Here is a 115,343-nt window from a genome sequence, read left to right as displayed (position 1 = left end):
GCAAAATGGTGGATTATATCGAGATGCCGACGGAGCAGCGCAAAGAAAAACGCAAAAAAGCCAAAGCCGCTAAGGAGCCTTGGCTGACGCGCTGGTTCGGTCTCGGCGGCTTCGCGATTGCGCAGTGGCTGCAAGCGCGCGACAAGTCCGACGGCGAGCCTATCATTCAATCGATCGAGGAGCCGGCTGCCGACAGTCTCTACCGGTAGAAGCGGCCTTCCCGGTTCAAATGATCGAAGGAGATGTACCTCGTGCCGGGAAACGATTGATCGAAAGCGACGAACAGGCGGCTGTCGTTCCAGCGATGATAACCGACGGCCGGCAGCACGTACAGCACCGTCGAATTGAACAGCTCCGCCGTGTAGCGAATCTGGCTGAGCTTGTCCAGCATTTCGGTCAATCCTGCCAGCTGGCTCCGGGAGAGCGGAGCGTTGGTCAGCCAAGGCATGCGTTCGTAGGGATCGAAGGCTTGATTCGTGCGAACGGCATCAAGCGTGTACGGTCCCGGCAGCGCGGTCGTCTTATTGGTTGTCGTCGATTTTGCCGTGTCAAGCAGCTTTGTCTGCGCGAGCCAGTCTTCCTCGGTAACGGGCAGCGCTTCGCCGGTCCAGGCGTCCAAAAAATACGTTTCCCCGGCAGCCGTCTTCCATTTCCAGGCGGCCAGCATCGGGGAATGATAAAGCCGTTCCAGATGGAGCGGCTTTTTGGCGATTTCGCTGTAATTCTCGATCAAGCCTTGACGAATCAAGGCATTGTACATCGTATTGGGATCGAAGGCGGGATGGCTGCCGACGCCGTATTCGCCCAGCTGATAGCCGCCTTCCGGCGTCGCGTTCACGATCATGTAGCCGGCCGGCTTGCCGGCGGCGGTGAACGTTACGAGCCAGCCATGCGTGCCGGGGCCGAGCGGCGAAACGGTCTTCGCGGCGGATTTCCATGCCTGGAAGGCGGGCTGCTTCGCCAATTGATCGGCCCATGCTTGAATATGCTGCTGTAGTTCCGCGCCGGCGGCATGTTCATTCCCCATCGGTACGGCAGCTTTCGGCACGGAAGCGGCGTTCGCGGCAGCCGAAGAGGCTTGGACGGGATTGCCCGTCACCAGCATCGCCGTAATCGCGACGGCGGTTATTGCAGTCCATTGTCTCATAAACGGCACCACCTGCTGTTTCTGTAGAATGGTTGGCTTGCGAGCGGACGGACAAGCCTGACAACGTCATTGTAGCGCAACTTGCGCGGGGAGGTTGTTGGTTCCTGTCAGCGCTTACGGACAAGCCATGTTCTAATTTTGCCGGAATAAGGAGGACGCGCGAGGCCGGCGAACGGTTCTTGTCGCAATTCCGATTACCCGATGCCCTGCAGATAGAAAATGCCGCAGTTTATGGCGGAGACCGTGACGCGCGGCTCGTACTGCCAGCGGATTTCTTCTTGCCTGCGGTCGTACTGCTCCGCGATTCCCGCGCGCTGATCCTCATCGGCGCCTTCGATCAACGGCTCGTAATAATGCCGGATCGTCGCCAGTTCCTCCTCCAGCCGTTTGGCGGCGGCATCCGCCCAGCTGTAATCGTACGTCCGCAGCTTGCGCTCCAGCGTCGTCTCGGCGATGGCGGCCGCCTTGTGCAGCGTGAACGCATTCTTGGCCGTATGCACGTTCGGCGGCAGCTTCGGCGTCATCCGGTATTGCAGCAGCCGGTCGCTGAACTGTTCCATAACTTGGCCCGTCGCCAATGAAATACCGAAGGAATGGATTTCCTCGCGTTTCATGTCGCATTGGAATTCTACTTTCATATTAACCCCGAGCCATGCGCTGTAAGCAGTGGAGTGGAGCGGATGGCTCGTGCGCTTCTCCGGCTCCTGGAACAGGCACAGGTAGCTGCCGCCCGCCTTGACGGACTGGAACAGCTGCTCCAGCCTGCGCGAGCCGAAATACAAATCCTCCCGCGGCACGCGGGCGTTCGCGTTAAGCGAGCTGTTCAAGTAACCGAACGAACGGTTGAACGCGGCCTCGGAGGAATTCCCGGACGGCGTCGCGGGAAGAGCCGCCGCCGGTTTCTCGACGGCGGCCGCCGCGTCGTCGTACTTGGCCTTGTCGGTGACCAGCAGCATGGACATCGTCTCCGGCTCGGCGCCGGTGCGGTCGACGAAGCTCCAATAATAGGGCCGGTTCGTCAGATCGCGGTCGGCGCGTGGCGACAGCTTCACTTGGAAATGCGCCGGCGATTTCTCGATAATCCGGCAGTCCATCGCCTCCAGGTACCGCTGGACAAACTTATGAATTTGGCGTTCGTTCACGGTCTCACCTCGATCGATTGTCCGACGGCGTTCATGACGGCATTGACGGCGCCGAGATCAACGGGTTCTTCGAGCTCCACTTCGTCCCGGATGCGGCTGAGCGAATTGCCGAGCTCGTCGATGCTATGCTTGAGCGCGTCCTTGTTCGCGCCCGATTCCAGCATGAGGCGGGCAAGCCGCTGCTCCAGCGACTCGTTCTTCTGCTCGAACCGTTCCAGAATATGATCCAGCTCCCCGATGACGAGCTCGAACAGGTTGATTTTCTCATGGAGCAGGCTGACGATATGCTCTTCGATCGTGCCGACGGTGCACAAGTTGTAGATATGGACGTCGTTCGTCTGGCCGAGCCGGTGCACGCGCCCGATCCGCTGCTCGACCCGCATCGGGTTCCAAGGCAGGTCGAAGTTGATCATATGGTGGCAGAACTGCAGGTTGATCCCTTCGCCTCCGGCTTCCGTCGCGATCAGCACCTGGGCGCGGCCGCGGAACAGGTCCATCATCCAGTCCTTCTTCCCGCGGTTCATGCCGCCCCGGTACGGCACGGCGACCAGGTTGTGCGACCGGAAATACTGAAGCAGGTACTCCTGCGTGGCGCGGTATTCCGTGAAAATGATCACTTTGTCGTTCATCTGGCGAATAAGCTCCATCGCCTTCTCGGCTTTGGTGTTGGCGTTAATGCCGCGGATGACCTCGACCAGCTGCCATATTTTCGCGCGGATCGGCGAATCCTCGGCCGTCTTCTTGAACATGTTCACCAGCGTGAGGAACACGGCGTCGCGGCTGCTGCACACTTCCCGCTGCAGCGTGACGAGCGAGAGCATGCTCGTCCAATCGCCTTGCGACTCGTCATACCGTTCCTGCACGAAGCTCGTGACGGCATCATAGAGCGCCTGCTCGTCACCGGAGAGCTGGAGCGGCACGTTCTTGACGATTCGTCTCGTGAAATGAATGCCGCCGTCGCCGCGGCGGTTGCGGATCATGACGGCTTGCAGCGCTTCCTGCAGCTGGTCTTCGTTCTTCGGCAGCCGCTTGTCGACGACGAAGTTCGCCGCGAATTCGCTCTGTCCGCCGAGCTGGCCCGGCTTCAGCAGCGTGATGAGATTATAGAGCTCGTCCAGGTCGTTCTGTACCGGCGTCGCGGTCAGGAGCAGGCAGTATTTCTTGCGCAGCAGGTTGACGAATTGGTAGTTGGTCGTCTTCTTGTTCTTCAATTTATGGGCTTCGTCGATGATGAGCATGTCGTAATCCTGGCCGAGCAGCTTCTCGCGGTGCGGGTCGCGCTTGGCGGTATCGATCGAGGCGACGACGACGTCATAGCCCCAGGAATGCTCTTTCTTCTGCGCGAAGGCGGAAATGCCGAATTTCGTGTTCAGCTCGCGCACCCATTGCAGCACGAGCGAAGCCGGAACGAGAATGAGCGCGCGTTTCACGAGACCGCGAACCATATATTCTTTGAGCACGAGCCCGGCTTCGATCGTCTTGCCGAGACCGACCTCGTCGGCGAGGATCGCCCGGCCGCTCATGTCGTGCAGCACTTTGCGGGCGGTGCTGATCTGATGCGGCATCGGCTCGAACGACGGGAGGCTGCGCAAGCATTGCAAGTCGTCGAAGCTGCCGATCAGCTTGGCTTGTTCCGCTTCTACCGCAAGCTGATGCATCGTCCAGTCGTCCCAGGGGCCGTTGCGGTCGACGCGCTCCTGCAGCTGCGTCAGCCACGTACGGTCGTATTGCAGTTCGACGCTGGGATGGAGCTTGCGTTTGGCGGTCGCGAAGCCTGCGGGAGAGGTAGAGGAAGGGAGCTGTTCTCCCTTGGCGGAATCCGTATTCGATTGCATAGAGGGCGGAACTCCTTTCTTATGAGATTCCGGCTAGCGGGTCCTCCGGGGATGATCGTAACCCTGGAAGGCGGCGGTCGATTCACTTTGACGGAAACGGTATGCGATTAGTATGACCGTTCAGCGCGGAATTCATAAGGGCGGCAGGCAGGAGAAGCCCCGCGACAGGATGAACAGCCGATACCGGCTGAGAGGATCATAGGCGGCTTGCGGCGGATGCGGCGGAAGGGATATCCGTACTCGTCCGCGAATACATCAATAAACGAGAGGATCTTCGATGAAGAGGGAGGCCAGCGGCATGAGGGCAAGCGGGAAGGAAACGAGAGCGTACAAGCAGCTGGATGGAGGCGGCTCCATCCTGGCCGATATTTACGATCAAGGCGCCGGATCGCCGGTCATCGTCTACATTCACGGCGGCGCATTGATATTCGGGACGCGCGCCTGGCTGCCCAAGGAACAAATCGATCGCTACGCCGCGGCGGGCTTCAGCATCGTCAACATCGATTATCGATTGGCTCCCGAGACGAAGCTGGAGTCGATCGTGCAGGACATTCGGGATGCGCTCCATTGGGTTCGGACGACGGCGCCGCGGCGGCATGGCTTCGATCCGGAACGGATGGCGATCGTCGGCAGCTCCGCCGGAGGCTACCTCGGTCTGCTCGCGGGCACATGGGAGCTTAAGCCGAAGGCGATCGTCTCGTTCTACGGTTACGGGGATATCAAGGGCGACTGGTATACGCAGCCGAGCGCCTTCTATTGCAGCCGGCCGACGGTCAGCCGAACCGAGGCGTTCTCGCATGCGGGAGAGAGCGAAAGGACGGAAGGCGCGTTCGAGCGGTTCCCGTTCTATCTCTATTGCCGGCAGCAGGGAACCTGGGTGCGGGAGGTGTCCGGCCTGGACCCGCTGCTGCACGAGCGCGCCGTAGGCGCATATAATCCGGTAGAGCTCCTGACGCCGGATTATCCGCCGACGCTGCTGCTGCACGGCGACCAAGATACGGACGTGCCTTACGAACAGTCCGTGCTCATGTACAAGCGGTTGAAGGAACAAGGCGTCCCCGCCAAGCTGATTACGATCGAGGACGCCGACCATGCTTTCGACAACCGGTTCGAAGCGCCGGCCGTTCAGCAAGCGTTCGATACGGTCATCGATTTCCTGCGGCAGCATGTGTAAGATCGGATGACGGATCCCAGTTATTAACAGGAACTTCATAAGTCTCGTACAATCCCTTAACAGTGTCGTTCTATGATGCTAATGATAAGAGATTAGGAGGCGAATGATGTTGAAATCCAGATTCGGTTGGAAAAGTTCGGCAATCGGCATTACGGCCGCAGCGCTTGTGATCGCAAGCTTCACGGCGGCGCATGACGACAATGAAGCGGCAGCGGCATCGAAGCAAGCGAAGAACGTCATTCTGTTCGTAGGCGACGGCATGGGTACGGCCCAGCGCGACGCCATCCGTCTTGCGACAGTCGGCGAGAACGGCCAGCTGGCGATGGACGACATGCCTTACCTCGGCTTGATTCATACGAGCTCCACGACGCCTGTTACCGACTCGGCTGCGGCGGCTACCGCTTTCGCAAGCGGCGTGAAGACGTACAATGGCGCAGTCGGCATGGACGCCAACAAGAAGAGCGTCAAAACGATCATGGAATACGCGAAGGAAATGGGCAAGTCCACCGGCTTGGTCACGACGAGCCAAATTACGGATGCGACGCCGGCTGCGTTCGCTTCCCACGTTGAAGACCGCGGCAAGCAAAGCGACATCGCGCTGCAATATTTGACGAAATCGAAAGTCGACGTGCTGCTTGGCGGCGGCGAAGACTTCTGGTATCCGGCAGGACAACCCGGCGGCTTCAAAGACGGACAGCCCGATGATCCGTCCGAGAAAAGCAAAGGCACGCAGGGCAACCTCGTCGACAAAGCGAAGTCGCTCGGCTACGCGTACGTGAAGAACACGACGGACATGAAGAAAGCCAAGAACGGCGGCAAGCTGCTCGGCCTGTTCGCCAACGAAGAAATGTTCCAGCAGCGTCCGGAAGGCGAAGGCGACATCTACAATCCGGTCGTCTCCCTGCCTGACATGACGAAGAAGGCGATCGAGTCGCTGTCCGCGAACAAAAAAGGCTTCTTCCTGATGGTCGAAGAGGAAGCAACGGACGAAATGGCGCACCAAAACAACGCGAAGCTGACGATCAAAGCCGGCCAACAGCTGGATCAATCGGTACGCATCGCGAAGAACTTCGCGGCTTCGCATCCGGATACGCTCGTCCTCGTGCTGGCCGACCATGAAACCGGCGGCTTCTCGATCGAAGAGGTCGATGCCAACGACGAATCCGGGGATGCCATCTCCAAAGAAGACGGACCGTTCGCCATCGCGAAATCGAAGATGAATTTCGTCGTGGACTGGACGACTTCCGGCCATACGGCGGTTGACGTTCCGGTTACGGTAACGGGAACGGGCGCCGAATTGTTCTCCGGCGTATACGAGAACACGGGGATATTCACGCGTTTGGCGCAAGCAATGGGCGTCAAGCTGCCCAAATAACGACGCCGATCACGGATCGGAAAGCTGCCGCCATCAACGGGGGCAGTTTTTTTGTGTTGAATTTTAATTATACCGGATGTATATTTATTCATAATTATGGGGAGGTGCGATGGCATGACGGTCGATATGGAAGAGTTGACGATGAACGCTTGGCCGGCCCGGCAGACGGCGATGCTCGGCGGATGGCTGCTGCGCTTGGCGGAAGGCTTCACGAAGCGGGCCAATTCCGTTCATCCGTTCTATGGCGGAGAAGAATCGGGGGAGTCGCTGCAGCGGAAAATCGCTGCTTGCGAGGCGTTCTACGGCCGGGCGGGACAGGATACGATTTTTAAAATGACGCCGTTCGCGCCGGACAGCCTTGATCGCGCGCTGGAAGAACGCGGCTACGTGCTGCGGGATCCTTCGCGTGTTATGCTGTTAACGGGCCTTGCGGCGCTGCGGACGCCCGCCAGCCGCGAGACCGGCATCGCGATCGAATGCGAACCCCTGCTGCCGTACGGGTGGCTGGCGAATATGTGCGGCTACGCCGGCATTCCGCCGCAATTTGAAGGCTCGGCCGCCCGGATCATGCAATCCATTACGATGGAGACCGGTTATTTTACGCTCTATGCGCAAGGCGTGCCGGCTGCCTTCGGTCTTGCCGTTATGGAGAGGGGCTATGTCGGCCTGTACGATATCGTAACCGCGCCGAACATGCGCGGCCGCGGATACGGCGAACGGCTGCTGCTGCATATGCTGCACTGGGCCAGGAAACAAGGCGCCGTGCGCAGTTACCTGCAGGTCGTGCGAAGCAATGAGCCGGCGAACCGATTGTACGAGAAATTGAACTACAAGGAGCTGTACCCGTATTGGTATCGCGTCAAACCGCGGGCTTCGCAGTAGCGTTGCCGATGAATAAGAGGCTGTGAACGAGAGCCGATGGACGAGCCGACGATCAAGAACGGATGAATGAGATCGATAATGGAAAGGAGCGTGCACCAGCATGACGATAGAGCTTCGCGGCCATCATCTGCTATGCTTGCTGGGGTTTAGGGGGATGGGCTATTCGGAAGCTTATGCGGCGAACATGGCCCTCGTATACAACCGGCTGCGCGACAAGCCCGATACGGCCGTGACGATCGTCGCGGGGCCGGACCAGCTGTGCGCGTGTTTCCCGGCGGACGACGAGCCGCACTGCGAGAACGCCTCGGTCGCCCGCCTCGACGAGCGCGCGCTGGCCAAGCTGGGCTTGCGCGTTGGCCTTACGCTGCCGTGGTCGGCCGTTATCGAACGGGTGCGCGGCAGCGTCGAGCCCGAGGACATCAACGTGCTGTGCCATACATGCGAATGGCGGTCCTATGGCGTATGCGAGGCCGGGGTACGGACGGTGAAGCGCGGAGAAGCGCTTCCGCCGCTGCCATAGCGCCGCAGCGGCCGCTCGTCCTATTCCCCCGCCCCGGCTGCCGGCAGAAGGGCGAGGAAGCGCTTCGCCGCTTCGGAGCGGGGGACGCCGTGAAGCGTAGCGATGCCGATTCCTCGCGGCGGCACCGGTTCGGCGAGCGGAATTTCGACGAGGTCGCCCGCAAGCAATTCCCCGCGATAATAGTCCCGCACGACGAACGCAAGTCCGAGTCCGCTCTTCGCGAAATCCGCTAGCAGGTCCATGCTGCCCAGCTCAAGCTCGGGCTCCAGCTTTACGCCGCATGATTCGGCATGCCTGTCCAGATGCCGCCGCGTGCTCGTCCCTCCCTCCAGCATCAGGAGCGGGTATTGCGCCAGTTCCGCCAGCTTCAGCGGCCTGCCCGCCAGCCCGGCGTATTTGCGCCCGCCGACCAGGCAGTCCTGCTGCGGCGAGCTGACCGCAATCTCCGTTCTGCCATCCGCGGCGGGCAGGTTGACGATGCCGAGGTCGATCGCCCCTTCCCGCAATAACGCGAGCGTCTCCGGCGTCGTCCGGTTCGTCACGCGGATGCGAATTTGCGGATACGCGCGGTGATACCGCTCCAGATAAGGGAGCAGATAATGCTTGCACAGCGAGTCGCCCGCGCCGATCCGAATTTCCCCGAATGCGAGCTGATGCATTTCAAGCAGCTTTTTCTCGCCGGCCGCAACGAAATTGAACGCCTGCTCCACGTAACGGTACAGCAGCTCGCCTTCCGCCGTGAGCTGAACGCCCCGCGCGCCGCGGATAAACAGCGGTCCGCCGAGCATGTCCTCCAGCTGCTTGATCGTGTGGCTGACCGCGGGCTGCGTAATATGCAGCTTCCCGGCCGCGCGCGACAGGCTGCCCGTCTTGGCGCACCAATAGAAGCTGCGGTACCACTCCAGATTGATTTCCGGCATAGTTATTACCTCATTTGATAGCTCATATTATTTATATCAATTATTCTTATGCTATTGTCTCCATTATAATCAACCTTGCAGCATAATCACAGGGGCAAGGGGAGATCGGGCAATGACGGTTACGGCAGTCGCAGGAGCGAATTGGGGAGACGAAGGCAAAGGGAAGGTGACGGATATTTTGGCCGCGGACGCTTCGTTCGTGGTCCGTTACCAGGGAGGCAGCAACGCGGGGCATACGATTATGAACGATTACGGCAAATTCGTGCTGCGGATGCTGCCATCGGGCGTTTTTTATCCATCCGCAACGAATGTGATCGGTCCGGGAACGGCGCTGGACATCGAGGTGCTGCTCCATGAACTGGCGGAGCTGGAGAAGCGGGGAGTTCCTGCGCCGGCGATCGCTATATCCGACAGGGCGCAGGTCGTCATGCCGTACCATCGGCTGTTCGATCGGCTGGAGGAAGAGCGCCTCGGCGGGGCAAGCTTCGGTTCGACGAGGCGCGGCATCGCGCCGTTCTATGCGGATAAGTACGCCAAGCTGGGCGTACAAGCGTCCGATCTGTACGACGAAGACCGCTTGCGGCGCCGTCTGGAGCAGTCGCTTGCCAGCAAGAACGTGCTGCTTCGGCACTTGTACGGACATGAACCGCTCTCGGCCGAGGCGCTGCTTCCGGAGCTGATGGCATCCGGCGCCCGAATCGCGCGGTACGTAACGGATACGACGGCGCTTCTGCACCGGGCGCGCGCGGCAGGCCAACGCATTATCGTCGAAGGCCAGCTCGGCGCGCTTCGCGACCCCGATCACGGCATTTATCCATTCACCACCTCGTCGTCCACGCTGGCGGGGTTCGCGTCGGTCGGCGCGGGGCTGCCGCCCGGGTCGATCGCCGACATCGTCGCCGTTACGAAAGCGTACTCCAGCTGCGTCGGCGCCGGGCCGTTCGTCGTGGAGCTGCATGGTCCGGAAGCGGAAGAGCTCCGGCGCCGTGGCGGCGATGCCGGCGAATACGGGGCCGTTACGGGCCGGCCAAGGCGAGTCGGCTGGTTCGACGCCGTGGCGACCCGTTACGGCTGCAGCCTGCAGGGCGCGACATCGGTCACGCTGACGAATTTGGACGTGCTCGGGTATTTGGCGGAAATTCCGGTTTGCGAGGCGTATCGGCTGCCGGACGGTACCGTTACCGGCGATTTTCCGGCGACGGCGCCGCTGGAAGCGGCCGAACCGGTCATGACCGCGCTGCCGGGCTGGCAATGCGACATTTCCGCGGCGCGCTCGTTCGACGAGCTGCCGCCGCAAGCGCAGGCCTATGTCCGCCGCATCGAGACGCTGCTCGGCGTCCCGATCACGCGTATTTCGGTCGGGCCGCGGCGCGAGCAAATCATTTCGCGCATAGACTGCATTTGATTTGTAACGGGAAAGAATGGTAAGATGCCCTACGAGAACAGAGAGGAATTGAGGAGAGACAGCTTGGAAAATCGTTCTTCAATCATCGCCATGTGGATTTCTCTGCTCAGCAATGTCTTTCTTACGGGCATGAAACTGATCGTGGGCATTCTGTTCAAAAGCCAGGTGCTGATCGCGGACGGGATCCATAATGCCGGCGACATCATCGCCACCGCGACCGCGTACAGCTCGATGCGGCTCTCCGGCAAGCCGCCGGACGAAGATCATCCGTACGGACACGGCAAAGCCGAAGTGATTGGGGCGGGGGTCGTGGCGTTCATCCTCGTCATCGCGGCGCTCTACATGGGCTATCACGCCGTTCTGGCCTTCTTCCGGCCGCCGGGCGAAGCGCATCTGATCGCGCTGACGGCGGCGATCGTCTCGCTCCTCGTCAAGCAGGTGCTGTACGTCTATACGAAGCGGATCGCGGACCGCGTCAACAGCAAAGCGCTTAAGGCGACGGCTTACGACCATCTGGCGGACGTGTACGCTTCCCTGGCGGCGACGGTCGGCATCGGACTCGCCTGGATCGGCGAGCGGAACGGCGTCGATTGGCTGAGCTACGGCGATCCGGCCGCGGGCGTCATCGTCTCGTTCCTCGTCCTGAAGCTCGGCTTCGACATGGCGCGGGAAACGGTCGACGTGCTGATGGATAAGAGTCTGAGCCCCGATAAGATCGAAGATATTCTGGAGCATATCCGCGAGGTGCGCGAAGTGAAGCGGATCGACCGGCTTCGCGCGCGCGAGCATGGACATTACGTGCTCGTGGACGCGAGAGTGGCGGTGCACGGCACGCTCACCATCCAGGAAGGGCATGACATCATCCGGGAGATCAAGAAGAGAGTGCGGGACGCCCATCCCGAGGTGGACGAGGTGCTCGTTCATTTGAATCCGTGGTACGAGAATGAATGAATCGAACCGTCCGGCCGGCATGGATGCCTTCCATGCCGGTTTTGTCGTCCATCGGGCCGCTATCGTCGTCATTCGGGATGGCGCCGAAGAATCCAAAAGGTCAAGCTGCAACCTTTTCCATCCCCCGCGCGTCTAGGGACATGTAAGATCTTACAACATCATTGCGAACAGCGGGAGGAGCAGGAATTTATGAATAAGAAGAAAGTCATTATCGTCGCTACGCTTGCAGGGCTGCTAGGCTCGGCGGTCGCCGCGGAAGCTTCGGGCTTCTTGCAGAAGGTGAATGGATTCGTCAGGAGCGATGTCAAAGTCACGGTAGACGGCGAGCAAACCTCGCTGAAGCCTGTATTTATTAACGGTCAAGCCTACTTGCCTGCGAAGAGCGAGGCGGACGCGCTCGGCTACGACGTTCGCTATGATGCGAAGGATAAGACCTTGTCGCTTACGTCAAGAGACGGAGGCAATGACGGCGGCGGAAACGGTAATGGAAACGGCGGTCAGGAAGAGGCGAACTACATGACGCTCGCGGGCATCATTCAAGGCGTGAATAAACTGCCGAACGGTTCGTACCAGCTGGATGTCATCGGCAAAGGCACGAACAGATGGGTGATCCTGACAGTGGACAAGGATACGCAGCTGACGGGCGCGAACGGTCAAGCCGCGGAGATGAGCGCGCTGAAGGCCGGCACGGAAATTACCGCGGCGTACGGACCGGTCATGGCACTCAGCTATCCGGGACAATCTCATGCCGCGAAGGTGACGCTCGGCAGCGAGCACTTGATCAAAGAAGACGCCGTGCAAACGGTGAAACATACGAATGACGGGTGGCAGGTGACGCTTGGGAAGGCCGCGGACGGCGATTCGCTGTCGTCGGTCGTGCTGAACGCGGGCAAAGAAACGAGCGTTGTCGATAAGGAAGGGCAGCCGGTCGCTTGGGAGAACGTGAAGGCCGGCATGAGGGTGCGCGCCTACTACGGCCCGATGATGACGAAGAGCCTGCCGCCGATCAGCCCGCTGTTCTACCTGGTCGTGCTCGGGGATCAAGCGGACGCGCTTACGCCGGCAGCCGTTGGCGAATTCCGGACGCTCGCCTGGAACAAGCTTACGAACGAGCAGAAGAAGCATGTGACGACGAAGCAAGCCGATGCCGAAGTGAGCCTCGTGAACGCGGCCGATTCCGGCGTCCTGGCTTCGACCGACGAAGCGAAGCAGCTGCTGCAGGCAGCGAAGGATCGCGGCGGCAAGCTCGCGGCCGTCACGTACGCGACGGATCAGGACCAGCTGCTCGGACCGCTGACGGTCGTATACGATCTGGATTCGAAGACCTTCATCGGATTCAATATCCGCAAATAATCCATCGGCCGCGATGCGTGCCGAACGAACGATTGAACGCCTCTTGGGACGACCAAGAGGCGTTTTTATGCGGAAGCGCGCCATTTGCAGCAGGGATCGCGACAAAGGCTATCTCCGGAAGCTTGGCTTAAAGCCGCTTATTGGAGATAGCCTTTGTCTTGTACCGTGGCGCAGCGCGCAATGACGGGCAGCGCAAGAGGATGACCGGCCTCGGTCATGCGCATTGAGCGCGTTTAACCGCCGTTCAGCAGCCGGTATTCCGTCGGGCTTTGGCCCGTCTCCTTGCGGAAGAACTTCGCGAAATGGTTCGTTTCCTTGAAGCCCGTCTGATCCGCGACGTCCTTGATGCTGAGCGAGGTCGTGGTGAGCAGGATTTTCGCCTTGTCCGCGCGCCGGCGGTTCATGTACTTGAGCGGCGAGACGCCGAAGTGCTTCTTGAAATACGCGATAAAATAATTCGGATGCAGATGCGCCGCCCGCGCCATGTCTTCGACTTTCAAGCTGCTGTCCATATGGCCGTCGATGTAGGACTGGATGAACTGAATGCGCTTCAAGTCCTCCGAGCGATGCTGAAGAATGGTGATCGGCACATGCTCCAGATAGCGCGCGATTATTTCCAGCATGACGGATTTCTCGCGCAGCCGCGAGATGACGGAATCGTTGGCGCGCAGGCTGACGAGCAGCTTGAAGAGCGCCGTCATTTCCTCGCGGTCCGCGATCGGGATCGACAAGGGCGCGCCGATCCATTGGAACAAGTCGAACGGGCCGATCGACGCCGTGAAGTGGCACCAATATTTCAGGAACGGCGGCCGGCCCTTCTGCGCGGCATACGACTGGATGACGTGCGCGGGCAGCATGCACAGATCGCCGGGGGTTGGCGTCAGCTCCGTCGCGCCGGATTTCAGCCAGCCTTCGCCCTCGACGATGTAATAGAACTTATTGTATTCCGGCACGAAGTCATAATCATGCCAGTCATGCGTCACCTGCGTCTTGAAGGCGGAGATGACATCGATTTGCAGCGTATGCAGCAGGTCGGTCAAGGCGCTGTGCTCGCGTTTCATGTTCATGGGGGTCTCCTTACACTGGCGGTCAGCCGCGGTGCGTAAGGCGTGCGTCGCATCGCGCGCCATCCGGCTTGACCGTCGTTATGGCTCTATCATAGTCGATTTTGGCCGGCGGGGGAACGTACACCTTAACTTTGGCACCTTCATTCTTAGCCCTATCCATTTGAAAGCGTCTTCCCCGAATCTATAATGAAGGGGAAGAAAGAACCCCAAGGAGGACGATCGAACGATGGCACAGCAGCCGCTATTACTGAATGACGAACAGATGAAATCTTTCATTGCCAACGGATTTCTTATTCTCAAAACTGATTTTCCCCGCGAGTTTCACGACCGGCTCGTGACGCAGCTGAACGAAATATACGATAAAGAAGGCAATCCGGGCAACAACATTTTGCCGCGTATCCGCGATTTGCAGCGGGTGTTCGAGCATCCGGTCATTACGGGCGCGCTGACGAGCGTTCTTGGCCCGGAATACTTGCTCCATACGCATCGCCACGGCCATTACAATTCCATTCCGACGCCGGGCGGCTGGCACAAAGACAGCTATTGGGGCTACAACCGGCTGCGCAACCACCATCCGTGGTGGGCGATGATCATGTACTTCCCGCAAGATACGCCGTCCGAGCTCGGACCGACCGGCGTGCTGCCGGGAACGCATTACGAGGACAGACGCAATTTCGCTTCCGACGAGATGGAGGAAGAAGCGACGGCGAAAGGCGAAGCGGGCACGTTCGCGCTCATCCACTACGATATTTGGCATCGCTCGACGCCGAACTTGCTCGGCAACCCGCGCTTCATGCTCAAGTTCGAATTCATGCGCACGCAAGCGCCGACGGTTCCGACTTGGGACAACCAAGCGCCGGAAATCGGAGATATCGCGTCCGTAGGCGGGCGTCCGGCATATCAGCCGATCGCCGAGGACGTATGGAACTGGCTTTCCGGCCGCGCGGCTTCGCGCGTGAACAGCCTTCCGGCCGATGCCGAAGCCGTTGCGGCGCTCGCTTCCCGCATGGCGGAAGGAACCGAGCCGGAAGCGCTTGGCGCGTCGTACGACCTGGCGGCAAGCGGCCTGGCGGGCATCGGCGCGCTGCTCGAAGCGCTGCATGGCGAATCGAAGCGGGTCTCGCGCATCGCATCGTACGGCTTGTCGACCGCCGGTTCGGATGCCGTCGCCGGATTGACGGCGGCGCTGGCGAGCGATAACGAGACGACGGTCAACCACGCCGCCTTCGCGCTCTCCGAGCTGCGCGGCTACGCCGAGAGCGCCGTGCCGAAAGTGGCATCGCTCATGAATCACCCGTCGGCCGTCATTCGCCGCACGGCCGTGGACGCGCTCGGCATCATGAGCATTAATCCGCAATCCGTCGTGCCGGCGCTCATTCAAGCGCTGTCGGACGAAGATACGCAGGTGCGGTTCATGGCCGGCTTGGCGCTGGTCCGCATCGGCGCAGCCGCTGCCGACGCAGTGCCGGCGCTCGCTGCCTCGCTGGAGGACGAGAACCGCTACGTGCGCGGCCATGCGCTGGAAGCGCTGCGCCGGATCGGCACGAAGGATGCGCATGACGTGCTGCTTCACGAGCTGTTCAACACGCGCTGGTGCTCCGACACGACGCCTGCGAGCACCTTCTAATCCGTCTCGAATACAGTCTTGCATAAGCTTCGCGTTCGCGGCGCGGGCAAACGGGATTCATCGTACCGTTTGCCCGCGCCGTCTTGTGCTGCCAACGAATGCGAAGGCAAGCCCGCGTTTGGAGGCGCTTAGCTGCTGGACAAGCGCAAGCTCGTGAACCTACGTCAACACGCGCGCAGCCTGGCTGACGCAATCAAGCGCCGTTGCTTGCGATTTCTTTGCCGCTGTCGACGATGGCGCAGCAGCTATGCGGGATAGGCGAACAGGCGACGCAGCAGCTGCATCGCCTGTACTTGCCCGTGCTAGCCTTAACTAGCCTATACTAACCTTTGTAGTACTACGGTTTGTAGTCCCACTGAATGTGATAAACTCCGCCACAGGTGACGGCTGCGCAATCGTACCAGCCTCATAATGAGAGAAACACCTATAAGTAATGGATGATTCGAGCAAGCTCGTAACATCGTGAGCCTTCGAGCTCGAACCGATCCAATGGCCGCATCGCCGGCGGGGACTGCTCCAACCGTTGCGACCCTGCAATCTTCATGACGGCTGGGTCACTGTACGTCCGGCGAAGCAAGGAAGCGGACAGGAGATCCGCTATATCGGCCGATGAGCTTGTTTTCGATGCTATTCGGGGATATTAGCGGATCCTGTGTCCGATCGTTAACCCCAAAAGTCTGATTTCGTCAAAATAAAGGAACCTATGTCCGCTAGACCCGGAAGAAGGCGATCCTTTCAACACCTAAGGCGTCGAACTTTCCCGGGCAGCCTGAGGCGATGCAGCAGCTGCATCGCCTGTTCGACGAGGAAGAGAAGTACGCCGTACGGTCGAGAGGAGACGGCGCTGCTCGCGTGGCGATCAAATTGTTAGGGAAAGGATTCGCAAGACCGCGAGTCCACAGGACCGCAGGGCTGCTGGCCCGCAAGCCTGCAAGACAGCAAGTCCGCAAGCCCGCGATACAGCGAGACAGCAAGATCGCGAGTCCGTAAGTCCGCGAACCGCAAGCCCGCGAGTCCACAGGACCGCAGGGCTGCTAGCTCGCAAGCCTGCAAGCCCGCAAGCTCGCAAGTCCGCGAACCGCGAACCCGCGAACAGCGAAACAATCGGATGTTCTGAAACCTACTCCAAATCCGACAGCGCCGGCATGCCGTCCTGCGCGCCGAAGACGGTGACCGAATGCGACGCGGCCTTAACGGCCAGCGGCAGCGTCCGTTCAAGCTCCCAGCCCGACGCGAGCCCGAAGCATAGCGCGGCGTTGAAGGAATCGCCGGCGCCCGTCGTATCGACGACGCTCACAAGCGGAGCGGGAACCGTGACGATCTCGTCCCCGGCCAGGCAGGAGATGCCGTGCTTGCCGCGCGTGACGATCAGCGTCTGCTGCGGGAACCGCTTCTTCCATGCATGCATCTGACCGAACAATTCCTCTTCGGTCGATGCGGAGGCGCCGCAGTAGAATTCAAACTCGGTCTCGTTCGGCGTGAAATAGTCGCCGAGCCCGAGCTGCTCGTCCGTCAGCGCAGCCGCCGGGGCGGGGTTGATGATCGTGGGGATGCCGGCTTCGCGGGCGATCCGCAGCGCCGCTTCCACGGCCGGCAGCGGGATTTCGAGCTGTACGATCAAGGCGTCCGCGCCCGCGATCATGGAGGCGTGGGCCTGGATTTGTTCCGGCGTACACTTCCCGTTCGCGCCGGGCACGACGACAATGCAGTTGTCGCCTTCCGTATGCAGGATGGTGGCCGTACCGGTCGGAACGTTCTCCAGGACGGCGATCGCTGCCGTTCCGACGCCGAAGCCGTTCATCCGCTCCAGAATTTGCGCGCCGAAGCCGTCATTCCCGACAGCGCCGATCATGTCGACGTTCGCGCCAAGCTTGGCGCAGCCGACCGCTTGGTTCGCGCCTTTCCCTCCGGATATGTAATGGATGTCGTCCCCTTGCATCGATTCGCCCATGCGCGGCATGCGCGGCATGGAAATGACGAGATCCATGTTCAAACTGCCGACGACGGCGATGCGCGGTTTTCGCGTCATATGAATCATCCTTTGCGGTATAATAGGATAGTGGTTACATAGCGAATGCATTCCGACTATACCACGTCCCAAAAAAAACCGTCAATGGCGGAATCCGCCGATCGACAGCGTGCCGGACTGCTAGCGCGCTGATTAAATAGACAAAGAGAAGCACGAGCGAATCGCTCGTGCTTCTCTTTTTATGGCAATCGTATGGCAATCGTATGGCAATCGTAATGCCGTTAATGCCGATCGGGAATCGGCGAATGTTCGCGCATGGTCGGGACGACACGATTCGAACATGCGACCCCCTGGTCCCAAACCAGGTGCTCTACCAAGCTGAGCTACGTCCCGAGATGAAGATGGTGCCGGCGATAGGAGTCGAACCCACGACCTACTGATTACAAGTCAGTTGCTCTACCAACTGAGCTACACCGGCTAGCGTGTTCTGAACACAAATGAAATATTAACATAATCATCAAAAAAGATGCAACACTTTTTTGATGATTTTATGAAGGCGCGCAGACAGCGGCCGATTGTCTAGCGACGACGATGCGGAAGAGCGCGCGGCGGAAGGCTCGGAAGCTGCGCGGGAGGCGGCGAAACGCGTATTCTCCCAACGCATGAGACCGTCCGCATCGATGACGAAGCCGAACTTGGCATAGAAGTAACGCAGCCGGTCGAGATGTTCCCGATGCTCCGCCTGCTGCATGCGGCCTTCAATATAGGCGACGCCTTCCCGCTCGGCAAGCAGGAGCAGCTGGCGCAGCATGATGGAGCCGAAACCGCGGTTGATCTTATCGCCGAGGATGCGGATATATTGCAGATACCAGGCGTTGACGGGCGCGCCTTCGACCGGCGAGACATGAAGGGAGAGATCGTTCACATGCCGTTTCGTCGCGGTTCCGCCGGCGAACAGAATCCGGGCGTAGAGATCGAGGCGTCCGGCAGGCGAATAGAGGATGACGGTATCGCCGCCTTTCGCTTCGGCAACGCCGTGCACGCGGCATCCGTCCTGAAGAAGGACTACGATATGAGTTTCGATCAGCGTCTCCGTAGCCATAGCAGCCAGCCTCCCCTATGCGAAGCGATCCGCTTGCCGCGCCATGCGCCATCCTTGACCCGCCGGCAGCCGCGCAAGCTCTCCATGCGCTTGGTACAGCTTATTACTGAACGTTAGCAGACATGCCGGCGAAAGCGCCCGCGCTTTGTGCCGTTTTGGGCAAATGCCGTCTCGTTTTATGCAAAGACATGCCCGCATCTTCGTCGTATACTGCACGTAAGCACGTATCGGTAATAATCCTGAACGGAGGCGGAACCATGACGGTGCATGTAATAATGGGGGAACGCGAGCTGGAGCTGGAAGGACCCTACTTGACGCAGTTGAAAGAATCGAACGATATTTTGAACGACGAGCAGGCGCTTCGCGAACGGCTAAGAGAGGACGGATACTTGTTCATTCGCGGGTTTCATGACCGGGATCGGGTGCTGCGGGCGAAGCTGAGCTTCCTGCAGCGGATGGCCGGGCAGGGCAAGCTGGCCGAAGGCACCGCGATCGAGGACGGCATTATTAATGAAGCGAATCGGGGCGCGTCGTTCCAAGGGAGCGAACGGCAGCCGCAGGAGCTGCTGGACGTCGTGAACGGTCCGTCGACGATGAAGTTCTTCGATCGCTTCCTGGGCGGAGAGAGCATGACGTACGACTACAAATGGGTCCGCGCCGTGCAAACGGGCGGCTTCACGGGGGCGCATTACGATATCGTATATATGGGGCGCGGAACGACAAACCTATACACGTTATGGACGCCGTTGGACGATATTCCCTACGAGCTCGGCGGGCTGGCGGTACTGCTCGGCTCCCAGCATTTCGATCGCATCCGCGAAACGTACGGGCAGATGGACGTGGACCGCGACCGGGTCGACGGGTGGTTCACCGACGATCCCATCGAGCTGATCGAGAAATACGGCGGCCGCTGGGCGACGGCGCAATTCCGGGCCGGCGACGCGATCATCTTCGGGATGTACACGATGCACGGGTCGCTGACGAACCGGACGAACCGATACCGCCTCAGCGCGGACACGCGTTATCAGCTGAAATCGGAGCCGGCGGACGAACGTTGGGTCGGCGCGAAGCCGAAGGGGCATTATGCCTGGCATTCCGGGGCGACGGTCAAGATGGAAGACGCCCGTGCCAAATGGGGCGTATAGCAGGCGGCGGGCATTCGGCCGGCGGGCTGCAGATCGATGGGCAAAAGAGTCTTTCGCGGCCTTGGCCGTTATCGAAAGGCTCTTTCTTGCTTTCGTCCGCTATGGTAGATTAAGGGTAAACAGCCGGAAGGAGAGGTCGCCCATGCAAATGCCGCATGCGAAAGGCTCCTTCGTAACGTATCGTGCCGGCTGGCATATGGGGCCGCATGCGCATGCCACGTTCGAACTGTCGGCCGTCCTGGAGGGGAGCGGAACGTTCCTGTGCGGCGCGGGCAGCTATCCGCTGCAGGCAGGGCATATTGTACTGATTCCTTCCGGCGTGAGCCATGATTACCGCAGCGATGCGCCGATCCGCTTCGGCGTCCTCGAGGCGGGCGGCATGCCGGACCGCATCAACCGGCTGATGGCGCGTCTGGCGCCGGATCGCACCCCGCGCCTGCTCGCGCTATCGCCGATCGCCTTGTCGCAATACGAGGATTTATACAGGCAATGGCTTCGCATGATTTCGCAGCCTTTAATGGAAGAAGCGGCCTGCCTCGCGGCGTGGGTGGAACTGCTGTTGCTGTTCCTGCTCCAGCACCAAGGCAGCCGGGGCATGAGCCTGTCCGTGGCGTCGGCAGCCGACTACATACGCGCCAGCTTGGACAAGGAGCTGTCCATCGGCGAGCTGGCGAAGGCGTGCAGGCTGTCGGAGTCCGCGTTCCGTTCCGCCTTCAAGCAGGCGTTCGGCCTGTCGCCGAAGCAGTACCAGCAGCAATGCCGGATCGAAGAGGCGAGATGGCTGCTCCGGTCGACCGGCAAATCGGTGCAAACGATCGGCAGCCTGATCGGCTTCGCGTCGATCCATGCGTTCAGCGGCTGGTTTCAGAAGAAGGAAGGCGCCTCGCCGACGGATTGGCGCAAATCGCAGCAAGGGATGAACGGAACGGCAGCCAAAATTATTGAAACGCAATCCGCCTTATCGCCGTATTAGGTAACATGAACGCTGACGAACAGCATAATATCAAGGAGGAACCAAACCATGTCCGTATTTAAACGCTTGCGCGACCTGACTTTATCGAACGTATATGCCCTGATTGAGAAAGCCGAAGATCCGATCAAGCTGACGGATCAATACATCCGCGACATGCAGGAAGACCTGGAAGACGCCGAGAAAGCGGTAGCCGCGCAAATCGCGATCGAGAAACGATTCAAGCAGCTGTACGAAGAACAGGATGCGCTCGTACAGAAGCGCAACGAGCAGGCGCATACGGCGGCATCCATGCAGAACATGGAGCTGGCGCGGCGCGCGCTCGAAGAGAAGAAAGCGGCCGAACAGAAGCGCGACGAGTACAAAGTAAGCTACGACTCGAACAAAGCATCAGCCGATAACCTCCGCGCGAAGCTGAGCGAGATGCGCGACCAGCTGACCGAGATGAAGAACAAGCGCGAGACGCTCGTCGCCCGCTACAAAGCGGCCAAGGCGCAAGCGGATATTAACAAGGCGATGACGGGCTTCAGCTCCGACACGGCGATGTCCGGCCTGAAGCGGATGGAAGAGAAGATGCTGCAAGCCGAAGCGCAAGCCGAAGCAAGCAACGAAATGAACAGCAAGGGCAAATCGCTGGACGACGAGTTCGAGGCGCTGGGCAAGAACAAGGCCGTTGACGACGAGCTGGCGGCGCTCATGAAACAATACGAGAAAAAAGAATAAATTCGTCGTATACTAGTCGTATACGATCGGTAACTATCCGCAGTTGTTGGCTTGTGGAAAGAACGTCTGCCGGCATGGATCGCAAGGCTTTCTCCGCCTCCATCCGCCCTAGGACGTTTTTTCTTTGCTCTGGCCAAGCTGCGGATCAAAGACGATGACGATGGAGGCTAAGTGCGCATGAATTTGGATCAAATGCTCGGCATTCTCGTGTGGACCGGAGCGGGCGCGGTGTTGCTGATCGTGCTGATGGCAATCGATTCGCTCTTCACCCGGTACAAGGATCTCGAAGAAATCAAGAAAGGCAACGTGGCGGTGACGACGCGCTTCATGATGAAGCTGCTCGCGCAGGCGTATATCTTGTCCCGCTCGATTGCGACGTCGGACGATCTGTGGGAAGCGCTGGCCGTGTCGGCGATATCGTTCGTTATCCTGCTGCTCATCGAAAGCCTCGTCGAATTCGCCCTGCGGGCCGCCGCTGGATTGGATCTGACCGAAGGCACCAGGCAGAACCGGATCGCGACGGCGCTGTTCGCCGGTTCGCTGCACGTCGCCGGCGCGCTGATCATCGGAGCCTGCCTGTAAGCGGCGGGCGATGCCGGCCCTCCGCAAAATTGACGCATAAGGAGCTATCGCCATGGGAATTTTCTCTCGTATTAAAAATATTATCGCGAAGCCCGAGCCTCCTCTCGTCGAGAAGAGCATGCTGACGATCGGCCCCGGCGACGTCTGCGAAATCTCGCTGGTCACCTATCAGGTCATCGGCAGCGTGCAGAACCGCCAGCGCAATATCGTCGTGCTCACGCTGCAGGACGGCTCCGCTATCCGCTACTTAACGATCGAAGAACGCGAGCGCACGCTGTTCGCCATTTACGAACCGATCGACGGCCGGCTGGATTCCGTCGAGGAAGTGCCGACGGAGCTGGAGCTGGACAACCGGGTCTATCATATGGAAGAGCAATATTCCGGCTTCGTGTCCGCCAACGGCAAAACGCCCTTCGTGCATGCCGGGGAGCAGTACGTCTGGCAGTACCAGTCGGACGATCAGAAGCTGCTCCGCATCGAATGGCAGGACGGGCGGTTCATGCTGTACGAAGGGGAAGACGTGCTTCCGGCTGATGTCCGCGTTCTCCGCGGAACGTAGGGAGGGGAAGCCGAATGCGAAGCAAAGGGACTTATTGGCTTAAATTGCTGCTCGTCTTCTCGCTCGTCTTACCGCTGCTGGCGGCATGCGGCATCGACCAGAAGATCGAGGAGCAGTATCCGCTCGAATCGGTGAACGGCAGCGGTTCGAGCACGTCTTACGTATACCGCGCGGCAGGCGTCAGCGTACCGGAAGTCGCGAAGGCGCTCGCCGATCAGCAGAAGCCGGAGCAGCAGTCGACAGAGGCGAAGGATCGCATGTTCCTCGTCTACTCCAACCGGATCATCCATCTGCAGCAGGATGCCGAGAAGCCGGAAGACACGCTGATCGAAGTCGACTCGAAGGAATACGTGCGCGAGAATTACAGCTCGAGCTTCCTGGAAGGCTACTTGCTGGCCAGCTTCCTCGGCAGCTTGTTCGATAACGGCCGATACGGCCACGGGACGTATCGCGGTTATGAGGAACGCGGAACGTACAAGCCGACGGGCGGCAGCTACCATGCGCCGTCGGCGCAGGAGAAGAAAGCCGTTCCGCCGATGACGGTAACGCGAACCGGCTCGATATTCAAGCGGTCGAAGAACGCCGATTCGACGACCAAATCCGGATCGGGCGGCGCGCTCAGCAATCCGTCCAAAGGGAAGATCACGCGGAATGACGGCAGCGGCGGCAAGAAGTCGAGCAGCTGGTTGACGCCGCGCAAGTCGACGAAGCCGAAGACGCGGGTCGGGTTCGGCAGGGTGTCCAGGCGACGATGAAGCCGGTGCACTACCAAGGCCGAGACTCGGCGTAACGGCAAGCGGAGACGGATAACAACGGTATGCGGAAGCGCATAACGGCAAGCGAACTTCATACAGGTAGGGCAAACGGGAGAACGGCAGCGAACCGACGGTTCGGGCGCCGTTCTTTTTTTGCATGCAAATCGGGTTTGGCCTTTAAGCGCGGACGGGCTTTGAGGTATGATGGGGAAGTCATGATTTTTGGGAGGGCCGTATCGAATGGCCGTACATAAGGAAGGGGATTGGAATGAAACGTTGGTTGTCGCCGCTGAATACGGTCGTGCTGACGCAGTTTTTGAGCGCGTTCGCGGATAATTTGAATTTTTTTCTGATCGTGGGGATGGTGAAGCGCCAAGGCGTGGACAATCCGGATATCGCGGTCAATTACATCCAGATTGCGTTTCTGGCCGCTTATGTCGTCTTGGCGCCGATCGTGGGCGCGTTCGCCGATAAGAAAGCAAAGTCGAACGTGCTGCTGCTCGGCAATGCATTGAAGGCGGTCGGGATCGCCATGCTGCTGTTCGGACTGCCGCCTGCGCTGTGCTATGTCTTCGTCGGCATCGGCGCGGTCGTCTACTCGCCGGGGAAATACGGCATTCTGACCGAGCTGACGAGCACGGAGAGCGAGCTGCTGCGGGCTAACGCGAAGGTGGAAGGCTCGACGATATTGGCGATTCTGCTGGGTACGGTGGCGGGCGGCTTCCTCGCGCAAAACTCCGACCTGCCGGCGATTCTTACCTGCCTCGGCGTCTACCTCCTGTCGCTGCTCATGACCTTCATCATTCCGGCGCGCGAGGGCAACGCCGAATTGCGGTACGGGAAGGAAGCGATGCAGTTTCTTCGCGACTTCGGCACGATGTTCCGCAATCCGCGGGCAAGGTTCTCGCTCATCGGCACCGGCTCGTTCTGGCTGACGGCGGCGGTGCTTCGCATTGCGCTGATCGCCTGGCTGCCGCTTAACCTCGGCATCACCGATACGGATCAGCAGTCGATGATGATCGGCATTACCGCAGTCGGCGTCGTCGTCAGCGCCTTTCTGACGCCGAAGCTGGTACCGGCGGGCAAGCTGCACCGGGCGTTCTTCTACGGGCTGTTCATGGTTGCCTCGGTCATGCTCGCCACGATGACCTACGTGCTGTGGCTGACGATCGTGCTGCTGTTCCTGATCGGCATCTTCGGCGGCATCTTCGTCATTCCGCTGAACACGATGCTGCAAGAGGAAGGCAAGTCGACCATCGGCTCCGGCAAGACGATCGCCGTGCAGAATTTCAGCGAAAACATTCTGACGGTGACCGGGTTGCTGATCTATCTGACGTTGGCTCAAATGAACGTATCCGTCAACGGCTCCGTCATCGGCATCGGGCTTGTGCTGCTCCTGTTCATTCTGTTCCTGGGGACGCAGCTGCCGAATATTACGGGCTCCCGCCGCAAGCATCGCAACGGCATGCGATCGGGGGATGATCAATGAAGGCGGCCGACATTCCGGCGGAGATAGTGAGCGCAATCGGGCCGGTCATCCGGATGCGGATGCCGATTCAAGGGCATACGTCCGCGGTGGCGCATATCAGCACCGAGGCCGGCGAGTTTATCGTAAAGCGATGCGATCGCCAGCCGTTCCGCGATTGGCTGCGGAAGGAGCATCGTCATTTATTGCTGTTGCAGCCGAGCGGCTTGCCGATACCGCGCGTTTGCGGCTTCTACGACGAGGATGAGGCGGGCGCAAGCTGGCTCGCCACATCTTATATGGAAGGGATGCGGCTGAGGGAGTATCTGGCCCAGGAGCGGAACGAGTCGAAACGGGCGAAGGCGATTCGCAGCTACGGCGCGCTGCTGCGGGCCATTCACGGAACGGCAGCTCCGGCCGCGCTGACAGGCCAAGGCGATTGGCTGACGAACATATTGCGGGAATCGGCCTGTAATTTGGCCCGTTACGAGGTCGACGGCAGCGCCGAGCTGCTGGCCGAGCTGGAACGTTCGCGGCCGGAGCCGATCCCGGGCACGCTAATTCACGGTGATTATACGATCGATAACGTTATTGTGCGCGAGGATGAAGCCGTTGGCGTCATCGACTGGGGCGGCGCCGCTTTCGGCGATCCGCGCTACGATATCGCGCTCGCCATCAGGCCGAAGACGAACGCGTTCGAGCAGGCGGAAGACATCCGGCTGTTCTATGAAGGCTATGGGTTGAGGCGAATCAGCGAGCATGAATTCCATTATTTCGAGGGCGGCATTTATGCATTCTTTTAATGAAGGAACGGATTGGACGAACCTGTCGTACTTGCAGCGGGGCAGCGCCGTGCAGGCCGAAGTGTTCGCGCTGCTGACGAAGCATCGGGTGATGGACAAGCTCGCGGCGTACGATCCCGTGCTGGTCGGCACGGTACCGATCGGCATTGAAACGCCGGCAAGCGATCTGGATGTCATTTGCCGCTATGCGGACGCGGAGCGGTTCGAGTCGGAGGTGACCGAGAGATTCGGAAGGGAAATCGGCTTCGGCTGCCATCGGTCCGGGACGGGCGGCAGCGAGTATATCACGGCCAATTTCATGCTGGAACGTTGGCCGGTCGAAATTTACGGGGCGAGGCTTCCGGTACGGGAGCAGAACGGATACCGCCATATGGTCGTCGAAGCGAGACTGCTGGCCCTGCTCGGCGAAGCATTCCGGGAGCGGATCGTGCGGCTGAAGTACGAGGGCGTGAAGACGGAGCCGGCTTTCGTCCGGGTTTTGGGCATCGATGGCGATCCTTACGAAGCGCTGCTCGCCATCGAGTCGTGGAGCGACGAGCTTCTGCAAGCGCTTCAGTCTAAGGAAGCATAAAGATTGCATTAATAAATACTAAAGAAGCCTTTCGTCATGCTGCATCCGCAGCAGGATGAAAGGCTTTTTGGCATGCGCGAAAGGGGACCGAAGCCTGCATTTCGCCCGGTTTGTAGGACAGGGGAACCGAAGCGCGCCTGAAAACGGGCATATCCTCCATCGATTGCAGGCGGTCCTCGCGCTGCTTCGCTGTACCTAGCCGATCGCTAATTCATACCGGAGACCTTGTTTCGTTTGCCCGCGGGAAACTTTTGCGCCTGTTTGTACCGGGACGGCTTCCACAGGGAAACGGCAGCCAGGCCGCTCGGGAGTAAGGGAGTCGGCTTTATGAACTGTAAGTAAATTGTAATACTTTTGTCAGATCACTTACTTTTATTAAGAAAATAATTATTGTGCGAATATTTGCTGAAAACAGATAATAAATGGTTGAATATGGAAATTAATTTGTCGAATTTGTGAATAAGCGTAGGAGTTACAGCATATTCGTAGATCTGAAAACACGAACGGACGCCTAATTGAAATTATTACCTTCTTCCCTGATCGGCTTTTTGGCATTGTGACATAATCTAATCGTGCTCAAAACGACAACGTCCCCCATAGGAGAGATCCATGATCGACATGCATTGTCATTTGCTGCCTGGGCTCGATGACGGCCCGGATCACCTGGAGGAAGCTGTGGAACTGGCAAGGCGCGCCGCCTACGACGGCGTGACCGCAATTATCGCAACGCCCCATTACCGTCCCGGCGCGTACGAGACCGATGCCGGCCGCATCCGCCGGGAAGCGGAGAACATGAACGCCGAGCTGCGCAAACGCAGAATTCCGCTGATCGTTCAGCCGGGCCAGGAGATCCGCGTCTACGACAATCTGGTCGCGGATCTGGAAGCGGGCCGGCTGCTGCCGCTCGGCAAATCCGCGTACGTGCTGCTGGAGCTTCCGTCCTCGCGCATCCCGCTGCGGATCGAAGACATGCTGCACGAGCTGCGCATCGCGGGCTGGACGCCGATAATCGCGCATCCGGAACGCAACGCGCAAATCGCCGCCGACCCGAGCCAGTTCGAACGGCTCGCCGATTACGGAGCGATGGCGCAGCTGACGTCGCACTCGCTGACCGGCCGATTCGGCAAAGCCGTCAAAAGCGCCGCGCTGGAGCTGTGCAGGCGCAATCTGGTGCAGACGATCGCTTCCGACGCGCATAACGCAACGACAAGACCATACGAATTGCTCGCCGCGCACGACATCGTCGCGGCCAAGCTCGGAAGGGCGCTGTCCGCCGCTTACGAGCGCAATGCCCGCGCCGTATGGCATGACGCGCCGATGGAGCGGAGCAATCTGCCCGAGCGGCGCAGCGCAATGTCGCGGCTGCTCGCGAAGCTGCCAACATTCAAACTATAAACGACGGAGGGATTCAACTCTTGAGCATCGATCTGGATTTGCGGCATTACTTGTCCATCATACGCAAGCGGGTGTGGCTGCTTGTCGCCATCGTCATCGTCAGCACATCCGCGGCAGGCATCGTCAGCTACATGTATTTGCAGCCGGTCTATCAAGCGTACACGAAGCTCATCGTCAATTCCGCGAACGACAAGCCGGGCATGCTTCAGCTTGATTTGAACGCGATCAATACGAATATCAGCCTCATCAACACCTACAAGGAAATTATCCGCACGCCGGCCATCATGGACAAAGTCGTCGCCCAGCATCCCGAATTCGGCGTGACGGCGGACGATCTGATGCGGGGCATCAATTTCACGTCGGTCAACGGCACGCAGGTCGTCACGCTATCGTACGCCAGCACCGATTACAAATTGGCCGCGCGCATCGTCAACGCGATATCGGTCGTGTTCCAGGCGCAAATCCCGAGCATCATGAAGGTCGATAACGTATACCTGCTCCATATGGCGAACGAGAACAAGCAGCCGTCGCCGATCAAGCCGAACCCGAAATTGAATATGGCCATCATGTTCGTCCTCTCGTTCATGTTCGGCATCGGCCTCGTGCTGCTGCTCGATTACTTCGACGACCGGATCAAGTCCGAAGCCGACGTGGAACGGTACTTGGGCTTGCCGACGCTCGTGCAGATTCCGTCGATCCGGCAGGTGGATCTGCGCGGTACGCGCAAGACGAAAGCGACTTCGAAAGGGGAGGAACAATCGCGTGCAGCAAACTAAACCATTCAACGTGACAAGCGGCCGGCCGATCATTACGGACCTGAATCCGTTGTCGCCGATTTCGGAAGCGTACCGGACGCTGCGGACGAATTTGCAATATGCCGGCGTCGACCGCTCGCTCCAGCTGCTCATGGTCACCTCGGCGAGCCCGCGGGAAGGGAAGACGACGACGATCAACAATTTGGCCGTCGCCTACGCCCAAGCCGACAAATCGGTGCTGCTGCTCGATGCGGACTTGCGCAAGCCGACGGCGCACCAGACGTTCCAGCTGTCCAACCGGTGCGGCTTGACCCATGTGCTCGCGGGGAACGCGGCGGCCCGCGAGGCGGTGAAGGAGACGCATATCCGCAACTTGAGCGTCATGCCTTCGGGCTCGATTCCGCCGAATCCGTCCGAGCTGCTCGCCTCGCGCAAGATGGATCTGCTGCTGGACGAGCTGCGGCAAAGCTTCGATCTGGTGCTGATCGACACCCCGCCGGTGCTCGCCGTCAGCGATGCGCAGATCATGGCGTCGCGCTGCGACGGCGTATTGCTCGTCATCAACGCGAGAAGCGGGAAGCGGCAGCATGCCGCGAAGGCGCGCGACGCGCTCCAATTCGTGCAGGCCAAGATCGTGGGCGTCGCGCTGAACCAGACGGCTGCGAGCGAATTAAGCGGCTATTATTCCTACACGCAGGCTTCGGCCGAATGAAATCGAGGAGGTAGTAAGAGTCATGATTTCCGCTTATCGGACGCATTTATTAATCGCGCTTGACGTATCCGCCATCGTCCTCGGATCGGCGTGCGCGTTCCTGCTGCAGACCGGCGATCCGCTGCAAACGTACGGCGTCGCGATGCCGCTGCTCTACATGCTGCTCGCCGGCGCGCTCGGCGTGCTGTGCATGTTCCGCTTCCAGCTGCACCGCCGGATCTGGCAGTATGCAGGGGTCGGCGAACTGGTGGCCATTCTGGTCTCCGCCGCCGTTACGGCCATCGTGCCGTTCTTGGTCGCGAACGCCGTGTTCGGCTGGGAGCTTCCGGCGCTGCTGCTGCTGCATCACCTGACCGCCATGATCTTCCTGATGGCCGGTCCGCGGCTCATGTGGCGCGCCTTCTGCGATTACTTCGGCACCTGCCGGCGCCGCCAGAGCCAGGGCCGCACCCGCGCCCTGATCATCGGCGCCGGCAGCTGCGGCTCGCTGATCGCGAAGGAACTGCTGCAGAACGAGATCGCGCGGACGGTGCCCGTCGGATTCATCGACGACGATCCGTACAAGCGCAGCTTGTCGCTGTACGGCTTGCCCGTGTTCGGCAGCCGCTGCGACATTCCGAAGATCGCGGAGCGGGAATCGGTCGACGAAATTATCATCGCCATGCCATCGGCTTCCAAGGCGCAAATCTCCGCCGTGATCAATGTGTGCAAAGGAACGAAGGCCCGGCTGAAAATCGTGCCCGACTTGAACGAGATCATGCAGGGGCGCAGCAGCGCGGCCCGCGTCCGGGACGTGTCGGTCGAGGATTTGCTCGGCCGCGATCCGATTCGGACGGACCTGGAGCATATCGCCAATTACGTGGAAGGCAAGACGGTGCTCGTCACCGGCGCCGGCGGCTCCATCGGCTCGGAGCTGTGCCGCCAGATCGCGCCGTTCGCGCCGCGGCAGCTGCTGCTGCTCGGCCATGGCGAGAACAGCATCTACTCGATCGAGATGGAGCTGCTCGCGTCTTGTCCGGGCCTCGTCATCGAGACGGTCATCGCCGACGTGCAGGACCGCAAGCGGATGGAGGACGTCTTCGCCAAGTTCAGGCCGCAGGTCGTGTTCCACGCCGCCGCGCACAAGCATGTGCCGCTCATGGAGCGCAATCCGTCGGAAGCGATCAAGAACAACGTGTTCGGCACGAAGAACGTCGCCGAGTGCGCGGATCAATTCGGCGCCGAGCGGTTCGTGTTCATCTCGACCGACAAGGCCGTCAATCCGACGAGCATCATGGGCACGACGAAGCGCATCGCGGAAATGTATATCCAAAGCTTGGACAAGCACAGCAAGACCAAATACGTGGCCGTCCGTTTCGGCAACGTGCTCGGCAGCCGCGGCAGCGTCATACCGCGCTTCAAGGATCAGATTCTGAAAGGCGGCCCCGTAACGGTGACGCATCCCGAGATGGTGCGGTACTTCATGACGATCCCGGAAGCCGTCCAGCTGGTCATTCAAGCCGGCGCCTTCGCGCAGGGCGGCGAAATCTTCATTCTCGACATGGGCAAGCCGGTCAAGATCTACGACCTGGCCGCGGATTTGATCCGCCTGTCCGGCTTCGAGCCGCATGTCGACATCGACATTCATTTCAGCGGCATCCGCGAAGGCGAGAAGCTGTACGAGGAGCTGCTGACGAGCGAGGAAGGGCTGACCTCCACGATGCATGACCGGATCTTCGTCGGGAAGCCGATGCAGATCAACCGTTCGGAGCTGGAATTCGAGATTCGCAAGCTGGAGCAGGTGCTCGGCCGCCAGCCGGCCGAAATTCGCGCGGTGCTGAAGCATCTCGTCCCTTCGTACAGCAACGCGTCGTAGGGAGAACGGAATAGAACGTTGAACGAGATTGGCCGCAGCCAACAATCGCAAGGGTGGTCGTACACAACATGGCAAATGCACAACGGCTGGACGCGCCCGCCGTACCGTCATCGGCGCCGGCGAAATCGTCGGCGAGGAGGGCGCTCGCCAAAGGCGGCAGCCTGACGTTCCTGATCAATGTCAGCGGCATGGGACTCGCGCTGCTGATGCAAATCGTCCTGGCCCGCCTGCTCGGCGCGGCGGGATACGGCACCTTCGCCTATGTGACGACGGTGACGACGTTCATGATTTTTCCGGCGAAGCTGGGCTTCGATACGACGCTCGTCAAGCTGGTGTCCTCGTACAAGGCCAAGGACAATTGGCCGCTCATCAAAGGCTTGCTGCAGCGCGCCAACCAAATCGGCTTCGTGCTGTCGCTGATCGTCATGGCCGTCGGCCTGGCGGTCGTCGCCATCCGCAGCGGGGGCATGACGGAGCAGCAGATCGTCTGCTACGCGGCGGGCATGGTCACCATCCCGCTGCTGACGCTCGCCACGCTGCGGCAGAGCGCGCTGCAGGCATTGAAGGATGTGCTCTTCGCGCAGATGCCGGAGAAAATCATCCGCCCGATCCTGACGATCGGCCTGCTGGCGCTCGCAGTGCCGCTGCTCGGCACCGGAGCCGGCGCGGGCACGGCGATGATCTGCTTCGCCGCTTCGCTCTTCGTCTCGTACGTCATCGGCGCGGTCGTGCTGAAGCGGCGGATCGGAAGCCGGCTCGCGGCCGTCGAGGCGCAGTACGAGACGCGTTCCTGGACGCGGCTGTCGCTGTCGCTCATGGTGAACGCGGGCATGTACCTGATTCTCGGGCAGCTGAACGTGCTGCTCATGGGCGCGATGGACAGCGAGACGGCGTCCGGGTATTTCTCCGCCGCGGTGCGGCTGGCGACGCTCGTCGCCTTCGCCCGGACGGCGATCAACATGACGGCGGCGCCGCTGCTGTCGGAGACGTACGCGAAAGGCGACCGCGAACAGCTGCAGCAGGTGTGCACGGCTTCGGGACGGGCGGGCTTCGCGTTCGCCGTCGTCGTCTGCGCGGCGTTCGCGATCGGCGGCAAGCCGATCCTGACGCTGTTCGGACCGGGCTTCGCGGACGCGTACCCCGCGCTGCTGCTCATGTCGGTCGGCCAGCTGTTCGGCGCCTATTGCGGCCAGAACGGCACGCTGGCGACGATGGCCGGGTCGCATAATTTGTTGACCCGGGTGCTCGCGGGCTCGACGGCGTTGAACGTCGTCATGAGCGTGGCGCTCATTCCGGTCATCGGCATGACCGGGGCAGGGCTCGCCGCCTGCTGCTCGACGATATGCTGGAACGGCATCATGGCGGTCGTCGTCGTGCGGAAGTACGGCATCATCACCCCGGTATGGCTGCCGTCCTTCGGCGGCAAACGGAAGAATTGAAGAGGAGTTGACGTTACCATGGCTACCGTGCTGCTCGCCGGCGTACCGAAATCGCCGAATTTGGGTGACGGCCTCATCGCCAGGACGCTGACCCATATCATTCACATGCAAGGCAAGCACGACGTAATCCACTTCGATATTACGCAGGGCGAAGTCGAGGAGGAGAACGCGGCTCGCATGGATCGCCCAAGCCTGCCGCGGATCAACGACGCCGGCTTGAAGAAGCGGGCGACGCCGGACGGTCTGCGGATGATGAAGGCTTATTGGATCCACCGAAGGAAGGACGCGGCCGTCGGCAGGCCGCTCAAGGCGCTCGTCGCCAAGTGCGACGCGGTGTTCCTCGGCGGCGGGCATCTGCTGATCGACACGTACCTGACGTTCCCGCTCGCGGTGAAGCGCGTCGCGGACGAGGCGCGGAGGCAGGGCAAGCCCTTGCACATCGTGCTCGTCGGGGCGCGCGGCCCCTGGAGCGCGCCCGCCCGCGCCTGGTTCCGCCGTGCCTGCAGGTACGCGACGACGATCACGCTGAGGGACGAGGAATCGCGGAGGTTTCTGCTCGAGAAGGACCCGTCGCTTGCGTCCAAGACGTTCGCGCTCAGCGATCCCGCGCTGTTCACGCGGGAGACGTTCGAGGCCGCGCGGCTTGGCGTTCGCGAAGCCGCTGCGGCCGCGGACCGCGAATTCGGCGGCGTGCCGGCGGCGGGCATGCACGGCGCGGAGGCGGCCGCGTCCGCCGGGAGCGTCGCAACGGCTAACCGGCGCGTCGCTGCCGGCCCGCGTGCCGCGACGGCGGCCGCAATCGCCGAACGCCGCATCGTCGGCCTCGGCATTATGGACCCGAACGAGCTGAAGCGCGCCTCCGCGCATCGCTGGGAACGGGAGACCTGCGCCGATTGGTGGCGCGACGCGGCGAAGGCGCTGCTCGCGCAAGGCTTCGAGGTGCGGGTGTTCACGAACGGCGCGGCGACGGACAACGGCTTCGTCGAGACGTTCGTCAAGCCGCGCTGCGAAGGGCTGCCGCATGTGAGCTTCTATCCGTATCCGTCCTCGGTGGACGCGCTCTACCGCCAGCTTGACGAGTGCGACGCCGTCATCGCGCAGCGGCTGCATGCCTGCTTGCCGTCGGCGGCCATGCTGAAGCCGACGTACGCGATCGTATGGGACAAGAAGCTGAGCGATATATTCACCGACCTGGGGCTTGCCGACAAGCTGGTCGACTTCCGCGATCCCGCCGCGCAGGCGGTCGCGGCGATGCGGCTGGATGCCGAGCCGAGCGCGACGTTCGTCCGGAAGATGCTCGGCAAGAAACAGGAAATCTACGAACAGATCGGGAGAATGCTGCCATGACCCACAAAATCAAAGTGCTGCACGTCGTCGGCAAAATGCATCCCGGCGGCATCGAGACGCTGCTTATGAACGTGTACCGGCAATGCGACCGGGAACGGTTCGAATTTCATTTTGCCGTACAGACGGACGAGAAGGCGTTCTACGACGACGAAATTATCGCGCTCGGGGGCCGGCTGCTCCGGCAGCCCCATCCGAAGGACGGCCTGTCCGCCTTCAAGCGGACGCTTGCGGCCAATATTCAAGCGAACGGGCCGTACGCGGCGGTGCACAGCCACATTTTCGCCTTCAGCGGCTACGTGCTGGCGATCGCGCGCGAGCTTGGCATTCCGGTGCGCATCAGCCACAGCCACAATGTCCAGTCCGGCGGCCGCGCCGCCGCGAAGTCGTTGAAGCGCATCGCCTACAACGCGTACATGCGCAGCTTGATCCGGCGGAACGCGACGTATATGCTGGGCTGCTCCAAAGCCGCCTGCGAATCGCTCTACGGCGCGAATTGCTGGCGGGACGGCCGCGTGATGGTGTTTCCGAACGCGATAGCGGTCGAGCCGTACGCTTCGCTGCCGCCGGACCGGCGGCAGCTGCGGGCGAAGCTCGGCCTGCCGCAGGGCGACGCGCCGTTGTTCGCGCATATCGGGCGGTTCGCGGAGCAGAAGAACCATGCGTTCCTGATCGACCGCTTCGCCGAATTCGCCAAGCGCGAGCCGGGCGCGGGGCTGCTGCTCGTCGGAGACGGGCCGAAGCGGGAGGAGATCGAACGCAAGGTGAAGGAGCTCGGGCTCTCGGAGCAGGTGGCGTTCCTCGGGCTGCGCAGCGACGTGCCCGAGCTGCTCGGCGCCGTAGACGGCTTCGTCCTTCCTTCCTTATACGAAGGGCTCGGCATCGTGCTGATCGAGGCGCAGGCCGCCGGAATTCCCTGCCTCGTGTCGGACGCCGTCCCGGAAGAAGCGGATCTGAGGCTCGGTCTGTTCGCGAAGCTGAAGCTGACGGACGATCCGGCGCAGTGGGTGGACGGCTTCCGCCGGCTGGCCGCCTCGACGACGCCGGAATGGCGGTCGCGGCTGGCCGCGCTCGACAGGCTCGGCTACAACATGACCGCCAGCGTACGGCGATTGGAGCAGCTCTATGGCGGGTAACGATTTCGCGGCGGCCGGGAAGCGGAGCTGGCGGCAAGCGGACGGACGCGGGCAAATGCATGCGGGCAGCGATCGGCGCGGAGCGAAGCAAGCGGGCGAAGCGGCGGGCATGCCTTACCTGCCTGGCCGGCGCAGCCCGCTCCCGCTCGAACCGGCCGCGGCCAGGATCGCGCTGCATCATCCCGCGCTGGCCGCGATGTATCTCGTCATGCTGCTGCTGCTCGGGAAGCTGTTCTTCGGCCTGGACGAGAAGCTTGGCATGGTGGCGTTCTTCGCGCTGCTGATCCCGTTCTTCTTCTTCCTGCTCCGCTGGCCGAATACGCCGTTCGCGCTCTTCGGCGGCCTCGGCGTCATGCTGCTCGGCAAGCTGGTGTATGCGGCGACGATGAATCCCGTCGGCGGCCCGGATTCGATCCATTATTTCGAGCAGGTCAGCACGTTCCAGCGCTTGTCGGATTTCATGCCGTACGCCTGGAACCACATCGTGACGCAGTGGATGAACATATCGGCTTACCCGATGTTCGGTCTGGTGTACATGCCGTTCTTCAAATGGCTGGACATCGAGGATTCGCTGCCGATTATCATGCTGAACGGCCTGCTCCTGCTGCTGCTCGTCAACGGCGTCTACCGCATGAACGAGAGCCGGTTCGCGTACGAGCTGCCGGAGGGCAAGCGCAGCCGGTTCCATGCCTATGTGATTTTCGGCCTGCTGGCGAGTCCGTCCTTCATGCTGATGTCGTCGATGTTCGCCAAAGACGTGCTGTGCGCGCTGCTCGGCGCCTACGGCGCAAGCCTGCTCATGCGGCGGAGGTACGTGCTGTTCGTCCTCCTGCTGCTGTATGCGACGGGGCTTCGCGATTACGCGGTCATCTACACCTTCGGCTTCTACTTCTTGTACCGGCAAAAGTTTCGCACCGCCCTTGCGGTCATGGTTGCGGCGATGGGGCTGCTCGTCATGCAGATCGGCCCGCTCGGATTGATCAACGCGAGCCTGCTCGTCGTCTATCTGTTCCTGAGTCCCAATCCGCTCAATCCGGGCAACTGGGACAGCGAGCTGCTGCTGCGGACGCTCGAAGCGCTGATCATGACAGCGGGGCTGGTCGTCAGCGCGCTGAACTTTCTCCGTTTCAAGGAAACGAGGCCGTTCTACGCCGTCGCCTTCGTCGTGCTGTTCACCTACGCCTGCACGCTCGTGCTGGTCGGGTACGTCACCGTTACCGAGCGGGATCTGGATTACGGCGTGGGCACCGTCGGCGACAACATGGTCCGCAAGAAGCTGCCCGTTCTTCCGCTGCTGTACGTCTACCAGGCGTATACGTTCGTATGGGCGGCGAGATGGTTCCGCCGATGCGGCAGGCAGCCCGGGAATCGCGGCGCGAACCCGAATGGGAGCCTGCCGCCCGGCAAAATGCAGCCCGGTCAGGCTATTAACCCGATTTATCGGAGCGGAAAAGTATAGATGATAAGAAGCGGACGACGACCGGCAAGCCGTTCGCTCAACTGCCGGATTGCCGTACGGCCGGACCGAGGCCGGGCATCGCTTCATGAGAACGAAAAGGGGGAATTGCCATGCGGGGCCGTGACTTATTCGTTTCCGCCAAACCGCTGTTGAACGCTGTTTCCGGCATGCTGCGCCTCGTGCCGAAGCCGCTGCTCGTCTGGGCGTGGCACCTGACGGACCTGCTGCCGGAGCTGCCCGGCATTGCCGCGCGCTATACCATTCTCAAACGGCTGGCCCGCAGCTGCGGCGACAACGTGCTTGTCGGCCGGGGCGTGGAAATCCGCTATTGGGAGCGCTTGTCGATCGGCTCCAATGTCAGCATTCATAAGCAGTGCTACGTGGACGCTTACGGCGAAGTGCTGATCGAGGACGACGTATCGATCGCGCATCAGACGTCGATCGTGTCGTTCCAGCATACCTGGCAGGATCCCGGACTGCCGATCCGGGACAATGCCGTCGTCACCGGCATGATCTGGCTGCGCCGCGACGTCTGGATCGGCTGCGGCTGCCGGATTTTGGCGGGCGTCACCATCGGCAGCCGCTCGGTCGTCGCGGCCGGCGCGGTCGTGACGAAGAACGTCGGCTCGAACACCGTCGCGGCCGGCGTGCCCGCGAAGCCGGTGAAGCAGCTCGGCCCGGAGCTTAAGCCGCAGCATCCGAGGCAGCACGGTTAACGGCCGCGCGCAATCGTTGAATTCAGGAAGCGGGAGGGAACACGCATGCATGTTGTTTGGGCGCATGACCATACGTTTTATTTCAATGAAACCGGGAAGTTCTATTCCGGCGGCAAATTGCCTTACGCCGTCTGGGAGCGGTATTTGGGCGTCTTCGATTCCATGACGGTCGCCTGCCGCGGACAGCGCACGTCCGCGGATGCGGATATGAAGGGCAAGACACTGTCGAGCGGCCCGAACGTCGATTTCCTCGTGCTGCCGTCGCTCAGCAACCCCGTCAACAAGCTGACGAAACGCGGAATCGTCGAGCATAGCCTGCGGGAGGCGATCGCCAAGGCGGACGCCGTCATCGCGCGGATGCCGAGCGAGCTCGGGGCGGAAGCGATTCGGGTCGCGCGTTCGCTCGGCAAGCCTTTTGCCGTGGAGATGGTCGCCTGCGCGTGGGACGGATTGTGGAATTACGGCAATGCGCAGGGCAAGCTGTACGCGCCGTTCTCCTTATGGAAGACGCGTTCGCTCGTCAAACGGGCGCCGTACGGCATTTACGTGACGGAGAAGTTTCTGCAGAAACGGTATCCGTTGTCCGCGCAAGGCGTGGAGGGCTCCTGCTCCAACGTGGAAATTCCCGCGGTTTCGCCGGACGTGCTCGACCGCCGCTTGAAGCGGATCGCCGCCGGCAAGGGGACCTGGAATCCGGATCGTCCGTTCCGCATCGGCATGATCGGTTCGCTGAACGGCAAGACCAAGGGCATCGATACGGCGCTGCGCGCGTTTGCCCGCGTGCAGTGGGAGGAGCTGCCCTCGTTCGAGTTCCATATTCTCGGCGACGGATCGGCAGACCGCTGGCGGTCACTCGCGGAGAAGCTCGGCATCGGGAGCCTCGTGAAGTTCTGCGGCGTGCTGACGAGCGGAAGCGCGGTGTTCGAATGGCTGGACGAGCTGGATCTGTACGTGCAGCCAAGCTTCCAGGAGGGGCTGCCGCGCGCGACGATCGAGGCGATGAGCCGCGCTTGCCCGGTTCTCGGCTCGACGGCAGGGGGCATTCCCGAGCTGATCGGCGCGGAGTGGCTTCATAAGCCGGGCGGCTATAAGCAGTTCGCCGAGCATTTGGGGCTGGCGATCGGCAATACGGCCTGGATGAAGGAGCAGGCGGAGCTGAATTTCCATACGGCGCAGAAGTATACGAAAGCGAAGCTCGACCAGCAGCGGCGCGCCTTCTGGGAATCGTTCCGCGACTATGCGGCGACGTTCGCGAACGGCGCGGAAGCCGGCGCGACGGCGAATAACGGCGGGCAAGTGTACGTCAAGAACGACAATGCGAAGGGAGCGGAAGCGCTATGACCATTCTAGTAACGGGCGCGGCCGGATTCGTCGGCTATCACGTGAGCGAGCGCTTGATGAGAGACGGCTTTGATGTCGTCGGACTCGACAATTTCAACGACTATTACGACGTGCAGCTGAAGCGCGACCGCTTCGGCATGCTGTGCGGCCATCCCCGCTTCGCCGGGGAGGAAGGCGATATCGCCGATTTCATGACGCTGAGCCGCCTGTTCGAGAAGCATGGCATCACGTCGGTCATTCATCTTGCGGCGCAGGCGGGGGTCCGGTACAGCATTACGAATCCGTTCGCGTACCTGGATTCGAATCTGACGGGCTTCGGCAACGTGCTCGAAGCATGCCGCCGCTTCGAAGTCGGGCATCTGCTGTACGCCTCGTCGAGCTCGGTCTACGGCGCCAACGCCTTGATGCCGTTCAGCGTGCACGACAGCGTCGACCACCCCGTCAGCCTGTACGCAGCGACGAAGAAGGCGAACGAGCTGATGGCGCATACGTACAGCCACTTGTACGGCCTGCCGACGACCGGCCTGCGGTTCTTCACGGTTTACGGGCCTTGGGGCCGGCCGGACATGGCGTATTTCAGCTTCACCCGGGATATCGAGAACGGCGTACCGATCAACGTGTACAACGAGGGGCGGATGCAGCGCGATTTTACGTACATCGACGATATCGTGGAAGGCGTCGTCCGGCTCCACGGTCGTCCGCCGCAGCCGGATCCCGCCTGGGATCGCGAGCGTCCCGATCCCGGTTCGAGCTATGCGCCTTACAGAGTGTACAACATCGGCAACAACAAACCGGTGGCGCTGATGCATTTTATCCGCACGATCGAGCTCAAGCTGGGCATCGAGGCGAAGCTGCGGTTCATGCCGATGCAGCCCGGCGACGTGGAAGCGACGTTCGCGGACATCGACACCTTGCAGCGCGAAATCGGCTTCAAGCCGGTAACGGCGATCGAGGACGGCATCGGGCGGTTCGTCGACTGGTACAGGGCGTATTATTCCTCGCGGAGGATGGCGGCCGGGCTGAATGCCAGATGATTGGCCGGGAGCGAGGCATTGCCCGGAATAGAGATCGCTTGAAGGGTTGGGGAGAGCGCGATGAGGAAAGTCGCCCATATTTGTACGTCGGGGATCAGCTACAAAATCCTCGGCGATAAGCTGGCGCTGCTGCAGCAATCGGGCTGCGAGGTGACGTTCATCTCGGCCGGGGACCATCTGGACGCGTCCGTCAGGGGTTCGTTCCCGTTTCAATGGCGGGACGTGCCGATGAGCCGGACGATCCGGCCGCTGCAGGATCTCGCGTCCATCTGGAAGCTGCGGAAGCTGCTGCGCAGCGAGCGCTACGACATCGTTCATACGCATACCGCCAAAGCGGGGCTGATCGGACGCGTGGCGGCGAGGCTCGCAGGCGTGCCGATCGTGCTGCATACGAGCCATGGGCTTCCTTTCTACGAGGGGCAGTCCAAGGCGGCCTATACCGCGTATCGGCTGCTGGAACGTTTCGCCGCCCGGTTCTGCGACGCGCTTGCGTCGCAGAACGAGGAGGACGCCTGGGCGCTGCGCAAGCTGGCGCCTTGGCAGCCGGTCTACTGCGAAGGCAACGGCGTCGACCTGGACAAGCTCGACCGGTTATCGGCCGGCGCGCTTGAACGGCTGAAGCCGGAAGACTTGAAGCAGGCGTACGGCATCCGGACGGATGCGCCGATGCTGCTGATGGCGGCGAGGTTCGAGAAGGTCAAGGATCATGATCTGCTGCTCGACGCGCTCGCATCGCTGAAGCGGCGCGGCGCGCTCGGCTGGGTGACGGTGCTTGCCGGCCAGGGCCCGCTGGAAGCGGATATCCGGAAGCGGATCGAGACGGAAGGCCTGGACGGAGACGTGGCCTTCATCGGCCATCAATCCGATCTGCTGCCGTGGCAGCTGATGGCGGATGCCGTGACGCTGACGAGCGAGAAGGAGGGCATCCCCCGTTCGCTCATGGAAGCGATGGCGCTCGGCAAGCCGATCGTGGCGACCGACGTGCTCGGCACGCGGGAGCTGGTAGCGTCCGACCGCGGCGGAAGCCCGGAAGCGACGGGCGAGCTGGTGCCGTACCGCGACGGGGAAAAGCTCGCCGATGCGCTGGCGCGCATGATGGACGAGCCCGCGCGCCGCGCGCGGCTCGGCGAAGCAGGGCGAAGGCGCGTCGAACGGCAATTCACGGAAGCGAAGGTCGTCTCCCGGCTGCTTGTCATGTACGAGGAGATCGCGCTTCGCAAGCGGCTGACCTCGTCCTGGCGCAGCCGCCTGCAGCGCTTCGTCAAACGGGGCGTCGACATCGCCGCCAGCCTGACGCTGCTCGCGCTGCTCTCGCCGGTTATCGCCCTGACGGCGCTGGCCGTGCGGGCGAAGCTGGGCTCGCCGGTGCTGTTCCGGCAGGAACGGCCGGGCCGGTTCGGCAATCCGTTCTACGTCCGCAAATTCCGGACGATGACCGATGCGAAGGACCGGCACGGCAACCCGCTGCCGGACGAGGTTCGCCTGACGGCGTTCGGCAAGCTGATACGCAAGCTCAGCCTGGACGAGCTGCCGCAGCTGCTGAACGTGCTGTCCGGCGAGATGAGCCTGATCGGGCCGCGTCCGCTGCTGATGGAATATTTGCCGCTCTACACGCAGGACCAGGCGCGCAGGCATTACGTTCGTCCCGGCATAACCGGGCTCGCGCAGGTGAACGGCCGCAATGCGCTTTCGTGGGAGGACAAGTTCCGCATGGATGTCTGGTACGTCGAGCATTATTCGCTGCTGCTCGATCTCCGGATCGCGCTGAAGACGGTGTCCAAGGTGCTGCGCAGCGAAGGGATCCAGCAGGAAGGCCATGTCACGACGACCAAATTCGCCGGAACGCGCAGCTCCCGGGAGGCGCTGTGAACCGGCCGGCGGCAAGGGTCCGCATGTCTGGCAGGGAGGCGCTCGGGAAGCCGGCGCGGACAGAGCATACATCGGTGCCGACAGAGCAGGCGTCGGCGCTAACAGAGCAGGCCCCGGCACAGACAGATCAAGTACCGGTGCAGACAGAACAGGCGTCGGCGCAGGCAGAACAGGCGTCGGCGCAGGCAGAGCAGGCGTCGGCGCAGGCAGAGCAGGCGTCGGCGCAGGCAGAGCAGGCGTCGGCGCAGGCAGAACAGGCGTCGGCGCAGGCAGAGCAGGCACCGGCGCCGCGTGAAGCGGCCGCCGCGGAGATGCCGCCGTCGCCGAAGGACTCGCCGCCGCTCGTCCCGCTCGTCATCGTCGGCTGCGGCGGCCACGGCCGGGTCGTCCGGGATATCGCCGAAGCGATGGGGCGGTTCGAACTTATCGCCGTCGCGGACGACAAATTCGACGAGATGAAACGGATGGAGGACGGCGTATGGCAGTGCCCGGTCGGCATCGTTCCCCGGGTGCTTCGGATGTATCCGGGCAGCCGGCTCGTCGTCGCGATCGGCGGCAATCCCGTTCGGCGGGCCATTGTGGAACGGCTCGCACTGCCGGAGGCATGCTACGCGCGGATCGTGCATCCCGGCGCGCATGTGTCGCCCCGGGCGGCGGTTGCCCCGGGCGCCGTCGTCATGCCGGGGGCGGTCGTGAACGCGGGCGCGCGCATCGGCGCGCATGCCATCGTCAATTCCGGCGCGGTGGCCGAGCATGACGCGACGATCGGCGCGTACGCCCATCTGTCGCCGAACGCCGCCGTCGCGGGAGGCGTCGAGGTAGGCGAAGGCGCGCACCTCGGCATCGGCTGCGCCGTCATTCCGGCGGTCGCGATCGGCGAATGGTCGGTGCTCGGCGCCGGCGCGGCGGCGGTATGCGATATTCCCCCGCGCGTCGTCGCGGTCGGCGTACCCGCCAAGGCGAGACGGGTGCTCGAATAGCTTGCGTTGGACCGAATACACAGACAAGGAGCGATTGCACTATGGCACATCAAGGCCGGATTTATCTATCTTCGCCGCATATGAGCGGCAGCGAGCATGAGTATGTACAAGAAGCGTTCGCCACGAACTGGATCGCGCCGGTCGGACCGCATGTCGACGGGTTCGAACGCGAATTGGCCGCGTTCGTCGGCACGCAGGGAGCGCTGGCGCTCAGCTCCGGCACGTCGGCGATCCATCAGGCGCTGCGATTGGTCGGGCTGGAACGCGGCGACCGCGTCTTCGTCTCGACGCTCACGTTCATCGCCAGCGTCAATCCGGTGCTGTACGAAGGCGGGGAGCCGGTATTCATCGACTCCGAGCCCGAGACGTGGAACATGTCGCCCCAGGCGCTCGAACGCGCGCTCGTCTCGGCGAAGCAGGACGGCCGGCTGCCGAAAGCCGTCATCGTCGTCAATTTGTACGGGCAAAGCGCCGACCTTGATCCGATTCTCGAGCTTTGCGGCGCCTATGGCGTGCCGGTCATCGAGGATGCCGCCGAGTCGCTCGGGGCCACGTACAAGGGCAGAGCAAGCGGTACGCTCGGCGCGTTCGGCGTCTATTCGTTCAACGGCAACAAAATCATTACGACTTCCGGCGGCGGCATGCTCGTCTCGAACGACCTGGACGCGCTGGAGAAAGCGCGCTTCTGGTCGACGCAGGCCCGCGATGCGGCGCTGCATTACGAGCATAGCGAGCTTGGCTTCAACTATCGGCTGAGCAATGTGCTCGCGGGCATCGGCCGCGGCCAGCTGAAGGTGCTTGAAGAGCGCGTCGCCGCTCGCCGCGCCGTCTTCGAACGCTACGAGCAGGCGTTGTCGCGCATCGACGGCGTCGCGTTCATGCCGGAAGCGGCGTACGGCATGTCCACGCGCTGGCTGACGGCGATAACGATCAATCCGCGCGTCATCGGCATAACGCCGGCGGAGCTGGTCGCCCTTCTCGCCAGCGAGAACATCGAAGCGCGTCCGGTCTGGAAGCCGATGCATCTGCAGCCTCTGCTGCGCGCGTACGATTACTACACCGATACGCCGCAATTCAGCGTATCCGACCAGCTGTTTGCCCACGGCGTCTGCCTGCCGTCCGGCTCCAATATGTCCGTGCCGGAGCAGGAGCGCGTCATCGATCTGATTGCCCAACATTTGCTTGCGAGGAGGCTTATTCATGAAAGTGCGTAAAGCGATTATCCCTGCCGCGGGTCTCGGAACCCGGTTCCTGCCAGCCACGAAAGCGCAGCCGAAGGAAATGCTGCCGATCGTCGACAAACCGACGATCCAATACATCATCGAAGAAGCGATCGCATCCGGCATCGAAGACATTCTGGTCATCAGCGGCCGGGGCAAACGGGCGATCGAGGATCATTTCGACAAGTCGTTCGAGCTTGAAGAGACGCTGCAGTCCAAAGGCAAGAGCAAGGAGCTGGAGCAGATCCGCGCCATCTCCGATCTCGCGAACATTCACTACATCCGCCAGAAGGAGCCGAAAGGTCTCGGTCATGCCATCTGGTGCGCCCGCAGCTTCGTCGGCAACGAGCCGTTCGCGGTGCTGCTCGGCGACGATATCGTGCAGTCGGAGCAGCCTTGCCTCAGCCAGCTGATCCGCGTATTCGAACGCTATTCCTCCTCGGTCGTCGGCGTGCAGCGCGTCAGCGACGAGGATGTATCAAAGTACGGCATCATCGCGCCGCGCGGTTCTTCCATCGAGCCGTCGGTATTCTTCCTGGACACGCTCGTCGAGAAGCCGTCGCGCAAAGCCGCCCCGTCCAACTATGCCATCATGGGCCGTTACGTGCTGACGCCGGATATTTTCGACATCCTGGAGCACCAGGCGCCCGGCGCCGGCGGCGAAATTCAGCTGACGGACGCGATCAAGAAGCTGAACGATCTGAAGAACGTGCTCGCGTACCAGTTCGAAGGGGTGCGCTACGACGTCGGCGACAAATTCGGCTTCATTAGAGCAACGCTTGACTTTGCTTTGCAGCGCGAAGACTTGCAGGCGGATATGCTCGCGTATATTCAGCAGGTGTACGAACAACAATTCTCACTCCTGACAAAGGCGGCGAAATAGATGAAGAAAATCACGGTGATCGGAACGGGCTACGTCGGCTTGGTATCGGGGGCGTGTTTCTCCGAAATCGGCAATCGCGTCATCTGCTGCGACGTCGACGCGCGCAAAATCGACATGCTCAAGAAAGGCGGCATTCCTATCTACGAGCCCGGACTTGATGCGCTCGTGGCCAAGAACGCCGAGCGCGGCAATCTGCTCTTCACGACGGAGGTCGGCGAAGCGATCGAAGCGTCGGACATCATCTACATCGCCGTCGGCACGCCGATGTCCGAGACCGGCGAAGCCGATATGCGTTACGTCATGTCGGCGGCCAAGAAGATCGGCGAGCATCTGAACGGCTACAAAATCATCGTCAACAAGAGCACCGTTCCCGTAGGCACCGGCGAGCTTGTCCGCGAGGTCGTGCAGGCGAACAAACGCAATCCGTGGACGCAGTTCGACGTCGTGTCCAATCCCGAGTTTCTCCGCGAAGGCTCCGCGATCAACGACTGCATGAACATGGACCGCGCCGTCATCGGCTCCGACAGCGAAGCGGCGCGCGAGACGATCGCCGAGCTGCACGCGCCGTTCCGCACGCGGATTTTCAAGACCGACCTGGAAAGCGCGGAAATGATCAAGTACGCGGCCAATACGTTCCTGGCGACGAAAATTTCCTTCATTAACGCGATCGCCAACATCTGCGAGCGGGTCGGCGCCAACGTGACCGACGTCGCGGAAGGGATGGGGCTGGACAGCCGCATCGGCAGCAAGTTTTTGCAGGCGGGCATCGGCTACGGCGGTTCTTGCTTCCCGAAGGATACGTACGCGCTCGCGCATATTTCGGACAAGGCCGGTTACGATTTCGAGCTGCTTAAGTCCGTCATCCGCACGAACCAGCGGCAGCGCCTGATCATCCTGGACAAGCTGCGGAGCACGCTGGGCAGCCTTGCGGGCAAACAGATCGCGGTGCTCGGCCTCGCCTTCAAGCCGGACACGGACGATATGCGCTATGCGCCGGCGCTGACGATCATTCCGGAACTGCTGAAGCAGGGGGCGATCGTTACGGCGTTCGATCCGATCGCGACGGAGACGGCGAAGCGGGAGCTGCCGGAAGGCGTGCATTACTGCGAAAGTCTGGAGCAGGCCGTGACAGGCGCGGACGTATGCGTCGTGTTGACGGAATGGCAGGATGTGCGGCAGATGGACCTTGCGCTCCTGAAGAAGCGGATGCGGCATCCGCTGATCATCGACGGCCGCAACTGCTTCCCGCTCTCCGCCATGCAGGAGCAGGGCATTCAATACCATTCCATCGGCCGCCGTTCCGTCCATGCCGCCGAGGCGGACCGTCAATCGGCGAACTTCTAACGCGATGGGAACGGGCCGCGCGCGCAAGCGATCCTGGAAACGATGGGCAGCGATAACGGCTTCCGTCGTCCTCTTGCTCGCCGGCGCTGCCTGGTACGCCTATACGGTAATGACGGACAAGCTGGTGGAGGTGCTGACGGATGAGGCGGCGCAAGACAGCGTCGGGGCTGACTCCGATGAGGGGGCCGCCGCGGCGGCTCCGCCAGCGGCAAGACCGGCGGATGAATCGCAGGAACGCGAAGCGTCCCCGCCGGGGAAGCATGCCTCGTCATCGGGCGCGCTTCGTCACCGGGCGCCAGCGCCGAAACCGGCGGCGAAGGCGGCGAAGGCGGCGAACGCGGGCAAGGACGGCGACGGGCAGTCATCGCCGAAGCAGCCGCCGCAAGCGGCGGTACCGCCGGAAGATGTCGCGACCGCCGCCCGTAAGGCGACCGTGAAGGACCGGCTCGCCATCGGCAAAGTGCTGCTGAACCACTGGGATGCCGCCGATTTGAAGGCGATGAGCGGGAAGCTCAAAGGCGGACTGACCGTCGCGGAGAAGCGGGAGCTGAAGCAGGAAGCCATGGCCAAGCTGACGCCGGAAGAATACGACAAGCTCGCCGCCATCGCGAAGAAGCTTGGACTGAGCCGCGGCAAGAGCTACGCCGATTCGATCCGCGAGCAGCGACTACGCCCGTAAGGGATCTGGAGGGAACTTATGTTGAAGCGTAAATTGGCAGTCATGACGGCAATCGCCGTCTTGTGCGCGACCGCGGCGCCTGCCGCAACGTACGCGCACGGGCTGCAAAAGAAAGAGTCGACGTTCTCGCATATCGGTCAACTCATTAAGCAGAAGCAAGAGGACAAGAAGAACGGCAAGGGCAGCGACGGTAAGAACGACGGCAAAAACAACGGTAACGGCAAGGACAACGGCAAAGGCAATAACGGTATTGGTAACGGTAATGGTAACGGTAACGGTAATGGTAACGGTAATGGCAATGGCAATGGTAATGGCAATGGCAATGGTAATGGCAATGGTAATGGCAATGGTAATGGTAATGGCAATGGTAATGGCAATGGCAACGTCAAGCCGGATCCTAATGCGGTCAATGCCATCGTGAAGGACACCTTGAACCAGCTTGCGGCGTTGCAAGGCCGATGCTCGAGCGATCTGATCAGCATTGCGCTGCAGTTCGCGAAAGCGACGACGACGCACCAGAAGACGGTGCTTTACGCGCAAGGCAAAGATACGTTCGCCGGCTGTGTCACGTCGTTTACCTTGATCATCGCGAATGCGACGCTCCAACTGAAGGCGATCGGTTCCGACGCCTCGCCGCTCGATCCGCTGAATGATGCATTCATCATGTTCCAGTCGGAAGGCAGAGCGATTTTGAATCGCATTATCGGCTAAGCAAGCACTTGAATTCAAAACTAGGGACAAAAGAGAACTCGCCGTTTGGATGAAAACGAAGGTTTCTCTGCACTCTGAATGGACGGCATGGACGATGCCGTCCATTCGTGCTGTAAAGAATCTTTTGTTGACAGAAAAAGATCTACGCTTTAAAAACATCAGTGAACCAATCCTGCTCACACGGCAGGATTATCAAGCCCAGAAGGGCAATCGAGCCCCAAATCCTGCTCACACGGCAGCTTTTTCCGGCCAAGAGGGGCAATCAAGACAAAAATCCTGCTCACACGGCAGGATTATCAAGCCCAGAGGGGCAATCGAGCCCCAAATCCTGCTCACATGGCAGGATTTTTCGGCCTTAACAGGCATCCGGGCCTGGAATCCTGCTCACACGGCAGCTTTTTCCGGCCCAGAGGGGCATTCGAGGCATGCGAGCCCAAAATCCTGCCCACCTATCCATCCCACTATAGCTCCGAAACATCCGGCGAGTGCTCATTCCCTGTTTTTCTCCAGCCCTACAATGGACGGGATGCGCATGTCATTCCATTCTTCTTGCGCTTGGGATCAAGTGGCTTCCGCGAGGATGAGGAGGAACTGCGGCTCTTGGCCGCGAATAGATCATGCATGCACGGCATTCCGAATCCCGAATAAGCGCGGCAGGGGTCAATAAGGGGCGTATCAGAATATGGCGGAACAATTTTACCGGCATATGGGGGTTTACGGGATATGCGTAATGGACAAGAAGCTCTTGGTTATACGTAAACGTCTCGGCCCGTACACGGGGCGGTTTGATTTGCCCGGCGGCCGTCCGGAACCGTCGGAGTCGCTGGAGCAAGCGATGATGCGGGAGATGAGAGAGGAAACCGGCTATGTCGTCCAAACGCTTGCCAGTATCGGCGTTTGCGATTTCGACGTGAAATGGATGCGGCAGGATGGCGCGACTGAGACTGTGCACCATATCGCGATATTATACGAGGCTTCTATAGACCCCGCCGAGGCGGCAGGAACAGTGGAGCCGTTCGAAGGACAGGATTCATCGGGCGCTGAGTGGCTTCCGATCCATGAAGCTGCATCCGCGGCTTGCTCTCCGTTGGTACGGCAAGCGATTGCATGGCTGAGCACGAAGACGATACCCGTTAGAAGAGCATCGTTTGACTATAGGGGCTGAACGCATGAGCGAGAACATGAACTTAAGCGATTCCTTGGACGCGATCCGGAACGAGCAAGCCGCTTGCGGCGGTCAGGCGTTCGCTCGGCCGCTCCCGGGGCTGGGGCTTGTTTATTTGCGAAATGGGTATATCCCATCCTGCGATAGTCTGATAAAATAAACGGGCGTAAACCTACTTAGGGAGGATTTTCTCTTGTCGTCCGAACCGCTGCTTACCTTTCTATCTCCGCCGCTTCCTTACTTCATCGAGTCTAATCGCGGAACGTATCCGAAAGGCGGCGAGCATCCGAATCGCCGGAATATCGGCGTGTTTGATCTGCTGTTCGTTCATAGCGGCACTTTATATGTCGGCGAAGAGTCCCAAACATGGGAAATCGGCCCGGGCCAGATGCTTATTCTCAGGCCTGATCTATGGCATTATCCAACCAAGCCCTGCACGGAAGAAACGGTGTTCGACTGGGTGCATTTCCAGACGGCCGGACCGTGGGAGGAGCACGATGGCAATAGCTGCGGCACGCTGCGGGGCGATTACTATTCATACGCCATCCGGCTGCCGAAAACGATGACCGTCGCCTATCCGGAAGAAGCGATCTCCTTGTTCAGCAAGCTGCACGATGCGGCGCTCGGCACGTCGCATGCCGCGTTCTGGCAGCGCCAGCAATGGTTCCTGCATCTGATGCAGCTGTTCGACGAAGGCTGGCGGAGCGACGCGGCCAAAGCGCCGATCTCCGTCGCCGAAGAAGCGGCGGCCTACTTGAAAATGAATTTCCGCACGACGGTGACCAACAGCAAGCTCGGCGAAGCGATGGGGCTGCATCCGAATTACATCGCGCGCTGCATGGGCGAGGTGTTCGACTGCACGCCGCAGCAATACTTGCTCTCGTACCGGATGGACCAGGCGAAGCTGATGCTGATGAAGACGAATTGGCCGATCTCCAAGATCGCCGACGAAACGGGCTTCAAGCAGACGCCTCATTTCTCGCGGTCTTTCGCGGAGCATGTCGGCATAACGCCGCTGTCGTACCGGAAACGGTTCACCGGTTCGTCGCTGGCAAGAAACAGCCAGCGGGATGAATTGGAAGAATAAGCCCCGCGCAGAATCGGCCTATCGATTCCGTCTCGACCGTCGAACAGCCTGCAGCGCGATTGCGCTGCAGGCTGTTCGTCTTCTATGCCCAACATTTCGGCTTCGCCGCAACTGACAACCGCATGGCGAACGATCACGGCTGCCAAGCTTGCTCCAATTGCGCGTACAGCTGCTTCGTGCGTTCCGGGTCGAGGTCGTTGAAGAAGATATACGTATTGCGCAGCTTGATGCGAATGTACGGCGGATTGTTTTTGTAGACATAGAGCCGCGCCGCGCCCAGCCCTTTCAGCGTGAATTTGCCTCTTGCCACGCGCGGCGTTCCTTCGCCGTTCGTCCGGTTTCCCTTCGGCACTTCATCGACTAGATCAAGCTGTTCGATATCGGCAAGCGGGAAGCCGTAATCATACATCGGATAGTCGATTTCGATTCGATGTTCAGCCGTGAGCGTCAGCATCGGGGACGTGAGCTCGGAACGAATTAAGAGGAAGGATACGACAATGATCGTGCCGGCGAACAACGCGACGATCCCGCCTGCGATGATTTTGCCCGCGACGGTGCCCGTATTGATCGTCGTCCCGATCCCGATCCGTTTCGGAACGATCACCGCGTTGTCGTACGGATTATGGTACGTAAAGCCGTTCGCCCAATACTCGTCGTCATCGGTATAAATCGCCTGCCCGTCCTGAGACAGCGCTTCTTGCTCCCGGGCATGAATACGGCGGTATGTCGTCAGTACGAGGAGAAGCGAGACAAGGGCGAGCAGGGCGGGAACCGTTATCCAGATGCCGATCTCCGCCGTGCTGTCGAGCGACAGCAGCGCGATCAGAAGCGGAGCGTGAACGCTCTGCGCAATCGCGAGCAGCAGCCACATGTAGGATAACGCTCTCCGGCGCGCTTGGTTTAAGCTCAAATTCAAGTCGCTGTTCGCGCTGAACGCCTGCGCCTTCATTCGGCCCATATAGTAAGCGGCGATTGCCAGCAGCAGCGTTAATCCGATTCCCGCGTATGCGATGCCGGTCAGCGGCTCCTCTTCGCGGATCGCCCATAAGAGCGTTCCGATCGAGATCGCCAGCGGGAAAGCGAACAAGCCGATCGGGGCGGATGTGGCGTTCTTCATGCGGGCGGCCCGCAGATCGCCGTGCACGACGTTCTTCTTGCCGACGAACCATTCCTGTTCCCGCTTCAAGGCGAGCGTGGCGCGGAAGGCACGCCGGCCCGGAGCAGCCATGCCGACGATGAATACGGTAAGCCAAGCGAAGAAGTAGATGAACGAATAGGCATTCAAGGCCTCCCATGCGTTCAACGCAAGGAGCGGGAGGGCGGCGGCTCCCAGCCAAATGCTCAACCGCGCGAATTGCTTCTTGAACCGTACTTGAATGGCGCCGACCGCCGGATGCTCGATGGCGTGCGCGGGGAGCGTGACGGCGAACAGCATGCCGTTCTTGTAGGAGGCGAGCGGCCGGTAAGTTGCCCACATCGCGAGATAGAGGATCAGAATCGGGAAGAGCTGGATCAGCGTGATGGTCATGAACATCGTGACGGGCTCCTTTCGTTGAGAACTGAGTCAGTGGATGAAGGCAGGCTCGGCGGATGCCTTAAGGCAGGGGCATGAACAGGGATGGCGGAAGCGCGAGATGCCGAGGCCAAGGCGGTTCTCAAGGCTGAGGCTCGTACCTCATCCGGGCGAAAATGCGATCGCACAGCGAATCGAACTGCGAGCGCTCGACGCCTTTGATAGCCGCTTGCGCAATGATCAGCTGAAGCTGCTCTTCCAGTCGCGGAGGCGGCTGGCTTCCTGCGCCGACCGGCGTTCGGGGGCTTATTTTCGCGCCATGGCGCCTGTCGATGACGATATAGCCTTCCTGCTTCAACAGCGCGTAGGCCTTGTTGACGGTCATCGCGTTGATGCCGAGCTCGTCGGCGAGCTGGCGGACGGTCGGCAGCTTCTCGGCCGGTTCGAGCTGACCGGTCGCGATGCCGATCACGATCTGGTTGCGCAGCTGCTCGTAGATCGGCGTGTCGCTGTCCAGCTGCAAAGTAATCATCATTCGGTCGCTCACCTCAAAACGGTTGTTTGTATTATTTATAGTAATACAAATGATACTTACAGTAAATACATGGAAGCATGGGGACCGAAATTAAATTTTACTTATCGTCTCCTGGGCGGCGCTCCATTCCCCGAAGTAACAACGAAAGCCGTTCCGGCGTCAAGCGCTTAGAACGGCGATCGTCTTATGATGCTGGTTGTCTACATCAGCCACCTGAACCAACGTCCGTGGCCTTCGGTTTCCGCGATCTTCGTCGGATGCAGCTCCCCGTCCAAATACGCGTCCAGATGGAGATCGAGATCGTCCATATTATTATAGAGATGATAGTAATCGCGCTTGCGGCCAAGTTCCCGAAGGCGCGCCCTTAATGCCTGCTTGGCCTCGGCGGTGAACTGGTTGGCGACATGCGTATGGAAGATGCACAGCGTCGCTTCCGCTGGCGCTTCGGCGGCCACATCCGCGATCAGCTCGATGGCATCGCCTTCGATCAGCCGGACGGGCGTACGCTTCAAGCACGCTGCCGCAGTCGTCAGCCGCATGCGGCGCTCCCTATGCTCCGGCCAGATGAGCGCGTTCAACCAGCGCAGATCCGCTTCGTCGTTAAGGTCGTTGACGTGCAGGTCGATGCCGGTGCGGGAAGCGACAGGCGGACTTTCGAGCAGGAGATCGGGCTTGTTGTCTCCAAGCGGCTCCGATTCCAGGCGAAGCGCGGCAGACGCGCAGCCGTATGCAGCGCCGTCCGCTCCGTACGAATAGCCGTACCGGTCCCACAGCAGCTGCAGCCCGGCGCTCGTGCCGATTTCGATCAGTGCGAGCGGCTTGCCCGAATGGCGGTAAACATGGCAGAAAGCAGGATAGAGGTACGCGCAGCGATTGACCTCGTTGGTCTGCACGCGCTTGCTCTTCAGCAGCGCGACGATTTCGCGCCGATACGCGGCGCAGAACGATCGGAACGGCTCGAATGCGAGCGCCGGCTCGCCGGGATCGTCGACAAGGCTCGGATAGAAGCGGCGGAGCGGGTGCCGGGCTCCCTGGAGCAATACATCATGTACGGCGCCGAAGAGCATGTTCGGCTGAGGCTGGCCTGCTCGCGCCTGCGCGGCAAGCGCGAGCAGCTCGGCATCCTTCGCGATTCGAAGCGAAAGCGCTTCGTAGAGCGGACTGGAATCGCGGAAATAACGGACGGCGTACCGGTGGAACAATTCCGATAAGGCTTGCATGCGCATCCTCCTCCAATATCAAGTTACTCGTAGTATATACACGGGGGTTGATAAAAGGAATTTTCTATATTTTATCCACTATATAGAAGATGTTTATTGGATTGACGGAGCTATGGTGAGGTGCGTCGTCTCGCCTTGTCCGGTACGAAGCGATGGCCGGAGAAGCGCGCGAATACGGCTTGCAAATGCGGCGTTTACAAACGACGGTTTATATTTTAAGATATCGAGTGGCTATGAAGATATTAGAAGAAAGAAGGATGGGACACCTCAGATGGAGAGAGCAGCAAGAGCAGAGAGAGTAGAGAGAAGCAGGACCCGCAATTTGAACTACGAGCACACGTTTCAGCAGGTCGCCATGCAGGAAGAGCAAAGCACGTTCAAGTTCCTGGTCTCGCTGTACCGGGGAAACTTCATGAATTTGTCGCTGTCGGTCCTCTTCTACATGATCAAGAGTCTTCCGATCTTCGTCCTGCCGGTCGTCACGGCGAATATCATCAACATCGTCAGTCATCCCGGCAGTCATCCGATGCGATCGCTATGGATCAATTTCATCGTCATCGCCGTCATTATTTTGCAAAATATCCCGACGCATACGTGGTATGTCTCCTTCATGAGCCGGGCGATCCGCCACGTGGAGGCAAGCATTCGGAGCGCGCTCGTCCGCAAGCTCCAGCAGCTGTCGATTACGTATCACCGCGATCTGCAGGCGGGCAAGCTGCAGTCGAAGGTGCTGCGCGACGTCGAGGCCGTCGAGCAGCTGTCGAAGCAGGTCATGCTCGCGCTGCTGCCGGCGATCTTCAATATTATCGTCGCGGTCATTATCACCGTCTATCACAGCTGGTCCGTGTCGCTCTTCTTCGTGCTCACGATTCCCGCCGCGGTGTTGATCGTGCAGGTGTTCAAAGGCAAGATCCGCTCCACGAACAAAGAATTCCGCAAAGAAATCGAGAAGATGTCTTCCAAGATGTCCGAGATGGTCGAGATGATTCCCGTCACGAGGGCGCACGGACTGGAAGAAGTGGAGATCGAGCGGATCGACCGGTCGCTGTCCAAGCTGCAGGGCAAGGGCCAGCGGCTGGACATTATCGAAGCTTATTTCGGCGCGTCCAATTGGGTCACGTTCCAGCTCTTCCAGGTGCTCTGCCTGATTTTCACCGCTTACCTGGCGTATCAAGGCAAGATCCCTGTCGGCAACATCGTCATGTACCAAGGCTTCTTCAGCATGATTCTCGGTTCCATCACCGCCCTGATCACGACGTACCCGAACATGGCGAAGGGCTTCGAATCGATTCACTCGATTACGGAGATTTTGCGCTCCCAAGAAATCGAGAATAACCAAGGCAAGCTGAAGCTGACGGCGATCAACGGCGATATCGCGTTCGACCGGGTGCAGCTTGTCTATCCCGGCAGCGAGCATCATGTATTAGAAGAAGTTACGCTGAACGTGAAGGCCGGCGAATGCGTCGCCTTCGTCGGGGAATCGGGCGCGGGCAAATCGACGATTCTGAATTTGGTGACGGGCTTCCTGCAGCCGACCGGCGGCATCATGACGATCGACGGCGTCGATTTCAATGCGATAGATCTGCGGGAATACCGGAAGTTTCTCTCCGTCGTGCCGCAGACGAACATCTTGTTCTCCGGCACGATCCGCGACAACATCACGTACGGCCTGCCGGATATTACGGACGAGCAGGTCTACAAGGCGATCGAGATGGCGAACCTCGCCGAATTCGTCGGCCGCCAGCCGCTCGGCATTCATACGAAGGTCGGGGAACACGGCGGCAAGCTGTCCGGCGGGCAGCGCCAGCGGATTGCGATCGCGCGCGCGCTCATCCGCGATCCGAAGATCATCATTCTCGACGAAGCGACGTCCGCGCTCGACAACGCGTCGGAATACCATGTGCAGAAGGCGATGCAGAAGCTGATCAAGGGACGGACGACGTTCATCGTCGCCCACAGGCTGTCCACGATCCGCGACGCCGACCGCATCGTCGTCATGAAGCAGGGCCGTATCGCCGAGGTCGGCACGTTCGACGAGCTGATCGCGCGCAAGGGCGAGTTTTATCATTTGAAGCAGCTTCAGCTGTAGCCGCGGCGATCCGCAGCCGCTCGAATCCGGCGGCAAGAAGCCGATGCTCGTTCGCGGCCGAAGCCGTACGCATACCGCGAGGCGCGAGAGATCGCGATGAAGGAGGGGACAGGGCTTGGCGGAACCGGAGAACAACCCGCATATCGAGAAACATTTCATGGCTTCCGACGCCATTCGCGACATCGTCATCGGGATGTCGGACGGATTAACGGTCCCGTTCGCGCTGGCCGCAGGACTGTCGGGCTCCGTCTCGGGAACGAATGTCGTCGTTATCGCCGGGCTGGCCGAGATCGCCGCAGGGTCGATCGCCATGGGGTTAGGCGGCTATTTGGCCGCGAGAACGGAACGGGAGCATTACGAGCACGAGCTGGAGAGGGAACGCCGGGAGATCGTCGAGCTGCCGGAGCGCGAGAGGGAAGAAGTAGCCGAATTGCTGCGGGAATGGGGGCTGAGCGAGCCGGTTGTCGGGGAGGCCGTGAAGGAAATCAGCAGCGATCCGCAGCGGTGGACGGCCTTCATGATGAAACACGAGCTCGGTCTTGAAGAGCCTGAGCCCAAGCGAGCCCGGAACAGTTCCGTTACGATCGGACTGTCCTATATCGTCGGGGGAATTATTCCGCTGCTTCCGTATATGCTCGTGCATCGCGCAGCTTCGGCGCTGCTCGTGTCGGTTATCGCGACGCTGCTCGCGTTATTCGGATTCGGTTACGGCAAAGGCAAATTGACGGGCTCCAAACCGTGGAAGAGCGCCGTTCAAACCGCGCTTGTCGGGGGATTGGCGGCGGGAATCGCCTTTCTGGTTGCCAGGCTCATTACGTGATTCGCCGTTAACGGCACTTCATTCAGCCGATCTACATGGTTGACCTCCGGAAGGAAGAAGGAAGAAAGAAGAAGGAAGAAGCAGCGTCGGTCCCGGCGTTGCTTTTCGGCGTTCCCAGCGTTGCTTTTCGGCCTTCCCAGCGTTTCTGGCGTTGATGATGTTACAAAATCATGAAACAACCAGAAACAAGACGAATGGCTGATTGACAATCCTGAATCATACGGAATAGGATAGGAGAAGAAAAAGGAAACGGCCATGGGGGAATAAGATGTTAGCCGAAGAACGAAGGCAGCGCATATTGGAGCTGCTTGCCGCGGACCGGAGAGTCATCGCCAAGGACTTGGCCGGCCGATTTCAGATTTCCATCGACTCGATCAGGCGCGACCTGACGATCATGGAGGAGCAAGGCTTGCTGCAGAAGACGTACGGAGGCGCGATTCCGCTGTCTCCGCTGCCCAAGGTGCGCACGCTGTCCCAGCCCCGGTCCATCCGGTATGGAGAAGCGGCCCCGCATCAGGACGCGATATCGCGTTACGCGGCATCGCTGATTCAAATGAACGATACCGTATTTATCGGCGGGGCGGGCATTCATTACGGAATGCTGCGCCACTTGCCTGAGGATATTCCGTTCACGGTCATTACGAACGCGCTGACGATCGCCGAAAACATTCGAAACCGGAGCCATATCGAATCGTATCTCATTGGAGGCAAGCTTCGATCCGCCGGCGACAGCCTGATCGACACGATTGCCTTCGAAATGATCGGAAAGTTCAATTACGATATCGGATTTATTACCGGAGGCGGAATCGCGCTGAACGGCGTCAGCACGTCGACGCCCGAAGGCGCCGCTTTGACGCGCGCCGTCTCCGAAGCGTCCAGACGCACGATATGCCTGGCGCCGCACGAGAAGATCGGCGTGCAGATGTTCGCCGGGTCCGTTCAGCTGCATCAAATCGATCTGCTGATTACCGACCAGGGCGCTTCCGAGAAGTTCGTGCGCGAAATCGAGAGCCGAAACATTCAAGTGAAAATTGCGGATGAATACGATTCGAACGAAGGAGCAAACCATGAGAGCGATTAAAGTTGAACGATCCGCGCCGCTTCAAGGCAGCGTTAAAATTCCCGGCTCCAAGAACAGCGCGCTCGCGCTGTTCGCGGCGGCCTGCATGGCGGATGGGCCCGTCACCCTGCTCGGCATCCCCGATATCGCCGACTTGCGGGTAATCGACGGGCTGGGCAAGGAGATCGGGCTTCATATCGAGCGGCATCCCGACGGCAGCGTAACGGTCGACGGAAGCGGCGTCAGCAGCACGGAGTTCGACCCGGTCCGATCCTCTTCGTTCCGGACGGCCTATTATTTCATCGGCGCGCTATTGGCCAAATTCGGCAGCGTATCCGTCGGCTATCCGGGCGGAGACGACTTCGTCAGCCGTCCGATGGATCAGCATATCAAAGCATTGAAGCAGCTTGGCGCGACGTTCACCTTCCATGACCGGCATTACGAAGTCAAGGCGGCGGCGCTGGAAGGCGCCGTCATCTATTTCGATACGATTACGAGCGGCGCGACGATCAATGCGATGCTGGCCGCCGTTCTCGCCAAAGGCACGACGGTGCTCCTCGGCGCGGCGCGCGATCCCGAAGTGACGGATACGGCTAATTTGCTCAACCGGATGGGCGCGCGCATCGTCGGAGCGGGCACGGATCATATTCGGATCGAAGGCGTGACGTCCTTGAAAGGATGCACGTACACCGTGATCCCGGATCGTCTCATCGCCGGCGCTTTCCTGATGGCGGCCGGCGCGACGGGCGGCTGCATTACCGTGCAGGACGTCATTCCGGAGCATATGTCCTCTTGCATCGCCAAGCTGCGCGAAATCGGCATGGACATCGAAACGACCGAGCATGCGGTGACGGCGCGGTCGACGGGCGCGCTGCGGGCGACGCGCGTCCGCACGGCGATGTATCCCGGCTTCGCGACCGATCTGCAGCAGCCGTTAACGGCGCTGCTGACGCAAGCGGCCGGCAAAAGCATCGTCGGCGACCGCATATATCCGTCCCGATTCAATCATGCGGCGCAGCTCGGCCGGATGGGGGCGAGCATTAAAGTCCGCTCCGGCGTTGCGTTCGTGAACGGCGGACAGCCGCTGCACGGCGCGCTCGTGCACGCGTCGGACGTCCGGGCGGGCACATGCCTCATCATTGCAGGACTTTGCGCCGAAGGCACGACGACGATTGCCGGCGTCCAGCATATCGAACGGGGCTACGAGGACGTTGTCGGCCAGTTCCGTTCGCTCGGCGCGAACATCGGCATGTTCGACTCCGACGAGCAGATCGCGCATGTCGCTTCGCTGCGGATGAGCAAGTAAGGGATAGGCATCGTCATACGGGGCTGTCCCAGAAGCCGGATTCTGATTGTTCGGAGTCCCGCATAGAACCGAATTTCTTCGAGAAAAGGACCTCAACTTCCACTTCGCAGTGGAAGTTGAGGTCCTTTCGCGTAATAAACGGGATGTTCCCATGGCATGCGATGGGGTTAGCAGTACGTCCCGCGATCACCGATGCCGCAACAGCTCCTCGACTGCCCCGACCTTGAATTCGACGCTGTCCCAGCGGTCCATGCAATGATGGAGGATCATCTCCAGATCATTCGCGTTCTGGGCATCCTCCGTGTTGCGGTAGAGAAGGTTCATTAGCCAGTTGGTCAGATTCCGAAGATGATGGCGATAGGCATAGAATCGCAAAAGGTCCGGATTGACCGTCACGGCGCGCCCAAGCTGCCGCTCGTACGCGGTCAAGAACACGCCGAACTCTTCGCCCATGTAACCGATGAAATCGAATTCCGGCGGCGCGAGCAGCATCGACTCCCAGTCGACAACATACAAGTCATTGTCGTTTCGGATCAGATTTCCGCCCCACATGTCGCCATGGCATAATACATGCGCTTTGGGATCGGCTACCGCCGCATCGCGAAGCCGATGCAGGAGCGTCATCAAGCCGCGGATCTGCGCCAGCTTCGGCAACAGCGACGCCTGCAAATCCGACAGGATCGGATTGGCGAAGACGGCGGTCGTTTCAAGCGCCGTCAGGCATGTCTTCAACTCGGTTTCAAAGGAAAGATCGTAGGTTTCGGACACGAGACTCGTCTTGTCGATCAACGGGGCAAGCCGATGGATGGCCGCCGCCGCCGCCGCGATCCGTGCGACGATCGCTTCGGAGAAGGGATAGGCGTCAGCCAGCGTCTCTCCGTCGATGAAGTTAAACAGCACCGCCGTTATGCCATGGAAACGGGTCGCGAATTGCCCGTTCCGATTCGGAAACGGGTAGGTCAAATACCGGAAAAGGCCGCGATGATGCATGTGCCAAGTGGCCGGCAAATACTGCCGAAGGCGCTCGATGCTTCGGAGCTGCCGGCCGTTCGCCGAGTCGAACAATTTGAGATAGCGGCGTTCGCCGTTCGCGCAATCCACCCGATACGAATAAGCCGAATCTCCCATCGGAATGAAGCGGATGCGTTCAATCGGTATCCCGTATTCGTGCTCCAGATGCGTCGTAAGAATGGAATCCTCGATCCGGTGTTTCACTTCCAACGGCTTCACCCTCCAATAGGCTGTAAAGAATCGATCCCGATAAGCTGTAAAGCAGCGCTGCTATCCACTTCTCGATCGGGACGCCTTTTCCCTGCAGCCGCTTGCCGCGTGAACGGAAATTGCCGCGTTTGCCGCATCGCAACGCATAAAGCAATGGCCTCGATACCGCCGCCCGGAAGCGGTCGGCGGTATCGAGGCCATTGCATGGCATGCGAGATGCGTCGAATGAATTGCTTGATCCGGCCTGCTGCCTGCCGTTGTTGCTGCTTGCAGTCTGCCGCTTGCCGCTACAGCGCCATGGTCAAAATTTCTTTCACGTCCTCTTGGTTCAGCTTCTTGAAATTGCCGAGCGGCCCGAACAGCACCGCTTCCCGCGCCATGACGTCGAGATGCTCCTCGCCGATATCGTAGAACGACAGCGTCGCCGGCGCCCCGATCCGGGTGAAGAAGGCGCGCGTCGCGGAAATGCCGGCGAGCGCCATGTCCTCGTCGGATTTGCTGCCGCGCTCGATGCCCCAGACGCGTTCCGCGTACTGCGCGAATCGCTCGACCCGTTCGTTGTACACGTATTTCATCCAATTCGGGAATACGATGGACAAGCCGGCGCCGTGCGGAATATCATAGATCGCGCTGATTTCGTGCTCGATGCCGTGGGACGCCCAGTCATTGGCCATGCCGACGCTGATCAGGCCGCCGTTCAGGGCAAGCGTGCCGCACAGCATCAGGTTCGCCCGGGCTGCGTAATCGTCCGGCTTGTCGAGGGCGGTTTCCGCATTCTCGATGACGGTCTGCAGGATAGATTCGCACAGCCGCTCCTGCAGCGGGACGTCCGCCGTCAGCGAGAAATACTGCTCGAAAACATGCGACATGATGTCGACGATGCCGTTGACGGTCTGGTCGCGCGGAACGGAGAACGTCAGCGTCGGGTCAAGAATGGAGAAACGCGGGTAAGTATGCTGGCTGCCGAACGAACGCTTCTGTTTCGTTTCCCAGTTGGAGACGACGGAATTGCCGTTCATTTCCGAGCCGGTAGCCGACAGCGTCAGAATAGCGCCCATTGGAAGCGCATCCCGGATGACCGCCTTATGCATGAAGAAGTCCCAGACGTCGCCGTCATAGCGGACGCCGGCCGCGATCGCCTTGGACGCGTCCAGCACGCTGCCGCCGCCGACGGCCAGAACGAAGTCGACGTTATGCTCGCGGCACAGCTCGATGCCGCGCTTGACGGAGCTCAGCCGCGGATTCGGCTCGATGCCGGCCAGCTCGACGACGGCTGCGCCGATCGACTGGAGCTGGTTCATGACTTCGTCATGCAATCCGGTTCTTTTTATGCTGCCTGACCCATATACAAGTAGAACCGTCTTGCCGAACGGCTCCGTCAAGCTGCCCAATTGCGAGACCGTGCCTTTGCCGAAAACGATTTTCGTAGGATTCTGGAACGTGAATGAATGCATGCCGCACCTCCGGTTAATTATACTCCGATCATTGTAGCGATTCCCCGAAAGCGAAGTCAAGCCGAGCGGAAGCGGTCCGCGCGGAGGGAGATCGAGATTGACCGAAAAGGAGGCATGCTCTAATATAGTTCGTAGTTGAACTGTTCATGTGTATGACAGTCTATTATCGAGCTGTTAGGGGAGGAACTATCGAATGAAATACGCTGATCCGCAAGTCGAACAAGCGATCGAGGTGCTGCAGTCGTTCATGGCCGTCACGCGCGCGACCTCCGAATTGACGCGCCGCAACGCGGAAAGCGTCGGATTGACGATGCTCGGGATGTCCATCGTGAATACGCTGTTTCGCTCGCCCGGTCTCACGTTGAAAGAGTTGACAGAGCGGCTGCAGGCGTCCAAGAGCACGATCAGCGTCAGCGTGGAAGGACTCGTGCAGGCAGGCGCCGTGACGAGAGTCCAAGCCGAAGGAAACCGGCGGGAAGTGAACGTCGCGCTGACCGCCGAGGGGGAGGCGCTTGCGCGGAAATCGATCCGGCAGGCCTACTCCTACCGGGCGATGACGGCCGCGCTTCAATCGCTGGACGAAGGGCAGATCGGGCAGCTGCTCGGCATGCACGCGCGAATCGCGGAAGCGCTCCGGCGGTTCGACATCGAAGCGATAACGGACGAGCGAACGGAAGCCGATTCGGACTCAGACGGCTTGAACCAGCAATGAGAATTTTCTGAAAATTGGATGCCAACTTTAACCGTGACGTGTATAATGAAAGCATGATCGCGCTGCGTTAGTATTCATAACAAAACCTTAACAAAGAAGCTACGCTAAGGAGGTGGATGGCGCTTTATGGCGAATGCAGCAACCGTCGGGATCTCATTGCGCGATATGTATTTGTTTAACAAAGGCAGCCTGTTTCACAGCTACCGCACATTCGGCGCGCATCCGATCCGGCTGGCCGACGAATACGGCGTTCGTTTCACGGTGTGGGCGCCCAATGCCCGGAACGTATGCGTGGTCGGCGACTTCAACGAGTGGCAGGGCGCGCGGCACGGCATGGAACGCATCGGCGAGACCGGCGTATGGAGCTTGTTCGTGCCCAACCTCGAGCCGGGTACGGTATACAAGTACGAGATTCACGCCTCGACCGGCGCCCGTCAACTGAAAGCGGACCCGTACGCCTTCCAATCCGAGCTCAGGCCCGATACCGGCTCCGTCGTATCCGACGCGTTCCATTACGAATGGGAGGATGGCGACTGGCAGCGGCGCAAGCAGGAGATGAGCCCGTATCACGAGAAAATGCTTATCTACGAGGTGCATCTCTCGTCCTGGCGCAACCGGGGCAAGGAACTGTTCTGGACCTATGAGGAGATGGCGGACGGACTTGTCGGATATGCAGCCGAAATGGGCTATACGCACATCGAGCTGCTTCCGGTCACGGAGCATCCGCTCGATATGTCCTGGGGCTACCAGGTGACGGGCTACTACGCCGCAACGAGCCGGTTCGGGACCCCGGCCCAGCTCATGTACTTGATCGACCGCTGCCATCAGGCGGGCATCGGCGTCATCCTCGACTGGGTGCCGGGCCACTTCTGCAAGGACGATCACGGGCTGCGTCTGTTCGACGGCACGCCGATCTACGAGGGAGCGGACTGGAAACGGGCGGAGAAGCCGCTGTGGGGCACGCTCGCCTTCGACTTCGGCCGCACGGAAGTGCAGAGTTTTCTAATTTCGAACGCCATCTATTGGATGGATGTGTTTCATATCGACGGCCTTCGCGTGGATGCCGTCGCCAGCATGATCGACCTTCATTTCGACAAACCCCCTGAAATGCTCACCTATAACAACTTCGGCGGAACGGAGAATATCGACGCGATCCGCTTTCTCAAACGATTGAACGAAACGGTGTTCCACTACTACCCAGACGCGCTTATGATCGCTGAGGATTCTTCCGCTTGGCCGGCCGTCACGTCTCCGACGTACATGGGCGGACTCGGCTTCAATTTCAAATGGAACATGGGCTGGATGAACGACATGCTCCGGTACATGGCGCTCGATCCGTCCGAACGGATGCGTCATCACAATCTCATAACCTTCTCGCTCGTGTACGCCTTCTCCGAAAATTTCGTGCTGCCGCTGTCCCACGACGAAGTCGTGCACGGCAAACGGTCGCTCTTGAACAAAATGTCCGGCAGCTACGAACAGAAATTCGCCCAATTGCGGCTGTTCTACGGCTACTGGATGACCCATCCCGGCAAGAAGCTGCTCTTCATGGGCGGCGAGTGGGGCCAGTTCGACGAATGGAAATACGACGAAGCGCTCGATTGGATGCTGCTCGATTATCCGAAGCACGGCGCGATGCACGACTACGTCAAGGCGCTGAACGGCGCGTACGGCGAACTGCCATCGCTATGGGAGCGGGACTGCGACCCCGGCGGCTTCGAATGGATCGACGTCCATAACGCGGCCCAGAGCGTCATCGTCTTCATGCGGCGCGGCCACGGCGAGCAGGACTTCTCCGTCATCGTCTGCAACTTCTCGAACCGGCATTACCCCGAGTATCGTATCGGCGTACCCGTGCCCGGCCAATACAGAACGGTGCTGCACAGCGATGCGGCGCAGTATGGCGGCTCCTTGTCGAACGCGTCCGAGACGATCTCCAGCGCCGCGGCCGCTTGGCACGGAAGGCCCTGCAGCCTGGTGCTCGACCTTCCTCCGCTTTCGTTCCAGCTGCTTGCCTTCTCCGCAGGGGACCATGGCCCGAGCGGGCGCTTTTCCGCTTTGCATGGATTGACGTAATGCAACTATCAGGCGCTGCGGCTGAATGCTTGCAGACGCGAAGGAGAGGGTATCCATGGGCAGAAAAAGAATGATCGCGATGCTGCTTGCCGGAGGCGAAGGGAAGCGGCTGGGCGTGCTGACGAAGGATTTGGCCAAACCGGCCGTTCATTTCGGCGGCAAGTACCGGATTATCGATTTCACGCTAAGCAACTGCGCGCATTCGGGCATCGACACGATCGGCGTGCTGACGCAGTACCAGCCGCTCGTGCTGAACACGTATTTGGGCATCGGCAGCCCGTGGGGGCTGGACCGGCGGGACGGCGGCATGGCGATCCTGCCTCCGTACGTCAAGCAGAAGGGCGGCATGTGGTACAAAGGAACGGCGAATGCCATCTATCAGAACATGGGGTTCATCGACCGCTACGATCCGGACTACGTGCTCGTCATTTCGGGGGACCACATCTACAAAATGGATTACGAGCTGATGCTGCGCGAGCACGAGGAGCGCGGCGCGGACGCGACGATCGCCTGCATCGGGGTCGACTGGAAGGAAGCGAGCCGGTTCGGCATCATGCATGTGGACGAGGAAGGCGCGATCACCTCGTTCGAGGAGAAGCCGAAGGTGCCGACGAGCAATTTGGCGTCGATGGGCATCTATATTTTCTCGTGGCCGGTCCTCCAGCAATATTTGATCCGCGACGAATCGAACCGCCATTCCGGCAACGATTTCGGCAAAGACATCATTCCGGCGATGCTGAAGGACGGCATCAAGCTGCAGTCTTACACGTTCGACGGTTACTGGAAGGACGTCGGCACGCTGGAAAGCTTGTGGGAAGCGAACATGGACCTGCTGTCCCGGGAGCCGGCGCTCGACTTGCACGACCGCAATTGGCGGATCTATTCCGTCAATCCGAACCGTCCGGCCCATTATGCGTCGGCGGGCGCGGAGATCATCGATTCGCTCGTTACGGAAGGATCCGTGCTCGAAGGACTCGTGCAGCGTTCCGTCCTGTTCTATGGCGTTCATGCCGGAGCGGGCAGCGAAATCAGGGAATCCGTCGTGATGCCGAATGTCCGGATCGGCAAGGACGCGCGCGTCTATAAATGCATCATCGGGGAAGGCGCCATCATCGGCGACGGCGTCGTCGTCGGCAGCCCGAACAGCGATGCCGTCACCGTTATCGGAAGCGACGAGCTCGTCACCGTCAATCATTCGCTGCAGGAGGTCGAGCAATCATGAATTCATCGATACTGGGCGTCATCAATCTCATTCACGAATCGGACGAAATGGAGTCGTTGACCGCAAGCCGCTGCCTGGCCACGGTGCCGTTCGGCGCGCGTTTCCGGCTGATCGACTTCACGCTCTCCAGCATGGTCAACTCCGGCATCAACGAGGTCGGCGTGTTCGCGCAGACGAAGTACCGCTCCCTGATGGATCATCTCGGTTCCGGCAAGCACTGGGATCTGCATCACCGCCAAAGCGGGCTGTTCATCATGCCGCCGTCCACCGACGACGTCAACGAGGTGCGCCGCGGCGACCTCTATCACTTCTATCAGCATCGCGATTTCTTCGCGAGAAGCACGCACGAGTATGTGCTGGTTACGCGCAGCCATATGATCTGCAACATCGATTTCGAAGGCGTGCTCGCTTCGCATAAGGCAAGCGGCGCGGACATCACCGTCATTTGCAAGGAGCAGGCCGAGCTGTTCGGCGGGCGCGCGCGGAAGGTGCAGATCGACGAGAGAGGGCGCGTCACGGCGATGCAGGATCATTTCGGACGGCTGGAAAGCGAGCTCGTCTCGATGGAAATGTACTTGATGCGCAAGGAGCTGCTGCTGGAGCTGATCGATACGTCGCTCGCGCAAGGGCAGGATCATCTCGTGCGTCATGCCATCATGTCCCGCGTCGACAAGCTGCACATCCAATGCTGCAAGTTCGAAGGCTATCTCGGCATCGTGAATACCCTGAACAGCTATTACCAGAACAACATGCAGCTGCTGCGGCCCGACGTATGGAAGCAGCTCTTCTTCGAGCCCGGACCGATCTTCACGAAAGTGAAGGATGAGCCGCCCGCCCGCTATGCGGAAGGGGCGAAGACGAGCAATTCGCTCATCGCGAACGGCTGCATCATCGAGGGAACGGTCATCAACAGCGTATTATTCCGCGGCGTGCATATCCGCAAAGGAGCGGTCGTCCGCAACAGCATCATCATGCAGAACGGCATCGTCGGCGAGAACAGCTCGGTCAATCATGTCATACTCGATAAAGACGTGACGGTCGAGCATGGAAGGGAATTACACGGCGCGGAAGCGTCGCCGTTTGTTGCTATGAAACGGAAGGTTATCTGACACGATACGACAAGATTGGCGGCCGGACGTCGAATATCGATTCGAACGAATCAAGCATCAAGCGGCCGGGCTCTTCGGAGCGGCGGCTGCGGGCGAGGTGGAAGCGGCAATGACGAAACTATTATTTGCGGCATCGGAGGCGGTGCCGCTCGTGAAGACGGGCGGACTTGCCGATGTGGCGGGGGCTTTGCCCAGAGCGCTTCGGGAGAAGGGAGCGGACGCGCGGGTCATCCTTCCGAAATACGGATCGATTCCCGCGGAGTTCGCCGAACAATTCACGACGATCGCGACATTCACGGTCAGGCTCGGCTGGCGAGAGCAGTACTGCGGGCTGATGAAGGCGGAAATCGACGGCATCGTCTATTACCTGATCGACAACGAGCATTATTTCAAGCGAAGCGGGCTGTACGGCTACGACGACGATGCGGAGCGGTTCGTCTTCTTCTGCTATGCGGTCATCGAGTCGCTGTTCCATTCCGACTTCCTTCCGGACATCGTTCATTGCCATGACTGGCAGACGGGCCTTATTCCGTTCCTGCTCAAGACGCGCTACCGCTACGAGCCGGGCGCGCGGGATCTGGCATCGGTGTACACCATTCACAATTTGCGCTACCAGGGCGTATTCGGCCGCGAGCTGCTCAAGGATTTGCTCGGCTCGGGCGACGAGCTGTTCGGCTCGGAAGGGATCGAATTCTACGGGGCGGGCAATTGCATGCTCGGCGGGATTCGTTACGCGGACAAATTGACGACCGTCAGTCCGACTTACGCGAACGAGATTCAGACGGACTACTACGGCGAGAAGCTGGACGGACTGCTGCGCTGGCGGGCCGGCGATCTGTCCGGCATCGTGAACGGCATCGACACGGAGCTGTTCGATCCGATGAACGACCCGGCGCTGTCGACGCCGTACCGCGGCTCGCTGCCGCGCAAACGGAAGAACAAGCTCGCCCTGCAGCGGGAGCTGGGACTCGAGGAGTCGGAGGATACGCCGCTGATCGGCATCGTGTCGCGGCTTGTCGATCAGAAGGGCTTCGATCTCATCGAGGCCGTGCTGGAGCAGCTGTTGTCGGAGAAGGTTCAGCTGGTTGTGCTCGGTTCGGGCGACTGGCACTACGAGAACATGTTCCGCAAAGCGGAGGCATGGCGGCCCGGCCAAGTGGCGACCTGGTTCGGCTTCAACGACGGGCTCGCCCGGCGCATCTATGCGGGCAGCGATATGTATCTCATGCCGTCGAAGTTCGAGCCGTGCGGGCTGAGCCAGCTGCTGGCGCTCCGCTACCGTTCCGTGCCGATCGTGCGGGAGACGGGCGGATTGCGGGATACCGTGCAGCCGTATAACGAATTTACCGGCGAGGGGAACGGCTTCAGCTTCGCGAATTACAACGCCCACGACCTGTTGTATACGGTGCAGCGCGCGATCCGGTTCTATCAGGATCAGGATACGTGGCAGCGGATCGTCGCGAACGGCGCGAAGGAGGATATCGGCTGGTCGCGCTCGGCCAAGGCGTATCTGACGCTCTACGGCTCGATTGCACGGCATAAGGAGGAGCAACCTACATGGCCCGTCATCTCGTAATCGGCAACGGCAAAATTCTAATCAACCTGGACCGCAACTGCTATATACGCGACATCTACTATCCGTTCGTCGGCCAGCTCAATCACGTCGGCGGCCAGTACTGCCGGCTTGGCGTATGGGTCGGCGGCCAGTTCTCCTGGCTGGATCATCCCGACTGGCACTTCCAGCTCGCCTATATCGCGGATTCGCTCGTTACGAACGTGGTCGCCCGGAACGACAGGCTTGCCATCGAGCTGCATATGAACGACGGCATCCATCAGCGGGAAAGCATTTATATCAAAAGAATCCTGATTCGCAACCTTGGCGCCGATTCGCGGGAATGCCGGCTGTTCTTCCATCACGATCTCATGATCGACGGGTCCGAGGTCGGCGATACGGCGGCGTATTATCCCGAGAACCATACGCTGTATCACTACAAGCGCTCGTCGTATTTCATGTTCAACGGCTTCTCCGACGAGGGCGGCATCATGCAATACACGACGGGCATCAAGCGGTTCCAATCGGCGGAAGGGACGTGGCGCGACGCGGAAGACGGCACCCTCATGGGCAATTCCATCGCGCAGGGCTCGGTCGACAGCACGATCAGCTTCCGCACCGTCGTGCCGCCGGGCGGCGAGAAGACGATGTACTATTGGATGTCGATCGGCAAGAACCTCGAGGAAGTCAAGGAATTGAACCAGTACGTGCAGGATCAGCATCCCGAGAAGCTGCTTAGCCGGATCGTCGTATACTGGAGCCACTGGCTGCACCGGGCCGAGCAGAATCTCGGCGATTTGCCGCCGGAGGCGATCCACCTGTACCGGCTCAGCCTGCTCATCGTCCGCACGCAGACCGACGAGCGGGGGGCGATCATCGCCGCGAACGACACGGACATTCTCCAGTACAACCGCGACCATTACAGCTACATGTGGCCGCGCGACGGCGCGCTGATCGCCGACGCGATGTCGGCGGCCGGCTTCCAGAGCGTCATCGCGCAATTTTTTCATTTCTGCGCGCAGGCGCTGTCGCCGGACGGCTATTTGTTTCACAAATACAATCCCGACGGCACGGTCGGCTCGAGCTGGCATCCGTATATCGTCCAGGGCAGCAGGCGCCTGCCGATCCAGGAGGACGAGACGGCGCTCGTCCTGTTCGCGCTGTGGAAGGATTACGTGCGCAATCAGGTGATCGAGCTGCCGCAATCGCTGTACAACCATCTCATCCGCAAGGGCGCGGCATTCCTCAGCCAATATATCGAGCACGCGCTCTCCCTGCCGAAACCGAGCTACGACCTGTGGGAAGAACGGTATGGCATATGGACGTATACGGCCGCTTCCGTCTACGGGGGTCTCATGGCGGCGGCTTTCTTCACGGAGCTGTTCGGGGACTACGAGCGCAGCGACCATCTCCGGAACACGGCGGAGGGGATCAAGAACGGCATCCTGACGCATCTGTGGGACGAAGAATCCGGCCGTTTCGCGCGCGGCTTGATCCAGAAGGACAACCGCTGGGTGAAGGACATGACGCTGGAGAGCAGCCTGTTCGCCATCTGGGAGTTCGGGGTGCTGCCCGTTGACGACGAACGCGTCGTCAAGACGATGCAGGCGATCAAGAACGGGCTGTCGGTCAAGACGCATGTCGGCGGCGTTGCCCGGTACACGAACGACTATTACTTCCAGCAGTCCGGCGATATCGAGAACGTGCCGGGCAACCCGTGGGTGATCTGCACGCTGTGGGTGGCGAATTACGAGATCGAATCCGCCAGGACGCTCGCCGACTTGATCAAGCCGCGGGAAACGCTGCAGTGGGTCGTGAACACGGGGCTGTCCAGCGGCCTCCTGCCGGAGCAGCTTAACCCGAACGACGGCAGCCCGATGTCGGTCGCCCCGCTGACGTGGTCGCACGCGACGTACGTGCAGTCCGTCACGCGATACGCGGAGAAGTTCGCCGCCCTGTCGGCGGCCGAAGCCGCTTCTTCCGGCTCGGCGTAACGCCGCCATTATGCACGCCTCTTGGAATGCCTCGACAACGTTGTCGAAAATTGCTCATACGGCCGCTTAAGATTCGATCGTTTTTGCATGACTGCGCAGTTTGTCGTATTTTCAGAATAATGACTTTTCGCTTGACATTTTCGTCGGCCTCCTGAATAATATGGAACACAGATTCATACATGGCGAGAACCAAAGACACGGTTCCCATCGTCGGGCTGCTCAGAGAGAGGGATGATTGCTGCGAATCCCTTCTGTCCCGTGACGCGGAATTACCACTTTGCAGCCGTCACGTTGAACCCGCCGGCTCGGTGCCGCGGTTGTAAACGGAACCGATTCATCCCCGTTACCGGATTCCAATAAGGACCTGGCTTCGATGCGCATCATGCGCGCCCGGCCGGTCGAATTAGGGTGGAACCACGAGCCGAACGCACTCGTCCCTTCCGGGGCGGGCTGCGTTTTTTTGCGTTCCCGCGCCGAGGGATGAGCCATGTGCTGTACTGGCGCCGCAGACGATGCGCGCCGCGCGGCTCGTCTTGCGTTCAATCACTCACAACGGACGGAGGAAGGCGCATGGATAACAACATCATCTTGAAAATGACGGACGGATCGGTACGAAGCGGCATGAAAGGGGTGTCGGTGGCGACGCTGGCGGAACGAATCAGTCCCGTGCTGCGCAAGAACGCCGTCGCCGGGAGAGTGGACGGGAAGCTGGTGGATCTGAGCTACGTCATCGGAGACGAAGACGGCACTGTCGAGATCGTGCCGCTGGAAAGCGATGACGGGCTGGACATTTACCGGCACAGCGCGGCCCATTTGCTGGCGCATGCGGTCAAACGGCTCTATGCCGGCAGGGAAGAGATTCAGCTTGGCATCGGACCCGTCGTCCAGGACGGCTTCTACTACGACCTCGCGGCTGACCGGCCGCTGACGCCGGCCGATCTGCGCGCGATCGAGAAGGAAATGGAGGCGATCGCGCGCGAGAACCTGCCTATCGTCCGCCGGGTGCTCGGCAGGGAAGAGGCTAACGCGCTGTTCGAGGCGCGGGGGGAGCGGCTGAAGCTGGAGCTGATTCGGGACCTGCCCGCCGATGCGGAAATTTCCGCCTACGAGCAGGGGGAGTTCGTCGACCTGTGCCGGGGGCCGCATCTGCCGTCGACGGGCCGGATCAAGGCGTTCAAGCTGCTTAGCGTCGCGGGCGCGTATTGGCGCGGCGACGCGAACAACGCCGTGCTGCAGCGCATTTACGGCACGGCGTTTCTGAAGAAGGCGCAGCTGGAGCATCATCTCGCGCTGCTGGAGGAAATCAAGAAGCGCGATCACCGGAGGCTCGGCAAGGAGCTTGAGCTGTTCATGTTCTCCGATGAGGCGCCGGGCATGCCGTTCTTCCTGCCCAAGGGCATGGTCGTGCGCACGCAGCTGGAAGCTTTCGCCCGCGAGTTCGGACGGAAGCGGGGCTACGAGGAGGTCCGCACGCCGTTCATGATGAACCGGCGGCTGTGGGAGCAGTCCGGTCACTGGGAGCATTACAAGGACAATATGTATTTCACGAAGGTGGACGAAACGGATTACGCGCTCAAGCCAATGAACTGCCCCGGCCACTATCTCGTCTATAAGAACCGGCTGCGCTCCTACAGGGAGCTGCCGATCCGGCTCGCGGAATTCGGTCAGGTGCACCGCCACGAATTCTCCGGAGCGCTGAACGGAATGCTGCGCGTGCGGACGTTCTGCCAGGACGATGCGCATCTGTTCGTGCGGCCGGACCAGATCGAAGACGAAATCGGGCGCATCATCGCGCTGATCGATGACATGTACGTCGTGTTCGGTTTCTCCTACCGGATCGAGCTGTCGACAAGACCGGAAGACGCCATGGGCGGAGAGGAGCTGTGGGCGCGCGCGGAGCGTTCCCTGGAGGGCGTGCTGCGGGAGCGCGGCATCGCGTACACGCTCAATCCGGGCGACGGCGCGTTCTACGGCCCGAAGATCGATTTCCATATCCGCGACGCGATCGGCCGCAGCTGGCAGTGCGCGACGGTGCAGCTCGATGCCCAGATGCCGGAGAAATTCGATCTTGCCTACGTGGGCGAGGACGGGCAGAAGCACCGCCCGATCGTCATCCACCGCGCGGTCTACGGCTCGATCGACCGGTTCGTCGGCATCCTGACGGAGCATTACGCCGGCGCGTTCCCGCTCTGGCTCGCCCCGGTGCAGGCGAAGATCATTCCCGTGTCGGAGCGGGATCTGGCGATTGCCCGCGACGTCAGGGCGCGGCTTGAAGATGCCGGACTGCGCGCCGAAATCGATGAGCGGCCGGAGAAGCTGGGCTACCGGATACGCGGGGCGCAGTTGGAGAAAGTGCCGTATATGCTCGTGATCGGCGAGGCGGAGCGCGATGCCGGAACGGTGTCCGTGCGGAAGCGGGGAGAAGGGGATATCGGCGCGTTCGCGGTGGGCGAGCTGGCTGCCCTCCTGCAGGCGGAAGCGGCGGCGCGAAGCTGATGCCGGTGCTGGTGGTCGCGAAGGCAGCGCCGCGCATAAGAAGGATCGCGAGGGCGAAAGGCGAGGATCCATACGACGTCCTGCGCGCCTATTTGCGGGCAAAGGGGCTGCAGAACAATAAGCGCGGCATGTCGCTCGAAGTCTATCGGGTGCACAAGCCGGTCTGGCCGGATGAAGTGGATGTCTATATTCCGCTGCTGTAACGACGGCGGAAGCGGCAAACGCGGCAACAATGAAGAAGAGCTTTCGGCTTAGCGTGCCGGAAGCTCTTCTTCGTACACGGCGTTCAGCGCCGAAGGGGACCGGCAATTACGCGTTCGTTCCGACTGCCGATCCGCCGGCCAAGCGCCAAAAACGGCTCTGCCCGTCGGCAGAACCGCTTTTGCGTCACAGAGGGGTCCGGGTTTACCAGAAACCGCCGCGAAGAACGATTACGAGCAAAATATAGAGAACGAGGATTACTCCCGCACCAGTCCAAAGAACGCCTGGTCCGCAACCGATTCCTGCGCCGCCTACACCGTTCATGTATCCCACTGTACATACCTCCTGAGTGGTTAATTTGTGATGTTTCTTATCACATAAGCAATATATGTCGGCGAGGCGGAATCGTTTGGACGTTTGTACGGGGTACAGATATATTTGCGCATTCGCCTAGACGGACGGTCGGTCGTTCCGCGGGCGGTCCTGCATTGGCGGACAGCAGCCCGTGCCGTAATAGCGCATCGGCGGTTTCGCGAACTGCCGGATGTTGCTGATGCGCGACTGGCCCTTCGTGTTCAAGCCGTTGCCGACAAGCACGAGGGCGGAGCCGCTGATCGCGATGACATCGATGCAGCCGACGCTGATCCGCGGCTCGCGGTTGATGGTCCGCATGTCGACCGGATCCTGCGCGGCGGCGAGCAGCCAAGGAGTCGGCAGCGGAACGGGCTGGGAGAACAGATCGTACGACTCGAAGTAGACATTGTCCTTATCCAAGTGATCGGACTCCCGCTGTACGGCGATGGCGCGAAGATTGGCATCGACGTCAGCCCGGTCGCCGAACTGCGCGATCGACGACGTGCCGATGCTTGTCAGGCAGACGCCGCCGACCTCCGAGACGCGCACGGGATAGTCCGATAGGTCGCCGGCCGCCGGCTGCCGGCCGGCCGGTCTAACCATTCGTCCGCTCCCGGCGGGCCGGAACGATGCCGCTCGGCTGTCCGTTTACGGCTTCGGCGATTTCCTGCGCCTCCTGTTTGAACGCATCGCTTTCGCCTTCGGCCGATTCGGCGCCTTCCGGCGCTTCCAGCGGCGCGATCGGTCCGACGATGACGGATTCCGGCGGCGTGTCGAACATGGATACGAGCGAGACCGTCTGCGTATCCCCGATCTGCAGGATCGAGGCGCTCGCGACGGCCGTCAGCTGGATGCTGCCGACGGCCAGCACATGATTCACGACGTTGAGCTGCATGGTCATTCTCCTTCCTGTCTTACGGGCTCGACGTCAGACGGCGGACGTAGTTCTTCAACGCCATGTCGATATCGCGCTCCGTCTTGCGGATCACTTCGTCCGGGAGGCCCGGCTCGGAGCCTGCGGCTGCCGGGCCTTGATCGTGCTCGCCTTCGGATTCGCGGGACAGCGTCTGGATATAGAACTGAATGCGCTGACTCATTTGTTTCCGGATATCTTCAATGACCAGTCTCCGATGGTAAGGATCCAGGGAGATGCCGGCTTCCGCCTCGAACCGCTGCAAATTCAGCGGCGCGCTCTGATCCAGGTAGCAGTCGATGACGCGGCGGATTTCCGGATACGGCGGCGCGGGCGTGACCGCGGGCGGGATGCCGAGCGAGGCGGGCGCAGGGAACTGATGCGGCGTGTTGGTCGCTTGCGGATCGGTCTTCGGTTCCGAAGGCGATTTGGGCTCGTTCACGACAATGCCGCCGTTGCCGATGGCCGCGCCGTTGCTGACGAGGCCGTTCCAGCCGTTGCCGCCGTTCGCCGCGCTGCCTGCGCTCGCGGCATGCGCCGGGTACGCCGTTTTGATGCCGTTCATGTGATTCCCGGCATTCCCGGCACTTCCGGCATTCACGTGATTCACGGCACTCGAGGCGTTCCCTGCGTTCCCTGCGTTCGCAGCATTTCCGGCATTCCCGGCGTTCCCGCCAATCCCGCCGTCTCCGCCGCCCGCCGGCATGACCAGTTGTCCGATCTCTTTGATCTGATCCTCGCTCGGCGCCGACATGCCGATGTTGAGCGTCCCGGACAGCTTCTCCACTTTCAGTTGGTCAAAATGATATTGAATCGTGTCGACGTGGTAATAAGGCTTATTTTCGACCGCCATGATACGTTCGTTCAACATGTCAAGCTGCTGGGTTAACCGGTTGATTAGCGCCTGCTGGTCGTTGATCTGGCACTGCAGCTGCTGCACGTATTGGTTGAGTCCCATGACCGCTTGCCATGGCGACGGGGTCCTCTGGGCATCGCTTTGCATTTGCAGGCACCTCCGGCTTTAATGAGGGTTCGGCAGCGGCACGAAGTTGACGGGATTCTCCTCGAGCTGAGGGGCCGGTTCCGTGAAGCCGCCCGTATTGAACATCTGGGAATTGGAAGCGATGGACCCCGCCGTCCCGACTTGCAGGACGGAGGAGTTCGTGACGCTGTCTACTCGAAGCTGATGAATGGTGATGCACTGATGAACCGTCAGATTCATTACACGTTGACCCCTGTCGCGACTTCATTGTTCGTATTGTCCTGAACGTCGGGGTCGCTCGTGTTCGTAGCGCTGACGGCGTTGTTGGAATTCGCCAGGCTGCCGGTCAGGAACGAACCGGAACCCGCGTACGTTTTGGAAGAACTCGTCGGCGACAGCTGCACGGAATCGCCGAATTGAACGATGGCGCTCGAGCCGACGCTGATGACTTTGACGAAACCGACGATGGCGGGCATAAGGAGACACTCCTTCTATGGAAATTCAGCGAGCAGATGTTACATCTTATGCGGCATTCGCCCAGTGGTGACTTCCGGCAGGAAGCGGCGGTTGTGGCGGACGCATGGGCGCATGCATATAGATGAAGCATGCGAATGGAGCGGAGGGATCGGTTATGGCGCTGAATTGGGAAGAATTGGAGCAATGGATGGAGAAGCAGCAGCTGCCCAAAGGGTTCGATATGTTCAAGCAGTCGGAGTGGATCGAGAGTTACGTTCGCGGCATGATGAACAAGGCGCTGCCGGCGGCATCGGCGGCGCTGCAGACGTCGAACGCCAACGTCGTCGAAACGAAGCGGTACGTGATCGTAACCTACCCGATCGGGGAAGCGGTCGAAGTGGCGGATGTCCGGCTGATCGCGAAGGAAGACCGCCTGAAGCTGAGCGGCCTGCCCGGCGGCGGGAATGAGCTGATCCGCCTGCCGAAGCTGGTGCTGCCGCGAACATGCCAGGCGCAATACGACGGCGTCGTGCTCAAGATCAAGCTGCGGAAGCGGCCTGCGAGCAAGAGGTCGCATGTCGCGACGATCCAAGGCCTGTAACGGATACGGGAAGCCTGCCGACGCGGATGCCGCGGATCCGCCGTCACGGAACTGTCACGATTTGTCCGAACTTCCCGCGGCAGGCTGCTGGCTAATAAGCCGAGCGTTGGCTTATAATGCAAGTATAGATCTTGCATAGGGAGTGTTTTCCTTGGAATTGGTGGATGTCAGTCAAGTTTCCGCGGCTTTGTTCATTACGGGCGCGATCTTCATTATGCTGATCTTCGGTCTGCTCAGTTTCGGCATACTGAGGATGTTTCAATTGAAGTACCGCGCGGGTACGTACAGCTTTATCGGCGCGGTCGTAAGCGCAGTCGCATTCGGCATTATTCTGAATACTTGGTTTGTCTGACGACAAGCCGCTTCCGCGAACAAGGACGAAAGCCGTCTTCGCCGCCCGAAATTCAGGCGCGAAGACGGCTGTTTTGCGTTTGCGGGCATTACGCCGGGGTAAAGGGAATATGACTGATCGCGCAAACAATTTTGTTTGTCCGAATCGGGCCGCCGCGTTTAAAAATAGTCAATAATCCAAGTTGCCAGAACATAAGATGGAGTATAAGATAATGATATGAGAGAATATTCAGAACATTTCGTTAATGAATCCAAGCGAAGGGAGGGATTGCCGATGAACAAGAGCTACGAAGTAGAGTATTGCAATTTGGAGCTGCGATTCGACCGCCGGCAAATCCAAAATCTCATTCGGGATTTGATCCAGGAGGGGTATTCGCTTTATTGGAGCGAAACAGAGGTCTATTTTCTCATCTCCGTGCGAAGCGGACGCAAGCTGGTGAAGCTTCGCTTCCAACGGATGCGAAACCGCTATAAAATCGTCGGCGATTATTTGATCAAGGACGAGAAGCTGTCGGATTTGCTGGAGAAGCTCATCAACGATTCACGAGGCCATGCGGTTGTCAAACGTTTCAAGGACAGACAGATTGTCATCGAGAGCATCATGTTTGGCGAAATCATAAGACTTGTGGAGGTGTCCGGCATGGAACATCGGATCATTTATCAGAAGAAACCGTTCGTTACTGTGGAAGAAGTGATTCAGGCGTTTCAGTCGAAGCGGGCCGAAGAGCGGGCGTCCGTGCTTCGTTACGAACTTGACTACGAGCTATCCGTTCTCCACGAAGCGATTACCGAAGGGCGCGAGACCGACATGGCGCAGTCCAAGGAGAGACTGCAATCCCTAAGAACTGAGATGATACAGCTTGAACTTTGAAATACCTGCCATAGCAAGCATGAAATAAACTCCCGGGCTGTTCCAGCGGGAGTTTATTTCAATTTCCGGCCTTTAACGACATTTTTACTGCCCAATGGTTTTCATTAGCGGTTAAAAAGAGTAAAATAGGAGTATTGTATGCGTAAAAAGCCTCGCGGCACGTCGCAATGCTTCATCACTATATCAGAGTAAAGGTGTGGAGATTTCTATGTCTAAGCAGCAAATCGGCGTAATCGGCCTTGCCGTCATGGGTAAGAACCTTGCGCTCAATATCGAAAGCAGAGGGTTTACGGTTTCCGTATTCAACCGTTCGCGCGAGAAGACGGACGACTTGATGAAGGAAGCCGCCGGTAAGAACCTGGTCGGTACATATTCCATCGAAGAATTCGTGCAATCCCTTGAAGTGCCCCGCAAAATCCTGATCATGGTACAAGCCGGCGCCGGCACGGACGCGACGATCGACTCGCTCGTTCCGCTGCTCGACCAAGGCGACATCATCATCGACGGCGGCAACGCGTACTTCCCCGACACGGTTCGCCGCAGCAAAGACCTCGAAGCCCGCGGCCTGCGCTTCATCGGCACCGGCGTTTCCGGCGGCGAAGAAGGCGCGCTGAAAGGACCGTCCATCATGCCTGGCGGCCAAGAATCCGCTTATAAGCTGGTCGAGCCGATCCTGACGGCGATTTCGGCGAAAGTCGGCGGCGACCCATGCTGCACATACATCGGCCCGGACGGCGCGGGCCACTACGTCAAAATGGTTCACAACGGCATCGAGTACGGCGACATGCAGCTGATCTGCGAAGCGTACGACCTGCTGAACCGCGTGCTCGGCGTAAGCACGGAAGAGCTTCACGCCATCTTCACCGAGTGGAACAAAGGCGAGCTCGACAGCTACCTGATCGAGATCACGGCCGACATCTTCTCCAAATACGATCCGGAAACGAACAAGCCGATGGTCGACGTCATCCTCGACTCCGCCGGCCAGAAGGGCACGGGCAAATGGACGAGCCAAAGCGCGCTGGATCTCGGCGTGCCGCTGTCCATCATTACGGAATCCGTATTCTCCCGCTTCCTGTCCGCGCTGAAGCAAGAGCGCGTCGAAGCGAGCAAGCTGCTGAAAGGACCGCAAGCGGCGGCGTTCCAAGGCGACAAAGCGGCATTCATCGAAGCGGTTCGCAAAGCGCTGTTCGCCAGCAAGATCTGTTCCTACGCGCAAGGCTTCGCGCAAATGCGCGCGGCGTCCGACGAATTCGGCTGGAACCTGCGCTACGGCGACATCGCGATGATCTTCCGCGGGGGCTGCATCATCCGCGCCGGCTTCCTGCAGAACATCAAGGACGCTTACGACCGCAACCCGGCGCTGAGCAACCTGCTGCTCGACGAATACTTCAAGGAAATCGTGGAATCGTACCAAGGCGCATGGCGCGAAGTAATCGCGACGGCCGTCGCGCAAGGCATTCCGGTGCCGGCCTTCTCGAGCGCGCTGTCCTACTATGACAGCTACCGCACGGAACGTCTGCCTGCGAACCTGCTGCAAGCGCAGCGCGACTACTTCGGCGCCCATACGTTCAAGCGCGTGGACAAAGAAGGCACGTTCCACTTCAACTGGATTCAATCGTAAGGCCGGCGATCACTTCCAGCAGGCATTGGCGCAGCCGGTCGGCTTCCGGGCCGCATCCGCTGCGCTGCTTCAGCAGCAGCAAGGAAGCTTCGGCGAAGCATTGAAATTTCTTCAATAAGAGTGGCTGGGGGAGACCGTGCAAATCGGGTGCTTCGTCAGCCATTTTCTTTTTCACGAATTCAAGCGTCCAGATGACGTCGTCGCGGGACAGCGGGTAGTCCGGATCGCTGATGCGTTTGACGCGATAGAGGGCGGAGAAGGGCTCCGGCAATGCAGCCATGACATTCACTCCTTATCAAGATTTGACCAGTACTATCAACTCTACGGTAGAAACAAGTTTTTTATACCCGAGGTACATGAAAAATGCTATAATCATGAAACATGTTTATCGTATACAGACGTAAGGGAAGGTGTCGGACATGAGCGAAATCAGCTCGCAGCATATCGTGCTCATCGGTTTCGCGGGCACGGGCAAATCGACGGTCGGCAAGCAGCTTGCGAGCCGGCTCGGCTGCGCGAGCACCGACGTGGATGCCGAGATCGTGAAGCGCGAAGGCGAAGAGATCGCCTCCATCTTCGCGAACCGGGGCGAGAGCGCCTTCAGGGCCGCGGAGACGGAAGCGCTGGAAGCGGTGCTGAGCTCGCGGGAGACGCTTGTCGTCGCGACCGGCGGCGGGGCCGTGCTCGCGCCCGTCAATCGCGAGCTCATTCTTCGGAGCGGTTTCGTCGTGGCGCTCAAGGCGGATCCCGAGCGATTGATCGAGCGCGTCAGCCAGGATCCCGACCGTCCGCTGCTCCAGGGGAACGTTCGGGAACGAACCTACAAGCTGCTCGAAGAGCGGAAGCACGCATACGATTTCGCCCATCTGACGATCGATACGACGAGCCTCGCCGTCGACGAGGTCGTGGAACGAATCGCGCAAGCCATTCAACGCTAACATTACCATGAAACATTCCATTAAGAAGGGGACCTGCGCAACCATGGACGTTATTGTTACACCTACGCCGCAATTGAAGGGCGAGCTTCAAGCGCTTTCTTCCAAGAACTACACGACGCGTTACCTGCTTGTCGCCGCGCTTGCGGAAGGCACCAGCACGATCTATTACCCGGCTCACAGCGAGGATAGCGACGCGATGCGCCGCTGCATCCGCGACCTGGGCGCGGTAATCGAGGAAGACGACGAGAAAATGACGATCGTCGGTTTCGGATCGAGCCCGCGCGACGTGAAGGAACTTGACGTCGGCAACGCGGGGGCTGTGCTGCGGTTCCTGATGGCGATCGCTTCGCTGGCGCCGGACGTGACGTTCATCAACCGTTACCCGGATTCGCTCGGCAAGCGCCCGCACGACGACCTGATCGACGCGCTCGGCCAGATCGGCGCGGACGTGCGGCATAACGACGGCAAACTGCCGATTACGATCCGCGGCGGCGCGCCGAAGGGCGGCAAAATCCAGGTGTCCGGCAATGTCAGCTCGCAGTTCCTGAGCGCGCTCCTCTTCTTGACGCCGCTGCTGAAGGAAGACAGCGAGATCGAAGTGCTGCACGACCTGAAATCCAAGGTCGTCGTCGGCCAGACGCTCGAAGTATTGGAACAGGCGGGCATCGTCATCGAAGCGAGCGAGGATCTGATGCGCTACCGGGTGAAAGGCGGTCAGAAGTACGCGGCGAAGGAATACGTCGTGCAAGGCGATTATCCCGGTTCCGCGGCGGTGCTTGCGGCCGCGGCCGTCTCGCAATCCGACGTGAAGCTGCATCGCCTGATGGAGCACAGCAAGCAGGGCGAGCGCGCGATCGTCGACGTGCTGCGCATGATGGACGTGCCGCTCACGCATGACAACGGGATCGTTCACGTCCAAGGCAACGGCAAGCTGAAGGCGGTAGAGTTCGACGGCGACAAAGCGACGGACGCCGTTCTGGCTATGGTCGCCGCCGCGGTCTTCGCGGATGGCACCTCCCGTTTCTACGACGTCGAGAATCTGCGTTATAAAGAATGCGATCGCATCACGGACTACTTGAACGAGCTTCGCAAAGCGGGCGCCAACGTGGAAGAGCGCCGCAGCGAAATCATCGTTCACGGCCGCCCGGAAGGCGTCGAAGGCGGCGTCGATATCAACGCGCATTACGACCACCGCGTCATCATGGCCTTGACCGTCGTCGGTCTGCGCGCGAAAGCGCCGATTCGGATTCACGATGCGCATCATGTCGCCAAATCGTATCCGATCTTCTTCGATCATATGAAGGCGCTCGGCGCGAACGTGGAATGGGTAGAATCCAAGTAAGGAATGGATCCGCAAGCCGTCTCTGAGGCTCGCTGAATACGGATAGGGCTATGGAAGCGCGGTCCAAGATGAAAGGATGGATGACGAATGGCATTCGCGAATCCTTCGCGGGATGAGATCAAACGGATTCTGGAAGCATCGCGCACGATCGCGGTGGTCGGCTTGTCGGACAATCCGGAACGTACCTCCTACATGGTGTCGGAGGCCATGCAGGCCAAGGGCTACCGGATTGTTCCGGTGAATCCGAACGCCGAGACGATTCTCGGCGAGCGCGTATACGCATCGCTGGGCGAAATTCCGTTTCCCATCGATCTTGTCAATGTATTCCGCCGCAGCGAGCATACGCCGCCGATTGCCCGGGAAGCCGTCGCTATCGGCGCCAAGACGCTCTGGCTGCAGCTCGGCGTCGAGAACGAGGAAGCGGCCGCAATTGCGCAGCAAGGCGGGTTGAACGCGGTCATGGACCGCTGCATTAAAGTCGAGGATTCCATCCTGCTGCCGCACGGCAAAGCCAAATCCTAACAAACATAAAAACATGCCGTCTCTCCAACAATAAGGGAGGCTTTTCGGGGCTAACGCTTTGAAGCGGGTGCTCCGAAGCCAAATCCCTGAATTCTAGGAGGACATCACAACGATGAATCAATTTGGGCAGCAGGGCTCTAACGGAATGTCGGGCGGAATGGGTCAACAGAACCGGTATCAACCATCGGGGTTCGTGCAATCCCACTACCAAGGCATTCCGAAACAAGCCGGCAATATGTCGGCGCAGTCCAATACGGGTCCTGTCATTTCGCATCTTGGTTATTCCGCTAACAACGGTTATGGCCAAAGCTCCTCTATGAATTCGAGCCAAATGCACGGTTCCCAACCGGTATTGTCGCATTATGGCGGAAGCTCGAACAACATGTCGTCGCAGCCGGTCATCTCGCATTACGGCGGCTATCAAGCCCAAAACGCGCAGCAACAGCAGCAGCAATCCCAGTCTTATCGGACGCAGGCTTCGACGAGCTACATGAATCAACAATCGCAGCCGGTCATTTCGCACTTCGGCGGCTATCAAGCCCAAAATATGCAGCAATCCCAGCAGTCCCAGCCGTATCAATCGCATGCTTTGACGAGCTACGCGAATCAACAATCGCAGCCGGTCATTTCGCATTACGGCGGGTACCAGGCGCAGAACGCCCAACAACAGAACGCCCAGCACCAAAGCTCCTTCGGCAGCGGCGGCTACGGCGCAACGCAATTTACGAGCCAAGCCGGCAGCACGCCGGTCCTTCAGCATTCCGGATTTTCCAATCAAGGTCCGGTCATTTCCCGTCACGGATTTACGGCGAACAGCCAGAACTCCGGCGGCTATCAGCAATAACCGGAGCGGAACGGCAGGCGGCTAGCAGCCGTTCCGGGTTCGGGAAGGCGGCGGACTAACGGTCCGCCGTTTTCTTTTGACAAGCATCGGGGAAACCCTTACGATCAAAGCAAGCCATACGTATATCGTGATCATAACGACGCTGCGCCGCCGATCGGACGGCGGCAGCCGATTTACGCCCGAGAGGAGGGAAGCTTATGAACATCATGGGTCATCTGCAGCAGCTTGGACGTTCGCTGATGCTCCCGACCATCGTTTTGCCCGCGGCCGCGATCTTTCTCTGCCTCAGCGCCCTGCCATGGGACTCCTTCGGCATGCCGAGCATACATACGCATTTGTTGACTGCCGGTCAGACGCTCTTCGCGTTCCTGCCTTATCTATTCGCCCTCGGCGTCGCCATGGGCATGACCAGCAATTCCGTTACGGCCGGGCTTGCGGCGATGGCGGGCATGTTCATCTATACAGGCATTATCAACGCCAGTCATTATGAACTCGAACCGACCGTATTCACGGGCGTCATTATCGGGATCGTGACGAGCATCTTGAACGAGAAGTTCAAGACCATCAAGCTTCCCGAATATATCCAGTTCTTCGGCGGACCGCGATTCGTGCCGCTGATTGTCAGCGTTTTTTCCACCTTATGGGCGATCATTATGGTTCAAATCGCTCCAAGCATACATAACGCCTTGATGGAGCTTGGCGATATCGTCAATTCCGGCGGCGGCTTCGGCGTGTTTCTGTTCGGCTTCGTGCTGCGGATACTGGTCGTGTTCGGCCTGCATCATCTCGTCAGCCATGTATTCTGGTTCCAGGTCGGTGCCTATCAGGCGCCGGACGGGCATATGGTGTTCGGCGATTTGCCGCGTTTCTTCGCCGGCGATCCGATGGCAGGCGGGTTCATGGCCGGCCTGTATCCGACGATGATGTTCGCGCTGCCCGCGATCGCGTTCGCGATCATTCACGAGGCGCGCGAGGATTTGAAGCCGAAGATCCGCAAGACGTTCATGACCGCCGCGCTCGCTTCGTTCCTGACGGGCGTGACGGAGCCGATCGAATTCGCGTTCCTGTTCGTGGCGCCGTATCTCTTCGTCATCCATGCGCTGCTCTCCGGCCTGATGATGTGGCTGACCTACGAGCTTGGCGTGCGGACGGGCTTCTCGTTCTCGGCCGGCGCGATCGACTATCTGATCAACGAGCATTTGGCGACCCGCGGCTGGCTGATCATTCCGCTCGGCATCTTGTTCGGTCTGATTTATTATGTCATGTTCCGCTGGGCGATCCGCCGATTCCGCATTCCGACGCCGGGGCGCGAGGAAGGGTCGCAGCTCGACGAATGGGCAGGCGACATTCCGTACAGGGCGCCGCTTATTCTGCAAGCGATCGGAGGCAAGGAGAACATCCTCCAGATGGAGGCCTGCATTACCCGCCTGCGCTTGAAGGTCGGCAGCGACAAGCTGATCGACAACAACGCGCTCAAGCATCTCGGGGCGGCCGGCGTTATCCGCCTCGGCGGAGGCAATGTTCAGATCGTGTTCGGCACCTATTCCGAGCTTATCCGGGAGGAGATGAACAAGGCGATCCGCCGGGACATTTCCAGGGTGCTCTTCTGTTCGCCGGTGCAGGGCCGGATGATGCCGCTCAGCGAGGTGCCCGACCCGATCTTCGCGGGCAAGCTCGTCGGCGACGGCGTCGCGTTCATGCCGGAGAAGGGCGAGCTCGTGTCGCCGGTGCTCGGCAAGGTCATTCACGTCTATTCGTCGATGCACGCGATCGGCATTCGAACGCCCGACGGGCTGGAGGTGCTGCTCCATATCGGCATCGATACGTCGCAGCTGAAAGGCCAGGGCTTCTCCGCGGTCGTCAAGGAAGGCGACCAGGTGAAGCCCGGCCAGCTGCTGATCACCTTCGATATGCAGAAAATCCGTAAAGGAAGCAAGTCGCTTGCGACGCCGATGGTCATTACCAATTCGGAGCTCGTCAGCTCATGGAGCTTCGCGCCGTTCAAGAGCGTGAAGCGCGGGCAGGCTTCCGTCATGTCCGTCGTGCTAAAAGAGAGAAGCGGTGGAGGGGAAACAGCGTGATTCAAGGTATTGGAGCATCATCTGGCATCGCGATCGGCAAGGCGTTCGTACTCCCGAATTGGGAATGGGATCTTCCGGAACAGAAAATCGACGTGGGCGATCTCGCACGGGAATTCGATCGCTTATATGAAGGCATCCGCACGTCCAAAGTCGAGATCGAGCAAATGAAGGACGAGCTTCGGGAAGCGGTCGGTCCGGAAGAAAGCTATATTTTCGACGCGCATCTGGCGATTCTGGACGATCCCGTCTTCATGAACGAAATCCAAGGCATCATTCAGCGCCAATACAAAGCGGCGGAAGTGGCGGTCAAAGAAGCGATCGACCACTTCGTCACGATGTTCGACCTGCTGGATGACGAATACATGAAGGAACGCGCCCTCGACATCAAGGATGTCGGCAACCGGCTGCTCAAGCATCTGCTCGGCGCGCCGGAAATTACGCTGCCTTCCGATACGCAGCCGTTCATCTTGATCGCCAAGGAGCTGTCGCCGTCGCAGCTCGCGCATTTGAACCCGAACCATGTGCTCGGGATCGCGACGCTCGCCGGCAGTACGATTTCGCATTCGTCGATCATGGCGCGGGCGCTCGGCGTGCCGCTTGTCGTCGGCATCGAGTCGAAGCTGGAAGAGACGATTCAAACCGGGGATATGCTCATTATCGACGGCGGCCTCGGCATCGTGCATCTCCATCCGGAGCAGTCGCTCATCGACCTCTATACGGGCAAGCAGATCATGCAATCGGAGAAGAAGCAGCAGCTGAAGGGCATTATCAATTTCAAGCCGGTCACGCAGGACGGCAAGGAAATGGAGCTAAGCGCCAATATCAGCTCGCTGAAGGAGCTTGACGTCGCGCTCTCCAGCGGAGCGAACGGCGTCGGCTTGTTCCGGACGGAGTTTCTGTACATGGACCGCAGCCGTCTGCCGCGGGAGGAAGAGCAGGTCGAGGTGTACCGCCGCGTCGCGGAAGAGCTCGGGTCGAAGCCGCTCATCATTCGGACGCTCGACATCGGCGGCGACAAGCATCTCGATTATTTCGAGCTGCCGGAAGAAGACAATCCGTTCCTGGGGTACAGGGCGATCCGCATCTGTCTGGACAAGACGGAGCTGTTCAAGACGCAGCTGCGGGCGATCTTGCGCGCCAGCCATTACGGCAGCGTGAAAATCATGTATCCGCTCATTTCGTCCGTGGACGAAGTGCGGGCGGCGAATGCGCTGCTCGGAAGCTGCAAGAAAGAGCTTCGCGCCGAAGGCATTCCGTTCGCGGAGGAAATCGAAGTGGGCATCATGATCGAGCTGCCGGCCGCGGTCGTCATCGCGGACATGCTGGCCGACGAAGTCGATTTCTTCAGTATCGGCACGAACGATCTCATTCAATTCACGCTCGCGGTCGACCGGATGAACGAGCAGATCTCGCATCTGTACGAACCGTTCCATCCGTCCGTCCTGCGGATGATCCAGCTGACGGTCGAAGCGGCGAAGCGCAAAGGCATTCATGTCGGCGTATGCGGCGAGATGGCCGGCGATCTGAAGGCGCTGCCGATCTGGCTTGCGCTGGACGTCGACGAGCTGAGCATGTCGGCGCATTCGATTCTGCCGGTGAAGGAGCGGCTGCTGGCGCTCCGGCAGCAGGAATGCCGCAGCCTGTTCAACCGGCTCCTGCAGTGCAGGACGAGCGCGGAGATTCTTGCGCTGCTCGAATTGAAACCGTCGGAAGAGCAGAAGGCGGAAGCGTTCCCGGACATATTCAAGAGCTGACCGTTCACGGAGCTGTTCGCGGCATTGCTGAGCGGTCTGTACCGGCCCATGATAACGGAAAGGGCGGCAAACCCGAGGTTTGCCGCCCTGAACGATCGCGATGGGATCGTGCTGCAATCGCGATGCGGTTATGGCGTCCGACACGCCGTTCCATTACGCGCAAGCACAATTGTCATCTAAGCATATATGCGTACGTATATGAGAACAAGCGTAAACATCAGCCGTTCCGCAGCGCGTCGACGAACGCCTTGGCGTACGGCGGCAGATCCGGCGGCCGGCGCGCCGAAATCAGATGGCCGTCGACGACGACCGGCTCGTCGAGCCAGACGGCGCCGGCGTTCTCCATATCGTCCCGGATGCCGGGCGTTGACGTCACTTTGCGCCCGTTCAGAATTTTTGCGGAGACGAGCACCCAGCCGGCATGGCAGATTTGCCCGATCGGCTTGGCCGCCGCGTCCAGCTCGCGCACGAGCTGGAGCACCTTCGGATCGCGGCGGATTTTGTCCGGCGCCCACCCGCCCGGCACGAGCAGGCCGTCGATCGCGGCGCCGTCGAGCTCGTCGTAGCCGATATCGGCCTTGGCGGGAACGCCGTATTTGCCGATATGCGTCCGGCCTTTCTCGGGTCCGGCGAACAGCACGGTCGCGCCTTCCTCGCGAACGCGGTAGACCGGATACCATAATTCGAGATCCTCGAATTCGTCGTCAAGCAGACAAATGATCGTTTTTCCTTGCAGCGACATCGTTGTTCCTCCTCTTGCCCTGATTCGGCAGACATTGTACTCATTCTATACGAAGGTGATTCCATGAAGCAAACCGCAAGAAGGAGTCTCGCCCTGCTGCCCTCCGTGCTAACGATGGCGGCGATCTTCTGGCTCTCCTCGCGAACCGGCGACGAGCTGAATACGGTGCTGCCCTGGCTGCAGAAGCTGTTCCCCTCCATGGCGGATTTCAACTGGGGGCATTTCGTCGCTTATTTCGCGCTCGCCTTGGCGTACGCGTACGGCTTCGGCCGGCGCGCCGAGCGGCTGTCCGCGAAAGCGGCGGTCGTGCTGCTGTGCCTTGCTTACGGGCTGACGGATGAATACCATCAATCGTTCGTCGCGGGACGGTCGCCCGACTTCGAGGACCTGCTGCACGACGGCATCGGAGCCGCGCTGGCCATGCTGCTGCTGACCTTCCCGCCGGTGATCAAACAGTGGCGCAGACTGGCTGTTTAACCCGTTAGAAGCAAAAATTACAACCTCTCCGGAAGAAGGACTTCGCCGCAAAAAGTCGAATACCTTTATCGTCTAGCTATGCCTGCGATAAACGCATTTTTCTAGAAGCGTTTCCATGGCTGTGCTTCTTTGAGGAGAAGGGGTGGATTATTTTGCAAAAGCGCTGTGCTTGCGGCGGTACGATGCCAATGAAGCTGCGTACCGTCATATATTCCAACAAGGTTGAAATTGATAACGTTCCGATTTACTCTTGTCCTTCCTGCAACCGCAGCGAAGTGTTTCCGGAAGTCAAGCCGGACCTCACGGGTTTGATCGGCAAACTGGGCGCCCAGCCGGCAAAACAAACCTTTTTGTTTAACGAATGGAATGAATGGGCAAAGCTGTTAGTAGAGGCTCATCACGATAAGAAGAAATCCGATCCGGCGCTCGTCAGGCGGATGACGGAAGAACGAATCGACATGCTTCTGGATCTCTTGTCGGTCGCGAAAGCGGCGGGAGACGAAGAGTGGATGGCTGACATACATAAGCGGCTGAGCCAATTAAGCAGGGGCATGCTACAATAAGGATAATCAAAGGAGGGCCCGGAATGGACATGCCGGTTCCGCTTGCGAATGCCGTCGAATGGGAGGCCGCTTACGACGAATCGTTTCGTCAGCCGTTGCTTGTGTTCAAGCACAGCACGCAATGCTCGATCAGCAGCGGGGCGTACGACGAATTGTCCAGCTGGCTCGAAGACGCGGTAACCTTATCGCTGAAGCCCGTAATGGTGCTCGTCCCGGAAAATCGGATCGTCGCCGATGCGATCGCGGAGCGGCTGCTGGTGAAGCACGAATCGCCTCAGCTGCTATTGGTGGACGGCGGCAAGGTGTCGTGGAGCGCTTCCCATTGGCGGATTACCTACTCAACATTAGACGAGCATCTCGGCACGCATTGCGAAAAGTAATATTTTGTCGTATGATTAAAGATAAAGTGTTACGGGGCGAGAGAAAAATTTGAACTAATGGAGAGAAGGACTGTGACGGTAACCATTTATGATGTAGCAAGAGAAGCAGGCGTGTCCATGGCAACTGTGTCACGGGTCGTCAACAACAATCCGAACGTTAAACCTCAGACACGCAAGAAAGTATTCGAAGCGATCGAGCGCTTAGGCTATCGTCCGAATGCGGTTGCGCGCGGTTTGGCGAGCAAGAAAACGACTACTGTCGGGGTCGTTATTCCCGACATTTCCAATGCGATCTTCGCCGAAGTCGCTCGCGGCATCGAGGATATCGCCAATATGTATCACTATAATATTATTTTGTGCAACGCGGACAAGAAGAAAGAGAAAGAGATCCGCGTCATCAATACGCTGCTGGAGAAGCAGGTCGACGGGCTGCTGTTCATGGGCGGCGCCGTGACGGACGAGCATCTGCAGGCGTTCAAGTCGGCGAACGTGCCGATCGTGCTCTGCGCGACGACCGACGAGAACGGCGCGATTCCATCCGTCGACATCGATCACGAAGCCGCTGCGTTCGACGCGGTACAGACGCTGATCAAGAACGGCCACCGCTCGATCGCGATGATCGGCGGCACGCTGCAGGATCCGGCGAACGGCTATGCGCGTTTCCAAGGCTACAAGCGCGCGCTGGAAGCGAACGGGCTGCCTTACGACGAGAACATGGTGCGGATCGGCAACTACCGCTACGAATCCGGCGTCGACGCGATGAAGTACTTCCTGGAGCTGCCCTCCCGTCCCACGGCGGTCTTCTCCGCGACGGACGAAATGGCGATCGGCGCGATCCACAGCATCCAGGATGCGGGCCTGAAAGTGCCGAACGATATTTCGGTCATCAGCGTGGACAACAGCCGCATGGCGTCCATGGTCAGACCGCAATTGACCGCGGTCGCGCAGCCGATGTACGATATCGGCGCGGTGTCGATGCGTCTGCTGACGAAGCTGATGAAGAAAGAAACGGTTGATAATCCGAAAGTCGTGCTGCCGTACGAAATCGTAACGCGTCAATCGGTAGGGAGCATCTAATGACGACAGCTTACCGCAAGATTGGCATCATTGGAGCTATGGTCGAAGAAGTGGAGCTGCTTCACAAGCATGTCGAGAAGACGGGCGCTTTCGTGAAGGCAGGGATTGAATATACGGAAGGCCTCTTCCAAGGCCGCCAGGTCGTGTTCTGCAAGTCCGGCGTAGGCAAAGTCAACGCGGCGGTTTGCACGCAGCTGCTGATCGAGGCCGGCGTCGATTGCGTCCTGTTTACGGGCGTAGCGGGCGCCGTGGCGCCGAGCTTGAACATCGGCGACATCGTCGTATCGACATCCTGCCTGCAGCATGACATGGACGTGACGCCGCTTGGCTTCGCCCGCGGACAAATCCCGTACCAGGATACGTGGGATTTCCAGGCGGATCCGGCGCTGGTCGAGCTTGCCGGCAGCGTCAGCGAGCAATTGTTCCCGGGCCGTACGCTGAAGGGCAAGGTACTTTCCGGCGACCAATTCGTCGCTTCCCGCGACACGGTACGTGCTCTCTACGAGGAGCTGAACGGCGCGTGCACCGAGATGGAAGGCGCATCGCTCGCGCAAGTATGCCATATGAACGGCATTCCGTACGTCGTCATCCGTGCGATGTCGGACAAGGCGGACGGTTCGGCGCATGTGAATTTCGCCGAGTTTACGGTGCAGGCTTCCATTAATTCGCACGCGATTATCGAAGGCATGATCAAGCAGCTCTAGGCTGCGACGATGAATAGAGGCAGCTTCTCGCTCTTCCGGCATGGAAGAGGCGAGGGCTGCCTCTTTTGCGCGTGCGTTGGACGCTGCGTTAGATTTGCTGCAGTACGACCGATACGACTTCTCCGTTGCGGGCTTCGATTTCTTGCCTGCGCGGTATCGGCTGCCAGTGCGCGAGATCGTCCAGCCAGCTCGCGGGAAGCTCTTCATCGGCCTCGGACTGCCAATGCTCCTGCCAAGACCGGGGAAGCGGCTCATTCGCCTCCGTATCGTTTAACCGTTCGGCGAGCGGATGATCCGTCATGGCGAGCCAGACGAGCGACCAGGCGCGCGGCACGACGCGCCAGATATCGTAGCCGCCGCCCCCGAGCGCAATCCATTTGCCTCCCGTATGCGCGTGGGCGAGCTCATGGATGATGGCCGGCATCGCCTGATAGATGCGCATGCTGCAATGGATGTGCGAGAGCGGATCGAATGCATGCGCGTCGCAGCCATGCTGGCTGACGATCACGTCGGGCTTGAAGTAAGCGGCCGCGCGTTCCACGGTCAAGCGGAAGCTCTCGAGCCAGGAATCGTCTTCCGTGTACGGCTCCATGGGGACGTTGATCGACGTTCCGAATCCGGCGTCCATGCCGCGTTCGGTGACGAAGCCCGTGCCGGGAAACAAATATTTGCCCGTCTCGTGAATCGAGTAGGTGCACACGTCGGGATCGGCATAGAACGTCCATTGGACGCCGTCGCCGTGATGAACGTCCGTATCGATATACAGCACGCGGGCACCATATTGCTTGCGGATGTGCGCGATAGCGACGGCGGCGTCGTTGTAGACGCAGAAGCCCGACCCGCGGTCCGGGAAGGCGTGATGCAGCCCGCCGGCCATATGATACGCATGCAGCACTTCGCCGCGCATGACGACGTCCGCCGCAAGGGCGGAGCCGCCGGCGATGGCGGCCGCCGCCTCGTGCATGCCCGGGAAGTACGGCGTATCCTCGGTGCTCAGGCCGAATTTGCCGGCTTGGGCGACGGCGCTGCCTTCGGGATGCGGCATGCTGAGCTTGCGAACGGTTTCAAGATAGTCCGGCCTGTGAACGAGCTGCAGCAGCTCCTCGCCGGCGGGCGAGGCTTGCAGGATGTCAGCCGGGTCCAACGCGCCCGCTGCCTCAAGCAGATGCCTGGCAAGCGTCAGCCTGATCGGATTGAAGGGATGCTCCTGATTGAATTTATAACGTTCCGCATCGGGAGAATAGATATATACGGCATTGGCCGTCATGCTGCTCAACTGCCTTTCTGCGCAAGCTTTGCCTGTACGCGGATGCTAGTACATGAACCGCTGCCGGAAGCGGACGCGGTCGAATTGCTGTATGGAGCTTAGCGGCACCTCCCGGCCGATGCGAACCATGAGGCAGTTCGCCGGGTGGGCGCATATTTCGGGGTCGTCCGTCGCGAACCAGATCATTCCGGCTTCCTTCATGAGATTCTCCATCATAGCGCGGTAATCCCACACGCTCAGTCCCGTGCCTTCGAGATCCCAATGCCAATAATATTCCGTCGTATAGACGATGACGTTCTCCAGCTGCTCTTGCTCGAAAGCGAGCAGAATGAGCCGCTTGGCCAAACCAAGTCCGCGGTAGTCGTCCGCGACCTCGACGGCCCCGAGCTCGACGAGATCGTCCATATGGCCTTCCGACCACGTCTCCAGCTCGTCCGGATAGTGGAAGGTGACGTAGCCGACGATAAGGTCGCCGTCCCGGGCCGCGATGATGCGCCCTTCGGGGAGCTCGGCGATTTCCAGAAGCGCCTTGAACTGCTCCGGCGGACGGCGGAAAGCGTCCAATTGGTGGTGCATTCTCAAGCCGGCCAGCCGTTCGGCGGGAAGCGGACCTTCGATCATGATTTCCCGGCCTTGAAAAGGAACGATTTCGGCATGCAGCCATTTGCGATGTTCCATTGAAGTCGGCTCCTTTCTCCAATATAAGTCGCTGCAAGCGTTATGGGCGCACAGGCAAGCTTATATTTCACCGGCATGAAACGGCCTTCCGCTGCCGAAAGGACGCCGAAAGCCGTTTCACCTTGTACTACCCTACTTATATCAAAAAAAAGGTTGGATGAAAAGCATGGCCTGAATTACGGCAAGCATGATATAATATGAAAGCGTATTCGGACGTTGATCCGAACTAGACAAATCGGTTTTACTATGGGCAGGAGGATGATGATTTATGAGTAATTTGCATCAAGAACGGATTCCGGCGACGGCATCCGGCTCCAACATGGCTAGCTATGAGGAAACCTATGCGCAATTCAGTTTCGATGAACTCGAGCAGCATTTCTCCTGGCATGAAACGGGCAACGTGAACATGGCCTATGAAGCAATCGACCGTCATGTCGAAGCAGGGCGCGGCGACAAAATTGCTCTCTACTATAGCGACAACGCAAGAGACGAATCTTATACGTTCGCAGAGATGGCGAAGCAGTCGAACCGGTTCGCCAACGTGCTTCGCGGACTGGGCATTGCCAAGGGTGAACGGGTTTTCATCTTCATGCCGCGCACGCCGGAGCTGTATTTCAGCCTCCTTGGCTCGCTGAAGGCGGGCGCAGTGGTCGGACCGCTGTTCGAAGCGTTCATGGAAACGGCGGTCAGAGACCGTCTGCAGGATAGCGGCGCGGTCGCGATCGTGACGACGCCGGCGCTGCTGTCGCGCATTCCGCGCGAGGAATTGCCGGAACTGAAGCATATCATCGTGATGGGCGACGATGTGCAGGCGGGCGGCGGCATTATCGATTATAAAGCCGAAATGGCCAACGCTTCCGATGAAGCCGAGATCGAATGGCTGGGCCGCGAAGACGGCTTGCTCATTCACTACACGTCGGGCTCGACAGGCAAGCCGAAAGGCATCTTCCACGTACAGAACGCGATGATCCAGCACTACTTTACGGGCCGCGTCGTGCTTGATCTGCAGCCTGACGATATTTATTGGTGCACGGCCGACCCGGGCTGGGTAACGGGAACGTCGTACGGCATCTTCGCGCCTTGGCTGAACGGCGCGACGAACGTGATTCGCGGCGGACGCTTCAGTCCGCAGGACTGGTACAAGACGATCGAGCGCTACGGCGTAACGGTATGGTACAGCGCGCCTACCGCGTTCCGTATGCTCATGGGCGCAGGCGACGACGTCGTCGGCCAATTCAACCTGTCCAGCCTTCGCCACGTGCTGAGCGTCGGCGAGCCGCTGAACCCGGAAGTCGTTCGCTGGGGATTGAAAGTATATCAACAGCGCATTCACGATACGTGGTGGATGACGGAAACGGGCGGTCAGCTGATCTGCAACTATCCGAGCATGGACATTAAACCGGGCTCCATGGGCAAGCCGATCCCGGGCGTGCAGGCCGCGATCATCGACGACGGCGGCAACGAGCTTCCGCCGTACCGAATGGGCAACCTCGCCATTCGCACGCCTTGGCCGTCCATGATGCGCAAGGTATGGAACAATCCGGCCAAGTACGAGGAATATTTCCGCATTGCGGGCTGGTACATTTCCGGCGACTCCGCTTATCGCGACGAGGACGGCTATTTCTGGTTCCAAGGCCGCATCGACGACGTCATCAATACGGCCGGCGAGCGGGTAGGCCCGTTCGAAGTGGAGAGCAAGCTGGTCGAGCATCCGGCGGTAGCCGAAGCGGGGGTTATCGGGAAGCCGGATCCGATGCGCGGCGAAATCATTAAAGCGTTCGTGGCGCTTCGCGAGGGCTTCACGGCTACGGACGAGTTGAAGGCCGATATTACGAAATTCGTCAAAGAAGGCCTCTCCGCGCACGCCGCGCCGCGTGAAATCGAATTTAAGGATAAGCTGCCGAAGACGCGCAGCGGCAAGATCATGCGCCGCGTTCTGAAGGCGTGGGAGCTGAATTTGCCGACAGGCGATTTGTCCACGATCGAAGATTAATCGCGCGAAGATGAATCACACGAAGATGAATCACGATTTCGCGAAAATCGGCGCCGTCCAGCGGTGGCAGCTCTTAGAGCTCAGCGGAGGCGCCTCACGGGCTCTATATTAGCCGGCCGGCTTGACAGCCAGCCGGCAGGAACAACCCAAAAAAACCTTCCGACGCATCCCAGCGGATGCATCGGAAGGTTTTTTTGCTGTTATTTAAGCCCGACGGGACTTGAAGTCGGGGATTCGCCGGTTTCGTTCACGGCGCTCACTTGGAAGTAGCCGCTTGTTAACGGCGATACATATTCGAATCTCGCTTCGTTCGTAGAGCCGATCTTGCTGTACTTGCCGGTTCGGCTCGGGCTGTAGTACACGTTGTAGCTGGTTACCTGTTCCGCCGTGGCATTGTCGGCCCAAGTCAGCTTAATGCCGATATCGGTGCTGTCGATCGACACGTTCATTGGCGCGGCCGGAACGGAGAGAGCGGCCGATGAACCGTTCCCTCCGATTGTCGTCGTGCCTGCATTAGCAGGCGATCCGGTATCTTGCGGAAGCCCCGTAATGTCCTGGGCGCCGCCGTCGGATGTCATTCCGGGACCTTGCGGCTCGTACGCGCCGCCGCCGGATGAGACGATCGGGCTCGGAGCGGACTCTCTGCCCGCGACGTCGACGGCGGTCACGTAGTACGAGTAAATGCCGCCGCTGCCGATATAGCTGACGAACTTCGTATCTTGTCCCGTCAGGACCGGACTGCCGGTATTCGCGAACGATCCGTTATTGACGGCACGGTACAGCCGATAGCCGATAACGTCTTTCTCCGGCGACGGATTGAATGCAATGCGGTAAGCGCTCGTCGTCGATACCGTCTCGAGCGTCACGTTCGAAGGCGGGCTCGGCGCTCTGCCGTCGTCGACGCGCGGATCGACGATGGAAGGCGCGTCCTTGCCGGCGTCGGCAGGGACGTAGACGCTCATCGGCCTGCGGCTGTCGGCCGGCAGCTTCGCCTGCGCCGCTTCGATTTCCTGCATCAGCTGGTCAAGCGGCTTCTCGCGTTTGACGACGAGCAATTCCTTGACCATGTCCGCAGGGGTAGTCGGCTGCGGGATGTAGTTGACCCCGTTGTAGGAGATAACGGACATCTTGACCAGCGCATCGTCCGGCTCCTTCGGCAGGAACTTCGTGTTGAACCAATCCGTCACCGTCTTGCCCGCGCTGCGGGTCAAATCGGTCGGAAGTTTGCCGCTCAGGCTGGATACGGTCGCCTTGGCGATGCCCGAAGGCATCGTGAACTCCTTGGTCGGGAAGAGCTCCGGACGTTCGGTCGTCACTTCGTTCATGATATCCGACCAGATAATGCGGGCTCGTTCCCGCTCCGGCTTGGACAGCGTGTTCTTCTGCTTCTCGTAGCCGACCCATACGCCGAGCGTAATGTCCGGCGTGAAGCCCATGAACCATACGTCGCCGTAGCTTTGAGTCGAGCCGGTTTTGCCGACGACCGGAATTTTGCCGTAGTTTTTGAAATACGACGTGATTTTATGACCGGAGCCTTGCGGTTCGGAAATGACCGTCCGCAGCATATCGGTCATGAGGAAGGCCGTCTGCTCCGAGAAGACGCGAAGCGGCTTGTCTTCGTGCTGGTAGACGATATTGCCGTTCGCATCGGTGATTTTGCTGATCATGTACGCATCGTTGAAGACGCCCTTGTCGGCGATCGCGCCGTACGCGTTGGTCAGCTCCTCGACGGAGACCCCGATGCTCAGACCGCCGATGACGCCGGTTTGCGCATAGTCGTCTTCCGGCTGAATCGTCGTGATGCCGAGCTTGCGCGCGAACTTCCACGCTTCGGGGATCGTCACGATGTTGTTGAACACTTTAAGCGCCGGAATATTCAGCGAGCGGTTCAGCGCGTCTCTCGCCGTTACGAGCCCGTAGAACTTGTTCGTCACGTTCATCGGGATATGGAAGCCCTTCTGGCCGTCCTTCATGACGATCGGCGAATCGTCGATGATGCTCGCCGGTTGAATCAAGCCTTTCTCGATGGCCGGCAGGTAAGCGGCGATCGGCTTCATGGTGGAGCCCGGCTGACGGGTCATTTGGGTCGCGTGGTTCAACTGCTCGGTATAGAAGTCGCGCCCTTCGAGCATGCCGAGAATGGCGCCGGTCTTGTGATCCAGCATGATGGCGCCCGTCTGCTCAAGGCCTTTCTCCTTGCTGTCGCCGCCGAAATTGTTCGGATCCGAGCCGACCTTGTGCATCGAATTGTACACTTTCTTATCGATCGTCGTGAAGATGTGATAGCCGCCGCGGAGCAAATTCTGATGCGCCGCTTCGAGCAGCTGCGCGTTCTCCTTCTTCTTGACGTCTTCGGGCTTCAAGTCCGGATTGTCGTGCAGAACGAGCAGCTCCGCCGCTTGACGCTCGGATTCCAGCATCAGGAACGGGAACGTCGAATAAGCTTTCTCCGTCGGCTTGGCCAGCGATTTCTCGATGTCGAAGGTCAATGCCTCGTCGTATTGCTCCTGGCTGATGCGGCCCGTTTCCAGCATCCGTTTCAATACGAGGCGCTGCCGGTCCATGGAGAGCTTGAAGCCGGAGGGGTTGAATTTGCCTTTGCTCGTAAAGGCCGTATAAGCTGACGGGCGCTGCGGCAAACCGGCCAAATACGCGGATTGCGCGATGTTCAGCTGGTTCAGATCGGTAATGTTGAAGATGCCTTTGGCTGCCGCTTTGATACCGTACAGGTTGTAGCCGGTGTTGCCCGTGCCGAACTGCACTTTGTTCAAATACGCGGTCAGGATTTCGTCCTTGGTCAAGAAGCGCTCGATCCGCAGCGAGAGGAAAATTTCCTTCACCTTCCGGCTGTCGGTCTTGTCCAGGGTCAGGAACACCTGGCGCACCAATTGCTGCGTCAGCGTACTGCCGCCGGTCTGCGTATCCTCGTTCAGCACCTTCTGCTTGACCGCGCGGGCGAGTCCGTTGAAGTCGATCCCGACGTGCTTATAGAAGTTGTTGTCTTCCGTCGCGAGCACGGCGTTGACGACCTGCGGCGGAATATCTTCCCGCTTGATCAGGCGCCGGTCTTCCTCCGTGCGCAATTGACCGACGGGGGTTTGTCCATCGTTGAAGTAGACGAACCCCGTGACGGCGTTCTCATTGATTTTCGCTTCCATTTCTTCCCGCGAGCGAACGGGTTCATCCTTAACGAATGAGGCCACGTAGCCGGCAACGGCGGCCGTAGCGAATAATCCGATTAATAGTCCGAAGATAAAGAGCCATTTAAACGTTATCAACGTCACGATCCCGAAGGTCCGCCATTTGCTGTAACCTTTGGCGTGCTGTTGTCGGTCTTGATCCATAGAATGATTAGCCTCCTCCGATTAACTCCATTATTATAGCATAAATCGCCATTTGAAGGAGGGCTTGGGCCGTGAAAATGTCGGTTCCTCGACCATTTCCCCGCTTTCGGCGGGCAGCCGTTGACTTCTCTCGCCGCCCTGTGGTATAACCTGATACAAGGTTAACGGCCATGGCCGTACCGGCTTCGCAACAACTGCATATCGACAATGCGATGATGGGCATCAGTAGAGATGCGGACCGCGATACCAGAGAGCCGGTGGCAGGTGCGAACCGGCACGCGCCGTATGTTGAATTACCGCCTTGAGCTGATCGGACGAACGCGCGAGCGGACGGTTGCCTGTTCTTGGGGCAGCGGTTCTTCCAGTAGTCTGCATCCGGATAAGATCCGTTATGAAATGAAGTGAGAGCCGAAGCGCAGGCATGCCTGTCAGCATGAACCCGATGCTGCGGGGAACCCGGCGGCTCTAACGAGGGTGGTACCGCGAGCTAATCCTTCTCGTCCCTTGAGACGAGAAGGATTTTTTGTCATTTTCTGATAGGGAGAGTGGGTTCGCATGGTGAAATGGGAACAGCTGACGGCCGCGCAGCAGCAGGAAGTCGAGCGGCAAATGGCGGTCATTCGGCGGGGTGTCGCCGAGATCGTGCCGGAAGAGGATTTGAAAGCAAAAGTGGCGAACGCCGTGGCGACGGGCACGCCGCTTAAAGTGAAGCTCGGGCTCGATCCGTCCGCGCCGGACATTCATATCGGGCATACGGTCGTGCTCCACAAGCTGAAGCAATTTCAGCAGCTCGGCCATGACGTACAGCTCATCATCGGCGATTTTACGGGCCGTATCGGCGATCCGACGGGGAAATCCGAGACGCGCAAGCAGCTGAGCGAAGAGGACGTGAAGCGGAATGCCGAGACGTACCAGAAGCAAATCTACAAGCTGCTCGACCCGGCCAAGACGACGGTCTACTACAATTCCGACTGGCTCGGCGCGATGAACTTCGCGGAGGTCGTAACGCTTGCGGCGAAAGTGACGGTCGCGCGCATGCTCGAACGGGACGATTTTACGAAGCGCTATCAGTCCGGGCAGCCGATCAGCATTCATGAATTCTTCTACCCGCTTATGCAGGGCTACGATTCCGTCGCCCTGGAGACCGACGTGGAGCTCGGCGGCACCGACCAGACATTCAACGTGCTGATGGGCCGCACGCTGCAGAAGGAATACGGCAAAGCGGCGCAGGCCGCGATCATGATGCCGCTCATCGCAGGCTTGGACGGCGTGAACAAGATGAGCAAAAGCTTGGGCAACTACATCGGCATCGACGAAGAGCCGAACGAAATCTACGGCAAAACGATGTCGGTTCCCGACGAGCTGATGCTGACGTACTACGAGCTTGCGACGGCTGTCGGCGGCGAGGAGCTGGAGCAGCTTCGCGCCGGCATCGCGGACGGCAGCAAGCATCCGCGCGATGTCAAGATGGCCTTGGCCCGCATGTTCGTGGGGATGTACCACGGCGAAGCCGCGGCGGAGGCGGCCGAGCGGCATTTTATTGCCGTGTTCCAGAAGCGGTCGCTGCCGGACGACATTGAGGAAGCGGCATTGCCGGCGGCGGAGCTGGAGGATGGCCGGATCCGCATTCTGAAGCTGCTTACGGCGCTCGGCCTGCAGCCTTCCGTCAGCGAAGCGAAACGGAGCGTGCAGCAGGGCGCCGTGCGCATCAACGAGCGGCGGATCGAGGATTGGACGGCGGACGTCGTGCCGGCCGACGGCGACATTATCCAGGTCGGCAAGCGGAAGTTCGTGAAAGTGGTCCTCCGCTAGCATATATTGCCTAGTACTATAAGCTTCTTGGCCTTGCTTACTTCCGTTGCAATTGCAGCGATGACGGCATGTTTCGACATTTTCGGAGCAATCGCTTCCTTCGGCGGCGAAACTTCTTCTTCGCGGCGACGTAATAAATATCGGATGCGATTCAATATTATGGAATTCAAGGAATGGGAGGGAGGGCATGGAAGGACTCTATCTCGGCTGTTTGATTGCCGGCATTCTGTTCGCGCTCGTCAGCGTCGTATTGGGCGACTGGCTCAGCCTCGCGCTCGACGGCGTGCTCGATTTCCTGTCGCTGGACGGGGTGCCCGTTCTGAAGCCGACGGCCGTCGTCGGCGGCGTGACCGTCTTTGGCGGCGCGGGCTTGCTGCTTGAGCATCACAGCGGGTTCGGTCATGCGGCGAACGCGGCGTTAGCCGCGCTTGGGGCCGTGGCAGCGGCGATCGGCGTGTACTATGCGTACATTCGCCCCATGGAGCGGAGCGAGCATTCGACCGGCTACTCCATGAAAGAACTGACCGGCATGAGAGGCGAGGTGACCGTGCCGATTCCGGCGAGCGGGTTCGGCGAAGTGACGGTGAAAGCCGGCGTGGGCTTGTCGAACCATATTGCCGCGAGCTTCGACGGCACGGAGATCGCAGCCGGTTCGCGCATCGTCGTGATCGGCATCGAAGCGCATACGCTTCTCGTATCGAAATTAGAGCTCTAGACGCACGAAAGAGAGGGGAAGTTATTACATGCCTGATTATTTGATCATTCCGGCGGTCGTCGTCGGCGTATTAATTCTGCTTGGCTTGGCCTTCTGGGCCAGATACCGGACCGTCGGACCGGATAAAGCGATGATCGTCACGGGGTCCTTCCTGGGCAGTCACAACGTCGCGGTCGACGAGTCGGGACGCAAGAACAAAATCGTCCGGGGCGGCGGCGCGTTCATCCTGCCGGTCGTTCAGAAAGCGGACTTCTTGTCGCTGCTGTCCCACAAGCTCGACGTGTCGACGCCGGAAGTGTTCACCGAGCAGGGCGTTCCGGTATTCTGCGACGGCGTTGCCATTATCAAGATCGGCGGTTCCGTCGAAGACGTCGCGACGGCCGCCGAGCAGTTCCTGGGCAAACCGACGGAGGCGCTCAAGGGCGAGGCGCAGGAAGTGCTTGAAGGCCATCTGCGCTCGATCCTCGGCGGCATGACCGTGGAGGAAGTATACCGGAACCGCGATAAATTCGCGCAGGAAGCGCAGAGCGTCGCGGCGCGGGATTTGAAGAAGATGGGGCTGCAGATCGTTTCGTTCACGATCAAGGATGTGCGCGACAAGCACGGATACTTGGAAGCGCTCGGCAAGCCGCGCATCGCCGCCGTCAAGCGCGATGCCGACATCGCCGAAGCCGAAGCGGTGCGGGATTCCCGGATTCAGAAGGCACGCGCTGAAGAAGAAGGCTTGAAGGCCGAGCTGCTGCGCGATACGCATATCGCGGAAGCGGCCAAGGATAAGGAATTGAAGGTCGCTTCCTTCAAGAAGGAACAGGATTCCGCCAAGGCGGAAGCCGACCAGGCTTACGCCATTCAGGAAGCGCGCGCCAAGCAGTCCGTCGTCGAAGAACAGATGCAGGTCGAGCTCGTGCGGAAAGAGCGCGAGATCGATCTCGAGGGCAAAGAAATTTTGCGCCGCGAGAAGCAGTACGACGCGGAAGTGAAGAAGAAGGCGGACGCCGACAGGTACGCGGTCGAGCAGGCGGCGGAAGCCGATAAGGCGAAGCGGATGCGCGAGGCGGACGCCGCGCAGTATCAAATCGAGGCGGAAGCGAAGGCGCACGCGGAGCAGAAGCGGCTGGAAGGTCTCGCGATCGCGGACGCCGAACGGGCGAAAGGCACGGCGGAAGCCGATGTCATCCGTCTGCGCGGCTTGGCGGAAGCGGAAGCGAAGGAGAAGCTGGCCCACGCGTTCGAATCGTTCGGCGAAGCGGCCGTGCTCGATATTATCGTGAAGATGCTGCCGGAGCTGGCCGGCAAAGTCGCCGAGCCGATCGGCGCGATCGACAAGCTGACCGTCGTCGATACCGGTCACGGCGAAGGCGCTGCCCGCGTCAGCAATTACGTCACGTCGCTGATGGCGACGGCGCCGGAAATGCTGAAGAGCGTATCGGGCATCGATCTGAACGCCCTGGTGCGCGGGCTGACGTCGCGGAACGGATCGTCGCCGGTGACCGCGGCATCGTCGCCCGTTGCCGAAACATCGGCGCTTCTGGCGGAAGCTGCGGCGAAAGGCGATATCGCTTGATGTTGGCGGCTATCGTTTAAGCATCGCGCGGGACACGCAGCGTACGCAGCACGCACGGCGCACCAGCGCACACAGCGCGCGCCTTTTCAATGCGTACGCAGCATGCATAACGTTCTTACAAACCCCGCTCCTCGCACGGAGCGGGGTTTCTGTATGCGTGCCGTCCGTTGCAATCGCATCGGCATGCCGCAGCATGCCAGCTTCTTCACGAAGGAGATCCGACACCGTATCGCGAAAAGTAGTAAGAACGACGCGGCGGAGCGGGAGGAATAGCCTAATGATCAAACTGCATACCTGTTACGTGAAAGAGTTTCAAGGGCAATGGGATATGGGGCGAAGCGTCACGCAGTACCATATCCTGCTCGTCATCACGCGAGGGAAGGTCGATTACTGGGTGAATGACGATACGGTCAGCCTGCAGAAGGGAGACGTGCTGTTCATACCGGCCGGGACGGTTCGCGGCGGCAGAGGAACCGGGGATCATCAGCGTTATGCGACGCATTTCACGCTGGAAGCGCATGACCGGGCGCTGCTGCCCATACTCGAAGACAATCGCCCCTGCCATGCGTCGATCGGCGCGTTCGAATATTTCAAGCAGCGTTTCCTGCTGCTCCAGCACCACCGGCTCATGCGGGGACCGTACTCGGAAACGACGTGCTACGCGATTCTGCTGGAGCTGCTCGGCATCATCAATTACGAACGCGACCGCTGGAAGCTCCCGGCCAAGAAGATCAATATGGCGGAGGACATCAAGCATTATTTGCTCGGCCATTACCGGGAGCCCGTGACGCTGCGCGACTTGGCCGGGTTCACCGGACGGACGCCGAATCATATCTCGCATGCGTTCAAGTCGGTGACCGGCTTAACGCCGATCGAATACTTGCACCATGTCCGCATCGCCAAGGCGAAGGAGCTGATGTTCGACCGCATGATGCCGATCAGCGAGATCGCGGAAGAAACCGGATTTTGCGATCAAGCGTATTTCAATCGGGTATTCAAGAAGCTGACCGGCTGCTCGCCGACGGCATTCCTGAACGGAAGGGCGGACTGAACGGCGAAATGAGAGCGTTGTCATAACAATCGTTGAATCGTACAAAAGATAACCGGATCGTTACTCGAAACGCGGCGGATGAACTCTTATGATAGAGACAGGAAGCGCAACACTACCATGGAGGGGATCGACGATGAATCCATCATGCTTGCAGTATGCGTTAACAGAAGAAGAGCGCAGGACGTTTAACGAAACCGGCTATTTAATCCTGGAGAACGCCTTGTCGGAGGAACAGACCGCCCGCATTACCGAAGCGTTCGACCGGATATACGCGAACAAGCTCAGCGAGGGACATGACCCGAAGACGGCGCTGTTTTATCCAAATTTCATTCCGGATCACGAGCTGTTTCTTGACCTTGTCGACTACGAGAAGGTGCTTCCGAAGGTATGGGGCTTGCTTGGCTGGAACATCTACTTGTATCACGCCCATATGATTGCGACGCCGCCGTCCGGCCAGGCCAAGAACGACGCGACGTTCGGCTGGCATCAAGACAGCGGGCGCGTCAACGTGGAGATGGAATCCCATCCGCGGCCAAGGCTGTCGCTGAAGGTGGCGTATTTCTTATCGGACGTATCCGAGGCCGACCGCGGCAATTTCTGGGTCGTGCCGGGCAGTCATTTGAACGACAGCCTGGACATGCCGGCCGACCGCCACGGACAGCCGGAGGGCGCCATTCCGGTTCGCGTCAAGCCGGGCACGGCCGTCTTCTTCGACCGGCGCCTCTGGCATGCGGGCACGCCGAACTGGTCGGAGCTGACGCGCAAAGTGCTGTTCTACGGCTACGGCTACCGCTGGATTCGCACGAAGGACGATATGACCGTTTCGCACCTGTGGGAGAACAGCAGTCCGATTCGCCGCCAGATGCTCGGCTACGGCGTGAACTGCAACGGCCATTATACGCCTACGGATGCCGACGTGCCGCTGCGCGGCTGGCTGAAGGAGCATCAGCCCGACATGGTCGCGCGGTAGCGGGAAGGACTGCAGCCCTCGTACGACTTGAATGCCCGGCTGAACGCGTGGATCGTCGAATAGCCGAGCTGATCCGATATTTCCTGCAAGGACAAGTACGTGTACCGGATCATCGTCTTGGCCTTCTCCAGCCGGATATGCTGATGATACTGAATCGGCGTCCGTTGGAAGACGTTCTTGAACAGATGGATCAAATAAAACTTGCTGATATGGAACCGGACCTCGAGCTCTTCGAGGCTCACGCTGCGATGGGCGTTGTGGTCGATGAAGGCTTTGATCTCGGCGAGCAGCTCCAGCTGTCCGCCGCCGGGCGCCTTGCTGCCCCAGTATTGCTCGCGCATGATCAGGGACAGGATGTCGAGCATGAGGCTCTTCATCCGCAGCTCGTGGAAGGGAGGCTTCGTCTCGAATTCGCGGATCAGTTCGAATAACGCCTGCTCGAGCGGAAGCGGGTCGCCCGGCCGGAAGCGGGAAGGAATGTAATACGGCCGGGCGTCCAGTTCGTTGCTTCGCAGCCAGCCCCGTTCTTTGGCGGTCATCTGCTCCAGCGGCTTGAAGGAGACGCCGACCTCCGGGCTGTCGGGCTGGACCGTCAAGTCGAAGTGGACATGCGGCTGCCGGATCCGCGTCCCGCCGATAATTTGAATGGAATGCGTCTGACCCGGTTTAAAGAAGAAGTAATCCCCCGCGCTTCCCTCGTACGTCTCCCCTTCCACCGTGACGAGCAGTTGGCCTTCCATCAGATAAAGCAGCTCGTAATCCCAAATGACGCGCTTGCCGATGCTCCAAGAAGCGTCCAGCACACTATCCATCGCGACCCGGATATACGGGGACAACCGTTCGATTTGCACGTTCAACACCTCAGCAATAATGGATAAATAACTGAACAATATACGGTAACGGATCTTCTTATCTTTCATTATATAATAGGCTCGTACAAGCACAATATCTGATACATGAGGTGAGGCATATGCTGCAACAGAACGGATTGGGACTCGGACTTGCATCGGCGCCGCTCGTCACGAAAGCGCGGACAAGATCGATTACGGCGGAAAATCCAAACGGCGAGAAAGGGCAGGGCGGCAAAGCGTCGAGCAATCTTGGCCCCGGCCGAAAAGGGCGTCCGGCGATCACGCTGACGGCGGGTGAAGAGGTTACGCTTGCTTCCATTCAGGGAACCGGGATCATCCAGCATTTCTGGATTACGGTCACCGATCGAACGGGCAATGGACATCCGGGGCACTTCGTGCTTCGCGACCTGGTCATCCGCATGTTCTGGGACGACGAGACGGAGCCGTCGGTCGAAGTGCCGCTCGGCGATTTCTTCTGCAATGGCTTCGGGATCCGGACCAACGTGAATTCGCTTCCAATCTGCGTCGCGCCGACGGGCGGCATGAACTGTTACATTCCGATGCCGTTCCGCCAATCGGCCCGGATTACGATCGTGAACCAGCATGCCACCGACATCGGCGGTTTCTTCTATGCGTTCAATTACGCGCTGGTGGACGAGCTGCCGGAGAACACGGCGTATTTTCATGCGCAATGGCGCCGGGAAGCCGTCACCGAGCTGGGCAAGGACTATACGATCCTCGACAACGTCAAGGGCGAGGGCCATTATATCGGTACCTATTTGGCGTGGGCGGCTCTGGAGCGCTATTGGTGGGGCGAAGGCGAGATCAAATTCTATATGGACGGCGACGACGAATGGCCGACCATCTGCGGCACGGGCACGGAGGATTACGTCGGCGGCGCATGGTGCTTCAACAATATGGAGCAGGGCGTGCCGGAATCCTATTCGACGCCGTATCTGGGCTACCAGTTCTATAAGGAATCGACCAAGATCGATCCGTGGTACGGCCATAACGTGCCGATGCACGGCATGTACCGCTGGCATCTGCTCGACCCGATCCGGTTCGAGAAGGACCTGCGCGTCACGGTTCAACAGATCGGCCATAACTCCGTGCAGCTGTTCGAGCGTTCCGACGACGTCTCTTCCGTTGCGTACTGGTACCAGATGGAGCCGCATGCGCCGTTCCCTGCACTGCCCGCGGTCGAGAAGAGATGGCCGCGTTAATGATTGCGATGAGACCGGATAAGCGAATCCAGCCGATGCCGATCGGGAAATAAAAAAGGTCCGAAGCGATTGCTTCGGACCTCTTGCTTATTAACGGCTGTAGAACTCGACGATTTGCTTCTCGTCGATCTCTTGCGGAAGCTCGGCGCGTTCCGGAAGACGAACGTATTTGCCTTCAACGGCAGCGTCGTTGTACTCCAGGTAGTTTGGCAGGAAGTTGCGGCCTTCCAGCGCTTCTTTGATCGATTTCATAGCGCGGCTGCGTTCGCGCAGGCCGATTACGTCGCCAGTGGAAACCGTGTACGAAGCGATGTCGACTTTCTTGCCGTTTACCGTAACGTGACCGTGGGAAACGAGCTGACGCGCGCCTGCACGGGAGTTGGAGAAGCCAAGACGGTAAACCAGGTTATCCAGACGGCTCTCGAGCAGAACCATGAAGTTTTCGCCGGCGATACCTTTAAGCTTCGAGGCTTTGTCGAACAGGTTGCGGAATTGTTTTTCGTTTACGCCGTACATGTGGCGCAGCTTTTGTTTCTCTTGCAATTGAATGCCGTAGCCGCTCATTTTTTTGCGTTGGCCCGGGCCGTGTTGACCTGGTGGGAATGCGCGCTTCAATTCTTTGCCAGTACCGCTCAGGGAGATGCCGAGGCGGCGGGAGAGTTTGAATTTAGGACCTGTATATCTTGACATGTGTCGTAAAACTCCTTCTTCAAATGGAATGTTTGAAAATGGGTGTTTCGCCGAGTACTGTCTTGTCTGCATTGACAATCAATGCGGATTTATCAGGCATGTTCAGCCGCAGGCCTGATCGCGACAGCCTCTATGAGGGTGACACAAAACCGTTCCCATGTATTCAACTATAAATATTATATAAACTCATAGCGCAATGTCAAGTATTTTAAAGGCGGCAGGCACGATATCGAAGCGCCGCGCGCATCTGGACGGCAGTGCGGGGTGCCGGCCATGGAGCATGGCGCGGAGAAGTTGTCGAAAACATATCTTAAGACCTATTTTTTTCCAACCATTAATAGTGCAATCAAGCTAGTTTTCAAGTATAGTGGAAGATGTAAGACGACCTGGAATGTAGAGGAAAGCCGAGGATGATGCTGCGTATGATGAGTTCACATGACATGTCTATATCGAATTCCGTCGAGCTCTTGGCGGCCGATATTCGGGAGACGCAGCAGCCTGACATTTGGTTACCGCAAGGCGAATTTCATGCCGGAGACGATAAGCTTATAACCATTTTAATGAAAGAAACCTGGAACCGATGGCTCGCGCAAGCCATAACCATATCTTCTCCCTTGCTGCAGCATCCCGTCCGGCTGCTGAACGCCGAAGGCGGCGTCCTGGACGAATGGAGCGGCGGCAGCGGAACGCATGAAGAGGGCGAAGCTCTGCAGGCGCCTGTATGCAGCAGGACGAGGGAAGGGGACTGCATCGCGCGCTTAACGGTGGCGGCGCCGGACCGCACGGCAGCCTTGCTTCCGCTATTGCAAGCCGGAGCTCTTGCGCTGCAGGAGATGTACGACCATGCATTCGATCTGCTGACGGTCAGGCAGGTATTGAAACGACAGCAAATCAGCGACAAGGAAGCGCGCGGGCGCGACAAGCTGTTTCAGGCCGCGAAGCGGCTTCATGACCAGAACGACGTCTACTCGGTGCTTCATGTGCTGCTTGACGACGTCGAAGGGATGTACCCCGGCGCCGATATCAACCTGTATCTGTCGCAGGATTTCTTGTATGCCGACAATCGCGTGAAGCCGCTCCTGCTGCGCCATACGAACGACGACCTGAACGCGGAAGCGTTCCTGACGGGCAGGCCGGTTTCCGCCGAGGAGGAAGGGGGCGGGATCAGGCTGGCCATTCCGATGCGGGGCAAACAAGCCGTGTACGGCGTGCTCAGCTTGAGCAAGCAGCAGCAGTGGGACGAGTTCGAGCAGCGTTCGATGCTCATGCTCGTCGACACGGCCGGTTCCGCTTTCGAGAATGCCAAGCTGTACGAGCAGTCCAATCTGCTGATCAGCGAGCTTCAGCTCATTAACGAATTGACGAAGCGGCTGAACCAATCCCTGCGGCTGAACGAAGTGTTCGACTTCGTCTTGACCGAGCTGCTCCAAATTTTCAAAGCGGATTACTGCCACATGATGCAGCTCAGCATCGAAGATAACCGCTTCCGGATCGTGGCGAGCAACATTCCGATGGAAGCGAATGCGATCTACTCCACCGACAACGGGTTTAGCGGGGTCGTGGTCAGGACCCGGGAACCGCTGATCGTCTCCGATTACTGGTCTACGCGGATCGTCGACTCCAAGCTGATGGACGCTACCGGCTCCAGGTCGCTGATTGCCGCGCCGGTCATGGCAGGGGCGGAAGTCGTCGGGGTCATCATGGTCTCGCATCTGACGCCGAACTTCTTCTCGTACGAGAACTACAAGCTCCTTCAAGTGCTGTCGACGCACATCGGACTTGCGGTAGCCAATGCCTCCCTCCATGCGGAAGTGAGGCGCATGGTCATTACGGATAATTTAACGGGCCTCCACGCGCGGCACTTCTTGAACGAACAGATTCAGCTTCGTCAGCGCAAGGACCGCTGCGGCTCGCTCGTGCTTGTCGACATCGATCATTTCAAACGCGTCAACGATACGTACGGCCATCTGGTCGGCGACAGCATCCTGGTTCTCGTCAGCGACGCCATCCGCAGCTGCATTCGCGATACCGATATCGCGGCGCGCTGGGGCGGAGAAGAACTGGCCGTCTACTTGCCGCGGATCCGAACGGCACAAGCGCTTCGCATCGCCGAACGAATCCGCAGTTCGGTGGAGACGCAGACGAATCCTCCGGTAACGGTGTCGTGCGGCATCTCGGAATGGACCTTCGAAGAGGACAAAATCAGCGTGGAATCGTTGTTCAACAAAGCGGACATGGCTTTGTACGAAGCGAAGAAGAATGGCCGGAACCGTATTTGCATCGGCGATAACGGGTAGGCGGCAGGCAGCCGGCGTGCGCATATGGCGTTCGCCGTTTTTTTGTGCCCGAATAACTCGAATCGAATAACCCGAATTGCTCGAATCATATAGAAGCAAATGTTCCGCAGGTACATAAAGATCGATGATCGAACAGACGCTATCCGTGGAGGACGAATCAAGCTGAAACAGGATGGTGAGCGAAGATGAATCGAAGCAAGCTAATCGCGATCGGCGCCGTTTGCCTGGCGCTGACGGGCTGTGCGCATGCCAATAACCGTTCGCCGCAGGAGCTGCTGTCATTGTCCGTCGCAGGCCTGTCCGGCGTCGACCGATATGCATTCAGCGGAGAGACCGGCATCGGAACCGGAACGCAGGCGGATCGCAATCCAAGCGCGTACCAAGGGACGGTCAGCAACCATAACCAAGTCAACGTGCAGGGAACCGGGGGGAGCATGCTGCCATCGCAGCGGAATCCGCTCGAACTGCTGAACGAAATCGAAGCGGCGGCGGTCAAGACGGAAATCATTCCCGAGGAGTCGACCGGTCAGCGGACCGTATTGCGCATCACGACGGACCCGAAGAAGACGGCTGCCCTATGGTCCGATCGCCTGCGCGGCGAATTCAGCCTGTTGGAGAAGAAAGTTCCCGCGAACGTATCCGCCGCGCCGCAAGGACAGGGGCATGTGCAAACCCAAGCCAAACCGCTGAGCCCGGCTGATCAATCCGCGCTTGAAGCGGAATGGAACGGCGAGCTGGCACATTCCAGACGGACGCTCGAATCGATGCTCGCGACGATGCAGGCGCAATCGACCTGCAAGCTGGCGATCGACCGAAAGAAGCTGCTGCCGCTCTCGCTGGAAGAGCGGACCGCGTTCCGATACCAGGTCGACGGGAAGCCAGTGGAAGAGAACCGGACGACGCGGCTGAACTTCAACTTATGAATGCCGGCGGTCGGAGGCGCATGACGGAAGCCGCCGTGCATACGCCAGCCAAACATGTTAATATACTTGCGTAAGAAATGTGTAAGAACGAAGCGGAGGTAATGACATGCGTGATCCAAGAATGCAGAAGCTTGCGGAGAACCTGGCAGGCTATTCCATTAACGTGCAGCCCGGTGAAAATGTACTCATCGATATGATCGGCTCGGAACGGGAATTGGCGAAATGCTTGGTCGAAGAGGTGGCCAAGCGCGGAGGCCGCCCGTTCGTCGAAACGAGCGACCGCACCGTGCTGCGGACGATGCTCATGAATGCGACGGAGGAACAGATCAAGCTGTGGGCCTCCTTCGATTTGAAGCGGATGCAGGCGATGCAGGGCTACATAGCGGTTCGATCGGGCGAGAACATCAACTCGCTGGCCGACGTGCCAAGCGACAAAATGAACCTGTACGACAAATATTACCGTCATCCGATTCACTCGGAGCAGCGCGTGAAGCACACGAAGTGGGTCGTGCTGCGCTACCCGAACGATTCCATGGCGCAGCTGGCCAACATGAGCACGGAAGCGTTCGAGGATTTCTATTTCGACGTGTGCAATTTGGACTATGCGAAGATGGATAAGGCCATGGATCCGTTGCAGGCGTTGATGGCGAAGACGGATAAGGTGCGGATCGTCGCGCCGGGCACGGACTTGACGTTCTCGATCAAAGGCATCGGCGCGAGCAAATGCGCGGGCGAACGCAACATTCCGGACGGCGAAGTGTTCAGCTGCCCGGTGCGCGATTCCGTTCAAGGCACGATCACGTATAATTCGCCATCGGTCTATTCCGGCGTCACGTTCGAGAATATCGCATTTACGTTCAAAGACGGGAAGATCGTCGAAGCGTCGAGCAACAATACCGCCAAGCTGAACGAAATTCTCGACATGGACGAGGGCGCGCGCTATATCGGCGAATTCAGTCTTGGCTTCAACCCGTATATTCTGCATCCGATGAAGGACATCCTGTTTGACGAGAAGATCGCGGGCAGCCTTCATTTTACGCCGGGCCAGGCGTACGAGGAGACGGACAACGGCAACCGTTCCGCCGTTCACTGGGATTTGGTGCTCATCCAGCGGCCGGAATACGGCGGCGGCGAAGTGTATTTCGACGATGTCCTGATCCGCAAAGACGGCTTGTTCGTCCTGCCCGAACTGGAAGGCTTGAATCCTGAAAATTTAAAGTAAAAGCCCCCTTGTAGGAATGTCGAAATCGGGTTATGATGAGTGAAGTTAGCGAATGTAACTAAATAATGGAGGGATTCCCATGTCCAATAATGCGGCAATCGTTGATATTTCGCAAACGGCCAATAAATTCCGGTCGTCCATCGTTCTGCAAGCCGAGAACAAATACATTGACGTCAAAAGCATCCTCGGCCTATTCACCACATTGGTCGGCGGTCACTCCTACGAGCTTCACGTCCATGGACCGGATGCGGAGGAAGCACAAGCGGCTATGGCCGAAGTGTTCGCCAAGCACAACTTGAATGTAACGATAGTCGAATAGTTTTTTCGTCCTAAGCAACAAGGAAAGCGCTTCACCGAATAATCGGTGGGGCGCTTATTTGTTTTGACCTTGTACATTCGTTTGATTTCGTCTAATATAAAGGGTATAAGACATATCGACGATTAGCGAAGCAATATGCACAAGGAGGAGTACGATGTCTTCATCCGATGTTCTTATTCACTTGCATCAAAAAGCGCTCAATCTCCTTCACGAGGATGCCAATAAAATTGAGAAGTTAATCGAAGTCCAAATGGAAAATTTGACGACGCGTCAATGTCCGCTCTATGAAGAAGTGCTGGATACTCAAATATATGGTTTTTCCAGAGAGGTCGATTTTGCGATTCGTGCGGGACTCGTGACCGAGATTGTGGGCAAAGAAATCATCAGCAAGCTGGAGCGGAATTTGGCTCAGCTCTATGAAGCGTTGGAGAAGTAGCCGCAGTAACGTGCAGCTGCTTTTTTTTTTTGCGCCGAACCGCCTATTCGCACCGGATTCGAATGAGATCCGAACGGGAAGAGGATAACGGCCGAATAGCAGGAAAGAAAACAAGACGTTCCCGGGGGAACGCCTTGCTGCTTACACCAGGTAGAACGAAATGCCCAGAATAATGTAGACGAAGATGAGCAGCGCGCCTTCGAACCAGTTCGTCGTGCCGTCCTTCGAGATCGACTTGGCGATGAAGACGGAAACGGCAATGGCGGCAAGCTCGATCGGAGTGAATACGATGTCCATCGTCTCGCCGAAGAGCGCGCTGACCAGAATGAGCACCGGCGCTACGAACAGCGCGATTTGCAAGCTGCTGCCGACGGCGATTTCCACGGCCGCGCCGATCTTGTTCTTCATAGCCAGCATGACGGCCGCGCTATGCTCGGCGGCATTGCCGACGATGGCGATCAGGAAGGCGCCGATGAACACCTCGGAGAAGCCGAATTTCGCCGTGAACGTATGCAGCGTGCTGACGAGCCATTCGCTGACGAACGCGGTCATCACCGTGGCCAGGACAAGGAACAGGACGGACGTCGATTTGGACCAGGAAGCCTCTTCGCCATGGTCCGGCGTCGTCTCCTCGACGTCGCCGAGAATATCCTTGTGGGTGATCATCGAGAACACCAGCCACAGGATGTAAGCAACGATCAGGATGCCCGCGATGGTCAAGCTGAGCAGCTGCGTTTTGTGCGCGGAGAAATGCTGCGTCGAGATGAAGATGGCCGGAATGCCGAGCGCGATGACCGCCAGAATCATGAGCGAGGAGTTGTGGCTGGCCAACTGTACGTTAAAGCGCTGCTCCTTGAACTTCAATCCCCCGAGCAGCACGCTGGCCCCCAGAACGAGCAGCAGGTTGCCGATAATGGAACCGGTGATGCTCGCTTTCACCATGTCGAACAGCCCTTCGCGCACCAGGAAGATCGCGATGATGAGCTCCGCCGCGTTGCCGAACGTTGCGTTCAGGAAGCCGCCGAGCCGCTGCCCGGCGTAATGGGCCACGCTTTCGGTCGCTTTCCCGAGGAAACCCGCTACGAACAGAATCGCGAGCGCGGAGATGATGAACTCCGCGACGGTTCCGAAATGGGCGTAATGACTAATCCCGCTTAGTACGAAAAGACCGATGAGTAAGGCAAAAAACAGTTTCTGATTCAATGTTCCAGGCACCCCGTATTTGGAAATTGGAAATTCTGTTAACACTATAGCTGAAAAAGTCGTTTGTGTAAACTTGGACGGCTCGCGAAGGGAATGCCTTGCTTCGAATGTAAGGTTCCGATACAATGGAAACATAAGGTGAACGAGGAGTGAGTGGCATGACAGAAGAACTTCAATCCGGCATCATTCGTATTTCAGACGACGTAGTCGCCACCATCGCGGGCTTGGCTGCGCTTGAAACTCCTGGCATTGCTGCTATGTCCGGGGGGATATCCGAAGGCCTTGCCAAACGACTGAGCGGCAAGAATGCGCAGAAGGGCGTATCGGTCGAGGTCGGTCAGCTCGAAGCGGCGATCGATCTGCGGATTATCGTGAAATACGGTATTCCGATTCAGGAAGTGTGCCGCCAGTTGCAGGAGAACGTCAGGGAAGCGGTAGCGACGATGACGGGACTGCATGTCGTGGAAGTGAACATCAAGGTAGAGGGCGTCGCTTTCAAAGAAGAAGAGACGGCAGCCGAAGAAGTCGCGCGTTTGAAATAAGCCAGGCAGAACAACAAAAAGGCATGTCCCTCGCGGGACATGCCTTTTGAACGTATTAGAACGTATACGATGCGATCAGCGGATCGATTTGGCGGCGGGTACGGTGCTGCGCGTCGAGATGACCTTCTCCACCTTCTCCGGCCGGTTGTACTCGCGGGAGATACTAAGCAGGATGCCCATGCCGAGCAAGCAGACGAGAAGCGAGGAGCCGCCGTGGCTGATGAAGGGCAGCGTAACCCCGGTAAGCGGCATCGCGCCCGTAACCCCGCCGATATTGACGATGGCTTGCACGGCGATCATTCCGACAATGCCGACGCCGACGATCGTGCCGTACACATCCGGGCAGCGAAGCGATACGATCATCCCGCGCCAAATGAAGAATAAGTAAAAGAGCAGGAAAAGCAAGCTGCCGATGAATCCGAATTCTTCGCCGATGACGGAGAAGATGAAGTCGCTGTAGGGATACGGCATGTAGTCGAGCTTCTGGATGCTGTGCCCGAAGCCGGCCCCGGTTATGCCGCCGTGTCCCAGCGCTTCAAGCGACCGTGACAGATGGTACGTGGTGTTCAGCATGTCCGACGTCGGGTCCATGAAGGCCGTGAACCGGTTGATCCGGTACGTCCAGCTGTCCGGGTCGTGAAGCATCGAGATGCTGACCAGCGCGGCCACGATCGATCCGATGATAACGCCGGATAAGAACAATTGCTTCAGGTTCGCGCCTCCGGCAACGATGATGATGAGCGAGGCGCCGGCGATGACGATGCAGGCGCCGAGATCGGGCTGCATCATGATAAGTCCGCAAATGACCGCGATGATAATGAACACCGGGACGAGGCCCTTCTTGAAATCTCGAAATTTCTCGCCCTTCTTGGCGATCAGGGAGCCAAGATAGAGGACGAGGCCCAGCTTCGCGAACTCGGTCGGCTGAATGCCGAGCGAGCCGACGCCGAACCAGCTGCGTGCGCCGTTAAGGCTCTTGCCGATAAACGGTACGAGGATGAGCATAATCAGTACGGGGAAGAAGTAGATGATGAATCCTTTCTTGAACGCCGTATAGGGGATGTTCATCACCACGAACATGCTGAACGTGCCGAGCAGCGCGAATTCCAGCTGCCGCTTCGTAAAGTAAAGGGCGTCGAAATTGTTGCTCTTGGAAATCGCCGCCGTGTTCGAGCTCGCGCTGAACACCATAATCAGACCGAAGCCGACGAGCAGGAGCGTGAGCACGAGAAGCAAGAAATCCGGCCTGCCGCGCAGGCCGTTCGTCTTTGGTTTCATTTGTGGACCCATCGTGAATTAGGCTAGCAGCTTCTTCAATTCTTGCAAGCGCTGCGTCGCAGCGTTGAGAATCGGCTGCGGGATTGGAGAATCGTAATCCAGACCGTGCGGGAACGTAGCTCGTCCGATATAGACGGATTCTACTTGAAGCACGGCATGCGCGGACTCCAGCTTGCCTTCAATCGCGCGGACGTTGAAGCGCAGGTAGTAGTCCTCCCGGTTCGTGCGGTCTTCCAATTTCAGATCGTACGTAGCGCGGTAATATTCCCATTGCCAACGAACGAAGCCGAGTTTCTCCGCGGACTCGTCAAGATGCGCGAGTTCGCTGCTCAGGCCGTTCAAGCCGGTATTCTCAATAATCATGGAAGATCCTCCTTAAGCTCTGATGCAGGTTGTTATATGGATTATGATAGTCGTTTTCAAGGGGCAGTGCAAGCCTCCGCCTGATCGTGTAACGACGCCAAAAGTGACAGCTTTACGAAAAATGTTCTCTTTTATTGGCAAAAATCTTTCGTGCGCCGTTTCGGTTCTGCTACAATTAAGGCGAGTCTAATAAATGTACGTTAAGGGGGTTGGCATGCGTGAGCTTGATGGCCAAGTTAGATGCGCAGCTGCAAACGGCTTATCCGACGATGGTGGCGTGGCGCCGATATATGCACCAACACCCGGAACTGTCTTTTCACGAGAAGGAAACGTCCCGCTGGATCGCGCAGCGGCTGCGGGAGATCGGATGCGACGTCAAGGAAGGCGTCGGCGGTTACGGGCTTGTCGCCGCCGTTCGCGGCGACAAGCCGGGCCCGGTGATCGCGCTGCGGACGGACTTCGACGCCTTGCCGATTCAGGACGAGAAGGCGGCGGACTATGCGTCGAAGGTGCCGGGCGTCATGCATGCATGCGGGCACGATGCGCATACCGCGACGATGCTGGCGATCGCGGCGTTCTACCAAGCCAACCGCGATCAGCTTGCCGGGGAACGGCGGTTCTTGTTCCAGCCGGCCGAGGAAGTATCGCCCGGCGGCGCGATCGGCATGATCGGGGAAGGCGCGGTTCAAGGCGTCGATGCCGTCTATGGCGTGCATCTATGGACGCCGTTCCCGTACGGCACCGTGGCTTCGCGATCCGGGCCGTTCATGGCCGCGCCGGACGAGATTTATATCGACATCGCGGGCAAGGGCGGGCACGGGGCGCTGCCGCACGAGACGGTCGACGCGGTGCTCGTCGGAGCCGCGATGGTACAGGCGCTGCAGACGGTCGTCAGCCGCAGCGTCAATCCGCTCGATCCGTCGGTCGTGACGATCGGTTCGTTCCATGCGGGGTCGACGGCGAACGTCATCGCGGAACGCTGCCGGCTGACCGGCACGGTCCGGACGTTCACCGAGGACGTTCGGACGCTGATCCGCGGCCGCCTGGAGACGATTGTCGAACATACGGCCGCGATGCACGGGGCGCGGGCGACGCTGGAATACCGCGGCGGTTATCCGACGGTCGTGAACGACGCGAGGGAAGCGGATCGCTTCTTCGGCGTGGCGGCCCGGACGTTCGGCGCCGAAGCCGTGACGGAATCCCCGCTCATTATGGCGGGCGAAGATTTCTCGTATTACTTGCGCGAGGTGCCGGGATGCTTCATGTTCGTCGGAGCCGGCAAT

Annotated in this window: 108 protein-coding genes, 2 tRNA genes and 1 other annotated feature (2 of these 111 cut by a window edge); of the genes, 80 read left to right on the top strand and 30 right to left on the bottom strand. The window is 59.5% G+C overall.

Translation table 11 applies throughout. The features are described 5' to 3' along the window. Positions 1-209, top strand: partial view of a YqzE family protein gene (locus GXP70_RS19515; protein ID WP_162358385.1) — the 3' portion only. It extends 37 nt beyond the left edge of the window; the window shows 209 of its 246 coding nt (coding positions 38-246); its start codon lies beyond the left edge, outside the window; it ends in the stop codon at positions 207-209. On the opposite strand, the gene GXP70_RS19510 is transcribed toward GXP70_RS19515, so the two are convergent. From GXP70_RS19510 to GXP70_RS19500, 3 genes are all read right to left on the bottom strand, one after another. Next, positions 200-1,147: a hypothetical protein gene (locus GXP70_RS19510; RefSeq protein ID WP_162358384.1), complete on the bottom strand. Its 948-nt coding sequence runs from the start codon at positions 1,145-1,147 to the stop codon at positions 200-202. The genes GXP70_RS19515 and GXP70_RS19510 overlap by 10 nt on opposite strands. Positions 1,148-1,341: 194 nt before the next feature. Next, positions 1,342-2,289, bottom strand: a complete 948-nt coding sequence (locus GXP70_RS19505; RefSeq protein ID WP_162358383.1) for a YqhG family protein — start codon at positions 2,287-2,289, stop codon at positions 1,342-1,344. Next, on the bottom strand, positions 2,286-4,124 hold the full coding sequence (locus GXP70_RS19500; RefSeq protein WP_162358382.1) for a DEAD/DEAH box helicase: 1,839 nt from the start codon (positions 4,122-4,124) through the stop codon (positions 2,286-2,288). Before GXP70_RS19500 ends, GXP70_RS19505 begins: the two co-directional genes overlap by 4 nt. Before the next feature lie 298 nt (positions 4,125-4,422). Between GXP70_RS19500 and GXP70_RS19495 the strand changes: the two genes are divergently transcribed. The 4 genes from GXP70_RS19495 to GXP70_RS19480 all read left to right on the top strand — a co-directional run bounded on the left by GXP70_RS19495 (position 4,423) and on the right by GXP70_RS19480 (position 8,075). Beyond that, the gene (locus tag GXP70_RS19495) at positions 4,423-5,298 is read left to right on the top strand and encodes an alpha/beta hydrolase (protein ID WP_162358381.1); all 876 of its coding nucleotides are present in this window, start codon (positions 4,423-4,425) and stop codon (positions 5,296-5,298) included. Positions 5,299-5,404: 106 nt separating this feature from the next. After that, on the top strand, positions 5,405-6,673 hold the full coding sequence (locus tag GXP70_RS19490; RefSeq protein WP_404822265.1) for an alkaline phosphatase: 1,269 nt from the start codon (positions 5,405-5,407) through the stop codon (positions 6,671-6,673). A 114-nt stretch (positions 6,674-6,787) separates the two neighbouring features. Continuing rightward, positions 6,788-7,555: a GNAT family N-acetyltransferase gene (locus GXP70_RS19485; protein ID WP_162358379.1), complete on the top strand. Its 768-nt coding sequence runs from the start codon at positions 6,788-6,790 to the stop codon at positions 7,553-7,555. 100 nt (positions 7,556-7,655) lie between these two features. Further along, positions 7,656-8,075 (top strand): DUF1284 domain-containing protein, encoded by a 420-nt coding sequence (locus tag GXP70_RS19480; protein WP_162358378.1) that lies wholly within the window; start codon positions 7,656-7,658, stop codon positions 8,073-8,075. 20 nt (positions 8,076-8,095) lie between these two features. Here the strand turns inward: GXP70_RS19480 and GXP70_RS19475 are convergent, their stop codons facing one another. Then, positions 8,096-8,995, bottom strand: coding sequence for a LysR family transcriptional regulator (locus tag GXP70_RS19475; protein ID WP_162358377.1), 900 nt, complete (start codon positions 8,993-8,995; stop codon positions 8,096-8,098). 112 nt (positions 8,996-9,107) lie between these two features. Between GXP70_RS19475 and GXP70_RS19470 the strand changes: the two genes are divergently transcribed. The 3 genes from GXP70_RS19470 to GXP70_RS19460 all read left to right on the top strand — a co-directional run bounded on the left by GXP70_RS19470 (position 9,108) and on the right by GXP70_RS19460 (position 12,704). After that, positions 9,108-10,400 (top strand): adenylosuccinate synthase, encoded by a 1,293-nt coding sequence (locus tag GXP70_RS19470; RefSeq protein ID WP_162358376.1) that lies wholly within the window; start codon positions 9,108-9,110, stop codon positions 10,398-10,400. Between the two features lie 24 nt (positions 10,401-10,424). Continuing rightward, a complete protein-coding gene (locus tag GXP70_RS19465) occupies positions 10,425-11,351 on the top strand; it encodes a cation diffusion facilitator family transporter (RefSeq protein ID WP_162358375.1) in 927 nt (308 codons plus the stop codon). Positions 11,352-11,540: 189 nt separating this feature from the next. Further along, the gene (locus tag GXP70_RS19460; protein ID WP_162358374.1) at positions 11,541-12,704 is read left to right on the top strand and encodes a stalk domain-containing protein; all 1,164 of its coding nucleotides are present in this window, start codon (positions 11,541-11,543) and stop codon (positions 12,702-12,704) included. Between the two features lie 233 nt (positions 12,705-12,937). Here GXP70_RS19460 and GXP70_RS19455 read toward each other — a convergent pair whose 3' ends face one another. Beyond that, positions 12,938-13,771, bottom strand: coding sequence for an AraC family transcriptional regulator (locus GXP70_RS19455; RefSeq protein WP_162358373.1), 834 nt, complete (start codon positions 13,769-13,771; stop codon positions 12,938-12,940). 226 nt (positions 13,772-13,997) lie between these two features. On the opposite strand from GXP70_RS19455, the gene GXP70_RS19450 reads away from it, so the two are divergent. Together GXP70_RS19450 and GXP70_RS19445 are read left to right on the top strand one after the other, a co-directional pair. Continuing rightward, positions 13,998-15,398 (top strand): HEAT repeat domain-containing protein, encoded by a 1,401-nt coding sequence (locus tag GXP70_RS19450; RefSeq protein WP_162358372.1) that lies wholly within the window; start codon positions 13,998-14,000, stop codon positions 15,396-15,398. 777 nt (positions 15,399-16,175) lie between these two features. Beyond that, on the top strand, positions 16,176-16,388 hold the full coding sequence (locus tag GXP70_RS19445) for a hypothetical protein (protein WP_162358371.1): 213 nt from the start codon (positions 16,176-16,178) through the stop codon (positions 16,386-16,388). Between the two features lie 130 nt (positions 16,389-16,518). Here GXP70_RS19445 and rbsK read toward each other — a convergent pair whose 3' ends face one another. The 4 genes from rbsK to GXP70_RS19425 all read right to left on the bottom strand — a co-directional run bounded on the left by rbsK (position 16,519) and on the right by GXP70_RS19425 (position 18,469). Next, a complete protein-coding gene (gene rbsK / locus GXP70_RS19440) occupies positions 16,519-17,427 on the bottom strand; it encodes a ribokinase (RefSeq protein WP_162358370.1) in 909 nt (302 codons plus the stop codon). A gap of 256 nt (positions 17,428-17,683) precedes the next feature. After that, a tRNA-Pro gene (locus tag GXP70_RS19435) sits at positions 17,684-17,760 on the bottom strand. 9 nt (positions 17,761-17,769) lie between these two features. Then, positions 17,770-17,845 (bottom strand) — tRNA-Thr (locus GXP70_RS19430). 39 nt (positions 17,846-17,884) lie between these two features. Then, on the bottom strand, positions 17,885-18,469 hold the full coding sequence (locus tag GXP70_RS19425; protein WP_162358369.1) for a hypothetical protein: 585 nt from the start codon (positions 18,467-18,469) through the stop codon (positions 17,885-17,887). A gap of 257 nt (positions 18,470-18,726) precedes the next feature. On the opposite strand from GXP70_RS19425, the gene GXP70_RS19420 reads away from it, so the two are divergent. From GXP70_RS19420 to GXP70_RS19280, 29 genes are all read left to right on the top strand, one after another. After that, a complete protein-coding gene (locus GXP70_RS19420; protein ID WP_225442481.1) occupies positions 18,727-19,614 on the top strand; it encodes a phytanoyl-CoA dioxygenase family protein in 888 nt (295 codons plus the stop codon). Positions 19,615-19,756: 142 nt separating this feature from the next. Further along, entirely contained in the window at positions 19,757-20,587 is an 831-nt protein-coding gene (locus GXP70_RS19415) for a helix-turn-helix domain-containing protein (RefSeq protein WP_162358368.1), read from the top strand. Positions 20,588-20,635: 48 nt separating this feature from the next. After that, positions 20,636-21,307, top strand: coding sequence for a PspA/IM30 family protein (locus tag GXP70_RS19410; protein ID WP_162358367.1), 672 nt, complete (start codon positions 20,636-20,638; stop codon positions 21,305-21,307). 177 nt (positions 21,308-21,484) lie between these two features. Beyond that, positions 21,485-21,889: a DUF350 domain-containing protein gene (locus GXP70_RS19405; RefSeq protein WP_162358366.1), complete on the top strand. Its 405-nt coding sequence runs from the start codon at positions 21,485-21,487 to the stop codon at positions 21,887-21,889. A gap of 52 nt (positions 21,890-21,941) precedes the next feature. After that, positions 21,942-22,448 carry a DUF4178 domain-containing protein gene (locus GXP70_RS19400; RefSeq protein ID WP_162358365.1) on the top strand — a complete coding sequence of 169 codons (507 nt, stop codon included), beginning with the start codon at positions 21,942-21,944 and terminating at the stop codon, positions 22,446-22,448. A gap of 14 nt (positions 22,449-22,462) precedes the next feature. Then, complete coding sequence (locus GXP70_RS19395; RefSeq protein WP_162358364.1) at positions 22,463-23,203, top strand: DUF4247 domain-containing protein; 741 nt, start codon at positions 22,463-22,465, stop codon at positions 23,201-23,203. Positions 23,204-23,471: 268 nt separating this feature from the next. Beyond that, on the top strand, positions 23,472-24,692 hold the full coding sequence (lplT, locus tag GXP70_RS19390) for a lysophospholipid transporter LplT (RefSeq protein ID WP_162358363.1): 1,221 nt from the start codon (positions 23,472-23,474) through the stop codon (positions 24,690-24,692). Beyond that, positions 24,689-25,471 carry a phosphotransferase family protein gene (locus GXP70_RS19385; RefSeq protein ID WP_162358362.1) on the top strand — a complete coding sequence of 261 codons (783 nt, stop codon included), beginning with the start codon at positions 24,689-24,691 and terminating at the stop codon, positions 25,469-25,471. The genes lplT and GXP70_RS19385 overlap by 4 nt, the downstream gene beginning before the upstream one ends. Continuing rightward, the gene (locus tag GXP70_RS19380; protein WP_162358361.1) at positions 25,458-26,042 is read left to right on the top strand and encodes a DUF4269 domain-containing protein; all 585 of its coding nucleotides are present in this window, start codon (positions 25,458-25,460) and stop codon (positions 26,040-26,042) included. Before GXP70_RS19385 ends, GXP70_RS19380 begins: the two co-directional genes overlap by 14 nt. A 609-nt stretch (positions 26,043-26,651) precedes the next feature. Further along, on the top strand, positions 26,652-27,437 hold the full coding sequence (locus tag GXP70_RS19375) for a tyrosine-protein phosphatase (RefSeq protein ID WP_162358360.1): 786 nt from the start codon (positions 26,652-26,654) through the stop codon (positions 27,435-27,437). Positions 27,438-27,457: 20 nt separating this feature from the next. Further along, a complete protein-coding gene (locus tag GXP70_RS19370) occupies positions 27,458-28,213 on the top strand; it encodes a YveK family protein (protein WP_162358359.1) in 756 nt (251 codons plus the stop codon). Beyond that, positions 28,200-28,904 carry a CpsD/CapB family tyrosine-protein kinase gene (locus tag GXP70_RS19365; protein ID WP_225442480.1) on the top strand — a complete coding sequence of 235 codons (705 nt, stop codon included), beginning with the start codon at positions 28,200-28,202 and terminating at the stop codon, positions 28,902-28,904. The genes GXP70_RS19370 and GXP70_RS19365 overlap by 14 nt, the downstream gene beginning before the upstream one ends. 22 nt (positions 28,905-28,926) lie before the next feature. Next, positions 28,927-30,759 carry a polysaccharide biosynthesis protein gene (locus GXP70_RS19360; protein ID WP_162358358.1) on the top strand — a complete coding sequence of 611 codons (1,833 nt, stop codon included), beginning with the start codon at positions 28,927-28,929 and terminating at the stop codon, positions 30,757-30,759. 68 nt (positions 30,760-30,827) lie between these two features. Then, positions 30,828-32,198: a flippase gene (locus tag GXP70_RS19355; protein ID WP_162358357.1), complete on the top strand. Its 1,371-nt coding sequence runs from the start codon at positions 30,828-30,830 to the stop codon at positions 32,196-32,198. A gap of 18 nt (positions 32,199-32,216) precedes the next feature. Continuing rightward, positions 32,217-33,545 carry a polysaccharide pyruvyl transferase family protein gene (locus GXP70_RS19350; RefSeq protein WP_162358356.1) on the top strand — a complete coding sequence of 443 codons (1,329 nt, stop codon included), beginning with the start codon at positions 32,217-32,219 and terminating at the stop codon, positions 33,543-33,545. Then, positions 33,542-34,678: a glycosyltransferase family 1 protein gene (locus GXP70_RS19345; protein ID WP_162358355.1), complete on the top strand. Its 1,137-nt coding sequence runs from the start codon at positions 33,542-33,544 to the stop codon at positions 34,676-34,678. Before GXP70_RS19350 ends, GXP70_RS19345 begins: the two co-directional genes overlap by 4 nt. Next, positions 34,668-36,137 (top strand): hypothetical protein, encoded by a 1,470-nt coding sequence (locus tag GXP70_RS19340; protein WP_162358354.1) that lies wholly within the window; start codon positions 34,668-34,670, stop codon positions 36,135-36,137. Before GXP70_RS19345 ends, GXP70_RS19340 begins: the two co-directional genes overlap by 11 nt. A 110-nt stretch (positions 36,138-36,247) precedes the next feature. Next, the gene (locus tag GXP70_RS19335) at positions 36,248-36,853 is read left to right on the top strand and encodes an acyltransferase (protein WP_162358353.1); all 606 of its coding nucleotides are present in this window, start codon (positions 36,248-36,250) and stop codon (positions 36,851-36,853) included. Between the two features lie 45 nt (positions 36,854-36,898). Beyond that, positions 36,899-38,194: a glycosyltransferase family 4 protein gene (locus GXP70_RS19330; RefSeq protein WP_162358352.1), complete on the top strand. Its 1,296-nt coding sequence runs from the start codon at positions 36,899-36,901 to the stop codon at positions 38,192-38,194. Beyond that, on the top strand, positions 38,191-39,228 hold the full coding sequence (locus GXP70_RS19325) for an NAD-dependent epimerase (protein ID WP_162358351.1): 1,038 nt from the start codon (positions 38,191-38,193) through the stop codon (positions 39,226-39,228). Before GXP70_RS19330 ends, GXP70_RS19325 begins: the two co-directional genes overlap by 4 nt. A gap of 60 nt (positions 39,229-39,288) precedes the next feature. Next, entirely contained in the window at positions 39,289-41,097 is a 1,809-nt protein-coding gene (locus tag GXP70_RS30345; protein ID WP_162358350.1) for a sugar transferase, read from the top strand. A gap of 23 nt (positions 41,098-41,120) precedes the next feature. Further along, the gene (locus GXP70_RS19315) at positions 41,121-42,077 is read left to right on the top strand and encodes an acetyltransferase (protein WP_225442479.1); all 957 of its coding nucleotides are present in this window, start codon (positions 41,121-41,123) and stop codon (positions 42,075-42,077) included. 41 nt (positions 42,078-42,118) lie between these two features. Then, the gene (locus tag GXP70_RS19310; protein WP_162358349.1) at positions 42,119-43,291 is read left to right on the top strand and encodes an aminotransferase class I/II-fold pyridoxal phosphate-dependent enzyme; all 1,173 of its coding nucleotides are present in this window, start codon (positions 42,119-42,121) and stop codon (positions 43,289-43,291) included. Next, the gene (gene galU, locus GXP70_RS19305; protein WP_162358348.1) at positions 43,278-44,180 is read left to right on the top strand and encodes a UTP--glucose-1-phosphate uridylyltransferase GalU; all 903 of its coding nucleotides are present in this window, start codon (positions 43,278-43,280) and stop codon (positions 44,178-44,180) included. Before GXP70_RS19310 ends, galU begins: the two co-directional genes overlap by 14 nt. Further along, the gene (gene tuaD / locus GXP70_RS19300) at positions 44,181-45,524 is read left to right on the top strand and encodes a UDP-glucose 6-dehydrogenase TuaD (protein ID WP_162358347.1); all 1,344 of its coding nucleotides are present in this window, start codon (positions 44,181-44,183) and stop codon (positions 45,522-45,524) included. Positions 45,525-45,528: 4 nt separating this feature from the next. Next, positions 45,529-46,203, top strand: coding sequence for a hypothetical protein (locus GXP70_RS19295; RefSeq protein WP_162358346.1), 675 nt, complete (start codon positions 45,529-45,531; stop codon positions 46,201-46,203). An 18-nt stretch (positions 46,204-46,221) separates the two neighbouring features. After that, positions 46,222-46,914, top strand: a complete 693-nt coding sequence (locus GXP70_RS19290; protein ID WP_162354584.1) for a hypothetical protein — start codon at positions 46,222-46,224, stop codon at positions 46,912-46,914. Positions 46,915-47,596: 682 nt separating this feature from the next. Next, positions 47,597-48,079: an NUDIX hydrolase gene (locus tag GXP70_RS19285; protein WP_162358345.1), complete on the top strand. Its 483-nt coding sequence runs from the start codon at positions 47,597-47,599 to the stop codon at positions 48,077-48,079. Between the two features lie 193 nt (positions 48,080-48,272). Next, entirely contained in the window at positions 48,273-49,166 is an 894-nt protein-coding gene (locus GXP70_RS19280; protein ID WP_162358344.1) for a helix-turn-helix transcriptional regulator, read from the top strand. Positions 49,167-49,299: 133 nt separating this feature from the next. Here GXP70_RS19280 and GXP70_RS19275 read toward each other — a convergent pair whose 3' ends face one another. The 3 genes from GXP70_RS19275 to GXP70_RS19265 form a co-directional block, all read right to left on the bottom strand. Continuing rightward, positions 49,300-50,700, bottom strand: a complete 1,401-nt coding sequence (locus GXP70_RS19275) for a DUF5808 domain-containing protein (protein ID WP_225442478.1) — start codon at positions 50,698-50,700, stop codon at positions 49,300-49,302. 121 nt (positions 50,701-50,821) lie between these two features. Continuing rightward, the gene (locus GXP70_RS19270) at positions 50,822-51,214 is read right to left on the bottom strand and encodes a GntR family transcriptional regulator (protein WP_162358343.1); all 393 of its coding nucleotides are present in this window, start codon (positions 51,212-51,214) and stop codon (positions 50,822-50,824) included. 200 nt (positions 51,215-51,414) lie between these two features. Continuing rightward, on the bottom strand, positions 51,415-52,434 hold the full coding sequence (locus GXP70_RS19265) for a DUF2332 domain-containing protein (RefSeq protein ID WP_318652385.1): 1,020 nt from the start codon (positions 52,432-52,434) through the stop codon (positions 51,415-51,417). A 322-nt stretch (positions 52,435-52,756) separates the two neighbouring features. Here GXP70_RS19265 and GXP70_RS19260 point away from each other — a divergent pair, with 322 nt between their 5' ends. The 4 genes from GXP70_RS19260 (at position 52,757) to murA (ending at position 57,709) form a co-directional block, all read left to right on the top strand. Beyond that, on the top strand, positions 52,757-54,523 hold the full coding sequence (locus GXP70_RS19260; RefSeq protein ID WP_225442477.1) for an ABC transporter ATP-binding protein: 1,767 nt from the start codon (positions 52,757-52,759) through the stop codon (positions 54,521-54,523). 157 nt (positions 54,524-54,680) lie between these two features. Then, positions 54,681-55,343 carry a VIT1/CCC1 transporter family protein gene (locus GXP70_RS19255; RefSeq protein ID WP_162360556.1) on the top strand — a complete coding sequence of 221 codons (663 nt, stop codon included), beginning with the start codon at positions 54,681-54,683 and terminating at the stop codon, positions 55,341-55,343. Positions 55,344-55,611: 268 nt separating this feature from the next. Next, positions 55,612-56,424, top strand: a complete 813-nt coding sequence (locus GXP70_RS19250; protein ID WP_162358341.1) for a DeoR/GlpR family DNA-binding transcription regulator — start codon at positions 55,612-55,614, stop codon at positions 56,422-56,424. Then, entirely contained in the window at positions 56,411-57,709 is a 1,299-nt protein-coding gene (gene murA, locus GXP70_RS19245; RefSeq protein WP_162358340.1) for a UDP-N-acetylglucosamine 1-carboxyvinyltransferase, read from the top strand. The genes GXP70_RS19250 and murA overlap by 14 nt, the downstream gene beginning before the upstream one ends. Positions 57,710-57,895: 186 nt before the next feature. Here the strand turns inward: murA and GXP70_RS19240 are convergent, their stop codons facing one another. Both GXP70_RS19240 and GXP70_RS19235 read right to left on the bottom strand, forming a co-directional pair. Further along, positions 57,896-58,924: a phosphotransferase gene (locus GXP70_RS19240; RefSeq protein WP_225442883.1), complete on the bottom strand. Its 1,029-nt coding sequence runs from the start codon at positions 58,922-58,924 to the stop codon at positions 57,896-57,898. Positions 58,925-59,217: 293 nt separating this feature from the next. Further along, on the bottom strand, positions 59,218-60,384 hold the full coding sequence (locus GXP70_RS19235) for an iron-containing alcohol dehydrogenase (protein WP_162358338.1): 1,167 nt from the start codon (positions 60,382-60,384) through the stop codon (positions 59,218-59,220). 193 nt (positions 60,385-60,577) lie between these two features. Between GXP70_RS19235 and GXP70_RS19230 the strand changes: the two genes are divergently transcribed. From GXP70_RS19230 to GXP70_RS19195, 8 genes are all read left to right on the top strand, one after another. Then, positions 60,578-61,096 carry a MarR family winged helix-turn-helix transcriptional regulator gene (locus GXP70_RS19230; protein ID WP_162358337.1) on the top strand — a complete coding sequence of 173 codons (519 nt, stop codon included), beginning with the start codon at positions 60,578-60,580 and terminating at the stop codon, positions 61,094-61,096. A 126-nt stretch (positions 61,097-61,222) separates the two neighbouring features. Then, positions 61,223-63,172 (top strand): 1,4-alpha-glucan branching protein GlgB, encoded by a 1,950-nt coding sequence (gene glgB / locus GXP70_RS19225; protein ID WP_162358336.1) that lies wholly within the window; start codon positions 61,223-61,225, stop codon positions 63,170-63,172. A 55-nt stretch (positions 63,173-63,227) separates the two neighbouring features. After that, a complete protein-coding gene (locus GXP70_RS19220) occupies positions 63,228-64,394 on the top strand; it encodes a glucose-1-phosphate adenylyltransferase (RefSeq protein ID WP_162358335.1) in 1,167 nt (388 codons plus the stop codon). After that, complete coding sequence (glgD, locus tag GXP70_RS19215) at positions 64,391-65,503, top strand: glucose-1-phosphate adenylyltransferase subunit GlgD (protein WP_192043372.1); 1,113 nt, start codon at positions 64,391-64,393, stop codon at positions 65,501-65,503. Before GXP70_RS19220 ends, glgD begins: the two co-directional genes overlap by 4 nt. A gap of 109 nt (positions 65,504-65,612) precedes the next feature. Further along, positions 65,613-67,079, top strand: a complete 1,467-nt coding sequence (gene glgA, locus GXP70_RS19210; RefSeq protein WP_162358334.1) for a glycogen synthase GlgA — start codon at positions 65,613-65,615, stop codon at positions 67,077-67,079. Continuing rightward, the gene (locus GXP70_RS19205) at positions 67,061-69,049 is read left to right on the top strand and encodes a glycoside hydrolase family 15 protein (RefSeq protein ID WP_162358333.1); all 1,989 of its coding nucleotides are present in this window, start codon (positions 67,061-67,063) and stop codon (positions 69,047-69,049) included. Before glgA ends, GXP70_RS19205 begins: the two co-directional genes overlap by 19 nt. Positions 69,050-69,619: 570 nt before the next feature. Next, a complete protein-coding gene (gene thrS, locus GXP70_RS19200; RefSeq protein WP_162358332.1) occupies positions 69,620-71,545 on the top strand; it encodes a threonine--tRNA ligase in 1,926 nt (641 codons plus the stop codon). Continuing rightward, positions 71,545-71,748 carry a hypothetical protein gene (locus tag GXP70_RS19195; RefSeq protein WP_162358331.1) on the top strand — a complete coding sequence of 68 codons (204 nt, stop codon included), beginning with the start codon at positions 71,545-71,547 and terminating at the stop codon, positions 71,746-71,748. Before thrS ends, GXP70_RS19195 begins: the two co-directional genes overlap by 1 nt. Positions 71,749-71,950: 202 nt before the next feature. On the opposite strand, the gene GXP70_RS29895 is transcribed toward GXP70_RS19195, so the two are convergent. From GXP70_RS29895 to GXP70_RS19170, 6 genes are all read right to left on the bottom strand, one after another. Next, on the bottom strand, positions 71,951-72,070 hold the full coding sequence (locus GXP70_RS29895) for a YjcZ family sporulation protein (RefSeq protein WP_225442882.1): 120 nt from the start codon (positions 72,068-72,070) through the stop codon (positions 71,951-71,953). A 126-nt stretch (positions 72,071-72,196) separates the two neighbouring features. After that, positions 72,197-72,703 carry a spore germination protein GerPE gene (locus tag GXP70_RS19190; protein ID WP_162358330.1) on the bottom strand — a complete coding sequence of 169 codons (507 nt, stop codon included), beginning with the start codon at positions 72,701-72,703 and terminating at the stop codon, positions 72,197-72,199. Then, complete coding sequence (locus tag GXP70_RS19185) at positions 72,696-72,995, bottom strand: hypothetical protein (protein WP_162354583.1); 300 nt, start codon at positions 72,993-72,995, stop codon at positions 72,696-72,698. The genes GXP70_RS19190 and GXP70_RS19185 overlap by 8 nt, the downstream gene beginning before the upstream one ends. Before the next feature lie 19 nt (positions 72,996-73,014). Then, entirely contained in the window at positions 73,015-74,016 is a 1,002-nt protein-coding gene (gene gerPC / locus GXP70_RS19180; protein WP_162358329.1) for a spore germination protein GerPC, read from the bottom strand. Between the two features lie 18 nt (positions 74,017-74,034). Further along, the gene (locus GXP70_RS19175) at positions 74,035-74,235 is read right to left on the bottom strand and encodes a spore germination protein GerPB (protein ID WP_162358328.1); all 201 of its coding nucleotides are present in this window, start codon (positions 74,233-74,235) and stop codon (positions 74,035-74,037) included. After that, complete coding sequence (locus tag GXP70_RS19170; protein WP_162358327.1) at positions 74,235-74,471, bottom strand: spore germination protein; 237 nt, start codon at positions 74,469-74,471, stop codon at positions 74,235-74,237. Before GXP70_RS19170 ends, GXP70_RS19175 begins: the two co-directional genes overlap by 1 nt. 155 nt (positions 74,472-74,626) lie before the next feature. On the opposite strand from GXP70_RS19170, the gene GXP70_RS19165 reads away from it, so the two are divergent. From GXP70_RS19165 to gndA, 4 genes are all read left to right on the top strand, one after another. Continuing rightward, complete coding sequence (locus GXP70_RS19165; RefSeq protein ID WP_162358326.1) at positions 74,627-75,052, top strand: hypothetical protein; 426 nt, start codon at positions 74,627-74,629, stop codon at positions 75,050-75,052. A gap of 160 nt (positions 75,053-75,212) precedes the next feature. Next, positions 75,213-75,404: a hypothetical protein gene (locus GXP70_RS19160; RefSeq protein WP_225442881.1), complete on the top strand. Its 192-nt coding sequence runs from the start codon at positions 75,213-75,215 to the stop codon at positions 75,402-75,404. Positions 75,405-75,677: 273 nt separating this feature from the next. Continuing rightward, positions 75,678-76,274, top strand: coding sequence for a hypothetical protein (locus GXP70_RS19155; protein ID WP_162358324.1), 597 nt, complete (start codon positions 75,678-75,680; stop codon positions 76,272-76,274). Positions 76,275-76,482: 208 nt separating this feature from the next. After that, positions 76,483-77,895: an NADP-dependent phosphogluconate dehydrogenase gene (gene gndA / locus GXP70_RS19150; protein WP_162358323.1), complete on the top strand. Its 1,413-nt coding sequence runs from the start codon at positions 76,483-76,485 to the stop codon at positions 77,893-77,895. Here gndA and GXP70_RS19145 read toward each other — a convergent pair. Then, positions 77,876-78,175: a hypothetical protein gene (locus GXP70_RS19145; RefSeq protein ID WP_162358322.1), complete on the bottom strand. Its 300-nt coding sequence runs from the start codon at positions 78,173-78,175 to the stop codon at positions 77,876-77,878. The two genes, gndA and GXP70_RS19145, sit on opposite strands and share 20 nt — an antisense overlap. Before the next feature lie 139 nt (positions 78,176-78,314). Here GXP70_RS19145 and GXP70_RS19140 point away from each other — a divergent pair, with 139 nt between their 5' ends. From GXP70_RS19140 to ptsP, 6 genes are all read left to right on the top strand, one after another. Next, positions 78,315-78,833, top strand: a complete 519-nt coding sequence (locus GXP70_RS19140; RefSeq protein ID WP_225442475.1) for a shikimate kinase — start codon at positions 78,315-78,317, stop codon at positions 78,831-78,833. Positions 78,834-78,876: 43 nt separating this feature from the next. Then, entirely contained in the window at positions 78,877-80,175 is a 1,299-nt protein-coding gene (aroA, locus tag GXP70_RS19135) for a 3-phosphoshikimate 1-carboxyvinyltransferase (protein ID WP_162358321.1), read from the top strand. Between the two features lie 87 nt (positions 80,176-80,262). Beyond that, the gene (locus GXP70_RS19130) at positions 80,263-80,697 is read left to right on the top strand and encodes a CoA-binding protein (RefSeq protein ID WP_162358320.1); all 435 of its coding nucleotides are present in this window, start codon (positions 80,263-80,265) and stop codon (positions 80,695-80,697) included. A 112-nt stretch (positions 80,698-80,809) separates the two neighbouring features. Further along, complete coding sequence (locus GXP70_RS19125) at positions 80,810-81,541, top strand: hypothetical protein (RefSeq protein WP_162358319.1); 732 nt, start codon at positions 80,810-80,812, stop codon at positions 81,539-81,541. Between the two features lie 197 nt (positions 81,542-81,738). Beyond that, positions 81,739-83,622 carry a glucose PTS transporter subunit IIA gene (locus GXP70_RS19120; RefSeq protein WP_162358318.1) on the top strand — a complete coding sequence of 628 codons (1,884 nt, stop codon included), beginning with the start codon at positions 81,739-81,741 and terminating at the stop codon, positions 83,620-83,622. Next, positions 83,619-85,376, top strand: a complete 1,758-nt coding sequence (gene ptsP / locus GXP70_RS19115) for a phosphoenolpyruvate--protein phosphotransferase (RefSeq protein WP_162358317.1) — start codon at positions 83,619-83,621, stop codon at positions 85,374-85,376. The genes GXP70_RS19120 and ptsP overlap by 4 nt, the downstream gene beginning before the upstream one ends. A 217-nt stretch (positions 85,377-85,593) precedes the next feature. Here ptsP and GXP70_RS19110 read toward each other — a convergent pair whose 3' ends face one another. After that, on the bottom strand, positions 85,594-86,118 hold the full coding sequence (locus GXP70_RS19110; protein WP_162358316.1) for a type 1 glutamine amidotransferase domain-containing protein: 525 nt from the start codon (positions 86,116-86,118) through the stop codon (positions 85,594-85,596). Between the two features lie 63 nt (positions 86,119-86,181). Here GXP70_RS19110 and GXP70_RS19105 point away from each other — a divergent pair, with 63 nt between their 5' ends. The 5 genes from GXP70_RS19105 (at position 86,182) to GXP70_RS19085 (ending at position 89,319) form a co-directional block, all read left to right on the top strand. Beyond that, a complete protein-coding gene (locus GXP70_RS19105; RefSeq protein ID WP_162358315.1) occupies positions 86,182-86,595 on the top strand; it encodes a VanZ family protein in 414 nt (137 codons plus the stop codon). Positions 86,596-86,783: 188 nt separating this feature from the next. Continuing rightward, entirely contained in the window at positions 86,784-87,158 is a 375-nt protein-coding gene (locus tag GXP70_RS19100; RefSeq protein ID WP_318652384.1) for a hypothetical protein, read from the top strand. 23 nt (positions 87,159-87,181) lie between these two features. After that, entirely contained in the window at positions 87,182-87,538 is a 357-nt protein-coding gene (ytxJ, locus tag GXP70_RS19095) for a bacillithiol system redox-active protein YtxJ (protein WP_162358313.1), read from the top strand. Positions 87,539-87,610: 72 nt separating this feature from the next. After that, positions 87,611-88,615: a catabolite control protein A gene (gene ccpA / locus GXP70_RS19090; RefSeq protein WP_162358312.1), complete on the top strand. Its 1,005-nt coding sequence runs from the start codon at positions 87,611-87,613 to the stop codon at positions 88,613-88,615. Then, positions 88,615-89,319: a 5'-methylthioadenosine/adenosylhomocysteine nucleosidase gene (locus GXP70_RS19085; RefSeq protein ID WP_162358311.1), complete on the top strand. Its 705-nt coding sequence runs from the start codon at positions 88,615-88,617 to the stop codon at positions 89,317-89,319. Before ccpA ends, GXP70_RS19085 begins: the two co-directional genes overlap by 1 nt. An 88-nt stretch (positions 89,320-89,407) precedes the next feature. Here the strand turns inward: GXP70_RS19085 and GXP70_RS19080 are convergent, their stop codons facing one another. Continuing rightward, positions 89,408-90,586, bottom strand: coding sequence for an acetoin utilization protein AcuC (locus GXP70_RS19080; RefSeq protein ID WP_162358310.1), 1,179 nt, complete (start codon positions 90,584-90,586; stop codon positions 89,408-89,410). A gap of 45 nt (positions 90,587-90,631) precedes the next feature. Then, positions 90,632-91,264: a GNAT family N-acetyltransferase gene (locus GXP70_RS19075; protein WP_162358309.1), complete on the bottom strand. Its 633-nt coding sequence runs from the start codon at positions 91,262-91,264 to the stop codon at positions 90,632-90,634. Between the two features lie 268 nt (positions 91,265-91,532). On the opposite strand from GXP70_RS19075, the gene acsA reads away from it, so the two are divergent. Continuing rightward, entirely contained in the window at positions 91,533-93,257 is a 1,725-nt protein-coding gene (gene acsA, locus GXP70_RS19070; RefSeq protein WP_162358308.1) for an acetate--CoA ligase, read from the top strand. Between the two features lie 200 nt (positions 93,258-93,457). Here the strand turns inward: acsA and GXP70_RS19065 are convergent, their stop codons facing one another. Further along, the gene (locus GXP70_RS19065) at positions 93,458-96,601 is read right to left on the bottom strand and encodes a transglycosylase domain-containing protein (protein ID WP_162358307.1); all 3,144 of its coding nucleotides are present in this window, start codon (positions 96,599-96,601) and stop codon (positions 93,458-93,460) included. Positions 96,602-96,804: 203 nt separating this feature from the next. Next, positions 96,805-97,109: a binding site (T-box leader), on the top strand. A 50-nt stretch (positions 97,110-97,159) separates the two neighbouring features. On the opposite strand from GXP70_RS19065, the gene tyrS reads away from it, so the two are divergent. From tyrS to GXP70_RS19040, 5 genes are all read left to right on the top strand, one after another. After that, on the top strand, positions 97,160-98,413 hold the full coding sequence (gene tyrS / locus GXP70_RS19060; protein ID WP_192043500.1) for a tyrosine--tRNA ligase: 1,254 nt from the start codon (positions 97,160-97,162) through the stop codon (positions 98,411-98,413). A 187-nt stretch (positions 98,414-98,600) separates the two neighbouring features. Beyond that, a complete protein-coding gene (locus GXP70_RS19055; protein WP_162358305.1) occupies positions 98,601-99,128 on the top strand; it encodes an NfeD family protein in 528 nt (175 codons plus the stop codon). A 28-nt stretch (positions 99,129-99,156) separates the two neighbouring features. Then, positions 99,157-100,692: a flotillin lipid rafts scaffold protein FloT gene (locus GXP70_RS19050; RefSeq protein WP_162358304.1), complete on the top strand. Its 1,536-nt coding sequence runs from the start codon at positions 99,157-99,159 to the stop codon at positions 100,690-100,692. Positions 100,693-100,969: 277 nt separating this feature from the next. Continuing rightward, positions 100,970-101,743 (top strand): AraC family transcriptional regulator, encoded by a 774-nt coding sequence (locus tag GXP70_RS19045; RefSeq protein ID WP_162358303.1) that lies wholly within the window; start codon positions 100,970-100,972, stop codon positions 101,741-101,743. A 133-nt stretch (positions 101,744-101,876) separates the two neighbouring features. Then, positions 101,877-102,713 carry a phytanoyl-CoA dioxygenase family protein gene (locus GXP70_RS19040; protein WP_162358302.1) on the top strand — a complete coding sequence of 279 codons (837 nt, stop codon included), beginning with the start codon at positions 101,877-101,879 and terminating at the stop codon, positions 102,711-102,713. Here GXP70_RS19040 and GXP70_RS19035 read toward each other — a convergent pair. After that, the gene (locus GXP70_RS19035) at positions 102,689-103,633 is read right to left on the bottom strand and encodes a helix-turn-helix transcriptional regulator (RefSeq protein ID WP_162358301.1); all 945 of its coding nucleotides are present in this window, start codon (positions 103,631-103,633) and stop codon (positions 102,689-102,691) included. The genes GXP70_RS19040 and GXP70_RS19035 overlap by 25 nt on opposite strands. 50 nt (positions 103,634-103,683) lie before the next feature. Between GXP70_RS19035 and GXP70_RS19030 the strand changes: the two genes are divergently transcribed. After that, positions 103,684-104,787 (top strand): glycoside hydrolase family 172 protein, encoded by a 1,104-nt coding sequence (locus tag GXP70_RS19030; RefSeq protein WP_162358300.1) that lies wholly within the window; start codon positions 103,684-103,686, stop codon positions 104,785-104,787. Positions 104,788-104,877: 90 nt separating this feature from the next. Here the strand turns inward: GXP70_RS19030 and rpsD are convergent, their stop codons facing one another. Continuing rightward, a complete protein-coding gene (gene rpsD, locus GXP70_RS19025; RefSeq protein WP_162360553.1) occupies positions 104,878-105,477 on the bottom strand; it encodes a 30S ribosomal protein S4 in 600 nt (199 codons plus the stop codon). Positions 105,478-105,917: 440 nt separating this feature from the next. Here rpsD and GXP70_RS19020 point away from each other — a divergent pair, with 440 nt between their 5' ends. From GXP70_RS19020 to GXP70_RS19000, 5 genes are all read left to right on the top strand, one after another. After that, a complete protein-coding gene (locus GXP70_RS19020; RefSeq protein ID WP_225442474.1) occupies positions 105,918-107,774 on the top strand; it encodes a diguanylate cyclase domain-containing protein in 1,857 nt (618 codons plus the stop codon). Positions 107,775-107,959: 185 nt separating this feature from the next. After that, positions 107,960-108,697, top strand: coding sequence for a hypothetical protein (locus tag GXP70_RS19015; protein ID WP_162358298.1), 738 nt, complete (start codon positions 107,960-107,962; stop codon positions 108,695-108,697). Positions 108,698-108,803: 106 nt separating this feature from the next. After that, the gene (locus tag GXP70_RS19010; RefSeq protein WP_162358297.1) at positions 108,804-109,919 is read left to right on the top strand and encodes an aminopeptidase; all 1,116 of its coding nucleotides are present in this window, start codon (positions 108,804-108,806) and stop codon (positions 109,917-109,919) included. Between the two features lie 79 nt (positions 109,920-109,998). Beyond that, a complete protein-coding gene (locus tag GXP70_RS19005; protein WP_162358296.1) occupies positions 109,999-110,238 on the top strand; it encodes an HPr family phosphocarrier protein in 240 nt (79 codons plus the stop codon). A 154-nt stretch (positions 110,239-110,392) separates the two neighbouring features. Next, on the top strand, positions 110,393-110,674 hold the full coding sequence (locus GXP70_RS19000) for an Fpa/YlaN family protein (RefSeq protein ID WP_162358295.1): 282 nt from the start codon (positions 110,393-110,395) through the stop codon (positions 110,672-110,674). A gap of 141 nt (positions 110,675-110,815) precedes the next feature. Here the strand turns inward: GXP70_RS19000 and cax are convergent, their stop codons facing one another. Further along, positions 110,816-111,877, bottom strand: coding sequence for a calcium/proton exchanger (gene cax / locus GXP70_RS18995; RefSeq protein WP_162358294.1), 1,062 nt, complete (start codon positions 111,875-111,877; stop codon positions 110,816-110,818). 158 nt (positions 111,878-112,035) lie between these two features. Between cax and GXP70_RS18990 the strand changes: the two genes are divergently transcribed. Continuing rightward, positions 112,036-112,419, top strand: coding sequence for an Asp23/Gls24 family envelope stress response protein (locus GXP70_RS18990; protein WP_162358293.1), 384 nt, complete (start codon positions 112,036-112,038; stop codon positions 112,417-112,419). A gap of 75 nt (positions 112,420-112,494) precedes the next feature. Here the strand turns inward: GXP70_RS18990 and ftsW are convergent, their stop codons facing one another. Then, positions 112,495-113,697: a putative lipid II flippase FtsW gene (gene ftsW, locus GXP70_RS18985; RefSeq protein WP_162358292.1), complete on the bottom strand. Its 1,203-nt coding sequence runs from the start codon at positions 113,695-113,697 to the stop codon at positions 112,495-112,497. 18 nt (positions 113,698-113,715) lie between these two features. Next, positions 113,716-114,060: a YugN family protein gene (locus GXP70_RS18980; protein ID WP_162358291.1), complete on the bottom strand. Its 345-nt coding sequence runs from the start codon at positions 114,058-114,060 to the stop codon at positions 113,716-113,718. A 227-nt stretch (positions 114,061-114,287) separates the two neighbouring features. Between GXP70_RS18980 and GXP70_RS18975 the strand changes: the two genes are divergently transcribed. Beyond that, positions 114,288-115,343: the 5' portion of a M20 family metallopeptidase gene (locus GXP70_RS18975; RefSeq protein WP_162360552.1), read on the top strand. 147 nt of this gene lie beyond the right edge of the window; the window shows 1,056 of its 1,203 coding nt (coding positions 1-1,056); the start codon lies at positions 114,288-114,290; its stop codon lies off the right edge, out of view.

It is taken from the genome of Paenibacillus lycopersici, from assembly GCF_010119935.1.
GTDB lineage: Bacteria > Bacillota > Bacilli > Paenibacillales > Paenibacillaceae > Paenibacillus_Z > Paenibacillus_Z lycopersici.
Note: the sequence above shows the minus strand (reverse complement) of the source record. Positions and strands in the feature narration are given on the sequence as shown.

Bases quoted from the DNA above. Each gene is read 5' to 3' on its own strand.
- GXP70_RS19510 (WP_162358384.1), bottom strand. From the start codon at position 1,147: ATGAGACAATGGACTGCAATAACCGCCGTCGCGATTACGGCGATGCTG.
- GXP70_RS19500 (WP_162358382.1), bottom strand. From the start codon at position 4,124: ATGCAATCGAATACGGATTCCGCCAAGGGAGAACAGCTCCCTTCCTCT.
- GXP70_RS19495 (WP_162358381.1), top strand. From the start codon at position 4,423: ATGAGGGCAAGCGGGAAGGAAACGAGAGCGTACAAGCAGCTGGATGGA.
- GXP70_RS19490 (WP_404822265.1), top strand. From the start codon at position 5,405: ATGTTGAAATCCAGATTCGGTTGGAAAAGTTCGGCAATCGGCATTACG.
- GXP70_RS19485 (WP_162358379.1), top strand. From the start codon at position 6,788: ATGACGGTCGATATGGAAGAGTTGACGATGAACGCTTGGCCGGCCCGG.
- GXP70_RS19480 (WP_162358378.1), top strand. From the start codon at position 7,656: ATGACGATAGAGCTTCGCGGCCATCATCTGCTATGCTTGCTGGGGTTT.
- GXP70_RS19475 (WP_162358377.1), bottom strand. From the start codon at position 8,995: ATGCCGGAAATCAATCTGGAGTGGTACCGCAGCTTCTATTGGTGCGCC.
- GXP70_RS19470 (WP_162358376.1), top strand. From the start codon at position 9,108: ATGACGGTTACGGCAGTCGCAGGAGCGAATTGGGGAGACGAAGGCAAA.
- GXP70_RS19465 (WP_162358375.1), top strand. From the start codon at position 10,425: ATGCCCTACGAGAACAGAGAGGAATTGAGGAGAGACAGCTTGGAAAAT.
- GXP70_RS19460 (WP_162358374.1), top strand. From the start codon at position 11,541: ATGAATAAGAAGAAAGTCATTATCGTCGCTACGCTTGCAGGGCTGCTA.
- GXP70_RS19455 (WP_162358373.1), bottom strand. From the start codon at position 13,771: ATGAACATGAAACGCGAGCACAGCGCCTTGACCGACCTGCTGCATACG.
- GXP70_RS19450 (WP_162358372.1), top strand. From the start codon at position 13,998: ATGGCACAGCAGCCGCTATTACTGAATGACGAACAGATGAAATCTTTC.
- GXP70_RS19445 (WP_162358371.1), top strand. From the start codon at position 16,176: ATGCAGCAGCTGCATCGCCTGTTCGACGAGGAAGAGAAGTACGCCGTA.
- rbsK (WP_162358370.1), bottom strand. From the start codon at position 17,427: ATGACGCGAAAACCGCGCATCGCCGTCGTCGGCAGTTTGAACATGGAT.
- GXP70_RS19425 (WP_162358369.1), bottom strand. From the start codon at position 18,469: ATGGCTACGGAGACGCTGATCGAAACTCATATCGTAGTCCTTCTTCAG.
- GXP70_RS19420 (WP_225442481.1), top strand. From the start codon at position 18,727: ATGACGGTGCATGTAATAATGGGGGAACGCGAGCTGGAGCTGGAAGGA.
- GXP70_RS19415 (WP_162358368.1), top strand. From the start codon at position 19,757: ATGCAAATGCCGCATGCGAAAGGCTCCTTCGTAACGTATCGTGCCGGC.
- GXP70_RS19410 (WP_162358367.1), top strand. From the start codon at position 20,636: ATGTCCGTATTTAAACGCTTGCGCGACCTGACTTTATCGAACGTATAT.
- GXP70_RS19405 (WP_162358366.1), top strand. From the start codon at position 21,485: ATGAATTTGGATCAAATGCTCGGCATTCTCGTGTGGACCGGAGCGGGC.
- GXP70_RS19400 (WP_162358365.1), top strand. From the start codon at position 21,942: ATGGGAATTTTCTCTCGTATTAAAAATATTATCGCGAAGCCCGAGCCT.
- GXP70_RS19395 (WP_162358364.1), top strand. From the start codon at position 22,463: ATGCGAAGCAAAGGGACTTATTGGCTTAAATTGCTGCTCGTCTTCTCG.
- lplT (WP_162358363.1), top strand. From the start codon at position 23,472: ATGAAACGTTGGTTGTCGCCGCTGAATACGGTCGTGCTGACGCAGTTT.
- GXP70_RS19385 (WP_162358362.1), top strand. From the start codon at position 24,689: ATGAAGGCGGCCGACATTCCGGCGGAGATAGTGAGCGCAATCGGGCCG.
- GXP70_RS19380 (WP_162358361.1), top strand. From the start codon at position 25,458: ATGCATTCTTTTAATGAAGGAACGGATTGGACGAACCTGTCGTACTTG.
- GXP70_RS19375 (WP_162358360.1), top strand. From the start codon at position 26,652: ATGATCGACATGCATTGTCATTTGCTGCCTGGGCTCGATGACGGCCCG.
- GXP70_RS19360 (WP_162358358.1), top strand. From the start codon at position 28,927: ATGATTTCCGCTTATCGGACGCATTTATTAATCGCGCTTGACGTATCC.
- GXP70_RS19355 (WP_162358357.1), top strand. From the start codon at position 30,828: ATGGCAAATGCACAACGGCTGGACGCGCCCGCCGTACCGTCATCGGCG.
- GXP70_RS19350 (WP_162358356.1), top strand. From the start codon at position 32,217: ATGGCTACCGTGCTGCTCGCCGGCGTACCGAAATCGCCGAATTTGGGT.
- GXP70_RS19345 (WP_162358355.1), top strand. From the start codon at position 33,542: ATGACCCACAAAATCAAAGTGCTGCACGTCGTCGGCAAAATGCATCCC.
- GXP70_RS19340 (WP_162358354.1), top strand. From the start codon at position 34,668: ATGGCGGGTAACGATTTCGCGGCGGCCGGGAAGCGGAGCTGGCGGCAA.
- GXP70_RS19335 (WP_162358353.1), top strand. From the start codon at position 36,248: ATGCGGGGCCGTGACTTATTCGTTTCCGCCAAACCGCTGTTGAACGCT.
- GXP70_RS19330 (WP_162358352.1), top strand. From the start codon at position 36,899: ATGCATGTTGTTTGGGCGCATGACCATACGTTTTATTTCAATGAAACC.
- GXP70_RS19325 (WP_162358351.1), top strand. From the start codon at position 38,191: ATGACCATTCTAGTAACGGGCGCGGCCGGATTCGTCGGCTATCACGTG.
- GXP70_RS30345 (WP_162358350.1), top strand. From the start codon at position 39,289: ATGAGGAAAGTCGCCCATATTTGTACGTCGGGGATCAGCTACAAAATC.
- GXP70_RS19315 (WP_225442479.1), top strand. From the start codon at position 41,121: ATGTCTGGCAGGGAGGCGCTCGGGAAGCCGGCGCGGACAGAGCATACA.
- GXP70_RS19310 (WP_162358349.1), top strand. From the start codon at position 42,119: ATGGCACATCAAGGCCGGATTTATCTATCTTCGCCGCATATGAGCGGC.
- galU (WP_162358348.1), top strand. From the start codon at position 43,278: ATGAAAGTGCGTAAAGCGATTATCCCTGCCGCGGGTCTCGGAACCCGG.
- tuaD (WP_162358347.1), top strand. From the start codon at position 44,181: ATGAAGAAAATCACGGTGATCGGAACGGGCTACGTCGGCTTGGTATCG.
- GXP70_RS19295 (WP_162358346.1), top strand. From the start codon at position 45,529: ATGGGAACGGGCCGCGCGCGCAAGCGATCCTGGAAACGATGGGCAGCG.
- GXP70_RS19290 (WP_162354584.1), top strand. From the start codon at position 46,222: ATGTTGAAGCGTAAATTGGCAGTCATGACGGCAATCGCCGTCTTGTGC.
- GXP70_RS19285 (WP_162358345.1), top strand. From the start codon at position 47,597: ATGGCGGAACAATTTTACCGGCATATGGGGGTTTACGGGATATGCGTA.
- GXP70_RS19275 (WP_225442478.1), bottom strand. From the start codon at position 50,700: ATGTTCATGACCATCACGCTGATCCAGCTCTTCCCGATTCTGATCCTC.
- GXP70_RS19270 (WP_162358343.1), bottom strand. From the start codon at position 51,214: ATGATGATTACTTTGCAGCTGGACAGCGACACGCCGATCTACGAGCAG.
- GXP70_RS19265 (WP_318652385.1), bottom strand. From the start codon at position 52,434: ATGCAAGCCTTATCGGAATTGTTCCACCGGTACGCCGTCCGTTATTTC.
- GXP70_RS19255 (WP_162360556.1), top strand. From the start codon at position 54,681: ATGGCTTCCGACGCCATTCGCGACATCGTCATCGGGATGTCGGACGGA.
- GXP70_RS19250 (WP_162358341.1), top strand. From the start codon at position 55,612: ATGTTAGCCGAAGAACGAAGGCAGCGCATATTGGAGCTGCTTGCCGCG.
- murA (WP_162358340.1), top strand. From the start codon at position 56,411: ATGAGAGCGATTAAAGTTGAACGATCCGCGCCGCTTCAAGGCAGCGTT.
- GXP70_RS19235 (WP_162358338.1), bottom strand. From the start codon at position 60,384: ATGCATTCATTCACGTTCCAGAATCCTACGAAAATCGTTTTCGGCAAA.
- GXP70_RS19230 (WP_162358337.1), top strand. From the start codon at position 60,578: ATGAAATACGCTGATCCGCAAGTCGAACAAGCGATCGAGGTGCTGCAG.
- glgB (WP_162358336.1), top strand. From the start codon at position 61,223: ATGGCGAATGCAGCAACCGTCGGGATCTCATTGCGCGATATGTATTTG.
- GXP70_RS19220 (WP_162358335.1), top strand. From the start codon at position 63,228: ATGGGCAGAAAAAGAATGATCGCGATGCTGCTTGCCGGAGGCGAAGGG.
- glgD (WP_192043372.1), top strand. From the start codon at position 64,391: ATGAATTCATCGATACTGGGCGTCATCAATCTCATTCACGAATCGGAC.
- glgA (WP_162358334.1), top strand. From the start codon at position 65,613: ATGACGAAACTATTATTTGCGGCATCGGAGGCGGTGCCGCTCGTGAAG.
- GXP70_RS19205 (WP_162358333.1), top strand. From the start codon at position 67,061: ATGGCCCGTCATCTCGTAATCGGCAACGGCAAAATTCTAATCAACCTG.
- thrS (WP_162358332.1), top strand. From the start codon at position 69,620: ATGGATAACAACATCATCTTGAAAATGACGGACGGATCGGTACGAAGC.
- GXP70_RS19195 (WP_162358331.1), top strand. From the start codon at position 71,545: ATGCCGGTGCTGGTGGTCGCGAAGGCAGCGCCGCGCATAAGAAGGATC.
- GXP70_RS29895 (WP_225442882.1), bottom strand. From the start codon at position 72,070: ATGAACGGTGTAGGCGGCGCAGGAATCGGTTGCGGACCAGGCGTTCTT.
- GXP70_RS19190 (WP_162358330.1), bottom strand. From the start codon at position 72,703: ATGGTTAGACCGGCCGGCCGGCAGCCGGCGGCCGGCGACCTATCGGAC.
- GXP70_RS19185 (WP_162354583.1), bottom strand. From the start codon at position 72,995: ATGCAGCTCAACGTCGTGAATCATGTGCTGGCCGTCGGCAGCATCCAG.
- gerPC (WP_162358329.1), bottom strand. From the start codon at position 74,016: ATGCAAAGCGATGCCCAGAGGACCCCGTCGCCATGGCAAGCGGTCATG.
- GXP70_RS19175 (WP_162358328.1), bottom strand. From the start codon at position 74,235: ATGAATCTGACGGTTCATCAGTGCATCACCATTCATCAGCTTCGAGTA.
- GXP70_RS19170 (WP_162358327.1), bottom strand. From the start codon at position 74,471: ATGCCCGCCATCGTCGGTTTCGTCAAAGTCATCAGCGTCGGCTCGAGC.
- GXP70_RS19165 (WP_162358326.1), top strand. From the start codon at position 74,627: ATGGCGCTGAATTGGGAAGAATTGGAGCAATGGATGGAGAAGCAGCAG.
- GXP70_RS19155 (WP_162358324.1), top strand. From the start codon at position 75,678: ATGAACAAGAGCTACGAAGTAGAGTATTGCAATTTGGAGCTGCGATTC.
- gndA (WP_162358323.1), top strand. From the start codon at position 76,483: ATGTCTAAGCAGCAAATCGGCGTAATCGGCCTTGCCGTCATGGGTAAG.
- GXP70_RS19145 (WP_162358322.1), bottom strand. From the start codon at position 78,175: ATGGCTGCATTGCCGGAGCCCTTCTCCGCCCTCTATCGCGTCAAACGC.
- GXP70_RS19140 (WP_225442475.1), top strand. From the start codon at position 78,315: ATGAGCGAAATCAGCTCGCAGCATATCGTGCTCATCGGTTTCGCGGGC.
- aroA (WP_162358321.1), top strand. From the start codon at position 78,877: ATGGACGTTATTGTTACACCTACGCCGCAATTGAAGGGCGAGCTTCAA.
- GXP70_RS19130 (WP_162358320.1), top strand. From the start codon at position 80,263: ATGGCATTCGCGAATCCTTCGCGGGATGAGATCAAACGGATTCTGGAA.
- GXP70_RS19125 (WP_162358319.1), top strand. From the start codon at position 80,810: ATGAATCAATTTGGGCAGCAGGGCTCTAACGGAATGTCGGGCGGAATG.
- GXP70_RS19120 (WP_162358318.1), top strand. From the start codon at position 81,739: ATGAACATCATGGGTCATCTGCAGCAGCTTGGACGTTCGCTGATGCTC.
- GXP70_RS19110 (WP_162358316.1), bottom strand. From the start codon at position 86,118: ATGTCGCTGCAAGGAAAAACGATCATTTGTCTGCTTGACGACGAATTC.
- GXP70_RS19105 (WP_162358315.1), top strand. From the start codon at position 86,182: ATGAAGCAAACCGCAAGAAGGAGTCTCGCCCTGCTGCCCTCCGTGCTA.
- GXP70_RS19100 (WP_318652384.1), top strand. From the start codon at position 86,784: ATGAAGCTGCGTACCGTCATATATTCCAACAAGGTTGAAATTGATAAC.
- ytxJ (WP_162358313.1), top strand. From the start codon at position 87,182: ATGGACATGCCGGTTCCGCTTGCGAATGCCGTCGAATGGGAGGCCGCT.
- GXP70_RS19085 (WP_162358311.1), top strand. From the start codon at position 88,615: ATGACGACAGCTTACCGCAAGATTGGCATCATTGGAGCTATGGTCGAA.
- GXP70_RS19080 (WP_162358310.1), bottom strand. From the start codon at position 90,586: ATGACGGCCAATGCCGTATATATCTATTCTCCCGATGCGGAACGTTAT.
- GXP70_RS19075 (WP_162358309.1), bottom strand. From the start codon at position 91,264: ATGGAACATCGCAAATGGCTGCATGCCGAAATCGTTCCTTTTCAAGGC.
- acsA (WP_162358308.1), top strand. From the start codon at position 91,533: ATGAGTAATTTGCATCAAGAACGGATTCCGGCGACGGCATCCGGCTCC.
- GXP70_RS19065 (WP_162358307.1), bottom strand. From the start codon at position 96,601: ATGGATCAAGACCGACAACAGCACGCCAAAGGTTACAGCAAATGGCGG.
- GXP70_RS19055 (WP_162358305.1), top strand. From the start codon at position 98,601: ATGGAAGGACTCTATCTCGGCTGTTTGATTGCCGGCATTCTGTTCGCG.
- GXP70_RS19050 (WP_162358304.1), top strand. From the start codon at position 99,157: ATGCCTGATTATTTGATCATTCCGGCGGTCGTCGTCGGCGTATTAATT.
- GXP70_RS19045 (WP_162358303.1), top strand. From the start codon at position 100,970: ATGATCAAACTGCATACCTGTTACGTGAAAGAGTTTCAAGGGCAATGG.
- GXP70_RS19040 (WP_162358302.1), top strand. From the start codon at position 101,877: ATGAATCCATCATGCTTGCAGTATGCGTTAACAGAAGAAGAGCGCAGG.
- GXP70_RS19035 (WP_162358301.1), bottom strand. From the start codon at position 103,633: ATGAAAGATAAGAAGATCCGTTACCGTATATTGTTCAGTTATTTATCC.
- GXP70_RS19030 (WP_162358300.1), top strand. From the start codon at position 103,684: ATGCTGCAACAGAACGGATTGGGACTCGGACTTGCATCGGCGCCGCTC.
- rpsD (WP_162360553.1), bottom strand. From the start codon at position 105,477: ATGTCAAGATATACAGGTCCTAAATTCAAACTCTCCCGCCGCCTCGGC.
- GXP70_RS19020 (WP_225442474.1), top strand. From the start codon at position 105,918: ATGTCTATATCGAATTCCGTCGAGCTCTTGGCGGCCGATATTCGGGAG.
- GXP70_RS19015 (WP_162358298.1), top strand. From the start codon at position 107,960: ATGAATCGAAGCAAGCTAATCGCGATCGGCGCCGTTTGCCTGGCGCTG.
- GXP70_RS19010 (WP_162358297.1), top strand. From the start codon at position 108,804: ATGCGTGATCCAAGAATGCAGAAGCTTGCGGAGAACCTGGCAGGCTAT.
- GXP70_RS19005 (WP_162358296.1), top strand. From the start codon at position 109,999: ATGTCCAATAATGCGGCAATCGTTGATATTTCGCAAACGGCCAATAAA.
- GXP70_RS19000 (WP_162358295.1), top strand. From the start codon at position 110,393: ATGTCTTCATCCGATGTTCTTATTCACTTGCATCAAAAAGCGCTCAAT.
- GXP70_RS18990 (WP_162358293.1), top strand. From the start codon at position 112,036: ATGACAGAAGAACTTCAATCCGGCATCATTCGTATTTCAGACGACGTA.
- ftsW (WP_162358292.1), bottom strand. From the start codon at position 113,697: ATGAAACCAAAGACGAACGGCCTGCGCGGCAGGCCGGATTTCTTGCTT.
- GXP70_RS18980 (WP_162358291.1), bottom strand. From the start codon at position 114,060: ATGATTATTGAGAATACCGGCTTGAACGGCCTGAGCAGCGAACTCGCG.